The organism is Actinosynnema sp. ALI-1.44 (genome assembly GCF_001984155.1).
In the GTDB taxonomy this organism is placed as follows: domain Bacteria; phylum Actinomycetota; class Actinomycetes; order Mycobacteriales; family Pseudonocardiaceae; genus Kibdelosporangium.
In genome coordinates, this window is sequence record NZ_MTQO01000053.1 from 226,321 (window position 1) to 341,663 (window position 115,343).

Here is a 115,343-nt window from a genome sequence, read left to right on the forward strand (position 1 = left end):
CGAGAGCATCACGAGTTCAGCGAGGTAGTCGGCGGCGCGCCGACGACTGTCCTCGGGCAATCGGGACACGAGGGCGAGCTGTGCTTCCACCACTCCGTCCAGCACCTGCGCGGACCGTAGCGCGCGCTTGGCGCGCCGACCATCACCGACTGTCCTGCTCAGCAGCCCCAACACCGTGACTAATCACCTCATGGTGAGCGAAACTCGACGAGATCGTAAACACAGAGTAGCCGATAACCCGCTTGGGCCAACGCCCGACATCCGTCGAGAAAGGATTCGCTCAGCGAGGCCCCGGCGTTACCGCCATTCAGGTGTATCGAGCCCACCTGGCACCGGTGTCGCCGCGCCGGAAGTCGTCGAGCCGCCGCATCAACTCCGGCCGGACCTCGGGGTTGCTGCGCACGCTCGGCAGCACGCTGGTAATCAGTTTCAGCTCCCTGACCTCACGCAACACCCGGAAACCAGTCCACTTCGTCACGTCGAAACCGTAGGCGCGCACGATCTCGCGGTAGGTCCGCGCGGGCTCACCGAACCGGCCGACCCCGACCGCGACGGGTGTCAGATCCCACTCCGGCGGTCCGAGCGAAGTGGAATCGAAGTCACACAGTACCGGCCCGTCCGGCGACGAGATCAGGTTGCCCAGGTGCGCGTCGCCGTGCAGCACCGCGGGCGGGAACTCGTACCGCAGCCCGGCCAGCTCCTGGTGCAGGCGGTCGCAGGTGTCCAGGAGGAACAGGCGGTCGTCGTCCTGGATGTCCTCGGCGTCGTCGATCCGCCTGCGCACGTCGTCCAGCGGGTCCCACACGGGCAGGTCGAACGACGGCGGCGGCAGGCTGTGGATGCGCTTGAGCAGCTTGCCGAGATCCCGCCCCCTGGCGGGACGGCCGCCGTCGGGCACGACATCCCAGACGGTCGCCACGTGCTCGCCCGCCCTGATCGGCTGCGCTATCCCCGGGTACAGCCGAACAGCCGGGATGTCGTGCTCGGCGAACCAGCCCGCGATCCGGACGACCTTCTCCACCCGGTGCCGCAGGCCGCGTGACCCGACGATCCGGACCACGGCGGTGTCCCCGACCAGGCGGTACACCGCGTTGTTGGTGAATCTCAGCAGCGCGGCGCCGGTCGCGTCCAGACCGATCTGCGCGCAGACCTCGGTCAGCGCGGCGGCCAGGATGTCCCTGCTGAAACGTCCCTCCGAGGTGGTCATCGGATTGGATGGAGCAGGCCCGGCTTGCTCACGCCTCCGTGTCGAAGTACTTGTTGAGCGCGTCGGAGAGTTCACGGGCTTGACTGTTGTTGCGGCGTTTGTCCGCTTCGTCCTTCAGCGGCCGCATGCGGTCCTTCGCGCGGCCCGAAGTGAGGTTCTCGGCCAGTTCGACCGCGGTGCGGCCGACCTTGGACCCGTGGTCGATGTCGCCTTCGAGCAGGTGGTTCGTGGCCAGCGCGCTGAGGTTGAACGTCTTGCTGCGGGCCATGTCGTCGCCGTACGCGTCGATCGCGCGCTGCAACGCCGGGATGGCGTACTTCGTGTGCTTGGCGTCGACCTCCTGGGCCAGCACCGTGTGCACCGTGCCGATCATGGCGTGCACGTCGGTCTCGGTGAAGAACTTCACCCAGGTCTCGGCGCCGTCCAGGTCCGCTCGGGCGAACTCGTCACGGGTCCGGCCCAGCAGCTTCATCGTCTGCTCGCGCTGGCCCATCATCGCGTAGGCCCACGCCTCGTTCGCGCAGAGCACGGCCACCGCCAGCTCGGAGCCGGAGTTCTGGGCCGCGATCTGGCCGAGCGAGAAGATCTTGAGCGCGTCGTTCGGCGCTCCGTTGTGCAAGTAGACGCGGCCCATCCGGTACAGGATGTTGGCCACCAGCGGCTCGCTGCGGCCTTCCTTGGCCAGCTCGAGGCCCTTGCCGAAGTGGTTGCGGGCCGAATCGAGCAGCCCGATGTCGAACGACGTCCACCCGGCCAGGTTGTGCAGGTCGGCCAGTGCGACGTGCAGCCTCTGCTTGACCACGTCCGTGGCCGATGCCCCCAGCATCTGCTGACCCCACGACAGCTGCGCGATCACCGCGTCCCGGCAGGAACCCCCGCCGTACTGGTAGTCGAGCGACCGCAACGCCCTGGTGGCGGCCTCCACCTGGCGCACATCGGTCATGCCGATCCGTCCGGGCGCCGGAGTCTGGATGGGGTTCGAGACCCACGGCCCGGAGTCCGCGCCGAACACGTTCGCGCCCATGGTGACGGCCGCGGCGTGCGCGAGGAACTTCCGACGCTTCACCGACTCTGCCTCCTCGGGGGTCTGGTCGTCGACTGTCGCGACGACGCGGACCCGTGTCTCCTCGTCATATGCGAGGCCCATGTATCCCCTTGGAACGCCCAATCCGGCGGCGATCCTCGCGAGTACGTCATAGGCCATGACCTGGCGACCTTTGAGGATCTCCGATACCTCGGACTGCGACTGGCCGGTCTGTGCGGCGATCTGCCGCTGCGAGATGCCGTGCTTGCGCAACAGCCGGTAGACCTGACTGATCTCCCTTGCGGCCAGCGCTGCCCGCATGTCCGCCTTCTCCCAGACATCAGCGGTTACCACAGCGCCTTGTGACCCGGTGGAGTTCACTCGCGCCCCCTTGCAGTCCGTTGGGCGTCAACCGCAGAGTAAACACATTGCGGCAGGGCCGAGAAGTAGTGATCGGTCAGGCTGATCGGTCGGGCCGAAGTCCGCTGACCGCTTATCGTGAAACCTTGCCCGATCAGCTCACCACCACCCCACTCGAGTTTGCCACGTACCAATCTAAGTTCTGGTAAGCATTCGAGCACGGAGGGAAACTTCGGATCGTGGACCTGGTCGGCTCGACAGTGACTCGCCCCGCCCCAGCGGCCTCGCCTGCAGCTCAGGCGGAGCCGCAGGACGCCCCTGGCCTCAGAGACCTGAGCGGCAACTACGCAGGTCGTCAGGTGTGGCACATCAGCTGTGGCGATGTCATCAACCGCGATCGTTGTCTCACTGTGCTGGTCAATGATCAGAACAAGGTGGTGCTCGTCGGACCTCCCGGCGAGACCGCTGTCCTGTCAAGCGGCCAGCTCGGCCAACTGCGGGACGCCCTACGAGAAGCCGCCGAGCAGGCGGAAAGGTGACGGTGACGCTCCCGTGGACGAGATACTCGGCCAGGTTTTGCGCAATGCGGTGTGGGAACGCCTTGACATGCTCTCCGAGCTGGCAACCCGCGCAGACGCCCCGTCCCTGCTGTCCGTGGCCCGATCCGAGCTGCCCCGGCTGACCGAAGGCTGGCGCGCGATGCTCTCGGCTCACGAGCCCGATGAGCGAGGCAACTGCCCGACCTGTTCGTCACGGTGGCGCCAGCAGAAGGCGCCGTGCTCGGTCTGGCGTGCCGCCTACGAGCACCTGGTAGCCGGTGGTCTCGCTCCAGCAGGTGGCAGGCACGTCCGAAGGGCCACATCCTCCCCGCGCCGTGTGGTGGCCGGCGCCCGATAGACCGGCGGTCCGGTTCGTCCGTCCCCCCGAGCGAGGCGAACCGGACCGTCATCCAATGCCCCCATTTCTTGTTCGGGGTGCGATTTCATTCCGCGGTTTCGATTCGCGACAGGAACACCCCGGCGAGCAAGGTGGCTGCGGCCGACGCCGCGAACAACCCCGCGTAACCGAGAACAGCCAGGATTCCGGAAGCCACGAGTGGCGCGACCACTTGCGGTAACGAATTGGCGATGTTCACGACGCCCAGATCCTTGGCGCGATCGGCAGCGGCCGGGAGCAATTGCGTCAGCAACGCGATCGCGACGGCCCAGTACGTGCCGAATCCGGCGCCCAGCAGCGGCCCGGCGATCAGCGCACCCACCCAGGTCGGCCACACCACCAGGATCAGCGCGGCCGCCGCCATCAGGACGACCGCGACCACCACGTACGGCTTGCGCCTGCCGGACGCGTCGGAAAGCCCGCCTGCCACGAGCGCGCCGATGACCAGCGCGACTCCGTAGAACGCCATCAGGATCAGCAGCGACCCCTCGGGGTCGGCGCGCCTGACCACGTCCTTGAGGAAGAACAGCAGGTAGAACGTGCCGAGCGCGTTGCCGAGGTTCACCATGAAGTGACAGCCCCACATCCACGTGAACCCGGGGTGCTCCCGCGGCGAGACCCACAGGTCGAGCCTGGTCTTGCGGACCTGGTTTCCCGGCAGCACCGCGTCGGGCGTGAACAGCACGAACGCGGCCGCACCGAGCAGCACCACCGCGGCGGACGCCAGGTACCCGGCGACCAGGCCGGTGACGATCGAGGTGACCAGCACGGCGCCGAGCACGGTCCCGAACATCTGGCTGATGCCGACAAAACCACCCGTTCGGGCACGCTGCTCGACCGGGACCCGGTCCGGGATGGCCGAGATGAGTGTGGCCAGCATGGCGTTCAGCCCGACCTGGACCAGGCACCAGCCGAGCACCATCGTCACGACATTGCCCGCCACGGCCAGGACGGCGAGCCCGGCGGCGCCGACGAGCGCGCCACCCAGGGTCCAGGGATGGCGCCTGCCGAACCGCGAGGTCGTCCGGTCCGACAACAGCCCGGCGACCGGGTTGGCGAACACCGCGACCAGTGCGCCGACACCGGTGACGATCCCGAACACCAGTTCCTTGTTGGCGCTGTCGAGCAACTCGGCCTGCTTCGGCAGCAGGACCTGGATCGGCGCGTAGATCGCCAGCCACAACCCGAGGTTGGCGACGAACAACAGGCTGATCCACCCGGCGCGGACCTTCCGGGTCGGCTCGGCCAAGGCACTCGTCATCGACTCCCCCTGATCACGTCGCGGTACCAGTGGTACGAGTCCTTGGGCGTACGGACCAGGGTGTCGTAGTCGACGTGCACGAGACCGAACCGAGGCTGGTACCCCTTCGACCACTCGAAGTTGTCCAGCAGCGACCACACGAAATAGCCACGCACATCGGCGCCCTCCGCCATCGCTTTCTCAAGCGCGGCAAGGTGTTCGGTGTGGTAGTCGATCCGCTGGCGGTCGTGCACGCCGTCGAAGCTGCACCCGCTTTCGGTGATGTGGATCGGCGGCAACGCGTTGCCGTAGCGGTGGGTGATGGTGCCGAGGAACTGCCGCAGCCCGTCGGGGACGACCGGGGAATCGTTGGTGGTGAACGGATATCCCTCGATCGGCCGCAGCTCGAACGGCAGCGGGTTGCCTTCGCCGGGTTTCGCGACGCCTTGCGGCTCGTAGTAGTTGACACCGTAGAAGTCCACCGGGGCACTGATCGAGCTCAAGTCGTCGGCGAAACCCGTTGGCAGGTAAGGAAGAACTTCCTCGGGATAGGAACCGGTGAGCATCGGGTCCGCGTACATCCAGTTGATGACGGCATCCAGGTGCCGTGCCGCCTGCCGGTCTTCGGCGGTGTCGGCGGCGGGCCAGATCGGACTGTGGTTGTTCGCTGTGCCAACGGTTTTCGCCCCGGTGGCGCGTAGCGCCTGCACGGCGAGACCGTGCGCGAGGTTCTGATGGTGCGCGGCGGGCAACGCGTCGAAGAGGAGCGCCTGACCGGGCGCGTACTCGCCGAGCGCGTAACCGAACAGCGTCACCACCATCGGCTCGTTGAGCGGGATCCACATCTCCACGCGGTCGCTGAGCCGTGCACCGACGATGGCCGCGTACTCCGCGAACCGCTCGGCGGTCTCCCGGGACAGCCAGCCGCCCGCGTCCTCCAACGGCTGCGGCGTGTCCCAGTGGTAGAGCGTGGCGACAGGCGCGATGCCCGCTTCGCACAACGCGTCGACGAGGTTGTCGTAGAAGTCCAGGCCCTCGGCGTTGACCTCACCGCGCCCGGTCGGCTGAATCCGCGGCCACGCGACGGAGAAGCGGTAGGCGTCGACCCCGAGGTCGGACATCAACGCGATGTCCTCGGGGAACCGGTGGTAGTGGTCGCAGGCGACGTCGGCGTTCGCCCCGTCGCGGATCTTGCCGGGCGTGGCGCAGAACGTGTCCCACACGGACACGCCCCGCCCGCCTACACGGGTGGCGCCCTCGATCTGGAAGGCGGAGGTCGATACACCCCACGTGAAGTCGTCGGGAAAGGCCACTGAGGAACCCCATCTCCGCAGAATGTGAAATTCATTCGGATACTAGATGTGATGTCACTCGCACGCCAGCGCCCGATTCACGGCAAGATAGGGGCTGAGCAGAGGAGACACTTGTGACGAGCCCGACCCCACTGCGGCGCAAGCCGGTACAGCAACGCAGCACGAAGCGCGTTGAGCAGATGCTCGAGGCCTGCGCCGCGCTGATCGAGGAGGTCGGCTACGACGGGGTGACGACCACCCTGATCGCGGAACGAGCAGGAGTGGCGGTCGGCTCCCTCTACCAGTTCTTCCCGGACAAACGAGCAGTGGTCCGCGAGCTGACCAGGCGCAACCTGGACCACTTCCTGAAAGTGGTCGGCGAGCGCTTCGAGACGACCTACGTCGACCACTGGTGGGACGCGGTGGACCTGGCGATCGACATCTACGTGGACATGCACAGGACGATCCCGGGCTTCAGCAAGCTGCACTTCGGCGACGTGGTCGACCTCGAACTGCTCGACGACGGCGAGGGAAGGCACAACAACGAGGTCGTGGCGGAACACCTGACCGAGATCGTGGCGTCGAAGGCAGGCCTGCCCGTCGAGGACCTGAGGCTGCCGATCACGATCGCGGTCGAAGCCACCGACGGCATCCACAAGCTGGCCTTCCGCCGAGACCCGAGCGGAGACCAGACGATCATCGACGAAGGCAAGGAACTACTCCGCCAGTACCTGTCAAGCAAGGTCGGGAAGTAACCCGAGCCCACGGCACCATCGGCGAATCCAGTTGTCCACAACCGGCCGGTAACCCTTTGACCAGCGGTTATCACCGGTAGACTGGAGCAGGGACGCCCCCCGGGTTGGGTGGGGGACTGTTTGGTGGGGTTCTCGGGCGGTGGAAATCGGTCGCTCTACCTCAGCCGAAGTTGACGCCCTCACCGCGGTAGGTGGGCACGGTCCGCTCAACCTGGTCACCGCGGACCAGGTGGTACTCCTGAAACCGCTCAGCCAACTCCCCCGCCTTGGAGTGCCGCATCCAGACCCGATCGCCGAGCTTGAGGTGCTCAGCGGCAGCCCCTGTCACCGGAGTCTGCACCTCACCCGCGCCTTCCAGCGGAAGCAGCTGCAGACCAGCCGGAAGATAGGGCTGAGGCAGTCGATCCGGCGTACCAGTTCCGGAAGCGACGTAACCACCGGCGAACAGAGTCGCGACCTTCGGAGCCGGACGGCGGACAACCGGCAGCGCGAAGAGCGCGGCGGGCCGGGGCGTGAAGCCGCGGTAGCTGTCGAAGAGCCATGGGCCGATCAGGCCCGAGCCCGCCGCCAGTTCGGTCACCGACCGGTCGGTCGAGGTCAGCTCCAGGCTGCCGGTGCCGCCGCCGTTGACGAACTCGAGGTCTGCGATCGCCTGGATCGCGGCTACCGCCGCGCCGCGCCGCTTGATCAGTTCCGGGCCGGAGTGGCGTTGCATCCAGCCGATCACCGCCCCTTTCAGCGGCTTTCCCGGTGGGGCGTCGCCGAGCCCGGCTATCTGGCCTTCGTACGACATCACTCCGACCAGCGTGAAGCCGGGCCGTCGGACGATCTCCGCCGCCAGTCTGGCCGCTTGGCGTGGGGTGCGCACCGGCGACCGGCGGGTGCCGACGTAGATCCCCGGCAGGGGACGCCAGGCCGCGTCGAATTCCAGGCAGACGCGAATGGGCGGATGATCGGTGCCGAGAGCCGCGTCGACCAGGTCGAGATGTGCCGTCGAGTCGGCGATCACCGAGATGACCCGGGCGGCGTCCGGGTCCGCGGCGAGGTCACGGAGTGCGGCATGGTCCGTTGTCGGGTAGGCGACCAGGATGTCCGTGTCGGCGAGTGGTGTCCCGCGCCATTTGCGCGTCAGCCAGATCGCCTCGCGCAGGGAGTACGCCATCACGCCCCGGTAGCCGGGCATCTCCAGTGCGCGTTCCAGCAGGTAGGCGCAGCGCACGGACTTGCTGGCGACCCGGATGGGACGGCCGGCCGCACGGCGCACCAGTTCGTGGGCGTTGGCGTCGAACGCGTCGAGGTCCACCACGGCGAAGGGCGGGTCGAGTCCTTTGGTGGCGGTGTCCAAGTCGGCCTGGTGGGTCACGCGACCACAGTACGTCGGAAACCGTTGAAATGTGAATAGCTTTCACTTACGGTGTGGCGAATACCCGCTCCAGGGAGGCCGAGTGTCCATGACTGCTCTGAAGACCAGCGCTGACGGACAGATCCGGTGGACGAACTGGGCCCGCAACGAGACCGCGGTCCCGGCGACGCTGACCCGGCCGGCCAGCGTGGAGCAGATCAGCGAAACCATCGCCGCGGCGACCGCGAAAGGCCTCCCCGTCAAGGCGCTCGGCGCCGGGCACTCCTTCACCGCCATCGCCGCGGCACACGGCGCCGCCGCCATCGACCTCTCGGCGTGGACCGGTGTCGAGTCGTCCGATGTGGCTTCCGGCCTGGTGACTGTCCGAGCCGGGACGACGATCAAGCAGCTCAACGCCGCACTGGACCGTGTCGGCCTTGCGATGACCAACCTCGGTGACATCGACGCGCAGACCATCTCCGGCGCGATCTCGACCGGCACGCACGGCACCGGCGCCAAACTCGGCGGGATCGCGACGCAGGTCTCCGCGTTGCAGGTGGTGCTGGCGGACGGGTCAGTTGTCACCTGTTCGGCTGACGAGCGACCGGACCTGTTCAACGCCGCACGCGTCGGGCTCGGCGCACTCGGCGTGATCAGCACTGTGACCTTGCGCTGCGAGCGGTCCTTCTCGTTGAACGCCGACGAACGGCCGGTCCCGTTGGAGGCGGTGATCGAGCAGTTGGACGAGTTGACCACCGGCCACGACCACATGGAGTTCTACTGGTTCCCGTACGGTCGCAAGGCTTTGGTGAAGCGTAACGACCGCCTACCGCTCGACGCGGCTGCACGACCGCTCAGCCGCGCACGGGAGTTCTTCGAGTACACGGTCATGGAGAACGTCGTCTACGGCGCGATGTGCCGAGCCGGACGAGCGGTGCCGAAGCTGGTCAAGCCGTTGAACGGCCTCGCGTCGATCGCGTTGTCACCGCGTACCTACAGCGACCTGTCCCACCGGGTGTTCGTGACCCAGCGGGATGTGCGGTTCGTCGAGTCGGAGTACGCGGTGCCGCGTGAATCACTGGTCGACGTGCTCAATGAACTGCGCGCCGTGGTCCCGAAGCTGGCCTACCCGGTGATGATGCCGGTCGAGGTCCGGGTCGCGGCTGCCGACGACATCTGGTTGTCCACTGCCTACCAGCGGGACTCCGCGTACTTCGCGATCCACCAGTACCCGGGCATGCCGTACCGGGAGTACTTCGACGCCTTCGAGAAGATCGTCGCGCAGGTCGGCGGGCGCCCGCACTGGGGCAAGATGCACACCCTGGACGCTGCCGTTCTGCGTGACCGCTACCCGCGGTTCGACGACTTCCGCCGGGTGCGTGCTCAAGTCGACCCCGAGCGGGTGTTCCGCAACGCCTACTTGGACCGCGTGCTCGACGCGACCTGAGTGATGGCGATGTCGATCGGCGTCGGGCCCTTGGCCAGTTCCAGGGTCAGTCCGACCGTGTCGTCGTTGTCGAGCAGTCCGACCAGCACGGCGGCGACCTCTTCGCGTGGGATCTTGCCGGGCGGGACCTGGAAATCGAGGTTGACCAGGCCTGTTGCCGACTCGTCGGTCAGGTGGGCTGGCCGCAGAATGGTCCAGTCGAGGTCACGCGAGCGCAGGTCGTCCTCCGCGGCGGCCTTGGCTTTGAGGTATGTGCGGAAAACCGCGTCGACCGATTCGTCGTCCGCCCGGTCGAGTCCGTAGGAACTGATCTGTAGCACCCGCCGGACCCCGGCGATCTCGGCTGCCTGCGCGAAAAGCACGGCGGCTGCCCGGTCGACTGTGTCTTTTCGCTCAATTCCACTGCCCGGCCCGGCGCCTGCCGCGAACACCGCGACATCCGCACCGGCCAGCACCGCGGCGACGTCTTCGGCGGTGGCCTTCTCCAGGTCGAGCACCACTGGTTCGGCACCGGCCGCGCGCAGATCGTCCGCCTGCGCGGGATTGCGGATCAAACCGACCGGTTCATCGCCACGGGTCGAAAGGAAACGTTCGAGATACAGGGCGATCTTGCCGTGTCCACCGGCGATGACAACGCGCATGACGCCCAGCGTAGAACGGTTCGGTCAGGCGGACAGAACTCGCTCGTAGGCGACCTCGTTGACCCAACGCGACACCGCGTCGATCCCGGCGGGTGCCTTGTCGTTGCGGCCGGGCAGGTCCAACTCGACGCCGTTGTCCGGGTCGGCGCTGACCACCGCGATGCCGTAGTTGCGGGCGCGCGGCAGGCAGTTGGCCAAGTAGTCCTGGGTGAGCACGACCGAGGAAGGAACGACCATCGCCGTGTCGCCGTAGCGCGCGAACGGGGCGAGCGCGGCAAGACCGGTCCGCCAGTGCCGCACGACGGCGAGGACACCGACGATCCGCACCGCGGCGGCGGGCACCTGGCCCTGGAACTCGGGCCACACCCAGGTCGACACGGTGGCCCGGTCGGTGACGGGCGCCTGGCCGAGGCAGATCCGCTCGGCGTGTGCGTCCGGCAGCAGTTCGGCGACGAGGGAGACCCGACGGCCGAGCAACGTCATCGGCGCGAGAGCCACACCCGGCCAGCCGAGCTGGGCGACGGCCGCGGAGGCGAGCTCGTCGTCAGGGGCGGGAAGGTCGACGACGGACGGAATCGGCAGTGAAGCTGCGTCCTGACTCACTGCTGTCATGCGCCCTGGAATGCCGGTCACGAAGCCCCGCCTCCTTCGACTCGACCGTGCCCCTGGGTGGTCACGGGCCGAACTGCTACATGGAATTTGGTACCAGTTGCGCCAGCCCGAAGGATCGCCAGTTCCGCTCCCCTGCGACCGACGGCGCCGAGCGGTCGGTGACCGGTCGGTGAGCCGCTAACCGACTTCAGCCGGGCGATGCCGCCGTCCGGGTGAGAAGAAGACAGGCGGTCAACCACCACAACCACCCCCAGTAAAAGTGACCCCCACCACAATGGAGTGAATTACAAGGATGTAGTTCCCCTGCCCCAAAGGGCTGGATTCCACGCCAAATCTCACAAAAGCACCGAACTTTCCGGGACCCGTTTCCGGACCACCGCACACATCTCGTGTTCCAAGTGCAGAAAAGAAGGCTCCAGCCCCACACCAGCAGCCCGAGGAGACACTCGGAGCCCGGACACCGGCCGCAACTGTTGTGCGGCGAAGCCGCGCAGCTGGTGAAAACGAAACGCGCCCAGCGCTGGATCGGAAGGAGCCCGCACCGTGGGGGGCTTGGGGGGCTCGGCCCCCCAATATAATGACGAAGCGGTCCCCGCGAAGGTGCGAAGCACCGAGCAAGAACCGCCGACCGTCTCGTGGGCGAGGAGGGAGTTGAACCCTCACGTCCTTTCGGACACACGGACCTGAACCGTGCGCGTCTGCCATTCCGCCACTCGCCCTGAAGTGACCGCGGAAGCGTAGCACGGGGTTTCGAGGGAGTTTGCGGGGGGTTGGAACATCCCGGTGTCACCCGGGCCGCACCCGGATACGATCGGGGAAGGAGCGTACGTGTGGGAGGGATGATCCGTGGGCCTCGTGCAGCGCTTCGAGCGCCGGCTCGAAGGCATCGTGGGTAACACCTTCGCACGTGTGTTCGGTGGCAACGTGGTGCCACAGGAGGTTGCCCAGGCTCTTCAGCGGGAGAGCGAGGACAACGTCCGTGAGTTGGCCGGTGGCAGGATGCTGGCTCCCAACCACTACGTCGTGCAGTTGGGACCCGGTGACCACGACCGGCTCGCGGTGGACGAGGAACGCATCGTCACGCTGCTCACGGACGTGATTTCCGAGAATCTCGCCGAGCACGGGTGGGACACCTTCGGTGACGTCGTAGTCTCCCTGGAGCGCTCCGACGCACTGCATACCGGACAGTTCCGAACACGCTCGTCCGTCGACCCTGACGTAAGCCGACGGCCGGCATCACCTCGCAACGCAGGAGACCGATCCATGAGCCAGCCTCCCGGCTACGGCCAACCGCCTGAGGGTGACCCGTATGGCCAGCAAGGCCAGTACGGATACGGCCAGAACCAATACGGCAACGATCAGAACTACGGCCAGCAGCCGCCGCAGCAGCAGGGCGGTGGCTACGACCAGGGCTACGGCCAGCAGGGCGGCTACGGCGGCCAGCAGGGCTACGACCAGGGCTACGGCCAGCAGCAGGGCGGGTACGACCAGGGCTACGGCCAGCAGGGCGGCGGCGGTTACGGCCAGCAGCCCGGCGGGTATGACCAGGGTTACGGTCAGCAGCCCCAGCAGGGCGGTGGCTACGACCAGGGCTACGGCCAGCAGGGCGGCTACGGCGGCCAGCAGGGCTACGACCAGGGCTACGGCCAGCAGCCGGGCGGTTACCCACAGCAAGGTGGATACGGCCAGCAACAGGGCGGTTACGGTCAGCAGGACCCGTACGGCCAGCAGGCCGACCCGTACGGCCAGCAGGGTTATGCGCCGCCTGCCGTGCAGACCGGGCCTCGCCAGCTGTCCGCCAGCCTCCAGCTGGACGACGGGTCGAACCGCACGTACTCGCTGAAGCAGGGCGGGAACGTGGTCGGCCGTGGTCAGGACGCGGACTTCCGGCTGCCGGACACCGGCGTGTCCCGTCGTCACCTGGAGATCACGTGGGATGGCCAGAGTGCCACACTCGCTGACCTCGGTTCGACGAACGGCACCACGGTGAACGGCACCCCGGTGCAGACGTGGCAACTGGCTGACGGCGACGTCATCCGCATCGGTCACTCGTCGCTGGTGTTCCGCACCCAGGGCTGACGTTCAGTCGTTCGCAGGGCTTGAATACAGTCTCTGTATTCAAGCGGTGTCGGCTGCGATTTTTAGGGAGCGGTCACAACAGGTGCCAGAGCTGGTGATGCAGCTGACCAGAGCAGGGTTTCTAGTCCTGCTCTGGTTGTTCGTGGTGGCCGCGCTGCGGATCGTCCGTTCGGACTTGTACGCGGCGTCAGGTTTGAAGGTCGGCATTCCCGGGTTCCGCAGGGACAAGTCCGGCAAGGCGCGTGGCAAGGCGCCCCGACAGCTCGTGGTGACGCATGGCGCACTGGCGGGCACACGCATCTCGCTGGACGGGCGGCCGATCATGATCGGCCGCGCCGATGACTCCACGCTTGTGATGGACGACGACTACGCGTCGACCAGGCACGCGCGGATCTCGCTGCGGGGTACCGACTGGTATGTCGAGGATCTGGGTTCGACCAACGGGACGTACCTGGACCGAGCGAAGGTGACGGCGCCCATGCGGGTGCCGCTGGGGGTCCCCATCCGCATCGGCAAGACGGTGATCGAGCTGCGCTCATGACCCTTGTCCTCCGATATGCGGCTCGTAGCGACCGGGGCCTGGTTCGTTCGAACAACCAGGACTCCGTGTACGCGGGACCGCGCCTGCTCGCGCTTGCGGACGGGCTGGGGGGACACGCCGCCGGGGAGGTGGCGAGCAAGGTGGTTGTCGGCGCGTTGGCGCCGCTGGACGACGACACGCCTGGTGAGGATCTGCTCGGTCCCCTGCGGGACGCCGCGATCGCGGGCAACAACACCATCTCCGAAATGGTGTCGAGTGATCCGGAGCTCGACGGCATGGGTACGACGCTGACCGCGATGTTGTTCGCGGGGACGCGGATCGGCCTGGTGCACGTCGGCGACTCGCGTGCCTACATGCGCCGCGGTGACCAGTTCTCGCAGATCACACACGACGACACGTTCGTGCAGTCTTTGATCGACGAGGGGCGGATCACCGCGGAGGAGGCGTCGAACCATCCGCAGCGGTCGTTGTTGCTGCGCGCGTTGACCGGGCACGACGTCGAGCCGAGCCTGACGGTCCGCGAGGCCCGCGCCGGTGACCGGTACCTGCTTTGCTCCGACGGGCTCTCGTCGGTGGTCAGCTTCGAGACGCTGTCCGAGGCGATCGAGATCCCGGAGCCGCAGGCCTGCGCCGACCGGATGATCGAGCTGGCGCTCAAGAGCGGCGGGCCCGACAACATCACGGTGATCATCGCCGACGTGGTCGACGTGGACTACGGCGACGACGAGCCGATCGTCGGCGGTGCCGCGGGCAACGGCAACGAGGACTCGCCTCCGCCGGACTCGTCGGCGTCCCGCGCCGCGGCGATCACGGCGGCCGCACGGCCGAAGCCCGAGCCGCGCAAGATCGAACAGCCCGAGCCGGAGGACCCGAAGGCCAAGGGCCGCAAGCGGGTGAAGACGCTGCTGATCTCACTCGCCGTGCTCGTCCTGCTGACCGCGGGCGGGTTCGGGATCCGGTACTTCGTGCTGCGCAACTACTACGTCGGCGAGGGCACCGGCCAGTTCAAGGGTGAGATCACGATCTTCCAGGGTGTTCCCGGCACGGTTCTGGGCGTTCCACTGCAACGCGAGCTGCAGGGTTCGTGCGATCCGGCGCTGGACAAGTGCAACAAGCGCTTCGTCGACCAGCTCGACGAGGCAGGCAAAGCGACCGTGCTCAGCGAGAACAACACCTATGGCAGCCTGGTCGAGGCGCGTGAGTTCATAAACCGGCTGCGGACCGAGAACGTCCTCGATCCGTGTCCGGATGTGATCGCACAGCAACAGCAACAGCAGAACCAGTCGGCGACGTCCGCGCCGCCGTCGGACTCGGCGAATCCTGAGGTGGCGAGCACCATGCCGTCGTCACCGCCGCGTCCTGGCGTGGACTGCCGACCCGAGCACACCAAGGGTGGCGGCGGCTGATGGCGCAACCGGTTCCCGTCGGGGCGGGTCCGGCGACGGCGACCGGGCAGGGCAACAACAGCAATCCCGCGATGCAGCCGGTCGCGCCGACGCGGCGCGGCACGGAGCTGTGGATGCTCGCCTTCGCCGCCGCCCTCGTCACCGGCGCTCTGACACTCGTCTCGGTCAACCAGAAGCAAGAGCTGACCATCCAGGTCCTCTGGTACGGCCTTGCGTTCTTCGCGGTGTTCACGATCGCGCACCTCGCGGTCCGCAAGCTGGCGCCGTACGCGGATCCGCTGATCCTGCCGTGCGTGGCGCTGCTGCACGGGGTCGGTCTCGTGATGATCTACCGGATCGACCTGGCCAAGACCGAGCAGGCGATCGCCAAGGCCAGGGAGTACTCCGCGTCCGCGCCGAAACAGGTGATGTGGACGGGGATCTCGCTCGTGTTGTTCCTGGCTGTGCTGTGGGTGGTCAAGAACCACCGCGTGCTGGCCAAGTACGGGTACACCGCGGGTCTGGTCGGCTTGGTCGCGTTGGCGATGCCCGCGCTGCTGCCGTCGAGCATCTCCGAGGTCAACGGCGCCAAGGTGTGGCTGAAGCTCGGCGTCTTCAACATCCAGCCGGGTGAGTTCGCCAAGATCCTGCTGATGGTGTTCTTCGCGTCGTTCCTGGTGTCCAAACGCGACTTGTTCATGGTCGCGGGGCGCCGGTTCCTCGGGTTGGAGCTGCCTCGGGCGCGTGACCTCGGGCCGATCCTGGTCGCGTGGGGTGTCGCCATCGCCGTCCTGGTCTTCGAGAAGGACCTCGGCACCTCGCTGCTGATCTTCGGCATCGTCCTCGCGATGCTCTACGTGGCGACCGAACGGGCCGCGTGGGTGGTCATCGGCCTGACGCTGTTCATCGGTGGCGCGTTGCTCGCGTTCTCGATGTTCACGCACGTCCAGCAGCGTGTGGCGAACTGGCTGACCCCGATGGACAAGGTCGTCTACGCCAGGGACGGCGGGAGCTACCAGATCGCGCAGGGGCTGTTCGGCCTCGGCAGCGGCGGGATGGCGGGCACCGGGCTCGGCGCGGGGCGGCCGGACATCGTGCCGGAGGCCAAGACGGACTTCATCACCGCGGCGATCGGCGAGGAGCTCGGCTTCATCGGCCTCGCCGCGATCCTGCTCGTGTACATGCTCCTTGCCATGCGCGGGCTGCGTAGCGCGGTTGCCGTCCGTGACAGTTTCGGCAAACTGCTCGGCGGGGGCCTGTCGTTCGCCATCGTGATGCAGGTCTTCGTCGTCGTCGGTGGTGTGACGGCACTGATCCCGATGACGGGTATCACCGCGCCGTTCCTGTCGTACGGCGGCTCCTCGCTGCTGGCGAACTACATCCTGATAGCCCTGTTGTTGCGGATATCCGACGCCGCTCGGCGGCCACAGACCGGTTCGCGCCCGCGGCCGGTTCAGCAGGCACCACTCGGGGAGGCCAGCACGGTGATGGTGGAGCGGCCGACATGAACACACCTCTTCGCCGGGTCGGCCTGGCCATGCTCGCGATGGTCGTGCTGTTGCTGGCCAACATCACCTACATCCAAATGGTGAAGGCCGACGACTACCGGGCCGACGCGCGCAACCAACGGGTGCGTTTCGACGAGTACTCCCGCGAGCGCGGCAAGATCATCTCCAGTGACGGCAAGCTGCTCGCGACGGTCGCGCAGACCAACGACTCGCTGCGGTACCAGCGCCAGTACCCGCTCGGTGCGGCGTTCGCGCCGGTCACCGGCTTCTACTCGATCCGCTACGGCCCGGCGGCGCTCGAGCGCACCGAGAAGGACATCCTCGACGGCTCGGACGACCGGTTGTTCGTGCGCAGGCTGTCGGACCTGATCACCGGTCGCGACCCGCGCGGCGGCAACATCCAGACCACGATCGACTCCCGCGTGCAGCAGGCCGCGTACGACGCGATGACCAAACCGGGTACCGGCGCCGCCTACACGGGCGCGGTCGTCGCACTCCGGCCGCAGACCGGCGAGATCCTCGCGATGGTGTCCACGCCGTCCTACGACCCGAACCCGTTGGCCTCGCACAGCGCGGACGAGCAGGCGGCCGCATGGACGGCGTACGACAAGGACAAGACCCGGCCGATGGTCAACCGGGCGATCCAGGACACCTACCCGCCTGGTTCGACGTTCAAGCTGGTGGTCAGCGCGGCCGCGCTGGAAGACGGCATGAACAAGGACACCCAGCTGACCGCGGCGAACTCGGTCCAACTGCCGGGCACGAGGACAGATCTGGAGAACTTCAACGGCGGCCACTGCGGCCCCGGCGACCAGCAGACGGCTTCGCTGGAGACCGCGATCGCGTTGTCGTGCAACACCGCGTTCGCCACGCTGGCAGGCCAGCTCGGCCCGGACAAGCTCCGCGAGCAGGCCGCGAAGTTCGGCATCGGCCAGACCGACCTGAAGATCCCGATGGGCGTCGAGGAGTCCCACATCGGCCCGATGCCCGACGCGGCCGCGGTCTTCCAGACCGGGATCGGTCAGCGTGACGTCCGGCTGACGCCGATGCAGGATGCCATGGTCGTCGCGGCGATCGCCAACGGCGGCACGCTGATGCGGCCGCAGCTGGTGCAGAAGAAGCTGGCCCCGGACCTGTCGGAGATGTCGAAGTTCAAGGCGGACGAGGTCGGCAAGGCGATGTCCGGCTCCAACGCGTCGGCCTTGCGCGACATGATGAAGAAGTCCGAGGAGAACACCAAGGGCAACGGCAAGGTCAACGGGCTGGTCATCGCGTCGAAGACCGGGACGGCCGAGCACGGCAAGGACCCGAAGAACACCCCGCCGCACGCTTGGTACGTCGCTTTCGCTCCCGCGGACAACCCGCAGATCGCTGTGGCCGTCATTGTTGAGAGCGGCGGCAACCGCGGACTCGCGGCAACCGGTGGATTGGTTGCGGCGTCCGTCGGCAGAGCGGCCATCAACGCGTTGCCGGGAATCGGAGGTAGGTGAGCATGCTGACGTCGGGGCAGCTGCTTGCCGACCGGTACCGGTTGGTGCGGCGCATCGCCGTCGGTGGCATGGGTGAGGTCTGGGAGGCCTCCGACACGCGCCTCGACCGCTCGGTCGCGGTGAAGGTGCTCAAGCCCGAACTGTGTGGTGACGCGGAGTTCCTGCACCGGTTCCGTACCGAGGCGCGGACCATGTCGTCGCTCAACCACCCGGGCATCGCGTCGGTCCACGACTACGGCGAGACAGCGGCGACTCCCGACGGGCCGCAGGACACCGCGTACCTGGTCATGGAACTCGTCGAGGGCGAGCCGTTGGCGACGGTCCTCGCGCGGGAAGGCCGGATCAACGCCGACCGGACGCTGGACATCCTCGAACAGGCCGGTGTGGCGTTGCAGGCGGCGCACACCAGCGGTTACGTGCACCGGGATGTCAAGCCGGGCAACATCATGATCACCCCGGCGGGCGTGGTGAAGCTGACCGACTTCGGCATCGCGAAGGCCGCCGACGCGGCTCCGGTGACCAGGTCGGGCATGGTGATGGGCACGGCGCACTACATCGCGCCTGAACAAGCGCTCGGTCAGGACGCCGAGCCGGCCAGCGATGTGTACTCGTTGGCGGTTGTTGGGTACGAGTGCCTTATGGGACACCGCCCGTTCCTCTCGGAGAACGCGGTGACCGTGGCGATGATGCACATCCGCGACATCCCGCCGCCGTTGCCGCCGGACGTGCCGCCTGGAGCGCGTGCGGTCATCGAGGCGACGCTGGTGAAGGACCCCCGCAAGCGCTACAGCGACGGCGGGGAGTTCGCCGCGGCGGTCGCCGCGGTTCGTGCCGGTCGTCCGTTGCCCACCCCATCAGGTGTGGCTATGGCGGCGGCACACCCTGTCACCCATACAGGCACACATCCGGGCATAGCGCCGACCAGCATGCCTCTGCCGATGGCGCACGGCACCGGCTCGTTTCCGATGCCACCGCGACAACCACAACGCAGCAGCCGCGCGTGGCTGTGGACGTTGCTCGCGTTGTTGCTGGTGGCGCTTGTCGTGCTGGTGGTGTGGGTGCTGGTGCCGAAGCTGGCGGGGTCGAGCACACCTCCGTCGGACGCGCCCGGTCGTGGGCAGCCCAGCGCCACGCAGGCAACCCCCGGGGTCACCTTCCCGCCGGACGAACCGACATATGGTGAGCCGAACGGACAGGGACGTCCAGCCGTGAACCAGGTGAAAGCGGGCGAACTGCTCGGGCACCCCGCCTCTGTGGTAGTCGAGCGGTTACGGGAGGCTGGTCTGCGACCGGATGTTCGATCGCTACGGTTGTCGGGCGGACCGGCGCAGGATCTGCGGACGTGCTACGTGACAAGCGTCAAGCCGACAGGTCAGGTGGATCCCGGGTCGGCGGTGACCGTCGAGTGCGACCCGGACAACCGGCCAGCTGGATGAAAACGGCATGGCGGAACGGCAAGAGCGGGCATGATGGGACCGAGAAGTTGACTAGGAGCGGGACAACGCAGCGATGACGACACCGCGACTGCTCTCCAATCGCTACGAGCTGGGCGAAACGCTCGGCTACGGCGGCATGTCCGAGGTTCACAAAGGTCGCGACGTTCGGCTCGGTCGTGACGTCGCGGTGAAGGTGCTGCGTGCCGACCTGGCACGGGACCCGCAGTTCCAGGAACGCTTCCGCCGTGAGGCCCAGAACGCGGCCGCGCTCAACCACCCCGCCATCGTCGCTGTCTACGACACCGGGGAGACGCGCACCGAGTACGGCCCGTTGCCGTACATCGTGATGGAGTACGTCGACGGGCGGACCCTGCGCGACATCGTCAAGACCGAAGGCCCCCTGCCCGGCCAGCGCGCCATGGAGATCATGGCGGACGTCTGCGCGGCGCTCGACTTCTCCCACCGGCACGGCATCATCCACCGTGACGTGAAACCCGCCAACGTGATGATCACCAAGACCGGTGCGGTCAAGGTGATGGACTTCGGGATCGCCCGCGCGGTGCACGACGGCCAGGCGGCCGTCACGCAGACCGCCGCGGTGATCGGCACCGCCCAGTACCTGTCCCCGGAACAAGCCCGTGGCGAGGCCGTCGACGCACGAAGCGACGTCTACGCGACCGGCTGCGTGTTGTTCGAGCTGCTGACCGGTGAGCCGCCGTTCACGGGTGACTCGCCCGTGGCCGTGGCCTACCAGCACGTGCGGGAAGACCCGCGCAAGCCGTCGCAGGTCAACAGCCGCGTCAGCCCCCAGCTCGACGCGATCGTGCTCAAGGCCATGGCCAAGGGAGCGGCCAACCGCTACCAGTCGGCCGCGGAGATGCGGATGGACATCGTCCGCGTGCTGTCCGGGCAACGCCCGTCCGCGCCGATGGTGATGACCGAGGACGACCGCACGGCGATGCTCGGCCAGCAGACCCGCGTCGCAGACACCCCGCGCGGCCGTCACCGGCCGGATGCGATGGCCGATGACTACGACGACTACGACGCGGACGAGGAAGAGCGCAAACGCAAGCGCCGCAAGGCGTGGATGACAGCGCTGATCACGTTGCTCGTCGTCGCGGTGATCGTGCTCGGTATCTGGCTGACCACGAAGTTGTTGTCCGGCAATGACAAGAACACCCAGTTCGTGGACCTCCCGTCGGTGACGGGGATGCAGGAGGCCGCCGCTCGCACCCAGTTGTCCAAGCTGGGCTTCAAGGTCAGCACCGAAGACCTCAAGTGCGAGCCTGCCGCACCGGGCCAGGCCCCGCCGTGCACCGCGGAGAACGTCGGCAGCGTGATCCGCCAGGAGCCGGGAGCGCCCAGCAAGATCGAACAGGGCAGCACGGTGAAGCTGTTCATCGGGCGCGGCGCCAGCACGGTGAAGATCCCCGACGTCAAGGGCAAGGACAAGAACGAGGCCATCAGGCTCATCACCGAGGCCGGTCTGGTCCCCGCACAGGACGACGCCACCGAGGAAACCTCCGAGACCGCCCTGGTCAACAAGGTGGCGAGCACGAACCCGCCGATCGGCCTCGACGTGCCGAAGGGCACGAAGGTGACGCTGTCGATCGGCAAGGCGCAGGCGCAGAAGGACGTGCCGAACGTCGTCGGCCAGGACTTCGCGGCGGCCAAGTCCAACCTGGAGTCGGAGGGGTTCAAGGTCTCCCGCACCGACGTCGACTCCGACCAGCCCAAGGACATCGTGGTCAACCAGAGCCCGAAGTCCAAGGCAAGGCCGAACTCGACGATCACCCTGCAGGTCTCCAAGGGGCAGCAGCAGTCGACGCAGACGCCGAACCCGGACCAGATCGACATGCCGAACCTGGTCGGGATGAACGAGAACGTCGCACGGCAGACGCTGCGCAACGCGGGCTGGAGTGGCGATTTCAAGGTCACCTCGGAAACCACCAACGACCCGAGCAAGTTCGGTCAGGTCGACGAGCAGGACCCACCGCCCGGGACGAAGATCTCGAAGAACCAGACGGTCAACGTCTCGGTCTTCAGACAGATCAGGCCGGGTGGCTGACCGGACGCCCTGCGGTGTGTGATCGATGGTTTTGTATGTTGTTGCCCCAAGATCTCGGCCTGGCGGTACCTGGACGCCGCAGTGTCCGGAAAGGCGGAATGCAATGGTTGGGCGACTTCGCGCAACGGTGACCGGTCCCGTTGAGAGCCCACGCTGGCCATGACCCTTGCGCTGAAGTACGCGGCACGTAGCGACCGCGGATTACACCGGTCCAACAACGAGGACTCGGTGTACGCCGGGCCGCACCTGCTCGCCATCGCGGACGGGATGGGCGGGCACGCCGCGGGAGAGGTGGCCAGCAAGGTCGTCATCGCCGCGCTCGCACCTCTCGACGAGGACGTCCCCGGCGACGACCTGCTCGGCAAGTTGCACGAGGCGGTCGTCTCGGGCAACGCCACGATCGCCGAACTGGTCGACCAGGACCCGGACCTCGAGGGCATGGGCACGACGCTGACGGCGATCCTGTTCGGCGGCGGCAGGCTGGGCCTCGCCAACATCGGGGACTCCCGCACGTACCTGTGGCGTGACGGGCAGTTCAACCAGATCACCAGGGACGACAGCTTCGTGCAGTCCCTGCTGGACGAAGGCCGCATCACGGCGGAGGAAGCGCTCACGCACCCGCAGCGTTCGCTGGTGTTGCGCGCACTGGTCGGCCACGAGGTGATCGAGCCGACCCTCCAGGTGCGTGAGACCAGGGCGGGCGACCGGTACCTGCTGTGCTCGGACGGGCTGTCGGACGTGGTCGGCTTCGAGAAGCTGGCCGAGACGATCCAGATCGCCGACCGCCAGGCGTGCGCGGACAAGATGATCGAGCTCGCCCTGCAGGGCGGCGGCCCGGACAACGTGACGGTCATCGTCGCCGACGTGGTCGAGGAGGAGCCCCAGGTCACACAGGCGTTCGACGCGTCGAGCAACCACCTGCAGCCGGTCGGCCCGACCACGTCACCGCCTCGGCAGCCGGTCGCGATGCCCACGCAGCAGCAGCCGCAGGCGACGCTGCAGCAACCGCCGCCGCCACCGCAGGAGAAGCCGAGGAAACGCGGCCGCAAGATCGCGATCATCGTGGCGTCGGCCTTGATCCTGCTGGCGCTCGCCGGTGCCGGGATCCGGTACCTCGCCTACACCAACTACTACGTCGGTGTGGGCGAGGCCGGGGAGATCTCGGTCTTCCAGGGCGTCCGGGGGACGGTGCTGGGGGTGGAACTGCACCGGAAGGTCGAGGGGTCGTGCGCGCCGGGGTCCGGTGCCTCGTGCAGCCCGCTGAAGGTCGACAGCCTCACCACGGCGAACCAGACCAAGGCCAACGAGGGGCTGCCGGTCAACGACCTGGAAGCGGCGCGCAGGACCATCTCGACGTGGCGCGACGAGAACCAGGCCGCCGACTGCCCCGAGCAGCCGACGCAACCCCCGACCAGCGGCTCCACCGCCCCGGCGGGTACGACGACCACTTCGACGGCCCCGGCGACCAACGTGCCGTCGTTCCCCGCGGGCGACACCCCGTCGCAGTCGCCGAACTGCTAGCTAGCGGAGGACTGCGGCCTCGGTCAGGGTCCGCATCCCCCGTTCCAGCTCGGCCACCTTGTTCTCCGCGACGGGGTGGCCGCACGCCGCCAGCCAGTTCGCCAGCATCCGGTGGCCGCCGTCGGTGAGCACCGACTCGGGGTGGAACTGGACGCCCTCGATCGGCAGCTCGCGGTGCCGCATCCCCATCACGATGCCGGTCTCGGTGCGCCCGGTGACCTCGAACTCGTCCGGGATGGTCTCCGGCAGGACGGTCAGCGAGTGGTAGCGCGTCGCGGTGAACGGGTCGGGCAGCCCGGCGAGCACACCGGCACCGGAGTGGTGGACCTGGCTGGTCTTGCCGTGCAGCAGCTCCGGCGCTCGGTCGACCGTGGCGCCCCACGCCACACCGATCGCCTGGTGCCCGAGGCACACGCCCAGGACGGGCACACGCCGGTCGGCGGCCTGCTTGATCAGCTCGATGCTGCGGCCCGCGCGCTCCGGTGTGCCGGGGCCGGGGCTGACCAGCACCCCGTCGAACCCGTCGAGCGCCAGTTCCGGCGAGTCGTTGCGGAGCACGGAGCACTCCGCGTCCAACTGGGCCAGGTACTGCACCAGGTTGTAGACGAAGCTGTCGTAGTTGTCGACCACCAGCACGCGCATGCCGACATGCTATTCGGCCGCAACGCGACCAAGCGATTATGTTTCGATCGCTCATGTGAGTGGGCAGCTCGCGCGTCGGCTGGGCACGGTCGACGCGACGACAATGGGCTTGGGGTCCATGCTCGGCGCGGGCGTCTTCGTGGCTTTCGCGCCCGCGGCGACGGCAGCGGGTTCCGGTCTGCTGGTCGCGTTGGTGATCGCGGCTTTCGTGGCGTACTGCAACGCCTCGTCGTCCGCCCGGCTGGCCGCCAGGTACCCGCAGTCCGGCGGGACCTACGTCTACGGGCGGGAACGGCTCGGCCCGTGGTGGGGTTTCACGGCGGGCTGGGGTTTCGTGACGGGCAAGATCGCCAGTTGCGCGGCGATGGCGCTGACGTTCGCGTCGTACGTGGCGCCGGGTTACGAGAAACCTCTCGCGATCGCGGCGGTGCTCGCCCTGGCCGCGGTGAACTACCGGGGGATCACCCGGACCGCGGCGCTGACCAGGATCCTGTTGGCCGTCGTGCTGGCGGTGCTGGTGGCGGTGGTGGTCATCGGCCTGCCCCACGCCACGTGGCAACCGGTCACCTGGGACGGTGTCGGGATCCTGCAGGCGTCCGGGCTGCTGTTCTTCGCGTTCGCGGGTTACGCGCGGATCGCGACGCTCGGCGAGGAGGTCCGCGATCCGCACCGCACGATCCCCCGCGCGATCCTCCTGGCACTGGCCATGGCGGTGGTGATCTACCTGGTCGTCGGCGCGACAGTGCTGGGTGTGCTGGGGCCGTCGCAGCTGGCCCAGTCGTCGGCTCCGCTCGCGCAGATCACGCCGTTGGCCAAAGCCGGTGCGGTGGCTGGAAGCCTGGGCGCGCTGCTCGCGTTGATCGCGGGTGTGGGGCGCACGGCGCTGGCAATGGCCCGTAACCACGACCTGCCGCCTTTCCTCGCTGCGGTGCACCCCAGGTTCTCGGTGCCGCACAAGGCGGAGGTCGCCGCCGCGGTCGTCGTGTGCGGCCTGGTCCTCGCTTTCGACGTACGCGGCGCGATCGGCTTCTCGTCGTTCGGTGTGCTTGTGTACTACGCGATCACCAACGCCTCGGCGTGGTCGATGAACCGGAGTCCGGTGGCGGTGGCCGGTCTGGTGGGCTGTGCCGTGCTGGTGGCGTTCCTGCCGGTCAGCTCGGTGCTGATCGGTTTGGCGGTGTTCGCGGTCGGCTGGGTGGTCCGAGCGGTCCGGCAATAAAGTGGTGCGCCCGTACCACTTTGCCCGTACCCTGCCCGGTGTGCTGATCTTCGACGCGGACGACACCCTGTGGGAGAACAACGTCCTGTTCGAACGGGTGATCAACGACTTCCTGGACTGGCTGGCCCACCCCACGATGGACCGGGCACAGCTGAGGCCGATCCTGGACGACATCGAGCGCGCGAACATCGCGACCGTCGGCTACGGCACGAAAGCGCTGCTGCGCAACCTCCACGACACCTTCAAGCACCTCTACCAGCGCGACGTGTCCAGCGCGGAGAGCGAGCAGATCGAACAGCTGGCGGTGACGCTGATCAACCACCAGGTGGAACTGATCCACGGCGTCCCGGAAACCCTCACGCAACTGGGCACGCGGCACGACCTGCTGATGCTGACCAAAGGCGCGACGGACGAACAACAGCGCAAGATCGACAAGTCGGGCCTGGCGCACCACTTCAAGAGCATCCACATCGTGCCCGAGAAGGACCCGGACACCTACCGGGCGCTCGCGAAGGAACTGGCACTCGACGTGGACACGACGTGGATGATCGGGAACTCCCCGAAGTCGGACATCCGTTCGTCCAGAGCGGCGGGGATGAAGGCGGTCTTCATCCCGAACGTGCACACGTGGATCCTGGAAGAGGAGGAGCTGGACCCGGCGGACGAGGGGATCCTGCACCTCGAACGCTTCACGGACCTGCTGAACCACTTCTGAAGCAGGGGACCGTCACTGCTCGGTGGTCACGTTGTTGAACCACAGCTTCGGTTCGAGCCACGGGAACACCACGAACAGCAGCAACGCGGCCACGCCGAGGATCAGGATCGTGGCGATGGTGATCCGCACCGCCAGTGGTCCGGGGAGCTTGCGCCAGATCCACCCGTACATCAGCTGTCCTCCAGCATCCCGGCCGGTGGTTGGCCGGGGTTGGCTGGGTTCTTGGCCACCTGCAGGGTCATCACAGCGTGCACGATGAGCCGCTGGGCGTCCGAGAATTTCGGGTGGCATGTGGTCAGCGTCAACAACGCCGCACCCGGCTTGGTGCCCGCAGGGGCGTAGGGCACCGGTGAGATGACCCCTCCTTGCGAGGGTTTCACGATGTCCCGGCCGAAGACCTTCGAGTAGTCGGCGCCGAGCACGTTGACCTTCTGGCACTTGGGGCTCTTGGTCCGGACCGAGTCCCACTTCGGGGCCTCGTCCTCCTTGGGCAGCATCCGGTACTCGAACCAGCTGCCCTCGGTTTCGATCACGATTTTGTCACAGGATTGCAGCAGATCGAGGTCGTTGAAGGGGGCGCCTTTGCCGACCCTGTGCCCAGCGATCGCGAAGTTGCCGTGCTCACCCGGCAACGCGGTGCCCTTGTAGTGGCCCGGTCCGCTCTCCAGCGTCTTGTCGCTGGTGCCCTCGAGCACTGTGAAGTGAAAATCCGACCCGAACTGGGGCATGTAGATCTTGGCGAAGCCCTTGCCGTCTTCCAGCTCGATCTTGTTGGTCCGTTCGCCGCCTTCGACGACGTCCGCACCGGGGTGTTGCCACTGGTCGTCGAGGGCGGCCGTGGCCTCGCGCTGCTTGCCCGCCGAGAAGAGGTCGGTGATGTACAGCTCGTAGACCACGAACAGCAGGACGACCATGCCCGCGGTGATCAGCAGTTCGCCGACGTTGCGGACCACGTTGCGGGCCCGGTCACCGGGCTCAGGCGGTCGGTCCCCCAGCTCGCCGTACAGGCGTCCCGAGTCGTAGTCACCCTCGTGAGTTCCCACTCGTACTCCCCTGGTGGTTCGCGAGCCTTTTCGACTACGTTAACGTGTTCCCACGGCGGCAGTTACGGACCTCCGTCTGCCGCCGTATACACACGCATAACGCCAGGCGAGGACACGATGCCCAAGTCCAAGGTTCGCAAGAAGAGCGTCTACACGGCGCCCGCCAGCGATCGCCGTACCCCGGTGAAGGTGCGTGGGGGCGGCCCTTCGCATCCGCTGTACATCGCGGTCATGCTCGGCGTGATGGTGATCGGTCTCGCGTGGCTGGTGGTCAACTACATCGCCGGTCCGTCCATTCCGTTCATGAACGACCTGGGCAACTGGAACTTCGCGATCGGGTTCGCGCTGATGATCGGTGGTCTGCTGATGACCATGCGGTGGCGCTGAACCGTGCTGTTCACTCGGTAGTGGGACCCCGGTTTCCACCCGTTCAGCCCAGCGTTACTGAACCACAAGGATGTAACTCATCCCCAGTGTGGACAACTCTTGTGGATAAGTAGGACGCATCGTCACGTGACGTCACCAAAGACCCGTCTTGTCTGGTCACCGCCACCAGTCCTGGTCGCCCTCGGCTGGGTGGCGACGGTCGGCGGGGCCGTCTGGGCGGTGCTCTCCGACGACACCGCCGGACGCGTCCTCGTCGGCATGGCCGCGCTGGTCGCGGCCTTGCTCGCATTGCACGGCACGCTCGCCAGGCCGCGGCTCGCCGCGGACAGCAACGGCCTTGAGCTCCGCAAGCTGGCCGGCAGGCGGCAGTGGTCCTGGGCCGAAGTCAACGTCCGGCTGGTCCGCACGCGCAGGCTCGGCCGCCAGGTGAGCACCCTGGAACTCGATGCCGAGGACGACCTGGTCGTCCTCGGCTGGATCGATCTCGGCACGCCGCCTGAGGACGTCGCTGACGCCTTGCGCGAGCTACGCACGTAGCCGGTAGCAGCTGACCTGCGGGTAGTCGTAGGTGCACGTCGCCGGGCGGTCGAACCCGCTGTCGCGGACGAACACAAGCCCGACCAGCAGGATCACCGCGCCGACGAAAGTCGCGATCTGCACCTTCGTCCGGATGCGCGCGGGCGGGTAGAGCAGCCCGAGCGCGACCAACCCGCCCGTGACCAGGCCACCGAGGTGCCCGAGCCACGAGATGTTCGGGAGGGTGAACGTGATCACCAGGTTCAGCCCGATGACGCCGAGCGCGGGCGTGAGCGGCAGCTTCAGCCTGATCACCGCGACCGTGAGCGCGCCCATCAGCCCGAAGATCGCGCCTGACGCACCGACAGTGGGCACGTAGTCCAGCACTGTGCCCGCCGAGGTCTGCACGAGCCGCTTGTAGTCGAAGATGAACACCGCGGTGCTGCCGCCGAGCAGCGACACCATGTAGAGCGCGGTGAACCGCATCCGGCCGAACAGCGCTTCCAGATCCCGGCCGAGGATGTACAGGCCGACCATGTTCACCACGAGGTGGATCGGCCCGGAGTGCAGGAACCCGTTCGTGATCAGCCGCCACCAGTCGCCACCGGCGACCGCGGGCGTCCAGAGCTGACCGAGCTGCGACCAGTAGGACAGGTCATTGTCCCTGATGCTCTGCGCCTCGACGGCGGTCAGCACGAAGATCGCCACGTTGAGGACGATGAGGATCGGCGTGATCAGCGGCTTGGTGTTCAACTCCGCGCCCGCCACGGTCACCGCACGCCGCTGCGTGCGCCTGCCCTCGTTCACGCAGTCGACGCACTGGTACCCGACCGAGGCCTCACGCAGGCACTCCGGACAGGCGGGCCGTTCACACCGGACACAGCGCAGCCCCGTCGCCCGGTCCGGGTGCCGCACGCAGACCTGGTCAGTCACGCGCGATGACCACGTGGTTGATCACCACGTCCTCGACCGGACGGTCGTCGCCGTCGGTCGGGACACGGGAGATGGCGTCGACGACAGTGCGCGACTCCTGGTCGGCGACCTCGCCGAAGATCGTGTGCTTGAAGTTCAGGTGTGGCGTCGGCTTGACCGTGATGAAGAACTGGGAGCCGTTGGTGTTCGGCCTGCTGATGTTGGCCATGCCCAGCAGGTACGGCTTGTTGAACTGCAGTTCGGCGGTGAACTCGTCCGGCACGGTGAAGCCGGGACCGCCGAGACCGGTCCCGTCCGGGTCGCCGGTCTGGATCATGAAGCCGTCGATGATCCGGTGGACGAGGCACCCGTCGTAGTAAGGGCCGGACGTGCCGCCTTGTGCGTTCCGCGGCGAATACTCCTTCGTGCCCTCGGCGAGCCCGACGAAGCTCTTCACGGTTTTCGGGGCGTAATCAGGGAAAAGGGCCAGACGGATGTCACCGTGCGTAGTCTGCAGGGTGGCCGTCACCTTGATCCCGACGAGTGATTCGTTGCTGTCTGCCACGCCTCAATCGTGCCATCCGAAGCGGGAACGGTTCGGAAGGGGCAGTATGGGGAACCTGTCTATCAGGAAACCACCCGCGACCCTATGACGAGGTGAAGGCACATGACTCGGGCCCCAGAGGCGGTGGACAAGGCCGTCGACGCGGTCCGCCGGGTTGAGCACAAGCTGGTCGAAAGCGCTGGGGACGTCGCGACCAAGACCCGCCGAACCCGCCGCAAGCTGGCCCGCAAGGCCAAGGCCACCAGCAAGGACCTGGCGAAGACCGCGAAGAAGGCCAAGCAGACGGCACAGCAGATGACCGGCGTGGAGACCAAGCGTCGCCGCCGTTGGCCTTGGCTGATCGCGCTGCTCGTGGCCGCGGCGGGCGCCGCGGCAGTGGTCCGTTCGAAGGCGGCAGCGCGGCAGGAGGAAGAGGTCTTCACGCCGGAACCCCGCACCACGGAAGACGAGAAACCAGCCGACCAGGCCAAGCAGCAGGAAAACGGCCGCCCACAACCGGCGAAGACAACCACCCCGCGAAAGAGCTGACCACTCGGCGAAAGCCCTGTTCCCCTCCTGGTACTCGGGCGGAGGGGAGCAGGGTTCCTGCTCGTCTTGAAAGACTGGAAATTCACCCGTTCGCCGCCACGAACGCAGCTGCCTCCCGACTGCGGTGACTCTGGGTTGCTAGAGCCCCAGTGTGGTGATGGCTTTTTCGGCGACCTGGCGTGCCTTGATGGACTGGGCCTGGTTGGTCGTCACGATCACCGCGGTACCTTCTTTTGCCACGGCGTATGTCGATCCCTTTGCCGCGCCGATCGATCCGCCTTTCCAGCCCGCTGGGGACGTCGCGGGGTTGGAGGTGTCGATCGGGGCTGCTTCGTCGACGAGTGCTTTGGCGTTCTTGGCCGTTCCGACGTAGACCCGTGCGGTCAGCTGGATGCTGCCGTCCGCGCGGTAGAAGAAGCAGGTCGGGTGGGGTTTGTCCGCCGAGATCCGGACTTTGGTGGCGCGCTGACCGTTGGCCTGGGCGACGAAGGCGCTCTCCAGGTATGGGCACGGACCGTCGGCGACGGGTTCCGGCGGAGGCGGGGGTCCCTCAGGTTGGGTGGTCGTCGGCGCGGACGGTGTGCGCTGTGCGGTCGGCGGCGTTTCCCCTGCGTCGGGGCTGGTCGAGCAGGCAGCCAGGCAACACGCCAGCAGCAGGGCTGAAGTCGTTCGCTTCATAGGTTCGCCAGTCAACCAGAAACAGTGTGGGCCGCGTCGCACGACTCCTCTGAACCATCTCGGTCCGCCGGGCGTAAATGCCTCCGCACCTTGCTGAATCCTGCATATGTAAGGGGTACGGATGAACAACGTCCTGAGGCGCAGGGAAGACCTGCTCTCGCTGTTCCGGATTGTTGTCGGGTTGCTGTTCGTCTGCCACGGGGCCGCCAAGCTGTTCGGCATCCCCTCGGGACGAGTGGTTGCCTTCGGCGTGTGGCCGGGCTGGTATGCCGCTGTCATCGAACTCATCGCTGGTTCACTCGTGCTGCTCGGGATCGGGACCCGGGTCGCCGCGGTGATCTGCTCGGGTGAGATGGCGTACGCGTACTTCGCCAGTCACCAGCCGAAGGCGCTGTGGCCGATCGAGAACGGTGGCGAACTCGCCGCGGTCTACAGCTGGATCTTCTTGCTGATCGCGTTCTTCGGACCGGGTACGTGGACACTTGCCCGGCTGTGGAACAAGCAGAAGCAAACCGCAGCGGTAACCGGCTGAGAGCAGCCCCTGGGTCCTGGCCCGGCGCTGCCAGGACTCAGGTTTCCAGCAGGCGGTCGACCTCGGCCGCCGAGTCGAGCACTATGCACCGCGACACCCGTTCCGCCTCGGCCGCGTCGCCGCCTGCGATGGCGTCCGCTTCGAGCAGGTGCCAGTCCAGTGCCGCGTTCTGCAGGTTCGGGGGAAACAGCTGCAGCTCGGCCCGGCCGTGCAACACCTCGGTGGTCACTTCGCCGACCTGCACGAACAAGTCGTTGCCGGACGCCAGGAAGACCAGTCGGTGGAACTCGATGTCGGCCTCGATGAACGCGAGCGGGTCACCGGCGATCGCCTGTTGGCGCATCTTGCCGGCCAGGCGCAGCAGTTCGCCGCGTTGCTCGGCCGACGCCTTGGTGGCCGCCAGTCCCGCGGCGACCGGTTCGACCGCGGCACGCAACTGGGACATCTGCCCGAGCAGCTCCCGGCGGTCGGTTCCGGCCAGCCGCCAGCGGATCAGCTGCGGGTCGAACAGGTTCCACTCGGCCACGGGCAGCACGATCAGCCCGATCTTGGGTCGGCTGCGCACCATCCGCAACGCCTCGAGCACGCGGACCGCTTCCCTGCCCACGGTTCTCGACACGCCGTACTGACTGGTCAGCTCGTCGAGCCGGAGTATCGTGCCGGGCGGGTACCTGCCGGAGGTCAGCGCGAGGCCGAGCGAGTCCAGCAGATGGGCGTGCAGGGTCACCGCGACTCCAGGAACCGTTCGGCCACAACGAGGTCGTGCGCGAACGTCACCTTGAGGTTGCGCTGTTCACCGGGCACCCACCGGACCTGGATGTCGGTGAACCGCTCGATACAGGACGCGGTGTCCGTCCCCACAAACCCCTCCTCAGCAGCCTGCTCGTAGGCAGCGAGCAACGGCGCCGCCAGAAAACCCTGTGGTGTCTGGACCGCGACCAGCTCTTCGGAGATCGGCGTGACGTGGCCGTCGGTCGCGAGCGCGAGGTCCTCGCTCGGCAAGCCGGGAATCGCGCCGCCATACCTTCTCGCAGCCCGCAGGACCTGCGCAACAAGATCGGCACTGACCAACGGGCGGGCGCCGTCGTGGATCAGGACGGTGTCGATCTCACCGGAAGTGATCCGGTCGGCGAGATGCCGCAACGCGGCGAGTTCGGATCCTTGGCGCGTGTCACCGCCGGGCACGACGTCGACGTCCATCCCGTCGACGATCTTTTCGACGTGTTCGACGTCCTGGGGGCGCGTGACCAGAACCAGTGCGCTGATGTCGGGGTGCGCGGCGAAGGCCTCGAGCGACCACGCCAGGATCGGCCGACCGGCGATCGGCAGGTAGACCTTGTTGATGTCCCGACCGACACGTGTGCCGGAACCGCCTGCCAAGACCACCCCGGCCGCCTGAGTCACACCTTCGATCATCCCCGTTGTTTCACGTTGAACCAAGCGACTGACGGATCTGGGCCAGCAGCTGCGCCACTCGCCGGTCGGCGGGCGCGCCCGGCCGGTGGATCGCGTAGTACGGCACCGACGGCAGGTCGACAATGGGAACCGTGGCCAAGTCCGTGCGCACACATCCGTTGACCACGGCGGCACCAACACCGAGCTCGACGAAGTGCAGCATCAACGGCCAACCGCCTGCCTCGACCGCGACCTCCCATTCGAAGTCCGCGACCAGACGCAGGCGTTCGAGCGTCACCCGCAACGGCTGCGTCGGCAACGGCAGCACCATCCGCGTCCCGGCGAGGTCGCTCAACCGGATCCGTTCACGCCGCGCCAGCGGATGTTCGTGCGGCACCACCACGACCTGGTCGTACGTCGCGAGCTTCACCGTGTCCAAGTCATCGGGCAGCTCGTCGAGCACCGACACCCCGAGTTGCGCACGTCCGTCACGCACCAGCGCCAGCGTCTGCGCACGAGACGCGGTGAACAGCCGCAACCGCTCGGACTCACGCGCGATCACGTCCCCCAACAGATAGAGATAGGCGCCCTGTCCCGCGGCGAGTGCGACTCTGCGCTGTTCACCAGCCAGTTCGGTGAGGAACTGGTCGAGCTGGTCGGCCCGCTCACGCGCGAACCTGGCCAGCGCCTCGCCCTCGCTGGTCAGCACCAGCCGTCTGCCCTGTCGGACATACAGCGGACGGCCGACGGCCTCGGCGAGTTTCCGCACCTTGACGTGCAGGGCCGGTTGCGAGATGTGCAGGTCACGCGCGGCAGCGGTGAAGTTCAGCCGCTCGGCGAACACCAGGAACGCGGGCAACGACTCGCCGGGAAACATAACGTCAAACTATAGGAGCGTCTACTTCAGTAGTTCAGTTTGAGCCTTCCATCCCCCACGATGACGGCATGCACAAGGAGTTACGACTCGGCGTGGACTTCGGCCGAGTGATCAACGACGGTTCGTCGCACCCCGGCGGTGACGACACGGTGTTCCTCAGTGGATCCGTAGAGGATGCGATGAGCACCCCGGCGATGGCGGGCGCGTTCGACACGCTCGCCAGGCTGACCGAGGTGTTCGGCGGCAAGGTCTGGATCGTGTCCAAGGCGGGCGAGCGGATCCAGGAACGCACGATGCAATGGCTTGACCACAACGGTTTCTGGTCCGCGACGGGGATTCTCCGCGCCAACGCTCGGTTCTGCCGCAAGCGCCCGGAGAAAGCAGAGCACTGCAAGCGACTCGGCATCACCCATTTCGTCGACGACCGCGCGGACGTGCTGAGCCACATGCGGGGGATCGTGCCGAACCTCTACCTCTTCGGCGCGCGCAAGGCCGAACCACCGGAGTGGGCAACCCCGACCCTGACGTGGGCGGACGTGGAAACCGCTGTCACTGAAGGAATCGCGGCGGAACCTCCGCGACGAGCCACACGCCGTTCTCGGCGAGCCGGAACTCGTGGCCTGCCTCGTGCATAGCTTTCGCCTGCACGACAAGGACGACCGGCTTTCCCCTTCTGGCGCCGACACGTTCCGCCGTGTCCACATCGGATGACAGGTGGACGTCGTTGCGCGCCATAGGTTTCAACCCCTCGGCGCGAATGCGTTCCAGGCTGTCGGCGACGGTCCCGTGGTACAGCACGTCGGGCGGTCGCTGGGCGGTGAGGCCCAGGTCGACGACGACCGAATGTCCCTGGTTCGCGCGAATCCTGTTCCCGTCCACGGCGAATCGCTGTTTGTCGTTGCTCGCGACGACGAACTCGAGGTCCTCGCGGCTGAGCACGCCACCACGCCGGGCACACGCCGCCAGCAGTTCTTCGATGTCGACCCAGCCACCCTCGTCCAACGACAGCCCGATGTCCTCCGGGCGGTGGCGCAGGTGCCGCGACAAGAACTTCGACACCCGCACGACGTTCACCCGCGCAGTTCCTTCAGCAACTCCCGCACGCGATCCATGATGACCTCGGTGACCTCGCGCAACAACGCACCGTCGACCTCCTTGCCACGATAGGCACTCAGGTCGATCGGTTCACCGACCACCATGTCGACGCGCTTGCGCGGGAACGGCCGGAACTTCCTGCGTCTCGAATCGAAGATCTCCCTGGTTCCCCACCGCGCGGCGGGGATCACCGGTACGTCGTTGGCCAGCGCCACCCGCGCGATCCCGGTCTTGACCTGCGTCGGCCACCCATCCGGATCCTGGGTGAGCGTGCCCTCCGGGTAGAAGACAACGAACCGGCCCATCCGCAACGAATCGGTCGCGCCGCGCAAACTGTCCCCGGCCTTCTCGGTCCCGCGGTACACCGGGATCTGCCCGGCCCCATCGAGAACCCGGCCAAGCAACGGAACGTTCCACAACGTGTGCTTCGTGAAGAACCGAGGCACCCGCCCCTGTTGGTGCACGAAGATCGCGTCGACGATCGGATCGATGTACGAGGGGTGGTTCAACACGAGAAGAGCAGGCCCCTGCGCCGGGAACCGCTCCGCGCCGCGAATGCTCCGACGAGCGAACGCCCACGTGAACGGGTAGAACACCGAGGCGAACAGCCCAACCCAGAAACCACCGCGTTCCCGCACACCAGAACTCTACCTGGCACCCCGTCAACAATGTGCCGGTTCAGGACCGGCACCTCCGCAGCAGAACACTGCCAAGCCCCAAAGCGACGAGCCCGGCAACATCGATCCACGCCACCCGTTCCAGCTGCGCGTTCACCGGCTGACTCAGCACAGCCACCAGAACGAATCCGCCAAAACTGACCGCGTTGGCACTGACAGCGGCCGTCCGCAACTGCGGCCGGAACAAGCTGACAAGCAAGCCCACCCCGAGGATCACGAACAGCACGGCTCGATGCCTCAGCAACACCGCCATGTCGACGCCATCGATCGACACCCCGTAAGCCGAGCGCGCGAACGAAACCGAGATCGCGCCAACCCCGGGCAACAAGTTGATCAGCGCGGCAACCCCAAGGAGGCCCCGCCCGACATTCTTCTCGAATTCCCGCACACCTGAGATCATCGAGCCGTGGACGACCGCCCGCTTTCAGAAACGTGCTGTCCTGACGAGCCGACTCTGTGGATACAACCGGGGCGGGCAACCTACCTCGGCCCGGCCCTCGACCTCGACCCCCACGCGGGAGCAGTCCACTGCCTGGCCCTTGGCATAGACGCCCCCTTCGAACTCCGAGCAGCGGACATAGGAACCCAACGACTCAGAAGCGCCTTCATCCCGGCCCGAGCCCATCACCACCTGATAGCGACAACCGGCCGGATGCTCTTCACCTACTCGGACACCGATGAACCGAAAACCAGGATGGAAGTCCGAACAAAAACAATCGCCTACCACCACCGCGACGAAGAAACCCTCATCCAAACAGTCCACACAACCGGCGCACCCGTACCCCACCCACGACCGAACCGCGCCCCGGACCCCCGAATCCAAACCGCGATGAGAACCCTCCAAGCCAACCCGAACCTGAGCGCCCCCCAACTAGCAGCCCAGCTCCACCTCTCCCCAACCCACTTCCAACACCTCTTCACAGCAAACGCGGGAACAACCTTCCGACGCTACCGCCTCTGGACCCGAATGACCCACGTAGCAACAGCGCTCACCACCGGAGCGAACCTGACCAGAGCCTCCGCAGACGCAGGCTTCGCCTCCCCCAACCACTTCAGCGAAACCTTCCACAAGATGTTCGGCCTGACAGCAAAAACCCTCCTGACCACCAACCCCACCATAATCACCCCAAACACCCCACACTCCGCCCGCACACGCAGGTAACCCCACCCACGCAACAACGCCAACGCCAACGCCAACGCCAGAAAAGCAAAAAAACCCCGCCGAAGGCGAGGCAAGCTGGTGAAAAACCAACGTAACGGAGCTGGGTCGAGAGGAGCTCGCACCGTGGGGGGCTTGGGGGGCTCGGCCCCCCAAAATAATAGAGGCCGACCCGGCGAAAGTGCGAAGCACTGAGCAGGGTCAGCCCGAGGCCGTGGAGACGAGGGGAATCGAACCCCTAACCCCTGCCTTGCAAAGGCAGTGCTCTGCCAATTGAGCTACGTCCCCGGGTGGGACTCCGAGCCGGTGGCCCAGGCGCGAACCCGGGCCCCCGGCTGGGATGGGTCTTACTTGGCGGCGCCGTTGTTGCCCGCCGGCGCGGTGGCCTCGCGCCACAGGTCGGCCTCAGCCTTCGCGGAACGGCTACGGCGGACCACCAGGAAGATGGCACCTGCAACAGCCACCAGTCCGAGAAGCTTCTTCACGTCAGGCCTCCTTCAGGCACATGCTCTTCTTTCCCCAGGTCCCCACACTACGCGACCCAAGCCCTGGCGCGCAGCGCCTCATCTTTCCTGGGGGGCGTGGGGGCTGGGCCCCCCAAAATTATGACGATCGATGAAGGCCAGTAGCCCCGCTACCGGCACACGTCACCCAATCGATCGTGGGCCCAGGAGGACTTGAACCTCCGACCTCTTCGTTATCAGCGAAGCGCTCTAACCGCCTGAGCTATGGGCCCTTGGGAACGTTGAGAAGACTACAGCACGCCTTCCCACGCCCCAAAACGGGTATCCCCTTTCCGCTACTCCCGCTCGGCCAACGTGACCTCCAGGCCGCCCGCGAGGTCGGCGGAGACGTTGTAGACGAACGCCGCGACGGTGGCCAACGCGCTGAACAGCACGATGTTCACCGCACCGATGATCGCCGCGACACCGAACACCCGGCCCGCGCTGATCAGGGGTTCCGCCGCGTTGTTCGCGTTGGCCGAGAACAGCTCGTTGGCCGTGCCGTTGACCTTGTCCCAGACGCCCATGCCGTCCAGCACCGCGTACAGCACACCGACTGCCACCAGCCAGACGAAGAACAGCGCCACGCCGAGCACCAGCGACAGCTTCAGCACCGACCACGGGTCGAAGCGCTTGATCTGCAGGTTCGCCCGACGGGGGCCACGGCCCGGACGGCGCAGTGCGCTGGGCGGAGCCGTGCCCGCGCGTTGTGTCGCTCCTGCCATGCCCGGCACCGCACTGTTCGATGTGCCGAGGTTCACAGTGGTCCTGGCCGGTGCTCCCGGTGCCGGTTGCGGCCCGGTCTGGTGCAGACCGACCGGCGGGTACTCGCCGAGTGCCCGCGGTGCCGCCGTCCCGGTCACGACCGGGCGCGGCATGTTCACGGTCTTCTCGTCGACCAGGCTCGGCCTGGTCGACTGGTCCGAGGGCTGCGCCGGTGGTGCCGGATCCGCCACCGGTTCGGGTTCCGGTTCCGGGTCCGGGTACTGGGCGTCACTGGTGACGCGCTGCCATGGCGGCGGCGCGCCGTTCGTGTCCTCCTCGGCCACCACCGGGTGTTTGATGGTGGTCTCGGTCTTCTCACCCTGCCCGTTGGGCTCCTGCCCCGGCTGTGTGGCCGGCTCTGAACGGTTAGCCGTGGACACCGTGGACGTCGGGTCGACGTTCACATCCTGCGTCTTGTCCGTTCCCTCGGGGGGTGTCACGAGCTGATCCTCGTCTCCTCGTCGGCGGTGTCCCGCGCTTCACCTAGTCTGCGGGCTGTTCCGTTGACGCGCCGGATGGGTCTGTGGTTGTCTCCTCGGCCGTTTCCTCGCCGGTGGCCTCACCATTGGACGTGTCCTCGGCGCTGCGGGCGATCGCCACCAGCAGGGTGCCCTCGCCGATGTTCATCAGCCGGACGCCCTTGGTCTGCCGTCCCGCTTTGCGGACCTGGCCGGCGGAGGTGCGGATGACCCCACCCGCCGACGTGATGGCGAAGATCTCATCTTGTGCTTCGACGATGAGAGCTCCTACCAGCCTGCCACGCCTGCTGTCGTGCTGGATGGTCAACACACCCTTGCCGCCGCGGCCCTGCACCGAGTAATCCTCGATCGGCGTGCGCTTCGCGTACCCGCCGTCCGTGGCGACCAGCACGAATGTGCCTTCCCTCACAACGCCGAGAGTCAGTAGCTCGTCACCGGAGTTGAAGCGCATTCCGAGCACACCGGACGTGGCGCGGCCCATCGGCCGCAGCGCCTCGTCGGAGGCGTGGAACCTGATCGACTGGCCGCCAGCGGACACGAGCAGCAGGTCGTCGTCGGACGAGCAGAGCACCGCGCCGACCAGTTCGTCCCCTTCGCGCAGGTTGATGCCGATCAGGCCACCGCTGCGGTTGGAGTCGAAGTCGGACAGCTTGCTCTTCTTGACCAGGCCGTCCTTGGTCGCGAGCACGAGGTACGGCGCGACCTGGTAGTCCTTGATCTGGATGACCTGGGCGATGTGCTCTTCCGGCTGGAACTCCAGCAGGTTGGCCACGTGCTGGCCGCGCGCGTTGCGGCTGGCCTCGGGCAGCTCGTACGCCTTGGCCCGGTAGACCCGGCCCTTGTTGGTGAAGAACAGGATCCAGTCGTGGGTCGAGCACACGAAGAAGTGCGCCACGATGTCGTCCTGCTTCAGGCCCGCGCCCTGCACGCCCTTGCCGCCGCGCTTCTGCGCGCGGTACAGGTCCGTCTTGGTGCGCTTCGCGTAGCCGGTCCGCGTGATCGTCACGACGACGTCCTCGACCGCGATCAGGTCCTCGACCGAGACGTCGCCGTCGAACGGGATGATCTTGGTGCGCCGGTCGTCGCCGTGCTTCTCGACGATCTCCATCAGCTCGTCGCGCACGATGTTGCGCTGGCGCTCCGGCTTGTCCAGGATGTCCTGCAGGTCGGCGATGTAGCGCTCGATCTCGGCCAGCTCGTCGATGATCTTCTGGCGTTCCATCGCCGACAGCCTGCGCAGCTGCAGGTCGAGGATGGCGGTCGCCTGGATCTCGTCGATGTCGAGCAACGCGATCAGGCCGTTGCGGGCCTCCTCGGTCGACTGCGACCGCCGGATCAGGGCGATCACCTCGTCGAGCATGTCCAGCGCCTTGACGTAACCGCGCAGGATGTGCGCCCGCTCCTCGGCCTTGCGCAGGCGGAAACGGGTACGCCGGACGATGACCTCGACCTGGTGCTTGACGTAGTGCCGCACGATCTGGTCGAGGCGCAGCGTGCGCGGCACGCCGTCGACCAGTGCCAGCATGTTCACGCCGAAGTTGTGCTGCAGCTGGGTGTGCTTGTACAGGTTGTTCACCACGACCTTGGCGACCGCGTCACGCTTGAGCGTGATCACGATCCGCATGCCGGATCGCTTGTTGGACTCGTCGGCGATCTCCGAGATGCCGACGATCTTGCCGTCCCGGACGAGCGCGGCCATGTTCTCGATCAGGTTGTCCGGGTTGACCTGGTACGGCAGTTCGGTGACGACGAGGATCGTGCGGCCCTTGGCGTCCTCTTCGACCTCGACGACGGCGCGCATCCGGACCGAGCCGCGGCCGGTGCGGTACGCGTCCTCGATCCCGGACGTGCCGAGAATCAGGCCGTGCGTGGGGAAATCCGGCCCCTTGATGCGGGTCAGCAGGGCGGCCAGGGTCTCGTCTTCCGAGGCTTCCCAGTTCTCCAACGCCCACACGACGCCGTCCGCGACCTCACGGAGGTTGTGCGGCGGGATGTTGGTCGCCATGCCGACCGCGATACCGGAACTGCCGTTGATCAACAGGTTCGGCACACGTGACGGCAGGACAACGGGTTCCCGCGTCCGACCGTCGTAGTTGTCGCGGAAGTCGACGGTGTCTTCCTCGATGTCGGCCAGCATGTGCATGGCCAACGGAGTCAGACGCGCTTCTGTATATCTCATCGCGGCAGCCGGATCGTTGCCAGGCGAGCCGAAGTTGCCTTGGCCGTCGACCAGCGGGTAGCGCAGCGCCCAGCTCTGGGCCATGCGGACCAGGGTGTCGTAGATGGCCGAGTCACCGTGCGGGTGGTAGTTACCCATCACGTCGCCGACGACGCGCGAGCACTTCACGTACCCGCGGTCCGGACGGAAACCCGAGTCGTACATGGAATACAGAACGCGGACGTGCACCGGCTTCAAACCGTCGCGCACGTCAGGCAGCGCTCGGCCGACGATCACGCTCATCGCGTAGTCGACGTAGGAGTTCTGCATCTCCTGCTGGATGTCACGCGGCTCGATGCGGTCCCGCTCCGGCGGCAGCGTCGTCTCTGTCACGGCTCTTCTCTCTGGCTACCCGGTGTGAAGGTCTGCTGTGGACGGATCAGACGTCCAGGAACCGCACGCCCTTGGCGTTGCGGGTGATGAAGGACCGGCGGGCTTCCACGTCCTCACCCATCAGCACGCTGAACAGCTCATCCGCGGTCGCCGCGTCGTCCAGGGTGACCTGGATCAGAATCCGGTGCGCCGGGTCCATCGTGGTCTCCCACAGCTCGTCGGCGTTCATCTCGCCGAGACCCTTGTAGCGCTGGATGTTGTCGTCCTTGCCGAGCTTCTTGCCCGCAGCGAGGCCCTGCTCGATCAAGCCGTCGCGCTCGCGGTCGGAGTAGGCGTACTCCGGCTCGACACCCCGCTGCCACTTGATCTTGTAGAGCGGCGGCTGCGCGAGGTACACGTGACCGGCTTCGATCAACGGTCGCATGAACCGGAACAGGAACGTGAGCAGCAGGGTGCGGATGTGCTGGCCGTCCACGTCGGCGTCGGCCATCAGCACGATCTTGTGGTAGCGCAGCTTCGACAGGTCGAACTCGTCGTAGATGCCGGTGCCCATCGCGGTGATCAGCGACTGGACCTCGGTGTTCTTGAGCACCCGGTCGATACGGGCCTTCTCGACGTTGATGATCTTGCCCCGGATCGGCAGGATCGCCTGGAACTTCGAGTCCCGGCCTTCCTTGGCCGAACCACCCGCGGAGTCACCCTCCACGATGTAGATCTCGCACTCCTCCGGGTTGGTGGAGCGGCAGTCCTTCAGCTTGCCCGGCAGACCGCCGATGTCCAGCGCGCCCTTGCGGCGGACGAGTTCCTTGGCCTTGCGGGCCGCCATCCGGGCCTGCGCCGAGGAAACCGACTTCATCACGATCGTCTTCGCGTCCGCCGGGTTGCTCTCGAACCAGTGCGCGAGCTGCTCGTTGCAGGTCTGCTGGACGAAGGTCTTCGCCTCGGTGTTGCCCAGCTTCTGCTTGGTCTGGCCCTCGAACTGCGGCTCGGCGAGTTTGATCGACACGATCGCGGCGAGACCCTCGCGGATGTCCTCACCGGTGAGGTTCGTGTCCTTCTCCTTGAGCATCTTCTTGTCACGCGCGTACACATTGACGACACGGGTCAGCGCGGCACGGAAGCCTTCTTCGTGCGTGCCGCCTTCCGGCGTGTTGATCGTGTTGGCGAAGGTGTAGACCGACTCGGAGTAGCCGGTGTTCCACTGCATCGCGATCTCGACCTCGAGACCCGTGCCCTTGGCCTCGAACGCGATGACCGACTTGTGCACGGCCTCGCGCGTGTGGTTGATGTGTTTGACGAAGTCCTCGAGACCGCCCGGGTAGTGGTAGGTCCGCTCCTTGATCCGCGCGGCCTGGCCCTCGGCGTCCTCGACCGCCTCTTCTTCGGAGACGCGTTCGTCGCGCAGGACGATCGTCAGGCCCTTGTTCAGGAACGCCATCTCCTGCAGGCGTCGGGCCACTGTCTCGGCGTTGAAGGTGACCGTCTCGAAGATCTGGGGGTCCGGCCAGAAGGTGATCGAGGTCCCGGTGTTCTCGGTCGCCTCGCCCTGGTTGATCGGTGCGACCGGCTCGGAGTCGCGGTAGCTCTGCGTCCACACGTGACCGTCGCGCTTCACGACAGCTTCCAGGCGTGTCGACAGCGCGTTCACCACGGAGATACCGACACCGTGCAGACCACCGGACACCGCGTAGCTGTCGCTGTCGAACTTGCCACCCGCATGCAGCACGGTCATGACGACCTCGAGCGCGGAGCGCTTCTCCTCCGGCTGCTCGGCGACGGGGATACCGCGGCCGTCGTCGACGACGCGCACGCCACCGTCCGCGAGCAGGGTGACCTCGACCTTGGTCGCGTACCCCGCCATCGCCTCGTCGACGGAGTTGTCCACGACCTCCCAGATCAGGTGGTGCAGGCCTCGCTCGCCGGTCGAACCGATGTACATACCCGGTCGGAGGCGCACTGCTTCCAGACCCTTGAGCACGGAGATGGACTCGGCGCCGTAACTCTTACCGTTCTCATTGGCTGCCACGGGCGTGGGTTCTCCTCGTCTCGCCGAGGCCTGGACGGGCCTGGTTCTGATCCCCTCTACATCCTACTGGTAGAGCTCGTCAGAACCGCCCTTAGGACACCTCTAGATTGTCCACAGACGTCATACCGTGAAGTTCGGCGGGTGCGACCGGCCGGAAGACAGGTTCAGGCGCTCAGGTTAGCCGTAAGTGTCACGTGGCCCACGTCCGGCCACGTGCCTCGGCCCGTACCGCCAGCTGGGTGCCGCGGGGCCGTGCACCTTCAGTCGTTTGACCACTCCGTCACCCACACCTTTGGCGATCTTCGCCAGCAGTTGGCGCTGCAGCAACCGCAGCTGTGTCGCCCATGCGGTTGAAGACGCCTGCACGGTCAGCTCGCCGTCGCGCAACGTCAGCGGCTTGGCGTGCTCGGCGATCTCCGCCCCGACGATGGCGGTCCACCTGCCGAACACCTCGCCGTTGGCCAGCTGGCCGTTCCACCCGCGTTCAGCTGCGATTTTACCCAGAAGTGCGCCGAATTTCTGCGGATCCCGGCTGTCGGCTCCGGCTCCTGACCAGCGACGACGCTTGCGTGACCCGGTGTGCGGGACCTTGCCCTTCGCCGACTGCGCCTTGCGCTTGTTCCCGGCCGCTTCCTTGGCCGCCTGCAGCGCCGCACGGGCGAGGTCCGAGCCACGCAGAACACGGTCACCTTCGGTTCCGCCATTCCCCGATAGAGGGGGCTCAGTGGGCGAAATGTCCGAGTTAGCCGCCTGTAGACCGCTCGTGGTCACTGTGTTATCCACACTATCCACAGAGTTGTCCCCAGTTGTGGGGCCGGTCACACCACTAGGGGTGATCTTCGGTTGCTGATCGTCATCCCGCACGGTGTACCTCCCCGTCCGCGACCGAGAACCTCGTCCCGGCCAACTCGCCGGGCACATCCTCCGCCACCGCGGCCGTGATCAGGACCTGTTCGGCGGCCGCGGCCACTTCGGCGAGTCGCGACCGGCGGCGCCGGTCCAGTTCGGCGAAGACGTCGTCCAGCACGAGCACCGGCTCGGATCCTTCGGCCCGCAGCAGTTCGTAGGCCGCCAACCGAAGGGCCAGCGCGTACGACCACGACTCGCCGTGACTCGCGTACCCCTTGGCGGGAGCCTCCCCCAGGACCAGTTCGAGCTCGTCGCGATGCGGTCCGACGAGACTGACACCACGTTCCAGTTCCTGCGACCGGTTCGCTGCCATCGCCGCGAGCAACGAGTCCGTCACCGCGTCCGGGTCAGCGCGCTCACCACCGTGCACCCCGTAACCCGGTTCGAGGTTGTCCGCGATCGACGACTTGTACGCGATGGTCGCGGGGCTACCGGAATCGCTTCCCGCAACCCCCGCGTACGCGGCCAGTACATGCGGCGCCAGGTCCGCGACGAGATCGAGCCGTGCGGCGAGCAGCTGCCCACCGTGCGTCGCGAGGTGACCGTCCCACACGTCCAGCGTCGCGATGTCGCCTTTCGACCCGGCACGACGCGCGGCACCGGACGACTTGAGCAACGCGTTGCGTTGCCGCAACACTCTTTCGTAGTCCGAGCGGACACCGGCGTACCTCGGCGCGCGCAACACGAGCAAGTCGTCGAGGAACCGACGGCGCTCACCGGGATCGCCGCGCACCAACGCCAGATCCTCCGGCGCGAACAACACAGTGCGCAGAATCCCGAGCACGTCACGGGGCCGGGGCACGGGTCCACGGTTCACGCGGGCACGATTCGCTTTGCCCGCCGTGATCTCCAGTTCGATCGTGAGCTCGCGGCCTTCGTTGACGACCGCGGTGCGCACCACCGCGCGCTGGGCACCGTGCCGGATCATCGGCGCGTCCGCCGACACCCGGTGCGAGCCAAGCGTTGCGGTGTAACCGATTGCCTCGACCAAGTTGGTCTTGCCCTGGCCGTTCGCGCCGACGAGCACGCACGGCCCGGGTTCGAAGGTCAGGTCCGCCTGCTTCCACGACCGGAAGTCGACGACCTGCAGCTGCCGGACGTACACCTACGCCTGCGTGCTGCCGGATCCCGAACTCGGTCCGGCTTTCTGCACCGCGTGCCCGCCGAACTGCGCGCGCAGTGAGGCAACCGCCCGCATCGCGGGCGAATCCGGTTGCCGCGAAGCGAAACGCGCGAACAGCGCGGCCGAGATGACCGGCGCCGGAACCGCGTTGTCGATCGCCTCGGCCACCGTCCACCGGCCTTCGCCGGAGTCCTCGACGTAGCCGCGCAGGTCGTCGAGCTCGGGGTCGGAGTCGAGCGCACGCACCAACAAGTCGAGCAACCACGACCGCACAACGGTTCCGCGCTGCCACGCCTTGATCACCGCGGGCACGTCCTCGACGATCTTGGCGGTGTCGAGGAGTTCGAAGCCTTCGGCGTACGCCTGCATCAAGCCGTACTCGATGCCGTTGTGCACCATCTTCGCGTAGTGCCCCGCACCGATGGGGCCCGCGTGCGCGAAGCCCTCCTCGCGCGGGCCTTCCGGCCGCAGCGTGTCGAAGATCGGCAGCATCCGCTCGACGTCCTCGGCCGTGCCGCCGACCATCAGGCCGTAGCCGTTCTCCAGACCCCAGACGCCGCCGGACACACCGACATCCAGGTAGTGGATGCCCTTCTCGGCGAGCTTCGCGGCGTTGGCCTGGTCCTCGGTGTACTTCGAGTTGCCGCCGTCGATCACCAGATCGCCTTGGGACAGCAGCGATCCGAGCTCCTCGACGGTCTGCCTGGTCGGCTCGCCCGCCGGGACCATCACCCAGACCGCGCGCGGCGCCTCGAGCCTGCCGACCAGATCGGCGAGCGATTCGGCGTCGGTCACGTCCGGGTTGCGGTCGTAGCCGATTACGTCGTGACCGCCTTTGCGAAGGCGCTCGCGCATGTTGAAACCCATTCGGCCAAGACCGACGAGCCCGAGCTGCACGGTGTTCTCCCCTGGATCAACCCGGCAGGCGCACGGGCATGAGCAAGTACAGGTACCCGGCGACGACTTCGCCGTTCTCGTCGACCGGCTTGATCAGCGCAGGCCGGTTCGGGGTCGTGAAGGACAGTTCGGCGCGGTCGGTGTGCAACGCGCCAAGGCCGTCCTGCAGGTAACCCGGGTTGAAGGCGATGGTGACCGGTTCGCCTTCGTACTGCACGGGCAGCTCTTCCTCGGCGCTGCCTTCGTCATCGCCGCCTGCCGACAGCTTCAGGCCGCCGCCGGTGAACTCGAGCCGGACCTGGGTTCCGCGCTCGGCGACGAGCGACACGCGCTTGATCGCCTCGACGAGCGGGGACACCTCGATGATCGCGTTCGACGTCTGCTCGGTCGGCAGCAACTGGCGGTAGCGCGGGAACTCCGCGTCGAGCAAGCGGGTGGTCGCTCGGCGGCCGGTACCCGACAGACCGAGCAGGCCGTCACTCGACGACAACGCGAGCTCGACCGTCTTGCCCGCGGTGCCCAACGACTTGGCCGCGTCGGCAAGCGTTCGCGCGGGCACGAGCACCGCCGCGTCCTCGACGTCGCCGGACGGCTTCCACGTGAACTCGCGCATCGCCAACCGGAACCGGTCGGTGGCTACGAGGGTGAGCGTCTCGCCACTGATCTCGACGCGGACGCCGGTCAGCATGGGGAGCGTGTCGTCGCGGCCCGCCGCGATCGCGACCTGGGCGACCGCCTGACCGAACACCTCACCGGCGAGCTCGCCCGCGTGCGGCGGCATCGGCGGCAGCTGCGGGTAGTCCTCGACCGGCATGGTCGGCAGGCTGAACCGCGCGCTGCCGCAGGTGATCGACACACGGGCGCCGTCGACCGCGATCTCGACCGGCTGGTTCGGCAGCGCCTTCGTGATGTCGGCGAGCAGTCGTCCGGACACGAGGGTGCGGCCGCCGTCGGCGATCGTCGCCGGGACACCGACCGTCGCGGACACCTCGTAGTCGAAACCGGAGATGGTCAGTGCTTCGCCTTCGGCGTCCGGCGAGCCTGCGTCAAGCAGAACACCGCCAAGGACGGGGACGGGTGGCCTGGACGGGAGGCTGCGCGCGACCCAGGCGACGGCGTCGGCGAGACCGTCGCGCTCGACGCGGATCTTCATGGAGGTCCTTTCAGACTCGACCTGTTGATCCCCGGAGTGACTCACCTCGAGGTGCAGAGGGTCCAACCGTACGGCGTGCCGGGCGGTCCCGTCATCCGGGGCTTGGCCCGTCGGCTTTTGTCGGGAGCCAGTTGTCCTCAGCCATCCACGCCCCCTGTTTTTGTTCTGTTGATTCCTTGAAGAGAGCAAAACAGTGACAGAGATAAGTCCTGTGGGTTGTGTGGATACACGCCGTCCGCCCAGGTCCAGCGCCGCGTCCGGCTGTGGAAGACCACGGGATGTGATCGGTGGATAGACCCGATCGGCGGTGTACAACTCTCGACCGGCCGCCATCCGTCCACACAATGCGCCAGTTGTCCACAGGCTCATCCCCAGATGTGGGTCGATCCATGCCCAGGGGGTGTGAATGGCGAGAAGTGACGCGAATCGCCCCGTCGGGTGATGCCGAGCGGCCCTCGGCGGGCCTTCTGGCCAGTTTCTGGGGCTGTGGACAACTCTCCACAGCCCCAGAAAAGTTCGTCGCCCGAGCGATCCGCACCGTGCCCCCGCGCGCCGCGCATCATCGACTCCGCCCAGGTCAGAGCAACGCGGACACGCGGAGCCTACCGACGAGCACCTGCCCGGCCGGAGATCCGGGTGCGTACTCGACCCGTGTCGGCCGATTTCGGGTTTTCCCTGCTCAGGCCGCATACCGCTGATCGAATCGACGGCGGGCGCGACGGTTTCACAACAGCGGCTCGGAGCGGGCGTCGGCGTCGCGAAATCGTGGATGATCTTGGTCGATCCTGTGGATGAGTCGACGATCGGGCCTGGTCGAAGCCAACCACAGCGATGTCCACACCTGTGGATAACTCGGATGCCCCGCGATCGGTCCACGAGACCCACCAGAGCCGGATTTCCAGGTGGCCGGGGCGGCGCGGTGTCGGCCGAACGCCGGAAGTTTTCTCCCAGACCAGGTCAGTTGGACCGGGCGCCCTGGCAGAAAAGCCGCGGGTCCGGCGGGCCGGACTCCGGGCGGCCGAGTGGTCGGCGCCGCGAGTCGTGATCTTTCTGGACGGGGTGGTCGCCTCGACCGAAGGGGTGGCGGAGAAACCCAGGCGGCGGTGGAGCTCGTGGCGCGATGCTTTCTGGACGTGGGAGTGACCTGGGCCGAGCGACCTGGCAGAAAGGATCCGGCGGCGTCCGCACCGGCGGCAGCCGGGGCAGGCGGTGCGGTGCGACGTGGGATCCGGAGCCGATCTTTCTGCAGAGCCGGTGGGCCGGGGCGTCCGGGGTCGGCAGAAACCTCCCGGCGCGGGCGTCGCGGAGTTCCCCTGTCCGAAGGACTAAGGCCGGGCCGGTGATCGGCCGAAGATCATGGGGCGGAGCGCGGGCCGCCGCCGGGTGCGCCCGGTGCCAGGAGTTCCGGCTGGCCGCGCCGCCTGGCCCTCAGGCCGTGCACCGGAAGGTTTCTCCGACAGCGGGGTGGCTCAGGCTCGGACCCTTCCCAGAAAGATGTCGACGCTGCCGGGCGAGGTCGGAGCCCCACCCGAGCATCGCGGACCGCCGCAGCGCGTCCGAAGTCCTGGCAAGCGTTTGCGCCGGGCCTTGGGTGCCGAAACCGGAGCGGGATGCCGAGGTGGGGTGAACGGACGCGGCCCGGACAGCGGTCGCGGAGTTTTCTGGGTGGGTGGCTGGGCTCAGGGACGGCGCCAGAAAAGGTCGCGACAGGCGGGGCGGAGCGGACCGGTCACCCCCGGACGGAGCAGAGGCCGGCCATGGCTGTTCCGGCCATGCGAAACGGGCAGGCGCGTGGCCTGCCCGTTGGCGGGGGTGTTCAGCCGCGGGCGCGCTGCTTGATCCGGGAGGTGAGTTCCTGGACCTGGTCGTAGGTCCGGCGGCGCTCGGCCATCTCCTTGCGGATCTTCTTCTCCGCGTGCATCACGGTGGTGTGGTCGCGGCCGCCGAAGGTCTGGCCGATCTTCGGCAGGGACAGGTCGGTCAGCTCCCGGCACAGGTACATCGAGATCTGCCTCGACTGCGCCAGCGCCTTCGTCTTGCCAGGCCCGCAGAGGTCCTCGATCGTCACTCCGAAGAACTCCGCGGTCACCGCCATGATCGTCGGGGCGCTGATCTCCGGGACCTGCGAGTCCGGGATCAGGTCGCGCAGGACGATCTCGGTGAGACCCAGGTCGACCGGTTGGCGGTTGAGCGACGCGAACGCCGTGACGCGGATCAGCGCGCCCTCGAGCTCCCGGATGTTGGCCTCGATCCGGGCCGCGATGAACTCCAGCACCTCGGCGGGGACGTTCAGCCGGTCCTGTGCCGCCTTCTTGCGGAGGATCGCGATGCGGGTCTCCAGCTCGGGCGGCTGGATGTCGGTGATCAGGCCCCACTCGAAGCGGGTGCGCAGCCGGTCTTCCAGGGTTTCCAGCCGTTTGGGCGGCCGGTCGCTCGAGACCACGATCTGCTTGTTCGCGTTGTGCAGCGTGTTGAAGGTGTGGAAGAACTCCTCCTGGGTTCCTTCCTTGCCCTCCAGGAACTGGATGTCGTCGACCAGCAGGATGTCGATGTCCCGGTAGCGGCGCTGGAAGGCGACCTTGCGGTCGTCGCGCAGCGAGTTGATGAAGTCGTTGGTGAATTCCTCAGTCGACACGTACCGCACGCGCATGCCGGGGAACAGCCGTTGCGCGTAGTGCCCGACCGCGTGCAACAAGTGCGTCTTGCCCAGTCCCGACTCGCCCCAGATGAACAGCGGGTTGTACGCGCGGGCCGGCGCTTCGGCGACGGCGACGGCAGCGGCGTGCGCGAAGCGGTTGGAGGCGCCGATCACGAACGTGTCGAACGTGTACTTCTCGTTCAGCCGGGTCTTGGACGTCTGCGGCTGCGCCGGTGCGGTGAACGGCTGGCCCACCGCGGCGGGCTGCTTGCCGTTGAACGTCGGCCAGACTTCCCGCGCCGTGGCGAGCGCGTCGCCTTCTTCGTCGACCTCGTCGCTGTCGGTGTCCGTGCCGAGATCGATCTCCGCGACGGGGACCGGGCCGGGCGCGGCCATCGGCGCGCTCACGCCCACCGGCTCGACCGGCTGGACGGGTGGCGCCACGGCCGGGGTCGGTGAGCCGACAGTGTCCACTTTCACAGCGAGGGAGATGGCGCGGCCGAGCCTCCGGGACAGCGCGTCGGTGATCGGTTCGCGCAGCGCGCGCTCGATCGCCTCCTTGGCGAAGTCGCTCGGCGCGGCCAGCAGCGCCGTTCCGTCAAGCAGACCGATCGGCCTCGTCACCCGCATCCACGCCTGTTGCTGGCGCGACAGGATCCCGGCAGACAGCTCCCGGACGACTTGCTCCCATACGAGACCGAAGTTGATCTGGTGCTCGGACACCTGGCGGGCTCCCCTCCCCTCGTACTTGTGAATCGCGGGCGTGGCCGCTGCCCGAGGTCACCCGAACCGCAGGGCATCCACAGGGTTGTCCACAACTGTGCACGAAGATACGGCGTAGCGCAGCGAAGCCCTTATCGGTTCAACGTACCGAGTGGCGGGACGCGACACGGCGAGGCTCCCACTTCCCCGTGTGACAAACCGGAAGCCGCACGCTAACAAGCGCCGCCCTCGCCCACAAGACGTGCCCGTCCCCAGCGCGCCGAGTGGCGGCGTGTCGCGGTCGAACGCGGTTAGGCGGACCCGGATTTTGCCGCCGGACGCGGGGTGCGTACCCTCGAAAGGTCTCCCGCTAGCGTCGGGTGTGTTCTGCGTGCCCATTCACGCCGTGCTGGAACACCACGTCGCGACCGGTCCATCGAGGGCCAACCACCAGCTGGGGACACGGGACCTCAAGAACAGACCGGGAGAACCAAGCCGTGAGCAAGGGCAAGCGCACCTTCCAGCCGAACAACCGTCGTCGCGCCAGGACCCACGGGTTCCGGCTGCGGATGCGTACCCGTGCGGGCCGGGCCATCCTGTCGGCTCGTCGCCGCAAGGGCCGCGCCGAACTGTCGGCCTGACAGGCGGCACGGCACCGTGCTGCCCGCGACCGCCCGGCTCACGCGTAGTGGCGACTTCGCCCGAGTGACCCGGCAAGGTCGACGAGCCGGGCGATCCCGGCTCGTCGTACACGCGGTGCGGGCGACGCAGCCGACAACTGAGACCACGCTGACCCGGACGGGAAACCCCGTCCGGGTTGGCTTCGTTGTGAGCAAGGCGGTGGGCAACTCGGTGGTTCGCCACCGGGTCACCCGCAGGCTGCGCCACCTTGTGGCCGACCGGCTCGGAACTCTCGCCCCTGGCAGCACGTTGGTTGTCCGGGCGCTAGCGCCGGCAGCCTCCGCGTCGAGCGCGGAACTCGCCCAGGATTTCGACGCGGCTGTCCGGCGGCTGAAGCTGGCGGTGGAACAGTGACTGAATCCCCTGACGAGAACACGGACGGCGCGCCACGCCGGACCGGGCCTGTCGCGTGGGTTCTGCTGCTTCCCATCCACGTGTACCGCAAGGTGATCTCGCCGCTGCTCCCACCCACCTGCCGCTACTACCCCAGCTGCAGCACGTACGCCGTGGAGGCACTGAAGACCCACGGCGCCATCAAGGGATTGTGGCTCGCAGTCTGGCGGTTGCTGCGGTGCAATCCCTGGAGCAACGGGGGAATCGACCCCGTGCCACCCCGTCGCCCCCGGCGCAAGCCGTCCGGGACCCCGGCTCACCACAGTTCCGCCGAGGAGTAGTTCCGTGCTCGATTTCATCAACTACCCGGTGTCCTTCATCCTCTGGTGTTGGCACAAGGTCTTCGGTGCCGTCTTCGGCCCGACCAGCGGCGTCGCCTGGTTGCTGGGAATCGTCTTCCTGACGTTCACCGTCCGCGCGATCCTGATCAAGCCGTTCGTCAAGCAGGTCCGCTCCATGCGCAAGATGCAGGAGTTCGCACCTGAGATCAAGAAGCTGCAGGCGAAGTACAAGAACGACCGGCAGAAGCTGGCGCAGGAGATGCAGAAGCTGCAGTCGCAGCACGGCGTCAACCCGCTGGGCAGTTGCCTGCCGATGCTGCTGCAGATCCCGGTCTTCTTCGGTCTGAACAACGTGCTCCGCGGCTTCACGCCGGGCGCGTCCGGCAACTACTACTTCGGTGCGGACGAGGTCTCGTCGTACCTGCACGCGAACCTGTTCGGCGCCCGCCTGTCGAACTACATCGCGCAGGCGAGCAAGGAGATGACCGACCTCGGCGGCAACCTCCAGTCCGTCATCTTCGTGTCGGCTCCGCTGATGGTGATCGCCTCCGTCGCCACCCACTTCACGGCGAAGCACAACGTGGCTCGGCAGAACCCGACCACCGCCACCGCGCAGACCGGCATCATGAACAAGATCACCCTCTGGGTGTTCCCGCTCGGTGTGCTCGTGTTCGGTGCGTTCTTCCCCATCGGTCTGTTGATCTACTGGCTGAGCAACAACATCTGGACGCTGGGCCAGCAGTGGCTGATCTACAAGAAGATCGACCGCGAGGAAGAAGAGCAGAAGGTCCAGGCGCAGGAGAAGCGCACCAACCTCGGCCCGAAGGTCGGCCAGAAGCCGACCCAGCCGAAGAAGCGCCCCACGCCGCCGAAGCTGCCCGCCGACATGGCCGCGGATGCCGAGGAGTCGACCCCCTCGACGTCGGGCAAGGCCAAGCCGGACAAGAAGTGGCCGGCCAAGCAGCCGTCCGTGCGCCCGGCCAACCAGAAGAAGCCTGCCTCGGGGAACACCTCCTCCAACGGCGGCACCGAAATTCCCGGTCTGATCTCGGACCGATCCCGCAGCAAGAAGTCAGGCCGGAAGCGTTCGTGACGCCATCCGAGCCTGGAGAGGAGACACCGTGACGGCAGCCGACACCGACCTCGGGGCCGAGGGCGGGCAGGTCGACAAAGACGCCGCCGAGGAGAAGCCCGCGCGGTCCGGTCCCACCGGTGAGGAGTTGCTCGTCCAAGAGGGCGACATCGCCGGGGACTACTTGGAGCGCCTGCTCGACCTGCTCGACTTCGACGGCGATATCGATCTCGACGTCGAAGCGGGCCGGGCCATCGTCAGCATCGACGGTGGCGACGACCTGGAGAAGCTGGTCGGTCCGCGCGGCAACGCACTCGAGGCGCTGCAGGAGCTGACCCGGCTCGCGGTCCAGCAGGAGACCGGCGTGCGCAGCCGGCTGATGCTGGACATCGCCGGGTGGCGCGCCGAGCGTCGAGAGGAACTCCGCGATCTCGGCAAGGCCAGTGCGGAGAAGGTGGTGAGCTCCGGCGAGAAGGTTCGGCTCCAGCCGATGACCCCCTTCGAGCGCAAGGTCGTGCACGACGCGGTGGCTGAGGTCGACGGCGTGCACAGCGAGAGTGAGGGCGAGGATCCCCGCCGCCGCGTGGTGATTTTCCCGAAGCCCTAGCTCCATTGAGTGAGTTTGGACGCGGTCCGTCGATAAGACGGGCCGCGTTCTTTTTTTGCCCGCCGAATGTGAGAAGCTTTGCCAGGCTCCACTCGGCACGTGTTTCACGTGAAACCGCCATTCGTACGCGGTGAGTCCGGTGGGGCGAGGGTTGCCGATCGGCGACAATCGGGCGGACGTGGTTTCACGTGGAACATCGGATGGAGCTCATGACCGACGTGGTGTCCCAGGCGTTCGGCGCTGGTTCAGATCGAGCGACGCGGTTCGTCGAACTGCTGACGGTCCACGGCGTCGAGCGCGGGTTGATCGGGCCACGGGAAGTCGACCGGCTGTGGGATCGCCACCTGCTGAACTCGGTGGCGATCGCGGAGTGCGTGCCAGACGGCGCGACCGTCGTCGACGTCGGGTCGGGCGCCGGGTTCCCCGGCATCCCCCTGGCGATCGCCCGGCCGGATCTGGACATCGTTCTGCTGGAGCCCATGGCACGCCGGGTGGCGTGGCTCGAAGAGGTCGCGGCCAAGCTCGATCTGGATGTCACGGTCGTCCGTGGCCGGGCCGAGGAGAAAGAAGTCCGGCGGACGTGGGCCAACCGAGACGTGGTGACGGCGCGGGCGGTGGCGCCGATGGGCAAGCTGGCCGGCTGGTGTCTTCCCCTGCTTCGGAGCGGTGGCCGGTTGGTCGCGCTCAAGGGATCGAGCGCCGCCGAAGAGATTGAACGGGACCGGGCCGAGATCGCTCGCGCGGGCGGCGTGGACCCGGAAGTACGGACGTGTGGTGGTGGGTTCCTCGACGAGCCCACGACCGTTGTGGTTGTGCGGCGCGCCGAACCGGCTGCCGGGCGCAGCCGCAAGCGGCGATAAGGAAGGATCGGACCGAGCATGTTCCACGTGAAACTTGAGACGGTGCCGTGGGCGCCGGGGAGGTGCAGCCACTCGTGAGCCATCCGACGCCGACGGGCGCGGTCAACTGGACGCCGATCGCCGAAGAGGCTGAGCGCGCGGCCAAGCTGTTGCACCCCGACAAGCAGTTCCCGAAGCCGTCGCACCGCCGCGTCTTCACCATTGCCAACCAGAAAGGAGGCGTCGGCAAGACGACCAGCGCGGTGAACCTCGCCGCCGGTCTCGCGATGCACGGACTCAACGTGCTCGTCATCGACCTCGACCCGCAGGGCAACGCCAGCACGGCACTCGGGGTCGACCGCCGCTCCGGCACACCGTCCATCTACGAGGTGCTGATCGGCGAGGTGTCGCTGAAGGACGCGTCTCAGGTCAGCGACCAGTCGCCGAACCTGTGGTGCGTGCCGGCGACCATAGACCTCGCTGGTGCGGAGATCGAACTGGTCGAGATGCACGGACGCGAGTCGCGGCTCAAGGCCGCGCTGACCGACGAAGCGTTCAACGAACTCGGCCCGGACTACGTCTTCATCGACTGCCCGCCGTCGCTCGGCCTGCTCACGGTGAACGCCATGGTCGCCGCGCAGGAGGTCCTGATCCCGATCCAGTGCGAGTACTACGCACTGGAAGGTCTGAGCCAGCTGCTGAAGAACATCGATCTGGTGCAGAAGCACCTCAACCCGGATCTGGACCTGTCCACGATCCTGCTGACGATGTACGACGGCCGGACGAAGCTCGCCGACCAGGTGAGCGCGGAGGTGCGGCAGCACTTCGGCGACGTGGTCCTGCAGACGGTCATCCCCCGGAACGTAAAGGTCTCCGAGGCGCCGAGTTTCGGGCAGACCGTGCTCGCCTACGACCCGGGTTCACGAGGTGCCATGAGCTATCTCGACGCGTCCCGCGAACTCGCTGAGCGGGGTGCGGCGCAATGAGCAAGCCGGAATCGGCCCCTCCGGCACGGAAGGGCGGCCTTGGCCGAGGCCTGGCCGCCCTGATCCCCAGCGGTCCCGAAGCCGACGCGGCCGCTCCGGCCGTGCCCCGGCGTCCCGTCCCGACTCGCGGCGCTCCCCCGCCCGAGCCCGGCGGTGAGGTCGCCGGTGCGGTGTACCGCGAGATCCCCACCTCGGCGATCAAGCCCAACCCGAAGCAACCGCGTCAGGTCTTCGACGAGGACGCGCTGGCCGAGTTGGAGCACTCGATCCGCGAGTTCGGGTTGATGCAGCCGATCGTGGTCCGCGATCTCGGCGGCGGCTCGTACGAGCTGGTGATGGGTGAACGGCGACTGCGCGCGTCGCAGCAGGCCGAGCTCGAGAAGATCCCGGCGATCGTCCGGCAGACCGCGGACGACGCGATGCTGCGGGACGCCCTGCTGGAGAACATCCACCGGGTTCAGCTCAACCCGCTCGAAGAGGCGGCGGCGTACCAGCAGCTGCTCGACGAGTTCGAGGTGACGCACGAGGAACTCGCGTCCCGGATCGGGCGCAGCCGCCCGGTCATCACGAACACGATCCGGCTGCTGAAGCTTCCCCTCCCCGTGCAGCGTCGGGTCGCGGCGGGCATCTTGTCCGCCGGGCACGCCCGCGCGTTGCTCGGATTGGAGGACCCGGAGCGGCAGGAGGCGCTCGCGGCACAGATCGTCAAGGAGGGCATGTCGGTCCGTGCGACCGAGGAAGCGGTGACTCTCGCCAAGCACGACCAACCGGCGAAGCCGAAGGCCGCTCCGCGTAAACCGATGCACGCCCCCGGGCTTCAGGATCTGGCCGAGCGGCTCTCCGACAAGTTCGACACCCGGGTGAAGGTCGAACTGGGGCAGCGCAAAGGCCGGATTGTGGTCGAGTTCGGGTCGGTTGACGATCTTGAACGGATCATTGACATCATCAACGAAAATGGGACAAAAGGGATTCGTTCCCAGGACGTGTAACCACCCCAGGCCATTGCGTCACGGTGATGATTCCGATTTGTCCGATTCAGTGGAGGCATCGATCGAGTCTCGGCTCGGTCGCCCGGCGCATAAGAAAGCCCCGGCGGGTGCCGGGGCTCTTTGCTGTCCGAGGATCGGGGCCGCATGTTTCACGTGAATCACCGCCGCAGTGGCGATGTCGGCCCGGCGGTCAAGCGCGAGCGATGGCGCGGTCGACCAGTTCGGCATAGATCCCACCGAGCGACCGCCCGGCAGCCTCGGTCGCCATCGGCAGGAGCGACGTCTCAGTGAGCCCGGGTGACACGTTCACTTCGAGGAAGTAGATCGAGCCGTCGTCGTCGACTATCGCGTCGGTCCGTGACACATCACGCAGACCGAGTAAACGGTGCGCGGACACGGCCAACTCGGCGACCTCGCCCGCCGTCTTCGCCGACAGCCGAGCCGGGGTGTGGAAGTTGGTGAAGCCTGCCGTGTACCGGGAGGTGTAGTCGTAGACGCCGCTCTCGGGAACGATCTCCACTGCGGGCAGGGCCACCGGTCCGTCGGCACTGTCGACAACAGTCACCGCGACCTCGACACCGGAGATGAACTGCTCGGCCAACACCGTCTCGCCGTATGCCAGGCAGTTGACCATCGCGGCGGGCAGCTCGGCCGCGTCACGCACGACCTGAGCGCCGAGCGCCGACCCACCCTGATCGGGCTTGAGCATCAGCGGCAGGCCGAGCCTGGCCACCATCGCGTCGAGCACCGCCTGCGCGCCCAGCTCCCGGAAGGTGCTGTGCGGCAGCACGACCCAGTCCGGCGTCAGCAGCCCGGCGCGCGAGAGCTCGGCCTTGGCGGTCGGCTTGTCCCAGGCACGGCGGCACGCGTGCGAGTCCGCGCCGACGAACGGCAGGCCGAGCATTTCCAGGACGGTCTGGACGGAGCCGTTCTCCCCTTCACCACCGTGCAACGCGATCACGACCGCGTCCGGCTGCTGGACGCTGAGCTTCGTCAGCAGGGAGCCGTCGGTGTCCCACTCGTCGACGGTCAGGCCGACCGAGCGCAGGGCGGTCGACAGTCGCCGCCCCGACCGAAGGGAAACATCACGCTCATGCGAAAGCCCGCCGGACAGGACGGCAACAGTTCGATCTGACACTCCCGGATTATGCAGTGTCCGGGCTCGGGGTCTGCGGACCGGACGCGATCCGCCGGGACGCGGGGCCGAACGTGCGCAGCAGTTCCATCTCCTGCTCCAGCACGACGGACAGCCGCCGGACACCCTCACGGATCCGTTCCGGCGTCGGGTAGCAGAACGACAGGCGCATCTGCCGGGAGCCGAACCCGTCCGCGTAGAAGCCGATGCCGGGCACGTACGCGACCCGTGCGGTGACCGCTCGCGGCTGCATCGCCTTGGTGTCGATGCCCTCCGGCACGGTCATCCAGACGAAGAAGCCGCCATCCGGCTTGGTCCACGTACAGCCGACCGGCATGTGCTGGTCCAGCGACGTCAGCAGCGCGTCGCGGCGCTCGCGGTACATCGTCTGGAAGGACTTGATCTGGCCCTTCCAGTCGTGCGTGGCGAGGTAGCGCGACACGATCAGCTGCGACAGCACGGGCGGTGACAACACGGCCGCTTCCGCCGCGAGGACGAGCTTCTCCCGCACAGCGTGCGGCGCGAGCGCCCAGCCCACCCGCAGGCCGGAGGCGAACGTCTTGGAGAACGACCCGAGGTAGATCACGTTGTCCGGGTCCATCGAGCGCAGCGCCGGGTACGTCTGGCCGTCGAAGCCAAGCAGCCCGTACGGGTTGTCCTCGATCACCAGCACGCCGGCCTGGCGGCAGATCTCCAGGATCTTCGCGCGGCGCGACACCGCCAGCGTGACGCCCGCCGGGTTGTGGAAGTTCGGGATCGTGTACAGGAACTTCACCCGTTGGCCCTGTTCGGCCGCCGCGGCGAGCGCCTGGCGCAGCGCCTCGGGGACCAAGCCGTCCGAGTCCGTCTCGACGTGCACGACACGCGCCTGGTACGAGGCGAACGTCCCCAGTGCACCGACATAGGACGGCCCCTCGGCGATCACGACGTCGCCGGGGTCGCAGAAGATCCGGGTGACCAGGTCGAGCGCCATCTGGGAGCCGACGGTGACGACGATGTCGTCCGGATGTCCGGTGATCCCCTCGATCGCCATCACCTCGCAGATCTGCTCACGCAGCCCTGGAACACCGTGCGCGGAGCCGTACTGCAGTGCGACGAGCCCGTCCGAGGTGATCAGTCCGGCGACCTCGCTCGCGATGGAGTCGAGCGGCAGCGCCGCGAGGTTGGGCATGCCCCCTGCCAGCGAGACGACCTCTGGCCTGCTCGCGACCGCGAAGAGCGCTCGTACCTCCGACGCGGTCATCCCTTCCGCACGCGCCGCGTAGCGCTTCAGGTGCGGGTCGAGATTCTGGCCCTTCGAGGGCACCAGCTGATTGCCCTCCGGTTCCTCCGAGTGCATGCGCCACCTCGTTCGTCAGTCAAGCGAGTGTAACTCTGGCCTCTATCAGGTCGTTGTCCTTCCGGCTCTTGTCACATCCCCCTATCCTGAACCCTGGGCCTGTGGTTACCGCATGCCCTTCTCAAGTTCCAACCGAGCGGGCCGGGGAGGTTGGGTGTCGCGACGCGTCGTCGGCATCACGCTGGACAACCTGGATCACCTCCCCAAGCATTCACGGGGCTGCGTGTTCTGGGAGCTGGCACCGCACCTGAAGGAGCAGGCCGAGGCCTTCGGGGAGACCGAGCTGGAGAAGGAGGCCTGGGTTTCCAGCATGCTGCTGGAATGGGGCTCCTGTGGCCGCCTGGTCTACTCCGACAAGCTCCCGGTGGGATTCGTGCTCTACGCCCCGCCGAACGCCGTACCGCGCTCACTGGCCTTCCCGACGTCCCCGATCAGCCCCGACGCGGTGATGCTGACCGGGTTCCACATCCTTCCCGAGTTCCGCGGTGGCGGGCTCGGCCGGATGCTCGTCCAGGCCGTCGCCAAGGACCTCACCCGCCGTGGTGTGAAGGCGATCGAGTCGTTCGGCGACGCCAAGCCGGACGAGGACGAGCCCAGCTGTGTCGTGCCGTCGGAGTTCCTCGCGGCGGTCGGGTTCAAGACCGTCCGCCCGCACGCCCGGTGGCCGCGGCTGCGCCTGGAACTGCGCAGCGCGATCACCTGGAAGGAAGACGTCGAGGCAGCGCTGGAGCGCCTGCTGGGCACGGTCTCGGTGACCACGGCCAGCCCGGTCTACCAGCGCTGACAGTGCTGGGTCAGCTCTTGGTGAGTTCGTGCCGCATCAGGTCGGCGAAGGTGAACGTGCCGGTCGGCTGGTCGTTCTCGCCGAGCAGGTAGAGCCGCTTGACCGACACCAGGATGCCCTCGGCGACCAGGTCGCGGAACGCCGGATCGGCCAGCAGCGTCCGGTCGCCCGTGTTGGTCAGGTAGCCCAGTTCGAGCCGGACGGCGGGGCAGCGGGTCAGCCGCAGCGAGTCCCACGTCTTGCCGTGCGTGCGGCAGTTGACCATGCCGGTGCGGGCGGTCAGCTCGCGCTGGATGAAGCCCGCGAGCGCCTCGCCCAGAGTGGACGTGTTGTTGCGCGCGGTCCCGAAATGGAAGGTCGCCAGGCCGGAAGCGTGGGGGGAGGCGTTGCGGTCGCAGTGCAGGGACAGGAAGACGTCACTGCCCGCCTCGTTGGCGAAGTGCGCGCGCTGGGCCTCGGTCGGGCACTGGTCAGGCCCGCGGGAGAGCATCGCCTCCATCCCGGTGGCCACCATCCGGCCTTCCAGGCGGCGAGCCAGGTCCCACATCAGGTCGGCCTCGCGGATGCCGTCGACGGTCACGCCGGGGTCCGTGCCGCCGTGCCCCGGGTCGATCACGATCCGCTTGCCGCGCAGCCGCGGACCGGCGTTGCGGACCTTCTCCTGCTCGCGCAGCAGGACCGGACGGCCACCGCTGGCGCGCGGGGACAGGCGGTTGAACGCGCCGACGGTCTCGGCGCCGCACATGCCGTCCACTGTCAGGCCGTAGTCGCGCTGGAACTCACGCAGCGCACGCTCGGTCTGCGGACCGAACACGCCGTTCGGCCGGCCCGCGTTGTACCCCAGTTGGAGCAGGCGCTCCTGCAGTTCCAGGACGTCGTCGCCGCTCACCGGCGCGGAAACCAGGTACGCGAGCGGCCGGCCGCCGAGACGGTAGGTGGCGTCGCGCAGGGCCTGGTAGGTGGCCTGCCCGACGATTCCGTCCGTGATCAGGCCGCGCTGCTGCTGGAAGGCGCGAACGGCGTGCTCGACGGCGAGGTCGTACAGCGACGGGTCGCCCGTGCCGTTGGCCGTGGGCAACAGGCCCAGGCTGGCGAGCGTGGCCCGCACTTCGGCTACAGCCGGTCCGGCGTCACCGGGGCGGAGTTCCCGCATGCACCCCTCACTCAAGTCATAGTTTGATAAACCGACGATCTCAGGTTGTGTCGCAGGCTATTGTGCCCCGGCCTGCGGGCCGGTCCCCTTTAGGGTCACGTCCCGCGTCGAGTTCCTTACCGAGTCTTCGGATCCAGTGTGATGCATGACACGGCCCGGGGCTGGTCAACTCACGAGGAGTGGACGTCAGCCCCGGGCCGAGGTTGCTCGTATTCGGTTACGGCTGGAGATCAGGCGACGTAGTCGGCCAGGTCGCTGAGCAGCGCCGCCTTCGGCTTGGCACCGACGATCTGCTTGACCGGGCGGCCACCCTGGAAGACGATCATGGTCGGCACCGACATGATCTGGTAGTCCCGTGCGATCGCGGGGTTGGCGTCGATGTCGAGCTTGGCCACGGTGATCTTCTCGGCGTGCTCGGACGCGATCTCCTCGAGCACCGGCGCCACCATGCGGCACGGTCCGCACCAGGTCGCCCAGAAGTCCACCAGCACCGGCTTGTCGCTCTGCAGCACGTCCTCGGTGAATGACTTGTCAGTAACGGTGACGGGTTTGCCGCTCACGGTCTCTCCTAGTGGTTGCGAACGGGAGTTCGTTGGGAGTATTCGGCGGATCCAGGTTTTCGCCCGGTGCGGTCAGCGGGAAGTTGGGCCGTCGAGACCCCTGACAGACTTCCGTTCGTGACCACTGGTGTCAGCTGTTGGTCGGGGCGTAGCCGCCGCCGACGAGTTCCGGTGCCTGCTGTGCGTGCTGTTCACCGTGCTCGGCGAGCCAGCGCTCCGCGTCGATCGCCGCGGAACAACCCGAGCCGGCCGCGGTGATGGCCTGCCGGTACGTGTGGTCGACGAGGTCGCCCGCGGCGAAGACCCCGTCCAGGTTCGTGTACGTGCTCTGGCCCTTGACCTGCACGTAGCCCTCCGCGTCGACGTCGACCTGGCCCGCGACGAGCTGCGAGCGCGGGTCGTGGCCGATCGCCATGAACACGCCCGTGACGGCGATGTCCTCGGTCTCACCGGTTCGGGTGTCCCGCAGCCGGGCGCCGGAAACCTTGCCGTCGGTGTCGAGCACCTCGACGACCTCGGCGTTGAGCCGCCACTTGATCTTCTCGTTGGCCTGCGCCCGCTCGAGCATGATCCGCGAGGCGCGGAACTCCTCGCGGCGGTGCACGATCGTCACCGAGTCGGCGAACTTGGTCAGGAAGATGGCCTCCTCCATCGCCGAGTCGCCACCGCCGACCACGATGATGTCGTGGCCGCGGAAGAAGAAGCCGTCACAGGTGGCACACGCGGACACGCCGCGGCCGAGCAGCTCCTGCTCACCGGGGACGTGCAGGTAGCGTGCGGCGGCGCCCATCGCGAGGATGACGGCCCTCGCCGCGTACCGGGCACCGTTGACCGTGACGTACTTGACCGGGCCGTCCAGCTCGACCGCCTCGACGTCCTCGGCCCTGAGCTCGGCACCGAACCGCTCGGCCTGCTCGCGCATCTGCGCCATCAGGTCGGGGCCCATGATGCCGTCGCGGAAACCGGGGTAGTTCTCGACCTCGGTGGTGGTCATCAGCGCGCCACCGAACTGGGAGCCCTCGAAGACCAGCGGAGACAGTTGCGCGCGTGCCGCGTACACCGCGGCTGTGTATCCCGCCGGACCGGACCCGACGATGATCAGGTTGCGGACCTCGTCTTGCGACGCCATCTGTCCTCCGTGACTTTCCCGCCAGTGACAACTAGGTCAACCGATCGTAGGTGCTTGTTGTTCCGCACCGTCCGGTGACCGGGAGCACTGAATCGTGACCGGCGGGAAAGCCGGGAAGGACTACTTCACGCCCGTTTTGTTCGCCAGGGTCGCCGGGGTGCCCGGACCGCAGTCCGGACCGACCGCGAGCAGCCGGAACGTGCCGACCGGCGTGGACGCCAGGACGAACAGCGTGCCTTGCTTGCCGTCGACGGTGACCTGTCTGGCGCCGAGCGGATCGGCGTTCTTGCTGACGTTGTTCGCCTCGAAACAGGCCGCCAGCTTCTGCTTGTCGGTGAACGGTCCGTAGTCGTTGTGCCCTTTGGCCGCCTGCAACTGGTTCGGACCGATGTCTTCCTTGGTGAAGGTCAGCGGTCCCGGCGCCGCGACGTTGCCGCTGGGGCCGTTGTCGCCACCACCGGGCAATGCGGCGAACGTGATGCCGACAGCCGCTGCCGCCGCGGCGAAGATCCCGACGGCCCACCCGGTGCGGGTACGGCGCCGACGGGCGGCGTCGAGGCTCACCACAGGCGCTGCCGCTGCCTGCTGCTGGGGTGGCGGCGCCGTCTGAACCCCCTGCGACCGGGCCTGTGCCTCCGCCGCGATCGCCGCGTCCAGCCGTGCGGCGAAGTGCGCGGGCATGGGTGGCGCAGGCGCGTCCGCGAACTCGCGCAGATCGGCCTGCGTCGTCTCCAGCGCGGCCAGGATCTCCATGGCTTCCGGATCCGCGTTGACCTGGGGCCACAGCTCGTCGGCCTGCCGAGGGTCCAGCGCACCCGCCTGGAGATCGGCGAGCAGGTCGACCGACCACGGTGGCCCGCCGCTCCCCCGTCCGATGCTCGTCATGTCCCCTCCCACTGACGCCGTGGACGCCCCTCGCGCTTTTCGCTTGCGTCACCTGGGACGTTCGCATCAGCAACCGGGTTCCGCAGATGCCCGAGAACTTTGGCGAGCTTGGCCCGCCCCCTGGCGCAGCGGCTCTTCACGGTGCCTTCGGCGATGCCGAGGATCTTGGCCGTCTCGGCGACCGAGTAGCCCTCGACGTCGACCAACAGGATGGGCACGCGCTGTTCCTCCGACAGTTCGGCGAGCGCGTTCTTCACCACCAGGCTGGTCTCCCGTTCGGACATGGCGTCGCCGGGAGTGACCGGCTCGCCCGGCCCGGTCTCCGGCAACGGCACAGTCGGGCGCGCTTGGCGGCGTCGGACTCGGTCCAGGCACGCGTTCACCACGATCCGGTGCAGCCATGTCGTCACCTGCGACTCGGCCCGGAACGACCCGGCGTTGCGGAAAGCCGAGATGAAGGCCTCCTGCAGCGCGTCGGCGGCCTCTTCCGGGTCACGGAGAGTGCGCAGCGCCACGGCCCACATCCGGTCTCTGTGGCGACGAACGATCTCGCTGAACGCGTGTGGATCCCCTGCGGCATGGGACGCGATCAGCGATGCGTCCGAGCTAGCTGCGGCGGTCACGCTGGCAGCTTATCCATGGCGGGTTTGTTGCCCTTTTACTGGGCCGTTCGGAACTCGATCTCCCGGATCTGGCTGACGTTCTGCTCCTTCTCGTCCACCGCGAGCTTGGTGATCCACACCAGCACGTACTGGGTCGGCTCCGCGTTCGACAGCGCGATCTCGGTCTTGCCGTCGTTCAGCGTGGCCTGGCCGATCAGCTTGGTGTCGTCGAACTTCGCGGTCGCCGATGAGGCGGCCCGGATCTCCACGACGGTGCCCGCGCTCGGCGAGTCGATGATCACCTGGGCGAGCTTGGTCGCGTCACCGAAGGTGGACATCACGCCGATGCCCGGCTTCATCGCGGGGAACGGCTTCTTGTACTCGTCGGTCGACCACACCGTGTTCGGTTTGCCGTCGTTGACGCGGCCTACCTTGGCGGCTCCGTCCTTGTCCCCCTTGACCGAGTAGACCACGACCTTCGTCGGCTTGACCGGCTCGGCGGGCTTGGGCGCGGGCGGTGGGTTCGCCTGGGGCTGGTTGCCGCTGTTGCCGCCGGGCGACGGGGGCGCCACCGCCACGGACTGCTGCACCGCCGCGGGCACCGGGTCGCTGCCGAAGAAGCTGATCAGCTGCATGCCGACCCACGCGAGCACGCCCACAGTCGCGACCGTCAACGCGGTCACGCCGATGGCGAGTTTGCGCCGCCTGCCGTCGTCCTTGGGCGGGCGTTTGCTGGTGGTCCAGATCGTGTCCTGGTCAGCCAGCTGGTCGCCGCCCTGCACCGAGGGGAGCAGTTCCGTCTGTTGTTCGAGCAGCTCGGCGCGTTGGGCGATGGACTCGAGCACTGTCAGGAACGCGGAACTGGTCCGGATTCCGCCCAGTGACGTCTCCGCGATGCTGCGCACCGCCAGTTCAGCCAGGTCGTCCGGGACGTCGTGGCGCAGCGCGGCAGGCGAGACCGGCGCGCCCATGCGGTCGCGGCGGGCGCCGGGGATGGTCGGCGGGCCGCCGGGCAGCGCCCAGCGCCCGGTCAACAGCAGGTAGAGGATCGCGCCGAGGCCTTTGACGTCGTCCTGCAGCTGGGCCTGCGGCAACGGGCCGGGGAAGGACAGCCGCAACGAGCCGTCCGGACCGATCCGGACCCGCTGCGGGTGGTCGACGCCCAGCACCAGGCCGGTGTGGTGGGCCTGTTCCACGGCGATGGCCAACGGCTCGAGCAGCCTTGCCGCGGTCCCCGAGGGCAACGGGTGCTCGGCGACCAGGTCGACGAGGTCCGTACCTTGCGCCCAGTCCGCCACGACGACACCGAGGACACCTTCACTCGGGTCGATCCCGCTGCCGACACCCAGCACATCCAGCACACGGGACACGCTCGGACTTGTGAACCGCGCGGCGTGCGCGGCCCGCTCCAACGTGCGGCGGGCGGCGACGGTGGCGTCACGGTTGGTCGGGTCACCGACGAGGACTGTCAACCCGACATCACGGCGCAGCTGGCCGTCGCGGGCGCGCCACAGATGCGCGTTGCCGCGGATGTCCACACCGAAAGGGGCAAGCAGACGGTATCGACCATCGCCGATGACCCCGCCCGGAAGCAGGTCACCAGCCGTCGCGCGAACGCCTGGGACGGTCGCGTCGTTGGTGTAGTCGGTCCTCCTGGTCGTCACCGCACTCTCCCGTCAGACGCGCCACCGATCCGCGCACAACGGATACCTCGTAGCGAGCCTACGGGAAACCCACCAGACGTGATGGGTGCCCAGTTCACCGCCGACGAATCAGACGGGTGATTTTCGCGGTAACAGGTTTGAGCTCGTCGACCTTGAGTACGACCAGCACGCCGAACGACACAGCACCCGCCACGATTCCCTCGATGACCAGCGAAAGCATCGCCCTGGGCTTGGCCGCGTCCGGGAGCACACCACCGAGCATCTTGGCTACCACCAGACCGGCCGCGACGCCGAGCCCCCCGGCGAAGACTGAGAAAAGCGTCACGCCGACGACCCGCTTGGTCTTCAGGTGTCCCAGCCGCAGCCAGAGCCACACCTGGCCGAGCACCGCGCCGACGACGTAGCTCAGCGAGTTGACCATCATCACGCCGATCACGACGTGCTCGGGCGCCAGCAGCCCCTCGCACATGTAGAGCAGCGGGATCTTGACCGCGGTCATCACGATCATGATCAGCGTCGGCGTCCGCGCGTCCTTCATCGCGTAGAACACCCGCAGCTGGAGCATGACCAGGGCGTACGGCAGCAGACCGAACGCCGACACGGCCAGGGACTCACCCAGCCTGGTCGCCTGCGCCGGGTTGCTGGCGCCGTGGGAGAACAACACGACACCGATGGACGCACCGGTGACCGTGAGCACAGCGGAGATCGGCACGAGGATCACGGCCGACAAGCGGCTGGCGTACGACAGGTCGCCGATCAGCTTGCGGTCGTCGCCGTCCGCTGCGGCCCGGCTCAGCCTCGGCATGATCGCGGTCAACAGCGAGACACCGATCACGCCGTACGGCAACTGCAACAGCAACCACGCGTTGCTGTAGATGGCCGCACCGCCCTCGTCGCCTGCGGTGAGCACGCGGGTGCTGATCGTCCAGCCGACCTGGCTCACCGCGACGTAGCCGATGATCCACAGCGCCAGCCCGCCGAACTCCTTGAACCGGGAGTCGAGGCCCCAGTTCCAGCGGAACTTGAAGCCTATCCGGCGCAGCGCGGGTAGCAGCATCAACGACTGCACGACGATGCCCGCCGTCACGCCGATGCCGAGGACCAGCAGCTTGACGTCGCCCATCTTGACCGGGTCGAGCGAGATCTCACCCGGCACGATCGCGTAGATCCCGATGGTCGCCATGACCACCAGGTTGTTCACCACCGGTGCCCACGCCGTCGGGCCGAACACCTGCTTGGCGTTCAGGATCGCCGTCAGCAACGCGAACAGGCCGTAGAAGAAGATCTGCGGTAGCAGCAGGTAGGCGAAGGCGGTCACCAGTTCGGGGTTGGCCTTGCCTGTCGAGTCGTCCACGTACAGCTTGGTGATCAGCGGCGCCGCGGCGGTCGCGACGACCGTGCCGACGCCCAGCAACGTCAGCCCGACCGTGAGCAACCGCTGCGTGTACGCGAGGCCGCCGTCCGGGTCGTCCTGCGAGCGGACGAGCAACGGCACGACCACGCTGGCCAGCACGCCACCCATCAGCAGCTCGAAGACGATGTTGGGCATCGTGTTGGCGATCGTGAACGAGTCGTTGCGCACACCGATGGCGAGCGCGGCGGTCAGCATGACCTTCCACAGGAAGCCGGTGATCCGGCTGATCAGGGTGGCGATCGCCATGGACCCGACGGCACGACCGAGCGACCCGCGGGCCTGGGGGGCCTGTTTCCGGGGCGCCGCGGGTTTTCGAGGGTGTTGTCTGCCGCCGCCGGCGGGGGGCACGGATGTCCTCGCTCTGGTCAAGCCGGGGTGGGCTCCTGTTTCTTGCGCTGCTTGATACGACGGTAGACGCGCCGGGAGGCGAGCAGTACCAGCATGCCACCGGCGACGCTGGTCACGGCGACCGTGATGGTGCCGTACGCGCCCGACGTGATCTCGAACTTGGAGATGTTGCCCAGCTGGGTGCCACCGGGCGTGGTGACCTGGACGTCGACGGTGAACTTGCCCGACCGGAGCAGCTCGACCGGGATGAGGTCGGTGAAGGCGTTGCCCGCCGGGATCCGCCGCTGCTGGACCACGCCGGGCCGCAGGCCGGCGCTCTCCTTGATCACCAGCTTGACCAGCACGTCGACCGGGAGGGTGTTGGTGATCCGGACAGGGATCGGGCTGTTGGACGACGCGGGCACGATCGGCGGCCCCGGCGGGTTGACCTTCACCTGCGCACGCATGTCGTCGAGTTGTTTGACCGCGGTGGCCGCGGCCTGTCTGCCGCCTTCGACGTTGCCGCGCCACCCGCTGGACGCCGCCCGAAGCAGCCCGTTGCGGACCGGGGTCATCAGCGTCTCCGGGAGCACCGGGCGGGTGTCGTCCGGCAGCATCGCGCCGAGCAGGTCCCGCTGCACCGCGTTGGCCTGCGAGACCTGGTCGATCAGCCCGGCGGGGACTTCGGCGGCCACGTCCTGTTCCGGGTAGTCCAGCGCGGTCGCCGAGCCCTCCGGCGAGTCGGCGAGGTCGGCAAACGGGCTCGCGGTGGCCAGGTTGTCGGTGAACATCCGGCCGATGGTCTCCAGGTACACGGTCAGCTCGCTGGCCGGGGCGGTCCACCGGCGTGGCGGCGCGACCAGCACCGACTGGCCGGGGCGCGTCGAGCGGAACAGCAGCGCGGCCAGCCCGTTCTGCACCGACACCGGCCCGGCCGCCGACGCGGGCCCGGCCAGCGCCAGCGAGGTCAACCGGTCGATCGGCAGCACGCGGTCGTTCTGCCCGAGCGTGAACGGCCCTGGGCCCTTGACGCCCTTGAGCCGCTCGGGGTTGGCCAGCACGACCGTCGGCGTCAGCCCGCCGACGTCGCTGAGCGCACGCGGGTCGACCGTGCCGTCGACCGGCCACAGCACTCCTTGCTGCGGTTTGGTCGGCTCCAGCGCCTTGCTGACCGAGGTGACGCCCTGGTTGACGGAGGTCTTGGCGAGGTCCACCGCGCCTGCGCGGGACAACGCGGAGACGTCCGCGTCGGCGTACGGCAACGCGATGACGCACTGCCCACTGGTCAACGAACGGAGCCCGTCCAGCCAGCGCCGCGCGAAGTCCTTGCCACGACCGGGCACGGTCTTGTCGTCGCCGACCTGGACCTGGTAGCCGTTCGTCATCGCCTGGAGCGTCTCCAGCAGGTCCCCGTCGATCGCGAAGCACAGCGAGGACATCAGCTTCGGGTTCTGCTTCGTGGCGCTCTCGACCGCGTTGAGCAGTCCGTGGAGCCTGCCGCCGATCTGCACCGACGAGGCCAGGTCGTCGTCGGCGAGCAGCAGTTGCCTGTCGTTCTCGCGTTGCCGGACCACCCGGGGGTGCTCGTCGACCAACGGCCACAGCACGGTGACCTTCGGCGGTACCTGGGCGGGCGGAGCGCTGCGGCCGGGCAGTGACAGCACCGGCATCAGCACGTTCAGCCCGGCCAGCCGCTCTGACCCGCCGTACTCTGGCCTGCCGTTGACGTTGATCAGCAGCGGGTAGACGCCCGGCTGGTCCAGCTTGAGCTCGTCGAGGGTGTAGGTCGCGGTGAAGGCGGTGCTCGCGCCCTTCTCCAGCGACTTGGTGACCGGCTTGAACGGCGGCCGGGCGGCCTCCGCGGCAGGCGGCTGGGTCATCGCTGCCCGCAGCTTGCCCTCCTCGGTCACCACGTCACCGCGTTGCAGCCGGACCTCGACCTGCTCGATCCGCCGGTCGCCGACGTTGGTGACCTTGCCCATGACAGTGATCTGCGGGGTGTCCGACCGGATCACCCTGGGGTTGAGCTGGTCGACGTCCAGCCGCAGCCGGGGCGGGCTGTTGGACGGCTGCGTGCGGGCCAGGCCGATCGGAGCGAACAACGGCTCCGGACCCGGCTGCTGCGCGGCAGCGGTCAACGGAGCTGATCCGGTCAGCACGACACCCGCCGCGACCAGTGCGGCAAGCTTGTGACGGGTTGCGTTACGCAGCCCACTCATTGTTTTCGACCCTTCGGCGCGTCAAGGCCGTCCGAGAACGACACATCACCCTCATACGGTGTGTTTGTCGGCTCTGAGAGTAGTTGCATCGCCTTGCGCACCAACCGGCGCTCGTCCGCATACGCCAACCGGCCGTCAAGATCATCCAGCGCGACCCACGCGACCTCGGTCACTTCGATGTCCTCATCGGACAGCTCACCGGACAGCGCGGTCAGCAGGTAGTGGTGGACGGTCTTGTGCACCCGCCGGTTCTCCGCGACGAACCAGTAGTCGATCGACCCGAGCGAGCGGACCACCTCACCGGTGATCCCGGTCTCCTCCTTGACCTCGCGGACGGCGGTCTGCTCGGGCGTCTCGCCCTCCTCGATGTGGCCCTTCGGCAGCGACCAGAGCAACCGCCCCCTGCGGTCCAGCCTGCCGATGATCACCGCGTTCGCCTGGGACTCGTCGATCACCAGTCCGCCTGCCGACGTCTCGTCGACCGTGGTCAACCGCCTGCTCCGACGCCTGCCGCGGCGCCCGGACCGGGCACCGTCGGAACGTCCGGATGACGGAGGCATGAACTCGATCGTAATCGTCTGGCCACGTCAACTAGCCTGATTCGCCGTGTCGACGATGCTTGCCAAGCAGAATGCGGTTGTGGAACTGATGCGTGTCTCACCGGTCGCGGAAGAGTTGTCCGTGCTGTTCGCCAAGGCGGGGCACAGCCTGTTCCTCGTCGGCGGGAGCGTCCGCGACGCACTGCTGGGCAGGCTGGGTACCGACCTCGACTTCACCACCGACGCACGGCCGCAGGAGGTCATGCGGCTGGTTTCCGGCTGGGCGGACGCGGTGTGGGACATCGGCATCGCCTTCGGCACGGTCGGCGCCACCAAGGGCGGCCTGACGTGCGAGATCACCACGTTCCGCGCGGACACGTACGATGGCGTGACCCGCAACCCGGAGGTCCAGTTCGGCGACTCGATCGAAGTGGACCTCAAGCGGCGCGACTTCACCGTCAACGCGATGGCCGTGAACCTGGCGACCAAGCAGTTCGTCGACCCGCACGACGGCATGGCCGCGCTGGCCGAGAAGGTGCTCGACACCCCGGCCACGCCGGAGGAGTCGTTCGGCGACGACCCGCTGCGGATGATGCGTGCCGCGCGGTTCACCAGCCAGCTGGGGTTCACGCCCGCGCCGCGCGTGGTCGACGCGATGAACCGGATGGCGGGCCAGATCGAGCGGATCACCGCCGAACGGATCCAGGTCGAGCTGTCGAAGCTGCTCTGCGGCGCGCACCCGCGCACGGGGATCGAGTTGCTCGTCGACTCGGGGCTGGCCGACCACGTGCTGCCCGAGGTGCCCGCGATGCGGCTGGAGATCGACGAGCACCACCAGCACAAGGACGTGTACCAGCACTCGCTCGTCGTGCTCGACCAGGCGATCGACCTGGAGGAAGAGGGTAGCGAGCCGGATCTGGTCCTGCGGCTGGCCGCGTTGCTGCACGACATCGGCAAGCCGGACACCCGCAGGCACATCCCCGGCGGTGGCGTGAGCTTCCACCACCACGAGGTGGTCGGCGCCAAGATGGTTCGCAAGCGTTTGCGGGCGTTGCGGTACTCGAAGGAGATCATCGAGAACGTCGCCAAGCTGGTGTTCCTGCACCTGCGCTTCCACGGCTACGGCAAGGGCGAGTGGACGGACTCGGCGGTCCGCCGGTACGTCACCGACGCCGGTGACCTGCTCACGCGGCTGAACAAGCTGGTCCGCGCGGACTGCACGACCCGCAACCGCCGCAAGGCGCAGGCGCTGCAGCGCTCCTACGACGACCTGGAGACCAGGATCGCCCGGATCGCCGCGGAGGAGGACCTGGCCAAGGTGCGGCCGGACCTCGACGGCAACGAGATCATGCGGCTGCTGGGGCTCAAGCCGGGCCCGGTGGTCGGCAGGGCGTGGAAGTTCCTCAAGGACCTCCGGCTCGACCGCGGCCCGCTCGACCACGACGAGGCCGTGGCCGAACTGCGCCGCTGGGCAGCCGAACAGGGAGTGCTAGACGACGTGAGCGCCGTGGTCGCGCCTGCTGGCGATCACGTAGCCGACGACACCGATCAGGTAGAGGACGATCGTCGCGACGACTAGACCGTGCGAGTGGCCGTTGGCGGGGACGATCGCCGCGGCCACCGCGATCGACGCCACCTGCATGACGTTGAGCAGCGTGTCGTACAGGGAGAACACCCGGCCGATCGACTCGTCGCCGATGTCGGCCTGGATCACCGCGTCGACGCACAGCTTGATCACCTGACCGGCGCCGAACAGCAGGAACGCCGCGCCGAGCATGGTCGGCAGGACCATCGGCAGCCCGAGCCCCGCCATCGCGGCCGCGACCACCAGCAACGAGCCGATGATCACCGCGTGCCTGCCGAACCGCTCGACCAGCTTCGGCGTGATCAGCCCGGCGATGAAGATGCCCGCACCGGCGAACGCGGCGATCTCGCCGAGCCCGGTCAGCCCGGCCTTGAGCCAGCCGTAGTCGGTGAAGTAGTAGCGCATCAGCAGCACGGCCATCAGCAGCGCGATGCCCTGCGACGCCCGGTGCGCGAGCAGCGCGACGAACCCGGCGACCACCCGTGGGGCGTTCCACGCCGCTTTCGCGCCGTCGACCAGGCCACGGGCGACCGCGACGACCGTCCCCGACGGTTCGTCCACTTCGTCAGGTCCGAGCCTGCCGCGTTCGTACCGGACGGCGAACACCACGGCCAGCAGCGTGCCGATGATCGCGAACGACGTCGTGATGCCCGAGCCGAAGTCGTCCTCGCCGAAGACCTTGCGCAACCCGATCGCGCACCCGCCACCGACAACCGCGACCACCGAGCCAAGGGTCACCGCGATCGCGTTGGCCTGCACCAGGGTGCGCTCCGGCACCAGGTGCGGCAGCGCTGCGGACAGCCCCGACCCCATGAACCGCGTGGCACCGAGGACCAACAGGGAGACCAGGAACAGCGGCCCGCTCGGCACACCGGCCAGCAGGCCGATCGTCGCGAACAGGATCAACGTGGCCCGCAGCAGGCTGGCCACGACAAGCACCTTCCTGCGATCCCACCGGTCCAGCAGCGCGCCCGCGAAGGGCCCGATGACGGAGTACGGCAGCAGCAGGGTGGCGAACCCGGTCGCGATGGTCAACGGGTCGGCGCCGCGCTCGGGGTTGAAGATCACCGCCCCGGCCAGTCCGGTCTGGAACAGCCCATCCGCCCACTGCGAGGAAAAACGCAGGTAGAGAAGCCGACGGAACTCCCGTAGCGCCAGCAACTGCCGCGCCGGGACCTTCTGCTTCTCGTCGACCACCGCCGTCACGAGACTCCAGCGTACGCACCGCAGTGAACCACCAGCCAACAACGATCCACCGATGGAATGAATCCAGCCGCACACACGCTCCCTGCGGCACAGTGCACGTGGAGTTGGTGACAGCGCAACGCGCCCAGCGCTGGTTCGAGAGGAACTCGCACCGTGGGGGGTTGGGGGGCTCGGCCCCCCAAAATGGACCTAGGCGACCCGGCGAAGCTGGTGCGAAGCACAGCGAGCAGGGTCACCCAGAGGCTAGGGGTCGGTACGCCTGGTCGCCTCTCGGCGGATGGCGCGACATGGCTCCTGCGTTACCGGTATTCCATGAAGGCTTTGTAATTGAGCCCGGGGGACACAGATGCGTACCGACCTAGCGTCTAACGTTACCGGGTGCCTTGCGTGTTCCCGAGGATCATCCGGCGATTTTTCCCACGCGCCGGGGGCTCATGGTGTTCCCGGGGCTGATGGGATCATGTGCGCTGTGCGACCCGACGCTGACGTAGAGCCAGGAACGCTGCTAGTGGCGGCGCCGACCCTGCTCGACGAGAACTTCCGCCGGACGGTGGTCTACGTGATAGACCACCGTCGTGGTGAGGGCACGCTCGGTGTCGTGCTGAACCGTCCCAGCGAGGTGCCCGTCAACGACGTCTTACCGGCATGGGGCGATCACGTCACCGAGCCGCGGTCGCTGTTCGTCGGCGGTCCGGTCGACCAGAAGACCGCGCTGTGCCTCGCCGCTCTGCGCACGGGTGAGGACGCGGCCAGTCTCAAGGGTGTGATCAGCGTGCGTGGCCCGGTCGCGCTCGTGGACCTCGACGCGGATCCGGCGACGCTCACACCGAAGGTCAAGGGGCTGCGGGTGTTCGCCGGGTACGCGGGCTGGGACGTCGACCAGCTCGCCGGGGAGATCGAGCGCGGCGACTGGATCGTGGTGCCCGCGCTGCCGAACGACGTGCTGGCCGAGCCGGAGCAGGACTTGTGGGGCAGGGTGCTGCGGCGCCAGGGCATGCCGACGGCGTTGCTCGCGACCCACCCGGACGACGTCCGCCTGAACTAGAGCTATCCGCGGAGCTTGGCGACGCCGCAGTTGCCGCACGCGCACCCGGCGCACCCGGCGGGCAGTTCCGGCTCGGGCTCCGGCACGGCGAGCGCGGCCTTGTGGCCGAGCACCCCACCGGCACCGGCGATCACGAGCATTCCGCCCGTGCTGACCACGGCAGCGACCAAGCCACCCGTCGCCAGGATCGCCAACAGCAGTCCACCGACGGCTCCGACCACGCCCGCGACCACGAACGGCAGCCCGGCGACCTTGTTGGCGACCCGGAACGTCTCGGCGTCCCGCATCGACACCGCCGTGCGCACGCCCAGGTACCGGTTGAGCGGCAGCCGTTCGCGGAAACCGAGGACTCCGGTCACGCAAACGGCAAGACCCACTACAACCAGTACGATTGCGACGACCAGGGATGCGACGAACACAACGCCGATGTTAGGTGTCAGGCATCTTCGACTGAACGGACACCCTGGTTCGATGTGCTTCAGGCCATGTCCGCACGCATGGTCGCGCCGCCCGGAGGGGCACGACAAACTTCTCCGCTGGTCAGGTCACCCAGATAGTCGCTTTGGCGGTCCGCTATCCTCATTGACATGGGCACGGCCCGCCGACTTCTTCGCTGGCCGCGCTGACCCGTCAAGGACTGGTTGGCGCGGCGACCCCTCATGCCCGAGACAGGGCTGAGGGGTTTCGCGTTGTTCAGGGCCGAAAAGCAGGGAAGGACAAGCGATGAGCGAAAGCGCTGAGGCTGTACCGGCGCACCGCTACACGGCCGCGCTGGCCGGCGAGATCGAGCGGAAGTGGCAGGAGTTCTGGCAGGAGCACGGCTCCTACGAGGCGCCCAACCCGGTCGGCCCGCTCGCTGGGCCCGTTCCCGACGACAAGATGTTCGTCCAGGACATGTTCCCGTACCCGTCGGGCGCCGGGCTGCACGTCGGCCACCCGCTGGGCTTCATCGGCACGGACGTCTTCGCCCGCTACCACCGGATGCTGGGCCACAACGTGCTGCACACGATGGGCTTCGACGCGTTCGGCCTGCCCGCCGAGCAGTACGCGATCCGCACCGGGCAGCACCCGCGCAAGACCACAGAGGACAACATCAACACCTACCTGCGGCAGATCCGCAGGCTGGGACTGGGCCACGACGAGCGGCGCCGGATCTCCACGATCGATCCGGAGTACTACAAGTGGACTCAGTGGATCTTCCTGCAGATCTACAACTCCTGGTACGACGAGAAGGCGGGCAAGGCCCGGCCGATCGCCGAGCTGGTCACCGAGTTCGCGCAGGACAAGCGCCGGACGCCGGACGGCCGCAACTGGTGTGAGCTGACCGTCGCTGAGCAGCAGAACGCCATCAACTCCTACCGGCTGGTGTACCTGTCGGACGCGCCGGTGAACTGGGTTCCCGGTTTGGGCACGGTCATCTCCAACGAGGAGGTCACCGCGGACGGCCGCTCCGAGCGCGGCAACTTCCCGGTGTTCCGCCGCAACCTGCGGCAGTGGATGATGCGGATCACCGCGTACGCCGACCGCCTGATCGACGACCTGGACCGGCTGGACTGGCCGGACAAGATCAAGGCGATGCAGCGCAACTGGATCGGCCGCTCGCACGGCGCCAGGGTGAAGTTCGCCGTGTCGACGAACTCGGGGGCCGACACCGACATCGAGGTCTTCACCACCCGTCCGGACACGCTGTTCGGCGCGACCTACATGGTGCTGGCGCCGGAGCACGCGCTGGTCGACTCGATCGCCTCGGCGCAGTGGCCGTCCGATGTGGACACCCGGTGGACCGGCGGCGCCGCCACCCCGGCCGAAGCCATCGCCGCGTACCGGCGTGCCGCCTCCATGAAGTCCGAACTGGACCGCCAGGAGAACAAGGACAAGACCGGTGTGTTCACCGGTGCGTACGCCACGAACCCGGTCAACGGCAGCAAGATCCCGGTGTTCATCGCCGACTACGTGCTGATGGGGTACGGCACCGGCGCGATCATGGCCGTGCCCGGCCAGGACCAGCGCGACTGGGACTTCGCCACCGCGTTCGGCCTGCCGATCATCCGGACGGTCGCGCCGAGCGAAGGCTTCGACGGCGAGGCGTTCACCGGCGACGGACCTGCGGTGAACAGCGGGTTCCTGGACGGGATGGCCATCGACGAGGCCAAGAAGACGATCATCGAGTGGCTGGAGGAGCACGACCGCGGCCGCGGCACCATCCAGTACAAGCTGCGGGACTGGCTGTTCTCCCGTCAGCGCTACTGGGGCGAGCCGTTCCCCGTCGTCTACGACGAGGAAGGTCTGCCGCACGCGCTGCCCGAGAGCATGCTGCCGATCGAACTGCCCGAGGTGGACGACTACTCCCCGACCACCTTCGACCCGGAGGACGCGGACACCGACCCGTCACCGCCGCTGTCCCGCGCCACCGACTGGGTGACGGTCGAGCTGGATCTGGGCGACGGCACGAAGACCTACCGCCGCGACACCAACACGATGCCCAACTGGGCGGGCTCGTGCTGGTACCAGCTGCGCTACGTCGACCCGAGCAACAGCGAGCGGTTCGTCGACCCGGAGAACGAGCAGTACTGGCTGGGCCCGCGCACCGAGAAGTTCGGCGCGAGCGACCCGGGCGGCGTGGACCTGTACATCGGCGGTGTCGAGCACGCGGTGCTGCACCTGCTGTACTCGCGGTTCTGGCAGAAGGTGCTGTTCGACCTGGGGCACGTCAGCTCGCCCGAGCCGTACCGCAAGCTGTTCAACCAGGGCTACATCCAGGCGTACGCGTACACCGACTCGCGCGGCCAGTTCGTGCCCGCCGCCGAGGTCGTCGAGGAGAACGGCAAGTTCTTCTACGAGGGCCAGGAGGTCACCCAGTCCTACGGCAAGATGGGCAAGACCGAGCGCAACGTCGTCACTCCCGACGAGATGTGCGAGTCGTACGGCGCGGACACGTTCCGGCTGTACGAGATGTCCATGGGCCCCATGGAGGTCTCGCGTCCGTGGGCGACCAAGGACGTCGTAGGTGCGCACCGGTTCCTGCAACGCCTGTGGCGCAATGTCGTCGACGAGGTCAGCGGCGACCTGCGGGTCACCGCCGACGAGCCGACCGAGGCGGACCTGCGTCAGCTGAACAAGGCCATCGCCGGTGTCCGTGAGGACTACGAGGAGATGCGGTTCAACACCGCGGGCGCCAAGCTGATCGAGCTGAACAACCACCTGACCAAGACCTACAGCTCGGCTGCGGGCACCCCGCGCGCCCTGGTCGAGCCGCTGGTGCTGATGCTGGCCCCGCTGGCTCCGCACGTGGCGGAGGAGCTGTGGTCACGGCTGGGCAGGGAGTCGCTGATCCACGGGCCGTTCCCGGTGGCGGACGAGAAGTACCTGGTCGAGGACTCGATCGAGTACCCGGTTCAGGTCAACGGCAAGGTCCGCTCGCGCGTGACCGTCGCCGCGGACGCGAGCCAGGACGTCGTGAAGGCCACCGCGCTGGCCGACGAGAAGATCGTCGCGCTGACCGGCGGCAACGAGCCCCGCAAGGTGATCGTGGTACCCGGCCGCCTGGTCAACATCGTTCTCTGAGTTCGGTCGGGAGCCGTCAGGGGCTTCGGTTGGGTTCCTCGTCCCAGCCGAGCCCCGCGTCGGCGACCAGTTCGGCCAGCATGACCTCGAAGAAGTCCTCGGTGTTGCTGATCAGCATCGGGAAATGGCCGAACACCTCCAGCGCGACCTGGCCGTACAGCCGGACCCAGAACTGCAGGATCATGTACGTCGTCCCGATGCTGAGGATGTCGTCGGGCACGTCGACACCGGTCTGCGCGATCGTCGCCAGCAGGTCCGCGCGGAAGTCCTCGAGATCCGCCCGCATGGCCGGCGGCACGGTGTCGTCCGGCGGCGGGGTGAGCTGCTTGGTGATCAGCACCTGGCCCGCGACCGACAGGAAGATCCGGCCGAACGGGTCGGCCGAGAGGTCGTCGGGGCCGCCCTGCGGTGTGGCGAACACCATTGAGAACTCTCGCGGGTGGTCCAGCGCCCAGCGCCGGAAGCCGCGGCAGATGGTCAGCACCTGCCGCACCGTTTCGCCCTCCGGGATCTCGGCGAGGTCGGTGGTGAGATCGGCGGCCAGGTCGGCGCAGATGTCCATCCGGACGTGGTGCACCAGGTCCTCGCGTGAGGAGTAGTAGCGGTAGAGCGCCGGTGCGGTGATCCCGAGCTGCCGGGCGATCGCGCGCAGGGTGACCGCTTCCGGGCCCTCGTTGATCAGCAGGGTGCGGGCCTGCTGGCGGATCTCGCGGTCTGTCGCCGCACGGGCACGCTCGCGCCGTGTGGGCTCGCTCATGCTTGACTCCATCGTCTTGTAAACGCCGTTAACCGTCCGTACGCTGGCCCTCAGAGTCAGTGAACGGTGTTTACCGAGTTGCTTGGCCCCGTTCACGCCGACGGTAGTCACGGTGGCCGTCGGGCACCACCGAAACGGGAGGACGCAGAAGTGTTCAGCAGGTGGGGAATAGTCGCATACCGCCGCCGGTGGACAGTGCTCGTCGCGGTACTCGTCCTCGCGGTGATCGGTGGCCTGTGGGGTCTCGGTGTTTTCGACCGGATGAAACAAGGTGGTTACTACGACGAATCCAGCCAGTCCGCCGAGGCCGCCAGGGTGGCCCAGCAGGTCCTCGACCAGCGGGAAAGCGATGTCGTGGTGGTCTACGACGCGGGCGAGGGCAAGTCGGTCGACGACCCGTCCGTGGCCACGCGGGTAGTCGACAGGCTCAACACGTTGCCCGCCGATGCCGTCAAACAGCGCGTCACCTACTGGGAAACCAAGAATCCCGCGCTCGCGGACGCCGGAAAACGATACGGCCTTGTGACCATCACGCTCGCGGGCAACGACGAGAACGCGCGACTGGCGAATTTCGAACGGGTCAAGGACAACCTCGCAGTCGACGGGCTGCGCGACCAAGTCGCGGGCACCGTCGCGATGGAGCACACCATCGGCGAACAGTCGAAATCCGACCTGACCATGGCCGAAGCGATCTCCCTGCCGGTCGTGCTCGTGCTGTTGCTGCTGATCTTCGGCGGCGTGGTGGCCGCGTTGCTGCCGGTGCTCGTCGGTGGACTGGCGATCCTCGGCTCGCTCGGCGTGCTGAACGCGTTGTCGTACGCGGTGGACGTGAACAACTTCGCCATCAACGTGGCGACCTTGCTCGGGCTCGGACTGGCCATCGACTACGGCCTGTTCGCCGTCGGTCGATTCCGCGAGGAACTCGCGGACGGCCGCGGCACCGGCGAAGCCGTGCGCAGAATGGTGGCCACGGCAGGCCGCACCATCGCGTTCTCGGCGACGCTGCTGGTGATCGCTTTGGCCGGACTGCTGGTCTTCCCGCTCGATTTCCTCAGGTCGATGGCCTACGGCGGAATGTCCGCCGTCGCGATCGCGGCGTTGATCTCGTTGACCCTGCTGCCCGCGATCCTCGGCATCCTCGGTCCGCGCGTGGACAAGTTGTCCTTGCCGTGGCGGCGTGACCGGCCGGTCAGCGATCCGCGGCTGCTCGCCCGCCTTGGCCGGGCGGTGATGCGCAGGCCGATCGTGTTCGTGTTGCCGATCCTGGCTGTGCTCGTGGTGCTGGCGTTGCCGTTCACGGGAGTCAGCTTCGGCGCGGTGACCGAGAAACAGCTGCCCGCCGACGACCCGACCCGGCAGGCCGTCGAGACCATCAACCGCAACTTCCCCGCGGCGAGCAACAACACAGCCGAGATCGTGGTCCGCGGCAGCGTGAACGTGGACCCGTTCGTCTCGCGGGTGAACGACGTCCCGGGTGTCCGGCAGGCGGGAGTCGTCGCGGGCCGGGACGGCATGGTGCTGATCCGCGCGCAGCTCGAGGGCGACGCCGTCGGCGACACCGCACGTCAGGCGGTCGACGGACTGCGTGCACTGCCGCCGCCGGGTGGCTCCCAGGTGCTGGTCGGCGGGCTGACCGCCGACGTGCTGGACGCCAACAAGTCCATTGTGGATAACGCGCCCCTGATGATCGGGATACTGGCTGGCGCCACGCTGATCCTGATGTTCTTCGCGTTCGGCTCGGTCCTGCTGCCGATCAAGGCGGTGCTGATGAGCGCGTTGAGCCTGTCGGCGACATACGGCGTGCTGGTCTTCGTGTTCCAGTGGGGGCACGGAGCCGACCTGCTCGGCATCACCCCGGAACCGTTGCAGGCCGGGATGTTCGTCCTGATCGGCGCGGTCGTGTTCGGACTGTCCACCGACTACGAGACGTTCCTGTTGTCCAGGATGGTCGAGGCACGGCATTCCGGGATGAGCACACCGGACGCCATCCAGACCGGCCTTGTCCGAACGGGCCGCATGATCAGCGCGGCAGCGGTTCTGCTCATCGTGGTGACAGGTGCGTTCGCCTTGTCTCAGCTTTCGATGATGAGATTCGTCGGGGTGGGAATGATAGTCGCTCTCATTCTGGACGCCACCGTCGTTCGAATGACCCTCGTTCCGGCAATCATGCGACTGCTGGGTGATGCCATTTGGTGGGCGCCGAAGTTCCTGCGCAAGCTGCAACAACGCGCCCACTTGGGCGAGGTCAGCGACCCGGGCTCCTCAGACGCCCGAGCACTCGAGAAGGTTTAGTCACCTGAGACCGGGTTTTGTTGTCGGTGCCGATCGCTCGGGGGGCTACACGACCGACACCGACAACTACAGAAGTTCAGTTTCGCCTTTCGGCGGAACTGAACCCCAACGCCGCGATGATGGTCGCGACGCGGGTCCTTTCCCGTCAACGACGGGTATACACGACTGTCACTCACATTGTGGCATCAACCATCCGCTGGGACCCGCAATCGTTAACAGATGCGCATGACCGCCACGCCGATGCGTGGTTAGGTGTCGCCCGTGGGAGTTGATCTCGGACTTGATCTTATCGTGGTTGGTTCGGCCAATGCCGACCTGGTAGTCGCTGTGCAGCGGCGGCCGGGGGCTGGCGAAACGGTGCTCGGCTCGGACACTTCGGTGCTGCCGGGCGGCAAAGGGGCCAACACCGCGGTCGCGGCGGCCAAGCTCGGCGCCAAGGTCGCTCTGCTCGGCGCGGTCGGTGCGGACGCCAACGGCGAGCTGTTGCTGGACTCGCTGCGTGCGGCTGGTGTGGACGTCTCGCTCGTTCGACGCAGTGACCGGCCGACAGGCGTCGCATACATATTTGTCACACCGGACGGTGAGAACTCCATCCTCGTCTCGCCCGGTGCCAACAGCGCGCTCACCGAGGACGACATCGACCTGGCTGATGCGCGTGTGCTCGTCGCGTCGCTCGAAGTGCCTGTTCCGACTGTGGAACACGCTGTTTCGGTGGCGGCAGAGCGCGGAGTCCGCCCGGTTGTCAACATCTCGCCAATGGCCGAGTTGTCCCCGCGAACCCTTGCGGCACTGGACCCGGTGGTGGTCAACGAACACGAGGCCGCGCAGTTGCTCGGCGGCGAGGACGTGGATCCGCGGGGCCTGCTCGACCTCGGTGCACGCTCGGCCGTGGTCACGTTGGGAGCCCGTGGTGCGCTGGTGATCGACGCGAACGGCACCCAGCGGGTCGAATCGCCGCAGGTGGAAGCGGTGGACACGACCGGAGCGGGTGACGCGTTCACCGGCGCGCTCGCCGCGCGGCTGGCCGAAGGTGCCGATCTGGCAACCGCGGCGCAACTCGCTGTCAAGGTGGCGGCCGTCTCAGTCACCCGCAAGGGAGCACAGCCTTCCTATCCGACGGCGGACGAAATCGCCGGGTAAGGTCCGGACCATGCTCAGTGGCGTCGGCGTAAGTCCTGGTCGGGCCGCAGGCCCGGTGATCATCGTTGCTCAGCCCTCGGGTGAACCGCCCGCAGGGCCGCCGCCGACGGACACCGCGGCCGAAGCGGACCTGATCGCTCCGGCCGCGGATCGGGTCGCGGCGGACCTGAACGCGCGTGCGCAAGCGGCGACCGGTGAGGCCAGACAGCTACTGGAGACCACGGCGATGATGGCCGCGGACCCGACGCTGGTCACGCAGGCCGCGCAGCTCGTCACCACCAAGCAACTGCCTGCGGCGCGCGCGTTCTACGAGGCAGCAGCCGGTTTCGCCGACGCGTTGCGCGCGGCGGGTGGGTACATGGCCGAGCGGGTGCGTGACATCGAGGACGTGCGGGACCGGGTGGTCGCCGATCTGCTGGGCGTCTCGGCGCCGGGCGTTCCCGACCTGAGCGAACCGAGTGTGCTTGTCGCGCAAGACCTCGCGCCCGCCGACACCGCGGGGCTCGACCCGGCGAAGGTGCTCGCGCTGGTCACCGAGGAGGGTGGGCCGACCAGCCACACGGCGATCCTGGCGCGGGCGTTGGGAATCCCGGCGGTCGTCGCGGTTCGCGGTGTGCTCGCGGCGAAACCCGCGCAGCTCATCGTGGACGGCTCGACCGGCGCGGTCGAGGTGCCGACCGAACCGGTCACACCGTTCGCCGCGGAAGCCGTCGCGACCGAGGACTGGAACGGCACCGGCGCGACCGCCGACGGCCTGCGGATCAAGGTGCTGGCCAACGTCGGCTCGGCCAAGGACGCGAAGGCCGCGGTGGCGGCGGGTGCCGAAGGCGTCGGCCTGTTCCGCACCGAGTTCTCCTACCTCGACGCGACCGACGAGCCGACTGTCGCGGAGCAACAGGCCGCGTACGCCGCCGTGCTGGCACCGTTTCACGGGAAACCGATCATCGTCCGCACCCTCGATGCCGGCGCGGACAAGCCGTTGGCGTTCCTCGCACCCGACCCCGAGCCCAACCCGGCGCTGGGCGTGCGCGGTATCCGCGTGTCACGCGAGCGAGTCGACGTGCTCGACCGCCAGCTCGCCGCGATCGTCGGCGCTGCGGCCGAGACCGGTGCCGAAGTGTCGGTGATGGCCCCGATGGTGGCCACGGTCGAGGAAGCGGCGTGGTTCGCCGACCGCGCACACGCCGCGGGCATCGAACGAGCGGGCGTGATGATCGAGGTCCCGGCGGCCGCGTTGGTCGCCGACGAGATCTTCGGCGCCGTGGAGTTCGTCAGCATCGGCACCAACGACCTCGCGCAGTACACCCTCGCCGCGGACCGCCAACTCGGCGCGGTCGCGACGCTCAACGACCCGTGGCAGCCCGCGTTGCTGCGCCTGATCGGCATGATCGGCAAAGCGGGCATCGCGGCGGGCAAACCCGTGGGGGTGTGCGGCGAGGCAGCCGCGGACCCCAACCTGGCGGGCGTGCTCGTCGGTCTCGGGATCACCAGTCTTTCCATGAACGCAGGCGCGATCCGGCGAGTCGGTGCCGCACTGGCCAAGCACACCGAGGACACCTACCGCCAGGTCGCGAGGGCCGCGCTCGTGTCGCACACGCCGACCGACGCCCGCGCGACCGTGCACGCGATGCTGTCCTAGGCCCTAGCCGATCCGGTCGATCCGCAACGGGAACCGGACCTGCACCGAGCCGAGCCGCAGGGCCGCGGGCCGGGTGATGGTCAGGGTGCCGCCGCGCACCTTGCCGCTGAGCTCGAACCGCGGTCCCGGCAGCAGGCCCGACCGCACTTTGTTGATGTAGCGGCAGTTGAGCACCTGCAGCATGGTCGCGTCCAGGGTCGACTCGTACGGCAGTTGCACCCGCACGTGCGCCGCCCGGACGTCGAACTCGACCTTGACGACCTCGTACGGGATCCGGGCGACGGTGAAATCCAGGTGGCACGCGCTCTGGTCGCACCGCACCACCAGTTCGCTCGGCACGCTCCAGTTCCCGCGGCGGCGGACCTTCGACAGCACGCTGTGCAGTTCCAGGCGCTGCTCCGGCACTGTGTCCGTGCGGACAAGGCCGGGGATGTCGATCAGGACCCCGTTCAGCTCGGACCTCGTCACCGCGGCGAGCGCCTTCTCGGTGCGAGCGGTGAAGTCGTCCAGCGAGATCAGCGCCTGCGCCAGCGCCTTGTGCAGGACACCGACCACGTGTTCGCGTTCGCTGTCGGTCACCCGGAGTTCGCGGGGGTCGGTCACGCGAAAACCCTACTGGGGCTCGGCGTCCAGTCCGTGCTCAATCGCATAACGCGCGAGCTCGACCCGGTTGTGCAGCTGCAGTTTGCGCAGCGTTGACTGGACATGGTTCTCCACAGTCCGGTGCGACAGCACGAGCCGGTCGGCGATCTGCCGAGCGGTCATTCCCTTGGCCACCAGCCGCAGCACCTCGGTCTCCCGGTCGGTGAGCTTCGGCGCGGCCTCGGCCTCCGCGGGCGCGGCGGCCATCCTGCGGTACTCGCCGAGCACGAGCCCGGCCAGCCCCGCGGTGAACACCGCGTCGCCGTGCGCCGTCCGGGTCACCGCGTCCACGAGCTCCTCGGCGGACGCGGATTTCACCAGATAACCGGAGGCGCCTGCCTTCACGGCCTCGAGCACATCGCTGTGCGCGCCGCTGGCTGACAGCACGAGCACACGGGTCTTGGGCAGGTTCTGGACGATCTCGCGGGTCGCGTCCACGCCTGACTCGCTGCCCAACTGCAGGTCCATCAGCACGACGTCGGGCGCGACCGTCCGCGCGATCCGCACAGCCGCACTCGCGCCACCGGCTGTCGCGCGCACGTCGAAGCCGCGTTCGGACAGGTCACGGGCCACCCCGTCACGCCACATCGGGTGGTCGTCGACGACCATCACCGAGATCGTCCCTGTGGTCATCGCGCACCTCCCACTCTGTGCCGTCCCTTCTTGCCACCCGGCCCGGTGGGGACCCGGATCTCCCACTCGGTGCCCGCGCCGGGGGCGGTCTCCAGGGTGATCGTGCCACCGAGATCCGCGACACGCCCACGAATGGACCGGGCCACTCCCATTCGGCCATCGGACGCGGCCTGGTCGAGCCGTCCGGCCGGGATGCCGGCACCGTCGTCGCGGACGCTGATCACCACCTCGTCGCCGAGGTCCTCCACCAGCACCCAAGCCCGTGCGTTCTCACCCGCGTGCTTGGTGACGTTCAACAGCGCCTCGGACACCAGTGAAGTCAGCTCGGTGACCGTCGTGCCCGGCAACCGGACCGGCGTGCCCGGCACCGACACCTGCACGGTTTCAGTTTCCATCACCTGCAGCCGTGATCGCAGGTCCGCCGATCCGTCGTCGCTGGACTCCGGTGGCGTGGTGGCGACAAGGGACCGAAGCGCGACCTCCTGCTCACCGGCCATCCTGGCCAGGTCGGCCGCCTCGCCACCGAGTTCTTTCCCACGCTTGCGGACACGCGCCAGCACTTGCAGCACACTGTCATGGATGTTGCGGGCGAGCCGTTCCCGCTCGGCGGTCGCGGCCTCGACACGTGCTGCCTGTGCCATCCGCTCCTGAGCACGCCGTGCCGTGACGGACGCGAGCCCGACGACGAAACCGCTGCCCATGAGTAGGACAGCGTCCCTGGTCACGTCCGTTGTCAGCGCACCGCGAGTCAGCCCGGTTGACACCGCCACGAGGGCGCCCGCGAGCACACCGGCCGTCCGGCCGTTCAACACGGCGGCGGCGATCGGCGGTTCGCTCACCCACACAGTGGTGATCAGGGGCGAGATCTCGGTCATCTGCTGCGGCGACAGGATCCACACCGACGTGTACATCAGCGCACACGTGACCAGCACGTCCGCCCACACCACCGCCACCCGGCGGCCGAACTTCAACAGATACGCCGGGACCGTGAACAACGTCCACGCCGCGATCAGGCCAAGCACGATCCAGGCCAGGCCCGGCCGTTGGTAGCCGTCCTGGTGCACGAACACGGCGACGACCGCGAAGCCGAACGTCACCACCCGCAGGATGGCGACGCTCGACCACAGCGGTGCTGTGGCGTCACTCTTCTGCACGGCTTCCCGGCCTCGAACCCGAGTCGTCCAGCACGTCCACGTCGTCGCCGTCCAGGTGCCGGTCGCGGTCGCTGAGCAACGACCGGATGCCCGCGTTCAGCACCGCGAGCAGCGGAACGGCCAGCAGCGCACCGGGGATGCCCGCCGCGACCAGACCGGCCGTGATCGCGAGGACCACAGCCAACGGGTGCAACCGAACCGCGCGGCCGAGCAGCCACGGCTGCAGGATGTGGCTCTCCAGCTGCATGACCGCGATCACGATCGCCAGCACGATCAGCGACGCGACGAAGCCGTTGGCCACCAACGCGACCAGCACGGCCACCGCACCGGCGATCACGGCACCGATGATCGGAATGAACGCGCCGAGGAACACCAGCGCGGACAACGGGACCGCGAGCGGCACGCCCACGATCGCCAGCCCGATGCCGATGCCGACCGCGTCGACCACCGCGACCGCCGCTGTCGCTCGCACGTAGCTGACCAGCGAGGCGAAGCTGCGCCGACCGGCCACGTCCACCCGCTCGCGCACGTTCGCCGGGACGCCGCGGCACAGGAACTTCCAGATGCCCTCGCCGTCGTAGAGGAAGAAGATCAGGATGAACAGCGTCAGGATGAACCCGGCGAGCCCCTCACCGATGCTGGCCGCGGTGGTCAGCGCACCGGAGGTGATCTCGGCCTGGTTCTTCTTGATCGTGTCGATGATGTTGTCGAGGAAGTCCTTGAGCTGTTCCTGGCGCAGGTGCAGCGGACCGTCGATCAACCACGCCTTGATCGTCTCGAGCGACTGCGCGACCTGGGTCTGCAGCTGCGGCAGACCGGTGGAGAACTCCGAGATGACGAACGTCAGCAGCCCGCCGATCACCGCGAGCCCGGCGATCAGCACGATCGCCGCGGCCAGTCCCTTCTTCACCCGCCATTCGACCAGCTTGTCCACACCCGGCACCATCAGCGCAGCGAGCAGCAAAGCGATCCCCATCGGGATGAGCACGGTCGCGAAGTACCCCGCGACCAGCATCAACCCGTACAGCGCGAGGGCGACGACCGCCAGGCGCCATGCCAGCGCGGCGGCCACACGCAGTCCGCGCGGCACCACATTCGTCACTTCCAGCGGGGCCAACGGCCGCTTCCTTGGCTCGCTTGTCACGCGAGTCACGTTATCGGTACGGGCAGACGAAATGGGCAGCTTGCCCACGCGTCCGCGCGAAAGAATCTTGGTGTGTCCCGATACGAGCTGACTGAGACCGAGCAGCACCTGGCCGACGCGTTTCACCGAGGTGAACGGATCGACCTCGGCGGCAAGGAGATCCGCGGCCAGGTGCTCGCCGAACTGCTCGACGGCTCCGGGACACCCAGCCTGATCAGGCTGAGCGGCGCGCGGATCACCGAGTACTTCAGCCTGCAGGGCAAGCACGTCCGGCAGGTGGTCGACCTGCGGGACTGCGTGTTCGAGCACCGGCTCGACCTGCGGATGGCCCGGTTGATCGGGCTGCGCATGAAGGCGTGCCGGATGCCCGGCGTGATCGGCCGCAACCTGCGCGTCGAGAGCGACCTGATCCTCGAACCGCGGTTCACCTGCGACGGCACGCTGGACCTGACCGACGCGACCATCGACGGGTCGCTGCGCATCTCCGGTGCCGTGCTGCACGGACCGTTCCTCGGCGCGCGGCTGCGGATCTCCGGATCGCTGCAGGCGGTGGTGGTCCGCGTGAACGGCGAGATGCGGCTGTCGGGTGCGAAGGTCGGCGGCAACCTGCAGCTCACCGGGTCGTGCCTGATCAACCCGGACGGCATCGCACTGGACGGCACGGGGATGTCCGCCGAGGGCAACCTGTTGGCCGACGCGCGGGGCGGCCGGTTCCGTTCCGTCGGCCGCGTGGTGCTGCGCGGCGCTCACATCTGCGGTGACATGCGGTTCACCGGCGCGGAGTTGACCGCGCCCGACCGTTCGCCGTTGAACGCGGACCGGATCACGGTCGACGGCAACGTGTTGCTGAACAGAGGCCTCACAGTCCGGGGCGCGGTCCGGCTGGCGGACGCCCGGATCGGCGGTTACCTGCGGCTCACCGGTGCCACGCTGGGCTGCGAGCAGACGTTGACCGATGAGAACGGCGACCGCGCCCCGGTCGCGTTCTTCGGCGACGGCATCGAGGTCGGCGGTGATCTGAGCGCCCGGTCCGGAGAACTGGCCGGTGCGCCGAACGACGCGCCGCTGATCGCGTACGGCCAGGTCCGGCTGCCTGGCGCCAAAGTGGACGGCAGCGCCAGCTTCTCCGGCGCCCAGCTGCACTGCCCCGGACGGGACGCGTTGTTCGCCGACCGGTTGAGCGTCGGCGAGACGCTGTTCATGGAGGGTGTCCGGGCGACCGGGTCCATCCGGTTGCAGGACAGCAGGATCGGCGCGTCGCTGAACGTCACCGGGTCGACGTTCGCCGAGCCGAGGCAACGCGCCGACGGCAGCCGCAAGCCTTCCCTCGACCTGCAGTTCGCCGCGATCGGGCACAACCTCTTGTGCAGCCGGAACGTTGTCGCGAAAGGCGGGGTCAGCGCGCGACTCGCCGAGGTCCGGCACACGGTGCACCTTTCACACGCGGTCATGGGCGACGGCAAGCCGGACAGCGTCGCGTTCGACGGCTACGGCATGAAGGCACACCAACTTGTGATGCAGTTCTCACCGGACGAACCACCGCAGGGCGCTGTCCGGCTCGGCAACGCGCACGTCCGGAAACTGTCCGACGGCCCCGGGTTGTGGGCGGCCGTCGGCGGCCTGGACGTCGACGACTTCGTGTACGAGTCCATCGAGGCCAACGGCGGCGCGACGGTCAAGGACCGGCTGGCGTGGCTGCGGCAGGTCCAGCCGGACTTCGCGCCGGGTCCGTACGACCACCTGGTGACCGTGTACCGGGAGGCGGGCGAGGAGGAACTCGCCGAGAAGGTGTTGATGGAGAAGCAACGCAGGCGGCACGCCGAGCTCAAGCTGGCCGGCCGGGTCTGGGGCTTCCTGCAGGACAAGACGGTCGGCTTCGGCTACCGGCCCTGGCTCGCCGTGGTGTGGATCGCGGTGTTCTGGCTGCTCGGCACGGTCTGGTTCGCCTTCCACCAACTGTCCCATTTGGACAACGACCAGAATCCGGTGTGGAATCCCGCGATGCTGTCGCTCGACCTGCTGCTGCCGATCATCGACCTCGGCCAGGACAAGATGTGGCGGATGGACGGCAACTCGGAATGGGTGTCCGGAATCCTCATCGCCGCAGGGTGGGTGCTCGCCACCACGGTCGCGGCCGGTGCGACGCGGTTGCTGAAACGAACTTGAGCACGTTCACACGATCGGGCGGACTGGTCGTGTCGGGCGTGCGAAACACCGGTCGGCTTTGGCAGTCTTGCGGACGCACCCCGGTCGTGATCCATCCGTTGCCGGGTTGCCACCACCATTCGCCAGACCGGAAGACAGGCATAGCACCGTGGATACGGCAAGGACTGAGAGGGCCGCTCGACTGCGGCGAATCCTCTCGCGTGCTGCCGTTGTCGTCGGTGGTGCCGCTGCCGCCTGGTTGCTCTCGACGGCGACCGCGTCGGCCGAAACGTCCGAACAGGACGTGGTGCAGCCGGTCGTCGACGCGCTGACTCAGCAGAACACGGTGCCAGCCAAGGATTTGGCCGACGCCGTGCTCCCGCAGCCGTCTGCACCGCCCGCCGGCCTGAAGGACGTCGGCCAGCAGGTGCACGGCGCGGTCGAGAAGGTCGCCGCGCAGCTGAAGCAGCTGCCCGCGCCCACGACCGGCATCGGCGAGGTCGAAGAGCCCGCCAAGCTGAGGCTGCTGACAGTCGACGACGCCGATGCCGACACGTGGTCGGTCGTCACCCCGGTTGCCGCCAACCCCCAGCTCGCTCCGGCCCCGTCCGCCGGACCGGAGCGAGTGGCGGCGCACGACGCCGGTCGTGCACCCGTTGCCGAGTCGCCCCGGCGTGCTCCGCCGGTCGGCGACGCGGCACCGGAACTCCCCGCCCTCCCCCGCCTTCCGCTGCCGATGCCGTTGCCCGTGCCCGTCGCGCCTGCTGGCGTGTGCACGTCCTGTGGCAACGGCGGATCCAACAACGACGACTTCTTCGTCGCTGTGGCACACGTGTGGCCGTTCCCGACTTCGGGATTCGCCACCTCGCAGGCGCTGCGCCTGATCTCGCAGCACGTTGCCCCGGCTGCTGGTGAGCAGCCCGGCGTCACCCCTGACTGACGCGAGCACGCGCGGCCTTCGATAGCGCCCGTGTGCTTTCGCGCGCTGTCGGCCGTGCACCTCCACCCCAAGACCCGGGTGGTCGCATGCCCCGACGCCTTTGCCGTCCGGCCACCCGTTCCCACCCTTGCTACTGCCCAAGGAAAGGAGAGACACCCGGATGCAAACCTGGGCGCGGCGCGGTCTTCAGACCGCGCTGGTCACCGGTGGTTTGCTGATGCTCGGTACAGGCATCGCTTCTGCCAGTGAAAACGTCAACCCGGATCGGCCGGCATCGCCGCTCGATCCGAAGGTGAAGATCCCAGTTCGGATACACGACAACGCGCTCGGTACCCCGCTCGGCCAGCAGAACCTGCCAGGTGTGCACCGCGACGCCGTAGTGAGTACGGACGCCGTGATGAAGGGCACCCCGGTCGCGAAGGTCGAGCCGGTGGTCGGCAAGGCGAAATCCGTCGCCGGCAACGTCCCCGGCGTCCAGCGGATCACGGCCAAGGCGGCCGATGCGTTTCACGGCAACAAGGTCACCCCGCACGTCGTCGTGCCCGTCGAGTTCGCGGGCAACGCGATCGCGGCAGGGGGTGACGCCGCCGTGAGCGCCACCTCCAGCGAGACCGACACCAACTCCAGTCCGGTGTTGACCAGCGGCTCGGACGGCGTTCTCGGCGGCAACGTGGTCAACCTCGATTGGGCATTGCCCGTCCGGATCAGCGGCAACGCGATTGCCGCGCTGGGCAAGGCGACCACGTACTTCGTGTCCGAGAACACCACTGTCTCCGGCGGTGACATCGTCACCGACGGCGCCAACAGCGTGCTGGCAGGCAACGTCGCGTCCGGCCAGTTCGCCACGCCGGTCGGCGTGACCGCGAACGCGGTCTCCGCGGCCGGTATCGCCACGGCCGTCACCGCGATGGACGACGAGGCACACGCTCCCGGCACCATCACGACCAACGGCGACAACACCGTGGTCGGTGGCACCGGCGCCGGTGTGCCGATCGCACTGCCGGTCGGCGTGCACGGCAACGCGGCCTCGGCCGGCGGTAAGTCGTGGGTCGCCGAGAAGAACACCGTCGCCGCGACCGCAGGGCAGGCACTGGGCAACCGTGCCAAGGCCGGCAACTTCATCACCACCAGCGGCAAGGAGTCGGTGCTGTCCGGCACCGTCGCCGAGCCCGCGATCGCCGGGACGGTCGACGTCACGTGCAACGCGGCAACCCTGCTGGGTACCGGTGACTGCGACGGTGCCACCGGCACGGTCACGCAGTCCGGCGGCTCGACGAGCACCAACGGTGACAAGTCGACGGGTGGTGGCACCGCGCTGACCCCGTCGGCCGCCTCGCCTGTGCAACTCTTCGCCAACTCGGCCACGCTCGGCGGGCTGACCGACGTCCACCACGTCAACACCGACACCTCGAAGGCCGGTGGAAACACCGTCACCAGCGGCAAGGACGCCGTGCTTGCCGGAACGATCGCCGATCCCGCGCTCGCCGGTCCCGTCGAAGCCTTCGGCAACGCGGCGAGCGTGCTCGGCATCGCCAAGACGGACTCGCTGAACGCCACCGTCACCAAGGCCGGTGGACACGCGTTGTCCAATGCGGACAACAGCGTCGTCTCCGGCACAGTGGGCAGCGCAGCCGTGGCGATGCCCGCGGAGGTCTTCGGCCTCGCCGCCAACGTCGGTGGCCAGACCGAGGCACTGGTCGGTGAGCACAAGGTCTCCACCGCCGGTGGTGACTCGGTTGTGCACGCGGACAACTCCGTGCTCGGCGGTAGCGCCGTGCGGCCGTCGGCGGCCGGGCCCGTGCAGGTGCTGAGCAACTCCGCGACCGTGCTTGGCCGCGGCAATACCGATGTTTGCAACGACGTCGTCACCAAGGCAGGTGGTGTCACCGGCACGACGGGCAATGACAGCTCCGTCGGCGGCAACGCCGTGACCCCGGCCGTCGGTCTGCCGGCCGAAGTGCTGGGCAACAACGCCAACCTCGCCGGTCTGACCTCCAGCAAGGTCGATGAGAACAAGGTGACCGCCGCTGGTGGCCTGACCAACACCCATGACGACGCCGGTGTGCTGGCGTCGAACGCCGTGGTCACCTCTCTCGCCGGGCCGGTGCAGGTGTTCGGCAACTCGGCGACGGGTGGCGGTATCGCCAAGGCAACGGCGATCAAGGACACGATGGTCACGGCCGGTGGGCCGGTCATCGCCAAGGGCACCGGCGGCGCCGCGTCCGGCAACGTCGCGGCCGTCCCGCTGGCCTTGCCCGGACAGGCGTTCGGACTGGCCGCGGGTGTGGTCGGCAAGCCCACCTCGTGGGCAACGGGTGACACTTCGTCCACCTCGGGCGGCACCGTCACCACCGACGGCAAGGCGGGCACGATCAACGGCAACGTCGCTTCGTTGCCCGGTGCCGGTGCGATCCAAGTCTTCGGTGACGCGCTCGGGATCGGTTCGGTCGCCAACGGCTCCGCCGACAACGACACCGACGCGACCGCCGGTGGCAACGTCCTGACCAACGGCCAGGACGGCTCGATCGCAGGCAACGTGGCCAGCGTCCAGCCGCTGGCAGTCGGTCAGGCCTTCGGTGACGCCGCGGCGCTCACCGGTCTGTCGAACGGCTCCGGCCACAACGACACCGTGGTGACCAACGGCGGTGACATCACCACCAGCGGTGACCGCGGTTCGATCGCGGGCAACCTGGCGGACGTGCCGGTCGCCGCGATCGCCCAGGTCTTCGGCGACGCCGCCGCTGTCGGTGGCAACGCGCTCGGTGCCGGCCCGAACGAAACAACCACTGTCAACGGTGGTGAGGACACCACGTCCGGCAACGGCGGAAACCTGTCCGGCAACCTGGCCACAGTGCCTGCCGCAGGCGCCGCGCAGATCTTCGGCAACGCGGCTTCGGCCGTCGGCAATGCCACCGGTGTCGGGAAGAACCACACCACGGCTCTCATCGGCGGCGACGCGACGACAGACGGTGAGTACGGCTCGATCTCGGGCAACCTGTTCGCCGTGCCCGTCACGGCAGCGGGTCAGGTCTTCGGCAACGCCGGGTCTGTCGGTGGGCACGCTGTCGGTGCTGCGGAGAACACCACCACCACGCTGGTGGGTGGCGACTACGAGACCGACGGTCCGATGAACACGCTGTCGGGCGTGAACCAGTCGATTCCGTTGGACGCGACCCAGCAGATCTTCGCCATCCCGGTTCCGGTGCTGGCACACGCCGTCGCACAAGGCAAGAACATCCCACAGGCCAAGCTCGATGACACCGCGCCGATCATCGATCTGCCGATCGCCAGGGGAGGTCTGGCCGCCAACAAACTGCCGCGGTTGCCGAGGCACGATCTGTTCTCGCCGGCCAAGACCCGTGCGGACGGGCCGGTGAGCGAACTGCCGCTCGAGAAGGTGCCGGTTGACGAGGTGCTCGGACTGCCGGGCCGGTTGACCGGGGCGCAGATGAACGTGGCCCCGAACCTGGGCACCGCGAACGTCAACGGCATGGAACTGTCCTATCTGCAGGAAATCGTCGACGCGGCGCAGACGCAGCCGATGAGCAAGGTCGTCGACGCACTGCCGATGCACCCTTCGGTGTCCGTTACCCGGACCCGGTCGAGCCTGCCGGTCGGCCATCCTGTACTGTCTAATAAGGACAGTTCTAAGCTGCCGACCGCCGGTCTGGACGACGCGTACGTCAACGGCGTCGGCCTGTCTGGCCTCAAGAACATCACCGGCGCGGCTGATTTGTCCTCATTGGACGAGATGCAGGCACTGCCCGTCGCCAAAGTGGTCAAGCAACTGCCCGTGCAGCCCGACTTCGACCGTCTGCCGAAGCTGCCCTGATCCCATGGTGGCCGGGGTCGAAATCCCCGGCCACCTCGTTTCCCTTACCCTCCACCCGTTTTCACAAGGAGAATTTTCGTGCGCAAGACCATCCGCCGCAGCATCCTCATCACCGCCACCGCGGCCTGTGCCCTCGGCTTCGGGGTTTTCCAGGCGTCCGCAGCGCCTGCTCCCACCCTGCCGGGTCTGCCGCTGTCCGGCCTGGGCGCGCTGACCAACCTGGGGACGTTGACCAACCTCAACGACAGCCTGGCGCTCATGCCGACCATGCCGACCATGCCGGAGATGCCAGCCGTCTCCGCCGAGGAGTCGCGTGATCTGCCGGTGGGCAATCTGCCGGTCGGGGACCTGGCTGGACTCGGTGGCCTGACGAAACTGCTTTCGGCGAGCCAGCTCACCGGAGACCTCCTCGGCGTGGGCCCCGTGACCGACCTGACCAAGCTGTCGGGAACCGGCGGTCTGCCCACCGACAAGCTCGGCCTGCCCACCGACAAGCTCGGCCTGCCGACCACCACGCGCGGTCTGCCCACCGACAAGGTCGGCCAGGTCACCGACAAGCTCGACCTGCCCGTGGACCTGACCCAGTTGCTCACGCAGCCGCAGTTGCCGACCGAGCCGAGCGACATCACCAATGCCTCGATCGTCGGCACGCTGGACCCCCACAACCTGCCCGTCGTGGCTGAGGGTGAGCACAAGATGCTGGTCGAGAGCCTGGCTCGGGGACTCGACAGCCTGGACGTCCAGGGTGGGCTGTCCAAGTCGACGGGGTCCGACCTGGCCACCCAGGCCGAGTCGGTGCAGCTGCCCGCAGGCTCGCCGCAGATGCTCAGCGTGCAGAGCGGCGGCCTGCCCGAGCAGCTGCCCGTCGTTTCCGGTGTCGACGCCGCTGACGCGTCCAGCATCACGGGTCTGGCCGGGGGGCTTGGCCTGCCGAAGGTCTGACCGTCGGTCTCGCTGAGCGGGCCCGAGAGCAACCGTGCTCTCGGGCCCGTTCCCGTGTGCTCGGGCTTTCGTTCTCAGATCAGGGCGGCTTCGGCGCGGAACAGCATCTCGTGCACGCGGGCGGTGCCATCGCTCGTGGACCAGCCGGTTCTGGCGTTCGTGACGGTGCGGACGCGTTCGATGATCGGTTTCGCGTCGCCGTGGGGGTGTTCGGCGATGATCGCGACCAGGTCCGGCTCGTACTGGGCGACGGTGTGGTCGTCACGCATGGTCCGTCGCAACTGGACCGCGATGTCGGCGTCGCCCGGCACGAGCACGAGACTCACGAGTGTGCCGTGTGTTCTGACGCGGGTGAGGGCAAGGCCGAGGCGGTCGATCAGCAGTTCCCGGCAGGGCAGCCCGGTATGTGGATCAAGCAAGCCTTTGCCGTGCAACACTCCCATGACGAGTTCCGGCGCACGCATGGGTCCGAGTCTCCATTGTCCAACAAGGACACTCAAGTACCTCGGCCGGTGAGTTCCTCAATCGAACTGCACGGAACGCTTCGACAGGCCGTACCAGTAGCCGTCGATTGTCGTGTCCGCGTGCTCGTTGCGGTCGATGCTCGCGCCGAGCGCGACGAACAACGGCGCGAAGTGCTCGGTGCGCGGGTGGGCCAGCCGGGCGGCAGGCGCCTTGTGGCCGAAGTCCAGCAGCGCGTCGAAATCCCGTTCGGTCAGGACCTCCTTGCCCCACGCGTCGAACTCGCTCGACCACTGCGGCGGGGTGATGTCCGTGCCCGCCGCCATGTTCATCCCGGTGAGGTTGTGGGTGAAGAAGCCGCTGCCGATGATCAGCACGCCCTCGTCGCGCAACGGCGCCAGTTTGCGGCCGAGGTCGAGCAGGCCGGACGGATCGAGCGTCGGCATCGAGATCTGCAGCACCGGGACGTCCGCCTCCGGGTACATCTCCACCAGTGGGACGTACGCACCGTGGTCCAGGCCGCGTGCGGGCTCGTCACGCACCGGGGTGTCCGGCGACTGGACGAGCTTACGGACCTTGGCGGCCAGGTCAGGCGCGCCGGGTGCCGCGTACTTCACCTCGAAGAAGCGCTGCGGGAATCCCCAGAAGTCGTAGACCAGCGGCTGGGTGGTGGTGGCGCCGATGGTCAACGGGGCCTCCTCCCAGTGCGCCGACACCACGAGGATCGCGGCGGGCCGCGGCAGATCCGCCGACCACCGCGCCAGTTGCCCCGTCCAGAGCGGGTCGTCGGCCAGCGGTGGCGCACCGTGGCTGAGGTACAGCACGGGCATCGTGCTCATCGGGCACCTCCCAAATGTTGAATCTTCAACAACCAGGCTACACCTGTCCTGGCTGCGTCACCACGACAAATACTGAGTTGTGAGGCCCCGGCCGGGCGGTCATCCTGGCGGGCATGGACTCGGTGACGATCAACAAGGCCCACTGGGACGAGCGTGCGCCCGCCCACGCCGCATCCGCCGACTACGGCATCGCCCGGTTCCTCGCCGACCCGGCGCACCTGAGCGCCGTCGTCCGCTTCGACAAGCCACGGCTCGGTCCGATCGACGGCCTGCGTGGCGTGCACCTGCAGTGCCACATCGGCACCGACACCCTGTCGTTGGCCAGGCTTGGCGCGCACATGACCGGACTGGACTTCTCCCCGGCCGCACTCGCCGAAGCCCGAAAGCAGACCGAAGCGGCCGGAGCGGAGATCCCCTTCCACGAATCCGATGTCCACGACGCGGTCGACGTCCTCGGCGCGGAGTCCTTCGACCTCGTCTACACCGGAGTCGGCGCATTGTGCTGGCTGCCTTCGGTTTCCCGTTGGGCACAGGTCGTCTCGTCGCTGCTGCGGCCCGGCGGCAGGCTCTTCATCCGCGAGGGCCACCCGATGCTGTGGGGCATCGACGAAACGGCACCGGTCCCGTACCCGCACTACTCGTACTTCGAACAGGCCGAACCGATGGTCTTCGACGAGGACAGCACGTACGTCACGACCGACGTGAGTTTCCACAACGGCCTGTCCCACAGCTGGAACCACGGCATGGCCGAGATCATCACGGCCCTGATGGACAACGGGCTGCGCCTGACCCAGTTCGTCGAGCACGACAGCGTGCCGTGGAACGCCGTGCCCGGCCACATGACCTTGGACCCGGCGACCGAGGAGTGGAGCTTCACCGAGAACCGGAGCCGGGTGGCCTGCTCGTACACCCTGCAGGCGGTCAAGCAGTAGGCCTACGGGTGGTCGAAGCCGACCTCCGGGAAGTCGGCCGACGGTCCGGTGAGCAGGCGCTGCGGGATGCCACGCAGGTGCTGGTCGACGAACGCGGCGACATACGACCTGGTCATGTGGATGTCACGGGCGTCGGCCGGCCGCAGGAGGTGGGTCATGTCGGTGAAGGAGTAGTGGCTGCCGGTGGTCGCGGTCAGCCAGCGCTTCCAGCCGGACATCCGCGGCCACACCGTTTCCCACGACGGGTCGTACTCCTCGTTGCCGGGCACGTGCAGGTCCGGACTGCCGAACAGCAGGAACGGGCGGTCGAGCGGATCGGACGGCAGCATCGCGCCGTCCATGTTGATCCCGGCGTCGATGCGCCGGTCGGCACGCATCGCCGTCGCCGCACCACTCCCGCCCATGGAATGCCCGACGACGGCAATGTGGTGCCGGTCGACCAGCGGGTTGCGGCTCAGTTGGTCGAGCACGAACGACAGGTCGGCGCCTCGGCTGAGCGCGATCTTGCCGATCCCGATCTTGCCGGGGAGTTCGCAGGCCGAGCAGGGCAGCACGCCGCCGGGGAACTTGGTGGCGACGGACTCGTAGGCGTGGTCGACGGCCGCGGCGACGTAACCGCGTGAGGCCAGGTCCTCGGCCAGGGCGGTCATCGTGTGGCGTGGCATGGTGAAACCGGGTGACAGCAGGACAAGCGGCCGTCGACCTGACAGTGGGAGGGCGTCGGTACGCGACCACGTGCGGGTGCCGGCGAGCTTGTCGGCGGGCAGGTTCACGCTCGGGCCAGCGTGTTCCATGAGTGCTTCGGCCTCAGCGATGTCCATGTAGCGGGCCTTGCCACCGGTCCCCCGTACAGCGGGGTAGTACGTCGTGACCATGAGCCGACGCGGTCCGGCTTCTGGCACCCACGGATCGACACGACTGTGGTCGGTGAGGACGATCGTGGTGCGCCCAACCGCATCACGCCCAGTGGGCGCGGGCAGTGAGAGTTCTGCCGATTCCGCAGTTGCGGGTGTGGCCACGCAAAGCAAGGCGACCGCCGCCATGACACCAACCGTTCGCACGCTCTGACTGTGCCGTGACAAACGAAGGCTCGGCATCGGGAACCACCCGGAGCCGACCCCTGGAACCGTGTCACGTGTACTCCGGGACACGGTGCCGCATCAGCACCGCGGATCCGGCCGCGGCCACGAGCGCGCCAGCGGCCACCCATTGCACCGCAGCGAAACCCGCGCCGAGGAACACGCTCCCCAGCAACGCGACCCCGAGAGTGCCGCCGAGTTGTTGCACCGCGTTGAGCAGACCAGCCGCCGAACCGGCTTCCTGCGGACCGACATCCCGCAGCGCCAACGTGAAGAACGGCGTCGTGAACAACCCGGCACCACAGCCACCGATCGCCAACGCCACCAGGACCCCCGGCTGCGGCAGGCCGAGCAGGACGACACCGACCAGCAGAACCCCAGCTCCGACGAACATCACCCGGCGCCCGTAGCGCGGCACCAGGTGCGCTCCGGCCGTCCACGAAGCGATGCCCATACCGACCGACCACGGCACCATGGCCAACCCGGCCGCCCGCGCGTCCATGCCTTGGTCGAACTGCATGTGCAGCACCAACACCAGCATCAACCCGGTCAGCACAGCGAAGAACACCATGGAGGTGATCAGCGCCGCCGGGAAACCGCGCCCGACGAACAGGCTGGACTCGATCAGCGTTCCGCGCCGCTGTTGTGCCGCGAACAGCAGCAGGACAACGAATCCGGCGGCGATCACCAGCCACGGCGGCACGAACCAGCCGTCCTTGCCGGTCTCGATCAACGGGTACACCACCAGCCCGCTGCCCAGCGCGGCCAGCGCGGTTCCGGTCAGGTCCAGCTTCGGCCGTCGCGGCGCGCGGTCCTCAAGGATGAGCGGGCTGACGGCGAGCACTGCGACCGACAGCGGCAGGTTGATCAGGAACACCGCGTGCCACGACATCCCCTGGGTGAGCAGCCCGCCTGCCACGGGTCCGCACACCGCCGCCAACCCCATCACCGGACCGATGCTGCCCAGTGCCTTGCCCAGCTCCGCACCCCGGAACATTGCCTTGACCAGGCCGAATGTCTGAGGGATGACCATCGCCGCTGCCACCCCTTGCAGGGCACGAGCGGAGATCAGCAGCCACGGCGTGGGGGACACCGCGCACACCGCCGACGTCACCGCGAACCCGCCGACGCCGAGTTGGAAGATCCGTCGTCTGCCGGCGATGTCACCCAGCCGCCCGCCTGTGATCAGCAGCAACGCGAAGGGCAACGTGTACGCGGCTGTGTACCACTGCACTTGCGACGCGGAACCGCCCAGCTCGCCGTGGATGGCCGGGGCCGCGACCTGGACGATCGTGCCGTCCAGCATGTTCATCGCCTCGGCCACCAGTACGGCGGTCAGCGCGAGCCAGCGCCATCGGTAATCCATGTGTTCCTCCCCATCGGTGATTCCGGGAGCTAGTCTCAGGACAATGAGGAGAAACGAGTAGCCAAGCAGTGCCGGGTGCAAGGAACTGCCATCTGGAACCGTGATGTGGAGATATCAGCCATGCTGGACGACCTGGACCGTGCGCTGGTGCACGCCCTGCACATCGACGGCCGGGTGCCGTTCAGCCGGTTGGCCGAGGTACTCGGCACCTCCGCGCAGACGATGATCCGGCGCTACCAGCGGCTGCGGGCCGAGGCCGGGTTGCGCGTGATCGGCCTGCCCAGCCCCGGTTTCGACGGGTACCAGCAGTGGATCGTGCGGCTCACCGCCGGCCCGGCCAGCGCACAGGACATCGCGCACGCGCTGGCCAGACGACCGGACACCTCGTGGGTACAGCTGACCTCCGGCGGCACCGAGATCTCCGCGATCATCCGGGCGCTGCCCGGGGCGGACCAGCCGCATTCGTTGTTGCTACGCGACATTCCACGAACCGCGAGCGTCACCGCCGTTTCGGCGCACTGCATCCTGCACATGTACCTCGGCGGCCCGACCACATGGCACGGGCGCACCGCAGCGCTCACACCCGACCAGGTCGCCGCGCTCAGCCCACCACAACCCACTGGGGCACACCCGGAACTCGGGCCGGTCGAACAGCGTCTGCTCGCCACGTTGCTGCACGACGGTCGCGCGAGTTACTCCGTCCTCGCCGAGGCGACCGGGTGGTCGCAGTCCACAGTGGCCCGTCGCGTGGCCGAGCTGCGGTCGAGCGGAGCCGTGTTCTTCGACGTGGACATCACCGCCGAACTTCCCGGCCAGCGCACCAAAGCGATGCTGTGGATGTCCATACCCCCGGCGGAGGTGGACGATGTCGGACGAACCCTCGCGCAGCACGGCGAACTGGCGGTGGTGGCAGCCACGACCGGGCCGACCAACCTGCTGGCGACCGCGCTGTGCGCCAGCCCCCAAGCCCTGCACGAGTATCTGGTCGGCAGACTGGCCCTCCCCGCCATCACGGGCATCGAGACCTCGCCGGTGCTGCACACGGTGAAGCAGGCAGGTCCGCTCACTGCGGACGTCAGGCGGTCTTGATCGCGCCGCCGTAGCGTGCTCTGAGGCGGCGCGTCAGCCTGAGACGCGGGCCTTGATGCCGTCGAGGAGGAAGTCGAGGCCGGTGCGGAAGGTCTGGTCGGCATCCAGGTGCGGGCCGTCGTGGACCATCCTGGACAGCGCGGGGAACTTGCCGGTGGCGAAGGTCCGAACCAGATAAGGGCCGTAGGTGACCTGCCACTGCGTCTTGTCCATCCCCGTGGCCCGCTCGGCGCGCCGCTCGGTGATCTCCCGGCGCACCGCGCCGATCACGTACGCGTTGACCGCGTCGACCGCCGGAACGACGACGTCCAGGTCGACGCCTGCCATCGCGGCCAGCACCGCTTCCCCGCTCGCCAGCGTGTTCGGTCCGAGCTGTGGCCGTCCGCCGATCAGGTCGGCCAGCCATTCGTGCTGGTGAGCGGCCTGCCGGATGGATTGGGCAAGGGAGTGCAGCACCTCTCGCCAGTCGTCGCCGACCGGTTGGATCTCGCTGTACACCGCGTCGACCATCAGGTCGAGCAACTCCTCCTTGGTGGCGATGTAGCCGTAGAGCCGCATCGGCCCGACGTCCAGCGCGGCGGCCACCTTGCGCAGCGACACCGCGTCCAGGCCGTCGGCGTCGGCCAGCCGGATCGCCGCCCGAACGATCCGCTCCCGGCTCAGCGGGGCCGGTACCGGTCGATCCTGCGGCTCTGGCCTTTCCCACACCAACATGCGACGACAGTACAGCGCTCGGTGCGATACGGCGTACTGTTCGATACAGTGTATCGAGAGACGTAGTGAATCGAGGAGATGACCATGACCATCGCCATCGTCGGAGCAGGCTTGGGCGGCCTTGCCCTAGCCAGAGTGCTGCACGTGAACGGCATCGAAGCCGTTGTGTACGAACGTGAACCGTCACGCGACGCGCGTGGTCAAGGCGGCATGCTCGACATCCACTCGGGGCAGCGGGCGCTGCGCGAGGCCGGGCTGATGGACCAGTTCCTCGCGATCGCCCGTGGTGAGGGCCAGGACATGCGGCTGCTTGAGCCGGACGGCACCCTGTTGCTGCAGGAGGACACGCCCGACGATGCCCCGCTCTTGCGCCCCGAGGTCGACCGCGCCGACCTGCGCAACCTGCTGCTGGATTCCCTTCCCCGAGACGCGGTGCGCTGGGGACACGCCTTCGAATCCACCGACAACGGCGTGCTGCGTTTTTCTGACGGCAGCACAGCGACTTATGACCTGCTGGTCGGCGCCGACGGCGCGAACTCGCGTGTCCGCTCGATGCTCACCGACGCCCAGCCGACGCACATCGGCCAGAACGCCGTCGAACTCGGCATTCCCGACATCGACCACACCCACCCCGACCTCGCCGCGATGGTGGGCCGTGGCAACTACTGGGTGCTCGGCGACGGGAAATCCCTTGCGGCGCAGCGCAACGGTGACGGCCGCGTGCGCATCGGCCTCAGCTTCTACAACACCGCCGAGGACTGGTTCGCCGCCAGCGGGATCCCCTTCGACGACCCGGCCACCGCCCGGACGCGGCTGATCGAGCAGTTGGCAGGCTGGGACCCGCGGTTCACCGCGCTGATCGCAGCCTGCGACGACTCGATCCGGCTGTGGCCGATAACCACGCTCCCGATCGGCCTGACCTGGCCGTCGACGCCAGGCGTCACGCTGGTCGGCGACGCCGCACACCTGATGCCACCCGTCGGCGAGGGAGCCAACATGGCACTGCTCGACGGTGCCCTGCTCGGCCTCGCACTGGCCGCGCACCCGGACGACCACCCCGCCGCCGTCGAAGAATACGAAAGCGAGATGTTCGAACGCACCAGCGCCGCCGCCCGGAAGTCAGCGCAGATCCAGCAGTTGCTGACATCCCCGGACGCCGCCCGGAAAATGCTCGCGTTCTTCCAATCGAGCTGAGCGGCATCGCGAACCGGCCGACGCGCGTCCTAGGCCTGCGCGAGGTCGGCGAACTTCGAGTAGTGCAGCTGGTGGGCGACGGTGATGGTCGCGGTCGGCCCGGCACGGTGCTTGGCGATGATCAGGTCCGCCTCACCGGCGCGCGGGTCGTCCCGCTCCCACGCGTCCGGCCGGTGGATGAGCACCACCATGTCCGCGTCTTGTTCTAGCGAACCGGATTCACGCAGGTCAGCGAGCATCGGGCGCTTGTCGGTCCGTTGTTCGGGACCACGGTTGAGCTGACTCATCGCGACAACGGGAACCTCGAGCTCCTTGGCCAGCAGCTTGAGCGACCGGGAGAACTCCGAGACTTCCTGCTGGCGGCTCTCCACCCGCTTGCCCGACGTCATCAGCTGCATGTAGTCGAGCACGATGAGCTTGAGGTCGTTGCGCTGCTTGAGTCGCCGCGCCTTCGCCCGGATCTCCATCATCGTCATGTTCGGCGAGTCGTCGACGAACAGCGGCGCCTCGGAGATCTCACTCATCCGCCGCGCCAGCCGCGTCCAGTCGTCGTCGGTCATCCGCCCACCGCGCATGTCGGCCAGCCGGATCTTCGCCTCGGCGGACAACATGCGCATGACGATCTCGGTCTTGCTCATTTCCAGCGAGAAGATGACGCTGGACATCCCGTGCTTGATCGACGCCGACCGCGCCCAGTCCAGTCCCAGGGTCGAGTTGTGCGTGGGGATCATCGAGCGGCTCGCCAGATACAAGTGGTCAGCGTTGTCGACCTCGACGCACCGCACTGGGACACTCGCGACCGCGCGCACATCGGTGATGTACCGCGTCCGCGCCCGCTGCGGCCGCCCGGTCAGCAGCTCCTTTTGCAGCAGGTGCTTGCGCTCCAACCAGAAGACCCGATCCTGCGTGGTGAAGGTCAGCGTGTAGCAGGTCGACGTTTCCACGGACCGACCCTTGACCCGCTTGGTCGTCATCCGGCACCGGTAGCCGAGGCTGACGATCAGTTCGAGGGTGTCCTGCGCCAGCCGACGGTTGGTGGAAGCGAACTGCGCTGAACCGCTCGCTGTCACCGTTCCATCGGTGTCCAGCAGTCCCGCAAGCAGCGCGCGTCGTTGCGATTCCGAGGCACGCAGGTACTCAGCTGGAATGTGCTTGTTGTTGAGCACGCCGATGGACCGCAACATCGCGTTGACCGTGCCATGGTGGCCTCGGCAGCTCTGACACTGCCGAAGGCCGCTGGACGGCCCACCGCAGTCGGGACATGCCGGTGACGGCACCGGCTGGGACACGTGCTGCGCCTTCGCACCGCACGACCGGCCGCAGCTCCGGACCTGGCTGGTCTGTGGGTAGAAGGGCGTGCCACACACCACGCACTCGCGTTCGTCGACCTCATACGTGTCGGGTACGCGGAGTTGGTAGAGCATGTTGCCGCGCGGGAACGCGTCGATTCCCTCGCGCTCGATGTACCAGATGATCTCCGGGTCGGCCGTTGTGAACCGGGCTGTTGCTGAATGACCGTCGCCCAACCACGCACCGAGGACGTACGGCGACAGCAGGAGCTCACGTTCCGGCAGGTCGAGTGGCCGGGCGTTGGTCACGGAATGATTGGCGCGACCGTCGGCGGTCGCGCAGCGAACTGTGTCCGCCAGTTCCCGGGTCGTGCGGATGCCCGCCGGGAGCTTGCTGTCCCTGCGGGAGGCGCGCGTGTCCGTCAGCCACTGGTGTTCGGCGTCCGCGACGATCACAGTGCCGTCGGAGAACTCGACCTCGTAGCACGGACGGTCGTGCATCACATCCGTTGCGGCGATGACGGTCGTCGGTTTGCCGGAAGCGTCGATCAACCGGTCGCCGACCTTGACCTCGCCCATGGTCGTCCAGCCGGTCGGGGTGGGCAGCGGGGTGTCCAGTGCGAGTGCCTTGCCCACGCCGGGGCGGGCGGCGACGATGATCATCTGGCCGGGGTGCAGGCCGTTGGTGAGGTCGTCGAAGTCCGCGAAGCCGGTGGGGACACCGAGCGACGAGCCGCCGCGGGAGGCGATCGCGTCGATCTCGTCCATCGTGGGCTGGAGCAGTTCCTCCAGCGCCACGTAGTCTTCCGTCGTCCTGCGCTCGGTGACCTCGTAGATCGCCGACTGGGCGCGGTCGACGATCTCGTTGATGTCGCTGCCGTCCTGGCCCGCGTAGCCGAGTTGGACGATTCGGGTTCCCGCTTCGACCAGGCGGCGCAGGACCGCCTTCTCCGCGACGATCTCCGCGTAGTAACCCGCGTTCGCCGCGGTGGGCACTGTGGCGATCAGCGTGTGCAGGTAGGGGGCGCCGCCGATTCGGCGCAGCTCTCCCCTGCGCTCCATCTCCGCCGCCACCGTGATCGGGTCGGCGGGTTCGCCGCGGCTGTAGAGGTCGAGGACGCAGTCGTAGACGTTCTGGTGCGCCGGCTTGTAGAAGTCTCCCGGCCGCAGGACCTCGACCACGTCGGCGATCGCGTCCTTGGACAGCATCATCCCGCCGAGCACCGACTGCTCGGCTGCCTGGTCCTGGGGAGGCTGCCTGTCGAACGCCGGGGTGCTCGACCCGCCGTTGTCCGCCGGTGCCGGTCCCCGGTCATCCGTGAGCGCCACCGTGCAGCCCCTCCTCGCTCATATGTTCGAATCTACACCCCGGGCGACGTGCTGGAGGCAACGGCGTCGGGGGTGTCCCGATGCACGCTAGAGGTCCTCCCCGGCCCTCGCCAAACCGTCGTTGTGGACAACCTGTGGATGAATGACCGAAGCTGACCACAGGGCTCGGTTGGCCTGTGGGCAAGTTGTGGACAACTGCCGGTATAAGAATCGAAAACCCAGGTCAGAGGCTGTGCGCAAGGTGTGGAAGAACTTGCCGAAACTGCCTCGGCGTGTCGCCGTGAAACGGTGTCTTCGGCGTGTCGCCGGAGGTGGTTAACCCCAAGAAGGGCCCCAACCTGTGGATAGAAGAACCACCCTCCCGAGCACGGGGCAAGGGAGGGTGGTTCGACGAAACCGCGTCAGCTCGCGGCGGTGACTTCCAGCTTCACCGCGACGTTCACGTCCGGGTGCAACCGGACGCTGGCGGTGTGCTTGCCGACGTTCTTGATGTGACCGGCCAGCTCGACGCTCCGCTTGTCCAGCTGCGGGCCACCGGCCGCCTTGATCGCCGAGACGATGTCGGCCGTGGTGACCGAACCGAACAGCTTGCCGGACCCGGCAGCCGCCTTCGCCCTGAGCGGGATCGCACCGAGCCCTTCGAGGGTCGCCTTGATCTCCTTGGCGTGGTCGAGGTCGCGCACCCGGCGGGCGTCCTGCGCACGGCGGATGGTGCGGACGTTCTTCTCCGCGCCCTTGGTGGACTGGATCGCCAGGCCACGCGGGAGCAGGTAGTTGCGGCCGTAGCCGTCCTTGACCTCGACGATGTCGCCGGGGCCGCCCAGACCGCTCACATCGGTGGTGAGAATCAGCTTCATTTCTCAGTCTCCGATCAGCGCGCGGTCGACGTGTAGGGCAGCAGCGCCATCTCGCGAGCGTTCTTCACCGCGATGGCGACGTCCCGCTGGTGCTGGCTGCAGTTGCCCGTCACCCGACGAGCGCGGATCTTGCCGCGGTCGGAGATGAACTTGCGCAGCAGCGCGGTGTCCTTGTAGTCGATCAACGTGTCCACAGCGTCCTTCTTGCAGAACGCGCAGACCTTCTTCTTCGGCTTGCGAATGGGTGGCTTTGCCACGGGAACTACTCCTGAGAGGTCTTGGGGTTAGAAAGGCGGTTCGTCGGAGAAGCCGCCACCGCCGCCGCCACCCGCCGGAGGCGCGGAGCCCCACGGGTCGTCGGACGGCGGGGCCTGGCGGTTTCCGCCGCCACCGCCACCGCTGTTGCCGCCGCCACCACCGAATCCACCGCCGCCGCCTTCACCACGGCTGACGCGGTTGACCTTGGCGGTCGCGTACCGCAGCGAGGGACCGATCTCGTCGACCTCGAGCTCGATGACGGTGCGCTTCTCGCCCTCGCGGGTGTCGTAGGACCGCTGCTTGAGCCGGCCGGTCACCACGACCCGCGCACCGCGGGTGAGGGACTCGGCCACGTTCTCGGCCGCCTGGCGCCAGATGCTGCACCGCATGAACAGCGCCTCGCCGTCCTTCCACTCGCCGCTCTGGCGGTCGAAGGTGCGCGGCGTCGAAGCCACCGTGAAGCTGGCAACGGCCGCACCGGACGAGGTGAACCGCAGTTCCGGGTCGGCGGTCAGGTTGCCGACCACCGTGATGATCGTGTCGCCTGCCATATCGGCTCCCTAGCTGAGGTGGTGGAGATCAGGCCCGAGCGGCCGGACGCTTGTCGACGCGGCGCAGCACCTTGGTGCGCAGGATCGACTCGGACAGGCCCAGTTGACGGTCCATTTCCTTGACGGCGTCGGGCTCGGCGTTCACGTCGAGCACCGCGTAGATGCCCTCGGCGTGCTTGTTGATCTCGAACGAGAGCCTGCGCTTGCCCCAGACCTCGACCTTCTCGACCGAACCGCCGGAGTTGCGGATCACGTTGAGGTAGTTCTCCAGCGACGGCTGCACGTTGCGCTCGTCGGTGCTGGGATCGAGGATGATCATTACTTCGTAATGACGCATGAAGACCACTCACCTCCTGTGGACTCGCGGCCATGGTGTCTCCATGGCAGGAGGGTCTACGGCCGAAAAGGTTAACAGGGTCTAGACGGCGGCTTTGCGCAGGACCCATGTCCGCACCAACGCGGCGGTCACACCGGACAGCGCGAGCACCGCGAGCAGCACGGACACGTCGATGTCGGTGCGCCCGGACGTGCCGCCGATCGCTTCGGCGTGTCCGGCGGCCTGGACGCCGTCATTGGGTGGGTTGTCCACGCCGAGGATGCCGAACTGCGGGCTGTAACCCGGCACACCCGAGCCGTACCGGACCGCCGGTGACGGCGCGTACAGCCCGGCTTGGGCGAACGGGATCGTGCTGTAGTCGGTCATCGGCGAGCGGCCGGTGTTCAGGCCGGTCCAGCCCATCAGCGGTGGCGCACTCGGCGCCCCGCCCATCACGGGCAGGGTGGGTGGCGTCACACCGGTCCCAGCGCCGGGCGGCAGGGTGGTCTCGTTGGGCGGGGGCTTGGTCTGGCCGCCGCCGTTCGTCGGCGGCTTGCCCGTTCCCGGCTTCGAGCCGCCCGCGCCCGGCATGATCGACTTGGCGGCCTGGTTGGCCTTCTCGGCCAGTGCGGCGGTGGTGTCCTGGGCCTGCGCGGCGGCGGTGTTGGCGATCTGCACGGTCACGCCGCACAGCCCGGCGAGTGTGTCCTGCACGCCCTTGGCCACGCCGCCGATGATCGGGCCGACCAGCGGGATCTTGGTCAGCTCCTTGATCACGCCGTTGGCGATCTGACCGGCGGTGATGAAGCCGCCGCCCACGGGGATCGCGCCGATCGGGATCGGCGGCAGCGCCGCGAACACCGACCGGACGGTCGGGGTGATCAGGTTCAGCGGGTCCAGCGCCTTGACGATGTTGACGACGGGTTCGAGCACCGCCGCCGGTTTGAGCTGGATCGGGGTGCCCGCAGCGCCCTGGACAGTGGCCGCGCAGCTGCCGATCACGACGGGAGTCGCCGCGACCGCGGTGTTCCCGCCAAGCAAGCTGCTCGTCAACACGACGATGGCAACCGCGAACGCGGCGGCCAGCCGTTTGGCGAGTCGCATATCCAGTCCTCCGTCGTACCGGCGAGTAGCCTCTACGGGATCCAACGACAGTACGCCCGGTTGGTGACGCCGAACACCAGGAATCACCCACACGTCGGCATCGGCGGTGACCTGACGGTGACCTGTGCCCGTCTTCGCCCAGGTGGAGTAGCGCGCCCCCGGCAGGCCTACCACCGGCTCGTTTGCTAGTGAAGGCCGACTACGCTCGCTGGCCATGCGTATAGGTGCCCATGTCCGCGACGACGATCCGCTCGCCGCCGCGCGCGAGCGTGGCGCCGAGGTGGTGCAGTTCTTCCTCGCCGACCCGCAGTCGTGGAAGAAACCGCCTGAGCACCCCCATGCCGAGGCGCTTCGGGCCACTGACCTCGACGTCTTCGTGCACTCGCCGTACCCGGTGAACATCGCGTCGATGAACAACCGGATCCGGATCCCGTCCCGCAAGACCGTCACCCAGCACGCCGAAGGCGCTGCGGCGATCGGCGCGAAAGGCCTGGTCGTGCACGGTGGGCACGTCACCGGGGGCGAGGATCCGGCTGACGGGATCGCCAACTGGCGGAAGTTCTTCGAACGGCAGGCCAAGGACGGCGGCTTCCCGTTGCCGATCCTGATCGAGAACACGGCTGGCGGCGACAACGCCATGGCGCGCCGGTTCGACGTGCTCGCCAGGCTGTGGGACGCGGTCGGTGAGTTCGGCGCCGGGTTCTGCCTGGACACGTGCCACGCGTTCGCCGCGGGTGAGGAGCTGGTCGGCATCGTCGACCGGGTCAAGACCATCACCGGCCGGATCGATCTGGTCCACTTGAACAACTCGCGTGACGAGTTCGGATCGTCACGCGACCGGCACGCGAACATCAGTACTGGCACCATCGAACCTGAGGTGCTCGCGGCGGTGGTCGCCGCGGCAGGGGCTCCGGTCGTGGTCGAGACACCGTCCGACGGTCAGGCGGAGGACATCGCTTTCCTCCGCCAGGCGCTTGGCGGGTGACTCGTGGTGCGTCCGGGGCAGGTGTCCGAGGAGGCGGAGAGGTCGGTGGGCCAGCACGAGGCGGGCGAGCCGACATCCGCGCAGGGGCGGTCCGGCAAGGTTCTGCGGTACGGCCGGTTCGCGCTGGCGCTGACGGTGTTCCTGTGCGGCGTGGCCCTGGTGCTGGGGTTCGCCAACAAGGACAGGTGCACAGGTCCCAACTTCGACAAGTGGGGCCGCAGCGAGCCGGACTACACGCAGCGGGCGCGCAGCGACGCCTGCTACTCGGACATCCAGTACCTGTGGATGGGCCGTGACATCGACAAGCACGTCTTCCCGTACGTGCACGGCGGCATCAACGCCAAGGGCGAGCTGACCGGCGGCACGGTCGAGTACCCGGTGCTCACCGGCGTGGTGATCTGGCTGGGCGCGTTGTTCGCCGACACCGACGCGGGGTTCCTGCTCGGTTCGGCGATCCTGATGGCGCCGTTCGGGCTGCTCACCGCGTGGATGCTCGGCAAGCTGAGCAGGTGGCGTGCGCTGCTGTGGGCGATCGGGCCACCGCTTGTGCTGTACGCGTTCCACAACTGGGAACTGCCGGTTGTGCTGTGCGCGGTCGCCGCCGTGTACGTGGTGCACCGCGGGTGGGGCAGAGCCGGTCCGAACCGCCCGTTGATGGAACGGGCGACGTTCGCCGCTGTCCTGCTCGGCCTCGGGTTCACGTTCAAGCTCTATCCGGCGATCTTCGTGATGCCGTTGATGCTGTACGTGCTGACCGGCGGCAGAGACGGCCGGGAGTTGCCGGAGGGCAAGAGCCACAACGTCAAGGGCATGTTTCAGGTCGCGTGGGTGGCGTTGCTGACCGCGGTGCTGGTGAACCTGCCGTTCGCGCTGGCCGGGTTCGACGGCTGGAAGGCGTCGTTCACGTTCCAGGGTCTGCGGCAGGCCGACATCACCACGAACTCGTTCTGGTTCTGGGGTTTCCGGCCGGAGTCGGATCCGAAGAACGTCGAGTTCCAGGACATGGTCACGCTGTGGTCGCCGGTGCTGGTGCTCGCCTCGTTCGCGCTGGCGCTGTACCTGGGCTGGCGGCGGTACCGCAAGGACGGGACGTACCCGTGGATCGCGGTCTCGGCCGCGATGCTGTGCGGGTTCCTGCTGCTGCACAAGGTCCACTCGCCGCAGTACACGCTGTGGCTGGTGCCGATGTTCGTTCTGCTGCGGGTGCACATCGGCTGGGCGATCTCGTACTACATCGCGGACTTCGCGATGGGCGTCGGGATCTTCAGGTGGTACCACGCGATCGACGTCAACAAGGCGACCACCATCTACGACGGCTTCACCGCCCAGATGGTGATGATCGGCGTGTGGGGCCGGGCGGCGCTGCTGGTCGGCCTGTTCATCGCGTTCCTGACCGCGAAGTCCACAGTGGACGACGATCCGGTGCCGGACTTCCTGCCACGCGCCCGCAGGACGGCCACGCTCAGTTAGCACCCCGGACGGCGCCGGGCCGCGTCATGGGCGAAGCGGTGCCACTCGCCCTGCTCTGAGCAGGAACCTGTCGTCGGCCCCGTCGAGCACACCGCCGGCGGGGTCGTCGTCGCCGACCTTGCGGACCAGGTCGCGTTCCGGGTGGTAGATCTCGTAGATCACCAGTGCGCACAGGGCGATCACCACGAGGTCGCGGACGAGTACCGCGCCGAGGAACCACTCGACCGGCAGGCCCTTGTGGTCGGTGCCGAGGTAGTACATCATCCGCGGCGCCCAGACCAGCGCGTCGACAGTCATCCACGCCAGCAGGATCTTCCACCGCGGCATGGCGAGCACGGCCAGCGGAACGAGCCACAGCGAGTACTGCGGGCTCCACACCTTGTTGATCAGCAGGAACGAGGCGACCAACAGGAACCCGAGCTGTGCCAGCCGTGGCCTCGTCGGCGCGGACAACGCCATCCACCCGACCGCCGCGCACGCGATCAGGAACAGGATCGCGGTGAGCGTGTTCAGCACGGTCGGTGCTTGCCACGGACCGAGTTCGCCGTCGAACCCCGCCCAACCGGTGAACCCGGAGATCACGTTGTAGATCGAGTCGGTGTCGGCCGCCCGCGCGGTGTTGCGCCGGAAGAACTCCCACCAACCGGCGGGGTACTGCCACGCGATGGGCGCGTTCACCACCAGCCACGTGGCGAGCGCGGTGACAGTCGTTCTCTGCCATTCGCGCAGTTTCCCCGCTCTCAGGCAGAGCACGAACAACGCGCCGATGAGGAACAACGGGTAGAACTTCGCCGCGCCACCCAGACCGATCAGGACACCGGCGAGCACCGGTTTCCGCCGGGCCCACGCCAGGATTCCGGCGGCGGCGGCCGCCGTGGCCAACGCGTCGAAGTTGGTGAACGCGTGCACCAGGACCAGCGGTGACGCGGCCACGAGCAGGGCGTCCCACGGTCGTCGACGGGCCGTGCGCATGGTCGCCCACAGTGTGATGAGCCACGCCAACGCCAGCCAGAACGCCGTGATGTTGAAGTAGATCGCGACCGGCAACGCGCTCGCCAGGCCCATGTCGAGCCAGCCCGCGGTCAGCTTCGCGTTGACCCACTGGAACAGCCCGGTGATCACCGGGTACTCCATGTACCGGGTCTGCTGGGTCGGCTTGCCCTCGTCGTCGATCCAGCTCGTCTTGTACGGGAACGTGTCCGGCTTGTCGAGCTGCTCGGCGGTGTAGAGCGGGACGACATCCGAGTAGCACATCGCGATGTACGGCCGGGCCGTGCGCCAGTCGAGCTCGAACTGGCCCTGCTCGTTGGTGTACTGCTGGATGCAGCCGACCTTGCCGAACCAGCTCAGGGTCAGCGCGAACACCCCGACGAGGAACGCGATCCGCAGCGGCGTCCAGAACCACTGTCTGCCCACCTGCGCGTGCCGCCCGAGTGGACCGCCGATGACGGCCGCCGCGCTCCTGGCCAACGGTCCGGTGCGGGTGGGAACGACTCGCTCGGCCGGAGCGAGCGAGTCGGTGTCACCGGTTTCTTCGGGCTGCACGCGCGAGATGCTACGTGGATCGGATCATGCGGTGTGGGCTATCCGTCCCTATCTGCCGATCAGATCGTTGGTGTCCCCACCGCCACCGCCTCCGCCGTGGCCGGGGTCGCCGCATCCCGGAGTACCCGGCGGGCTGCCCGGCGGACAGGGATTGAGCGTGCCACCACCGCCGCCCGGCCTTGTTCGGGTGGTCGTGGTGGTCGTGGTGGTCGTCTGCGTGTTGGTGTTGGTGTCGGGCTGCTGGGTCTGCGGGTTCGATGACGGCGTGTTGGTGTTGGCCGCCGAGCTGGAGTTCTTCGACGACTCCGCCGCCCGCGACTCGGACTCCGCCTGCTGCGGCGACTTGCCGATCGCGACGTACTTGCCGAAGTCCGCCTTCGGCTTGCCCTTCAGGTAGGAGTCCATGAACTTCTTCCAGATCTCCGACGGCAGGCCGCTGCCGTAGACCGGTCCGCGCGACTTGTTCTTCAGCGCCGAGTTGTCGTCGGAGCCGACCCAGACCGATGTGGAGATCTGCGGCGTGTAGCCGACCATCCAGGCCGCGCAGTTGTCGGACTTCGTGGTCTTGCCTTCCCGGTAGTCACAGCCGTGCGTACCGGTCTTGCCCGCGCACTCGCGACCCTCCGCGCACTTGAACTGGCCGTTCTTCGTCGTCTGGATGACCGGGATCAGCGACTCGGTGACGTTCCGGGCGATCTGGGCGTTCTTGCCGGGGTCGTTCTTGTCGAACGCCAGCGTCGCCGCGCCGACGCTCTTGTCGCCGTCCCAGATGACCTTGTCACCGTCGTTGGGGTTGGTCACCTTGGACACGATGTGCGGCGTGCGTTTCGTGCCGCCGGACGCGAAGGTCGCGTACGCGCCTGCCATGTCGAGCGGCCGGGCCACGTAGCGACCACCGCCGATGCTGATGTTCAGGTCGAGGGGGTTTTCCTTGTTGCCCTCGAGCGGCACGCCCTTGCTGCCGATGTTCTGCGGGATGCCCGCCTCGATCGCGGCCGCGGCGACTGCCTTGAGACCGACTTCGTTGAACGCGATGTCGGCGAACACGGTGTTGACGGACTTCTCCATCGCCTTGGCGACGGTGCAGTTCTCGCCACAGCCGTTGTACTCCTCGGAGTTGTTGATCTTGGCGCCACCGAACTCACGCCCCGACCTGCCGTCGTACGTCTCACCGAGGCCGATGTTCTTGTGCAGGAGCGCCACCAGGTCGAAGGGCTTGAACGACGATCCGGGGTTGAACCAGCGGCTCGCGTAGTCGATGCCGTTCTTGGCCTGGTTGAAGCCGTAGTACGCGATGATCCGGCCGGTACCGGGGTCGACGGCGACGAGAGCCTTGCGCAGGTTCTCCGGCTGCCCGTTCATCACCGAGTCAGCGGCGGCCTTGGCGGCTTCCTGCGCGCCCTTGTCGATGGTGAGCTCGATCTTGTAGCCGTTCTTGCTGATCTGCTGCTCGTCGATGCCCGCCGCGGCCAGCTCGTCCTTGGCGTGTTGCCAGATGAACTGCATGTCCGGCGTCATCTGCCCGTTGTCCACCTTCTCGACCGGTGGCGGGAAGGGATTCGCCTGCTTCTCCTGCGGGGTCATCCACTTGTTCTCGATCATCTTGTCCGTCACGTACTCCCAGCGACGGAGCTGGTACTCGGGGTCGTTGGCCTTGGACGGCGTCTGGATGATCCCGGCGAGCAGTGCGGCCTCGGACTTGGTGATGTCCTTGAGGTCCTTGTTGTAGAACGCCTTCGCCGCGGCGACGATCCCGTAGGCCCGCTTGCCGAAGTAGATGGTGTTCAGGTACCCGGTGATGATCTCTTCTTTGCTCTTGGTGTTCGACAGCTTGTACGCCGTGACCAGCTCGAGCGCCTTACGGGTGAGACTGTGCTCGTCGTTGCCGGTCGCCTTCTTCACGTACTGCTGGGTGATACCCGAGCCACCACCCTTGCCGCCCGTCAGGTTCCGCCAGACGGCGCTCGCGATGCCGGAGAGGTCGAAGCCCTCGTTCGTCTCGAACGTGGCGTCCTCGGACGCGTAGAACCCGTGCAGCACGTCCTTGGGGATGTCCTCGTACTTGACCAGCGTGCGGCGGCCCTCGGGCGCGACCGTGGTGAAGTCGCTGCCGTCGGCCCACTTGACCGAGACGGTCTTGTCCAGCTGTTCGGCCAGCTTGACCGGATCCGGCACGTCGACGAGCTGGTACGCGATGAAGAAGGCGATGATCGGGCCGATCATCATCAACGCGAGGAAGACGTAACTCGTGCGCCTGACCCGTCGCCAGATCTTCTTCTTGCGCAACCGGCGCGCCTCCTCGTCGGAGACCACCGGCTCGTCATACTGGCTGTCAGGATCGTCGTACTCGTCGTAGTCATCGAATTCGCGGTGCGTGAGCAGCTCGGGCTCAGGCGCGACACGACCACGTCCACCGCTGCCCCCGACCGGGCTGACCACGTCGGTCGGCTGCTCGGCCGGAGCGCTCTGCGGGACACGGACAGTCTGCTGGCCTGGTGGAGGACCCCCGGGCGGGCGGGCGCCGGGTGGCGGCATCGGCTGTCCCGGCCTCGGTCCGCCGGGCGGACGTCCCGGTGGGCGAGGAGGGCCGCCTCGCGGAGCGCCCACGGGCTGTCGTTCCTGCTGGCCACGAGCGGGACGCTCGGGTGGTGCTTCCGTCGGCCACTGCGGTTGCTGTGCGGGTGGCGCGTCGTCTTCGTCGAAGGACGGCTTCCAGAAGCCGGTGCTCTCTCCCGACTGTTCCTGGCGACGCCCGCGCCTGCCGGCGTCCGGGTCGTCACCCGTGGGCCATTGCGGGTCTCTGTGGTCGTTCACAACTGGGCCTTCCAGACGTCCGCGAGCATGCGGAGCAGTTTGTGACGGGTCGAGTGCGTTTGCAACCGCCTTACTCCGCCACTGTCCTCCTGCGTGGCTTGCCGGAACGCAGACCACGCGTTCCCAAGACGTATGACTGCACTAGGTGGTTCCATGAACATGTGCGGCAAACTTCTACCGCATACACGGTGAACTCCTCGTAGAGGTTCGCCAGCTTGGCGAGTTCTTCTGGAGCCCTGGCGGAACCGGACGCGTGCTTGAGCTCGTCACCGTAGATCCACGACACCAGAGTCAGCGGTTCCTTGCGGCAGACCGGGCACTGCACGTCCGTCGGCTGGCCGTGGAACTTCGCAGCTCGCAGCAGGTACGGGCTGGCGTCGCAGACCTCCATGGTGCCCACCCGGCCGGAGTAGACCTCGGCCAGCAGCGCACGGCGCTGCAGCGCATAGTCCACTACCTGACGTTGGGTCCGCACACGGGACAGACTACGGGTCCTCACCTGTTCACCGCTGCGCCGTTCAGACCAGCGCACCTCCGGCAACCCCTCGACCTGCGGTTCGTGCCGTGGGTGTCGATTGCCACAGCCTCATATCGTTGAAACGGCCCCCGATGTATCGCCACGATATAATCAGCCGGTAGGTCACCGTGTCCGGGAAGGAGGTCTCGGTGCTTGAGTTCGCCATCCTCGGGCTCCTGCACGAGGCCTCGATGCACGGCTACGAACTGCGCAAACGCCTGTTCGACCTGCTCGGCACCCTGCGGACGTTCTCGTACGGATCGCTGTACCCGACGCTGCGCCGGTTGCAACGCGCCGGCTGGATCGTCGAGGAGGAACCGGACGAGAACCGGGCGTGGGGCCGCCGTGCCAAGCGGGTCTACAAACTCACCGCGGAGGGCAAGGAACGCTTCGCCGAGCTGCTGGCCGACGCCGGTCCGCAGACTTGGGACGACGAGGGGTTCGGCGTCCACATGGCGTTCTTCTCCCGGACACCCGCCGAGGTCAGGATGCGGATCCTGGAAGGCCGTCGCCGGCGTGTCGAGGAACGCAGGGAAGGCCAGCGCTCCGCGATGTCGCGGATGGGCGAGCAGATCGACCGGTACACCCGCGAGCTGCACCGGATGGGACTGGAGAGCAGCGAACGCGAGGTCCGGTGGCTCAACGAGCTGATCGCCGAGGAGCAGCGCGAGCAGGACGGCGGCGCGCTGTGAGGCGGCGGAAAGACCAGTGGCGGCAGCTGAAGGCGCCGTCAGCGGAAAGAAGATAAGGAGAACCGGCATGGGCCAAAGCGTGAAAGTGGCCATCGTCGGCGTCGGCAACTGCG

At 67.7% G+C, this 115,343-nt stretch carries 107 protein-coding genes and 3 tRNA genes (2 of these 110 only partly in view); 46 read left to right on the forward strand and 64 right to left on the reverse strand.

Features of this window, described 5'->3' with window-relative positions:
• The 3 genes from ALI144C_RS42975 to ALI144C_RS42985 all read right to left on the reverse strand — a co-directional run.
• Nucleotides 1-174: the 5' portion of a hypothetical protein gene (locus ALI144C_RS42975; RefSeq protein ID WP_076993042.1), read on the reverse strand. 132 nt of this gene lie to the left of the window's left edge; 174 of the gene's 306 nt are visible here — the first part of the coding sequence; its start codon is at nt 172-174; its stop codon lies off the left edge, out of view.
• Between the two features lie 133 nt (nt 175-307).
• Nucleotides 308-1,207, reverse strand: a complete 900-nt coding sequence (locus ALI144C_RS42980; protein ID WP_076993043.1) for a phosphotransferase family protein — start codon at nt 1,205-1,207, stop codon at nt 308-310.
• A 28-nt stretch (nt 1,208-1,235) separates the two neighbouring features.
• Nucleotides 1,236-2,552 carry a helix-turn-helix domain-containing protein gene (locus ALI144C_RS42985; RefSeq protein ID WP_083753898.1) on the reverse strand — a complete coding sequence of 439 codons (1,317 nt, stop codon included), beginning with the start codon at nt 2,550-2,552 and terminating at the stop codon, nt 1,236-1,238.
• 278 nt (nt 2,553-2,830) lie between these two features.
• On the opposite strand from ALI144C_RS42985, the gene ALI144C_RS42990 reads away from it, so the two are divergent.
• Entirely contained in the window at nt 2,831-3,130 is a 300-nt protein-coding gene (locus ALI144C_RS42990; RefSeq protein ID WP_076993045.1) for a hypothetical protein, read from the forward strand.
• A gap of 13 nt (nt 3,131-3,143) precedes the next feature.
• Nucleotides 3,144-3,488: a hypothetical protein gene (locus tag ALI144C_RS58120; RefSeq protein ID WP_076993046.1), complete on the forward strand. Its 345-nt coding sequence runs from the start codon at nt 3,144-3,146 to the stop codon at nt 3,486-3,488.
• 85 nt (nt 3,489-3,573) lie between these two features.
• Here ALI144C_RS58120 and ALI144C_RS43000 read toward each other — a convergent pair whose 3' ends face one another.
• On the reverse strand, nt 3,574-4,788 hold the full coding sequence (locus ALI144C_RS43000) for an MFS transporter (protein WP_076993047.1): 1,215 nt from the start codon (nt 4,786-4,788) through the stop codon (nt 3,574-3,576).
• Nucleotides 4,785-6,080 (reverse strand): GH1 family beta-glucosidase, encoded by a 1,296-nt coding sequence (locus ALI144C_RS43005; RefSeq protein WP_076993048.1) that lies wholly within the window; start codon nt 6,078-6,080, stop codon nt 4,785-4,787. Before ALI144C_RS43005 ends, ALI144C_RS43000 begins: the two co-directional genes overlap by 4 nt.
• 113 nt (nt 6,081-6,193) lie before the next feature.
• On the opposite strand from ALI144C_RS43005, the gene ALI144C_RS43010 reads away from it, so the two are divergent.
• Nucleotides 6,194-6,814, forward strand: a complete 621-nt coding sequence (locus tag ALI144C_RS43010) for a TetR/AcrR family transcriptional regulator (protein ID WP_076993049.1) — start codon at nt 6,194-6,196, stop codon at nt 6,812-6,814.
• Nucleotides 6,815-6,974: 160 nt separating this feature from the next.
• Here the strand turns inward: ALI144C_RS43010 and ALI144C_RS43015 are convergent, their stop codons facing one another.
• A complete protein-coding gene (locus ALI144C_RS43015) occupies nt 6,975-8,177 on the reverse strand; it encodes an amino acid deaminase/aldolase (protein WP_076993050.1) in 1,203 nt (400 codons plus the stop codon).
• 88 nt (nt 8,178-8,265) lie between these two features.
• On the opposite strand from ALI144C_RS43015, the gene ALI144C_RS43020 reads away from it, so the two are divergent.
• Complete coding sequence (locus ALI144C_RS43020; protein ID WP_076993051.1) at nt 8,266-9,603, forward strand: D-arabinono-1,4-lactone oxidase; 1,338 nt, start codon at nt 8,266-8,268, stop codon at nt 9,601-9,603.
• Here ALI144C_RS43020 and ALI144C_RS43025 read toward each other — a convergent pair.
• From ALI144C_RS43025 to ALI144C_RS43035, 3 genes are all read right to left on the reverse strand, one after another.
• Complete coding sequence (locus ALI144C_RS43025) at nt 9,573-10,244, reverse strand: SDR family oxidoreductase (protein ID WP_076993052.1); 672 nt, start codon at nt 10,242-10,244, stop codon at nt 9,573-9,575. The genes ALI144C_RS43020 and ALI144C_RS43025 overlap by 31 nt on opposite strands.
• A 24-nt stretch (nt 10,245-10,268) precedes the next feature.
• Nucleotides 10,269-10,856, reverse strand: a complete 588-nt coding sequence (locus ALI144C_RS43030) for a hypothetical protein (RefSeq protein WP_076993053.1) — start codon at nt 10,854-10,856, stop codon at nt 10,269-10,271.
• 636 nt (nt 10,857-11,492) lie between these two features.
• Nucleotides 11,493-11,575: transfer RNA gene (locus ALI144C_RS43035), tRNA-Leu, on the reverse strand.
• 127 nt (nt 11,576-11,702) lie between these two features.
• On the opposite strand from ALI144C_RS43035, the gene ALI144C_RS43040 reads away from it, so the two are divergent.
• The 8 genes from ALI144C_RS43040 (at nt 11,703) to ALI144C_RS43075 (ending at nt 22,884) form a co-directional block, all read left to right on the forward strand.
• Nucleotides 11,703-12,935, forward strand: coding sequence for a DUF3662 and FHA domain-containing protein (locus tag ALI144C_RS43040; protein WP_076993054.1), 1,233 nt, complete (start codon nt 11,703-11,705; stop codon nt 12,933-12,935).
• Between the two features lie 82 nt (nt 12,936-13,017).
• Entirely contained in the window at nt 13,018-13,476 is a 459-nt protein-coding gene (locus ALI144C_RS43045) for an FHA domain-containing protein FhaB/FipA (protein ID WP_054287533.1), read from the forward strand.
• The gene (locus tag ALI144C_RS43050) at nt 13,473-14,882 is read left to right on the forward strand and encodes a PP2C family protein-serine/threonine phosphatase (RefSeq protein WP_076993055.1); all 1,410 of its coding nucleotides are present in this window, start codon (nt 13,473-13,475) and stop codon (nt 14,880-14,882) included. Before ALI144C_RS43045 ends, ALI144C_RS43050 begins: the two co-directional genes overlap by 4 nt.
• Nucleotides 14,882-16,369: an FtsW/RodA/SpoVE family cell cycle protein gene (locus ALI144C_RS43055; RefSeq protein WP_076993056.1), complete on the forward strand. Its 1,488-nt coding sequence runs from the start codon at nt 14,882-14,884 to the stop codon at nt 16,367-16,369. The genes ALI144C_RS43050 and ALI144C_RS43055 overlap by 1 nt, the downstream gene beginning before the upstream one ends.
• On the forward strand, nt 16,366-17,859 hold the full coding sequence (locus ALI144C_RS43060; protein WP_076993057.1) for a peptidoglycan D,D-transpeptidase FtsI family protein: 1,494 nt from the start codon (nt 16,366-16,368) through the stop codon (nt 17,857-17,859). Before ALI144C_RS43055 ends, ALI144C_RS43060 begins: the two co-directional genes overlap by 4 nt.
• A 2-nt stretch (nt 17,860-17,861) precedes the next feature.
• A complete protein-coding gene (locus tag ALI144C_RS43065) occupies nt 17,862-19,295 on the forward strand; it encodes a serine/threonine-protein kinase (protein ID WP_076993058.1) in 1,434 nt (477 codons plus the stop codon).
• A 73-nt stretch (nt 19,296-19,368) separates the two neighbouring features.
• Nucleotides 19,369-21,363 carry a Stk1 family PASTA domain-containing Ser/Thr kinase gene (gene pknB, locus ALI144C_RS43070; protein WP_076993059.1) on the forward strand — a complete coding sequence of 665 codons (1,995 nt, stop codon included), beginning with the start codon at nt 19,369-19,371 and terminating at the stop codon, nt 21,361-21,363.
• Nucleotides 21,364-21,522: 159 nt separating this feature from the next.
• Nucleotides 21,523-22,884 (forward strand): PP2C family protein-serine/threonine phosphatase, encoded by a 1,362-nt coding sequence (locus tag ALI144C_RS43075; RefSeq protein ID WP_076993060.1) that lies wholly within the window; start codon nt 21,523-21,525, stop codon nt 22,882-22,884.
• Here the strand turns inward: ALI144C_RS43075 and ALI144C_RS43080 are convergent, their stop codons facing one another.
• On the reverse strand, nt 22,885-23,526 hold the full coding sequence (locus ALI144C_RS43080) for an aminodeoxychorismate/anthranilate synthase component II (RefSeq protein WP_076993061.1): 642 nt from the start codon (nt 23,524-23,526) through the stop codon (nt 22,885-22,887).
• A 55-nt stretch (nt 23,527-23,581) separates the two neighbouring features.
• On the opposite strand from ALI144C_RS43080, the gene ALI144C_RS43085 reads away from it, so the two are divergent.
• Nucleotides 23,582-24,745 carry an APC family permease gene (locus tag ALI144C_RS43085; protein ID WP_076993062.1) on the forward strand — a complete coding sequence of 388 codons (1,164 nt, stop codon included), beginning with the start codon at nt 23,582-23,584 and terminating at the stop codon, nt 24,743-24,745.
• Between the two features lie 40 nt (nt 24,746-24,785).
• Entirely contained in the window at nt 24,786-25,460 is a 675-nt protein-coding gene (locus ALI144C_RS43090; RefSeq protein ID WP_237774594.1) for an HAD family hydrolase, read from the forward strand.
• 12 nt (nt 25,461-25,472) lie between these two features.
• Here ALI144C_RS43090 and ALI144C_RS56040 read toward each other — a convergent pair whose 3' ends face one another.
• Entirely contained in the window at nt 25,473-25,631 is a 159-nt protein-coding gene (locus ALI144C_RS56040) for a hypothetical protein (RefSeq protein ID WP_168211496.1), read from the reverse strand.
• Entirely contained in the window at nt 25,631-26,503 is an 873-nt protein-coding gene (locus ALI144C_RS43095) for a class E sortase (RefSeq protein ID WP_441297600.1), read from the reverse strand. The genes ALI144C_RS56040 and ALI144C_RS43095 overlap by 1 nt, the downstream gene beginning before the upstream one ends.
• 117 nt (nt 26,504-26,620) lie before the next feature.
• On the opposite strand from ALI144C_RS43095, the gene crgA reads away from it, so the two are divergent.
• Together crgA and ALI144C_RS43105 are read left to right on the forward strand one after the other, a co-directional pair.
• The gene (gene crgA / locus ALI144C_RS43100; protein ID WP_054287523.1) at nt 26,621-26,890 is read left to right on the forward strand and encodes a cell division protein CrgA; all 270 of its coding nucleotides are present in this window, start codon (nt 26,621-26,623) and stop codon (nt 26,888-26,890) included.
• Nucleotides 26,891-27,016: 126 nt separating this feature from the next.
• Nucleotides 27,017-27,427 carry a PH domain-containing protein gene (locus ALI144C_RS43105; protein WP_076993063.1) on the forward strand — a complete coding sequence of 137 codons (411 nt, stop codon included), beginning with the start codon at nt 27,017-27,019 and terminating at the stop codon, nt 27,425-27,427.
• On the opposite strand, the gene ALI144C_RS43110 is transcribed toward ALI144C_RS43105, so the two are convergent.
• Entirely contained in the window at nt 27,416-28,339 is a 924-nt protein-coding gene (locus tag ALI144C_RS43110) for a rhomboid family intramembrane serine protease (RefSeq protein ID WP_076993064.1), read from the reverse strand. The two genes, ALI144C_RS43105 and ALI144C_RS43110, sit on opposite strands and share 12 nt — an antisense overlap.
• Nucleotides 28,332-28,883: a peptidylprolyl isomerase gene (locus ALI144C_RS43115; RefSeq protein ID WP_076993065.1), complete on the reverse strand. Its 552-nt coding sequence runs from the start codon at nt 28,881-28,883 to the stop codon at nt 28,332-28,334. Before ALI144C_RS43115 ends, ALI144C_RS43110 begins: the two co-directional genes overlap by 8 nt.
• Before the next feature lie 102 nt (nt 28,884-28,985).
• Between ALI144C_RS43115 and ALI144C_RS43120 the strand changes: the two genes are divergently transcribed.
• The gene (locus tag ALI144C_RS43120) at nt 28,986-29,411 is read left to right on the forward strand and encodes a hypothetical protein (protein ID WP_143231209.1); all 426 of its coding nucleotides are present in this window, start codon (nt 28,986-28,988) and stop codon (nt 29,409-29,411) included.
• Nucleotides 29,412-29,549: 138 nt separating this feature from the next.
• Here ALI144C_RS43120 and ALI144C_RS43125 read toward each other — a convergent pair whose 3' ends face one another.
• Nucleotides 29,550-30,089 carry a DUF2020 domain-containing protein gene (locus ALI144C_RS43125; RefSeq protein ID WP_076993067.1) on the reverse strand — a complete coding sequence of 180 codons (540 nt, stop codon included), beginning with the start codon at nt 30,087-30,089 and terminating at the stop codon, nt 29,550-29,552.
• 121 nt (nt 30,090-30,210) lie between these two features.
• On the opposite strand from ALI144C_RS43125, the gene ALI144C_RS43130 reads away from it, so the two are divergent.
• The gene (locus ALI144C_RS43130; protein WP_076993068.1) at nt 30,211-30,621 is read left to right on the forward strand and encodes a DoxX family protein; all 411 of its coding nucleotides are present in this window, start codon (nt 30,211-30,213) and stop codon (nt 30,619-30,621) included.
• Between the two features lie 37 nt (nt 30,622-30,658).
• On the opposite strand, the gene ALI144C_RS43135 is transcribed toward ALI144C_RS43130, so the two are convergent.
• Genes ALI144C_RS43135 through ALI144C_RS43145 form a run of 3 tightly spaced genes read right to left on the reverse strand, consistent with a single transcriptional unit; the run spans nt 30,659 to nt 32,893 of the window.
• Nucleotides 30,659-31,348 carry a FadR/GntR family transcriptional regulator gene (locus ALI144C_RS43135; protein WP_076993069.1) on the reverse strand — a complete coding sequence of 230 codons (690 nt, stop codon included), beginning with the start codon at nt 31,346-31,348 and terminating at the stop codon, nt 30,659-30,661.
• Nucleotides 31,345-32,025: a 2-C-methyl-D-erythritol 4-phosphate cytidylyltransferase gene (ispD, locus tag ALI144C_RS43140; protein ID WP_441297601.1), complete on the reverse strand. Its 681-nt coding sequence runs from the start codon at nt 32,023-32,025 to the stop codon at nt 31,345-31,347. The genes ALI144C_RS43135 and ispD overlap by 4 nt, the downstream gene beginning before the upstream one ends.
• Nucleotides 32,026-32,047: 22 nt before the next feature.
• Entirely contained in the window at nt 32,048-32,893 is an 846-nt protein-coding gene (locus ALI144C_RS43145) for a LysR family transcriptional regulator (protein WP_076993071.1), read from the reverse strand.
• Between the two features lie 68 nt (nt 32,894-32,961).
• Here ALI144C_RS43145 and ALI144C_RS43150 point away from each other — a divergent pair, with 68 nt between their 5' ends.
• Nucleotides 32,962-33,528, forward strand: coding sequence for a hypothetical protein (locus ALI144C_RS43150; RefSeq protein ID WP_076993072.1), 567 nt, complete (start codon nt 32,962-32,964; stop codon nt 33,526-33,528).
• On the opposite strand, the gene ALI144C_RS43155 is transcribed toward ALI144C_RS43150, so the two are convergent.
• From ALI144C_RS43155 to ALI144C_RS43165, 3 genes are read right to left on the reverse strand one after another with little or no spacing between them, the layout of a single operon-like run.
• Nucleotides 33,443-33,967 (reverse strand): RNA 2'-phosphotransferase, encoded by a 525-nt coding sequence (locus ALI144C_RS43155; protein WP_076993073.1) that lies wholly within the window; start codon nt 33,965-33,967, stop codon nt 33,443-33,445. The genes ALI144C_RS43150 and ALI144C_RS43155 overlap by 86 nt on opposite strands.
• The gene (locus tag ALI144C_RS43160) at nt 33,964-34,626 is read right to left on the reverse strand and encodes a lysophospholipid acyltransferase family protein (RefSeq protein WP_076993074.1); all 663 of its coding nucleotides are present in this window, start codon (nt 34,624-34,626) and stop codon (nt 33,964-33,966) included. The genes ALI144C_RS43155 and ALI144C_RS43160 overlap by 4 nt, the downstream gene beginning before the upstream one ends.
• Nucleotides 34,627-34,666: 40 nt before the next feature.
• Nucleotides 34,667-35,053: a hypothetical protein gene (locus ALI144C_RS43165; protein WP_083753901.1), complete on the reverse strand. Its 387-nt coding sequence runs from the start codon at nt 35,051-35,053 to the stop codon at nt 34,667-34,669.
• A gap of 18 nt (nt 35,054-35,071) precedes the next feature.
• Here ALI144C_RS43165 and ALI144C_RS43170 point away from each other — a divergent pair, with 18 nt between their 5' ends.
• Nucleotides 35,072-35,827 carry a helix-turn-helix transcriptional regulator gene (locus tag ALI144C_RS43170; protein WP_143231210.1) on the forward strand — a complete coding sequence of 252 codons (756 nt, stop codon included), beginning with the start codon at nt 35,072-35,074 and terminating at the stop codon, nt 35,825-35,827.
• 212 nt (nt 35,828-36,039) lie between these two features.
• Here ALI144C_RS43170 and ALI144C_RS43175 read toward each other — a convergent pair.
• The 11 genes from ALI144C_RS43175 to dnaA form a co-directional block, all read right to left on the reverse strand.
• Nucleotides 36,040-36,112: transfer RNA gene (locus ALI144C_RS43175), tRNA-Ala, on the reverse strand.
• A 59-nt stretch (nt 36,113-36,171) separates the two neighbouring features.
• Nucleotides 36,172-36,309 carry a DLW-39 family protein gene (locus tag ALI144C_RS56045; protein WP_168211497.1) on the reverse strand — a complete coding sequence of 46 codons (138 nt, stop codon included), beginning with the start codon at nt 36,307-36,309 and terminating at the stop codon, nt 36,172-36,174.
• A gap of 177 nt (nt 36,310-36,486) precedes the next feature.
• Nucleotides 36,487-36,560 (reverse strand) — tRNA-Ile (locus tag ALI144C_RS43180).
• A 63-nt stretch (nt 36,561-36,623) separates the two neighbouring features.
• On the reverse strand, nt 36,624-37,391 hold the full coding sequence (locus tag ALI144C_RS56050) for a DUF3566 domain-containing protein (RefSeq protein ID WP_076993693.1): 768 nt from the start codon (nt 37,389-37,391) through the stop codon (nt 36,624-36,626).
• Between the two features lie 184 nt (nt 37,392-37,575).
• Nucleotides 37,576-40,122 (reverse strand): DNA gyrase subunit A, encoded by a 2,547-nt coding sequence (gene gyrA, locus ALI144C_RS43190; protein WP_076993077.1) that lies wholly within the window; start codon nt 40,120-40,122, stop codon nt 37,576-37,578.
• Nucleotides 40,123-40,168: 46 nt separating this feature from the next.
• Entirely contained in the window at nt 40,169-42,148 is a 1,980-nt protein-coding gene (gyrB, locus tag ALI144C_RS43195; protein WP_076993078.1) for a DNA topoisomerase (ATP-hydrolyzing) subunit B, read from the reverse strand.
• A 177-nt stretch (nt 42,149-42,325) separates the two neighbouring features.
• On the reverse strand, nt 42,326-42,919 hold the full coding sequence (locus tag ALI144C_RS43200; RefSeq protein WP_441297602.1) for a DciA family protein: 594 nt from the start codon (nt 42,917-42,919) through the stop codon (nt 42,326-42,328).
• A gap of 82 nt (nt 42,920-43,001) precedes the next feature.
• The gene (gene recF, locus ALI144C_RS43205; RefSeq protein WP_076993079.1) at nt 43,002-44,162 is read right to left on the reverse strand and encodes a DNA replication/repair protein RecF; all 1,161 of its coding nucleotides are present in this window, start codon (nt 44,160-44,162) and stop codon (nt 43,002-43,004) included.
• The gene (gene gnd, locus ALI144C_RS43210; RefSeq protein WP_076993080.1) at nt 44,163-45,077 is read right to left on the reverse strand and encodes a phosphogluconate dehydrogenase (NAD(+)-dependent, decarboxylating); all 915 of its coding nucleotides are present in this window, start codon (nt 45,075-45,077) and stop codon (nt 44,163-44,165) included.
• Nucleotides 45,078-45,093: 16 nt separating this feature from the next.
• Nucleotides 45,094-46,230: a DNA polymerase III subunit beta gene (gene dnaN / locus ALI144C_RS43215; RefSeq protein ID WP_076993081.1), complete on the reverse strand. Its 1,137-nt coding sequence runs from the start codon at nt 46,228-46,230 to the stop codon at nt 45,094-45,096.
• A 1,816-nt stretch (nt 46,231-48,046) separates the two neighbouring features.
• Nucleotides 48,047-49,591, reverse strand: a complete 1,545-nt coding sequence (gene dnaA / locus ALI144C_RS43220; protein WP_076993082.1) for a chromosomal replication initiator protein DnaA — start codon at nt 49,589-49,591, stop codon at nt 48,047-48,049.
• Between the two features lie 476 nt (nt 49,592-50,067).
• On the opposite strand from dnaA, the gene rpmH reads away from it, so the two are divergent.
• The 8 genes from rpmH to ALI144C_RS43260 all read left to right on the forward strand — a co-directional run bounded on the left by rpmH (nt 50,068) and on the right by ALI144C_RS43260 (nt 55,418).
• Nucleotides 50,068-50,211, forward strand: coding sequence for a 50S ribosomal protein L34 (rpmH, locus tag ALI144C_RS43225; RefSeq protein ID WP_042184002.1), 144 nt, complete (start codon nt 50,068-50,070; stop codon nt 50,209-50,211).
• 16 nt (nt 50,212-50,227) lie between these two features.
• Nucleotides 50,228-50,605: a ribonuclease P protein component gene (gene rnpA / locus ALI144C_RS43230; protein WP_076993083.1), complete on the forward strand. Its 378-nt coding sequence runs from the start codon at nt 50,228-50,230 to the stop codon at nt 50,603-50,605.
• Nucleotides 50,602-50,925 (forward strand): membrane protein insertion efficiency factor YidD, encoded by a 324-nt coding sequence (yidD, locus tag ALI144C_RS43235; RefSeq protein ID WP_076993084.1) that lies wholly within the window; start codon nt 50,602-50,604, stop codon nt 50,923-50,925. The genes rnpA and yidD overlap by 4 nt, the downstream gene beginning before the upstream one ends.
• 4 nt (nt 50,926-50,929) lie before the next feature.
• Nucleotides 50,930-52,018: a membrane protein insertase YidC gene (gene yidC / locus ALI144C_RS43240; protein WP_076993085.1), complete on the forward strand. Its 1,089-nt coding sequence runs from the start codon at nt 50,930-50,932 to the stop codon at nt 52,016-52,018.
• 28 nt (nt 52,019-52,046) lie between these two features.
• Complete coding sequence (locus tag ALI144C_RS43245) at nt 52,047-52,604, forward strand: Jag family protein (RefSeq protein WP_076993086.1); 558 nt, start codon at nt 52,047-52,049, stop codon at nt 52,602-52,604.
• Between the two features lie 200 nt (nt 52,605-52,804).
• Complete coding sequence (gene rsmG / locus ALI144C_RS43250; RefSeq protein WP_076993087.1) at nt 52,805-53,464, forward strand: 16S rRNA (guanine(527)-N(7))-methyltransferase RsmG; 660 nt, start codon at nt 52,805-52,807, stop codon at nt 53,462-53,464.
• 62 nt (nt 53,465-53,526) lie between these two features.
• Nucleotides 53,527-54,429, forward strand: a complete 903-nt coding sequence (locus ALI144C_RS43255; protein ID WP_143231287.1) for a ParA family protein — start codon at nt 53,527-53,529, stop codon at nt 54,427-54,429.
• A complete protein-coding gene (locus tag ALI144C_RS43260; protein WP_076993088.1) occupies nt 54,426-55,418 on the forward strand; it encodes a ParB/RepB/Spo0J family partition protein in 993 nt (330 codons plus the stop codon). The genes ALI144C_RS43255 and ALI144C_RS43260 overlap by 4 nt, the downstream gene beginning before the upstream one ends.
• Nucleotides 55,419-55,608: 190 nt before the next feature.
• On the opposite strand, the gene ALI144C_RS43265 is transcribed toward ALI144C_RS43260, so the two are convergent.
• Together ALI144C_RS43265 and ALI144C_RS43270 are read right to left on the reverse strand one after the other, a co-directional pair.
• On the reverse strand, nt 55,609-56,556 hold the full coding sequence (locus tag ALI144C_RS43265; RefSeq protein WP_076993089.1) for a D-alanine--D-alanine ligase family protein: 948 nt from the start codon (nt 56,554-56,556) through the stop codon (nt 55,609-55,611).
• A gap of 7 nt (nt 56,557-56,563) precedes the next feature.
• Nucleotides 56,564-57,892, reverse strand: a complete 1,329-nt coding sequence (locus tag ALI144C_RS43270; RefSeq protein ID WP_076993090.1) for an aminotransferase-like domain-containing protein — start codon at nt 57,890-57,892, stop codon at nt 56,564-56,566.
• Nucleotides 57,893-58,046: 154 nt separating this feature from the next.
• On the opposite strand from ALI144C_RS43270, the gene ALI144C_RS43275 reads away from it, so the two are divergent.
• Nucleotides 58,047-58,676, forward strand: a complete 630-nt coding sequence (locus ALI144C_RS43275; protein ID WP_143231211.1) for a GNAT family N-acetyltransferase — start codon at nt 58,047-58,049, stop codon at nt 58,674-58,676.
• A 10-nt stretch (nt 58,677-58,686) separates the two neighbouring features.
• Here the strand turns inward: ALI144C_RS43275 and ALI144C_RS43280 are convergent, their stop codons facing one another.
• The 9 genes from ALI144C_RS43280 to ALI144C_RS43320 all read right to left on the reverse strand — a co-directional run bounded on the left by ALI144C_RS43280 (nt 58,687) and on the right by ALI144C_RS43320 (nt 69,189).
• Nucleotides 58,687-59,829: an N-acetylmuramoyl-L-alanine amidase gene (locus tag ALI144C_RS43280; protein ID WP_076993092.1), complete on the reverse strand. Its 1,143-nt coding sequence runs from the start codon at nt 59,827-59,829 to the stop codon at nt 58,687-58,689.
• Nucleotides 59,830-60,059: 230 nt separating this feature from the next.
• Nucleotides 60,060-60,389: a thioredoxin gene (gene trxA / locus ALI144C_RS43285; protein ID WP_076993093.1), complete on the reverse strand. Its 330-nt coding sequence runs from the start codon at nt 60,387-60,389 to the stop codon at nt 60,060-60,062.
• Between the two features lie 130 nt (nt 60,390-60,519).
• Nucleotides 60,520-61,518: a thioredoxin-disulfide reductase gene (gene trxB, locus ALI144C_RS43290; RefSeq protein WP_076993094.1), complete on the reverse strand. Its 999-nt coding sequence runs from the start codon at nt 61,516-61,518 to the stop codon at nt 60,520-60,522.
• Nucleotides 61,519-61,638: 120 nt separating this feature from the next.
• Entirely contained in the window at nt 61,639-62,403 is a 765-nt protein-coding gene (locus tag ALI144C_RS43295; RefSeq protein WP_076993095.1) for a hypothetical protein, read from the reverse strand.
• The gene (gene sigM, locus ALI144C_RS43300; RefSeq protein WP_076993096.1) at nt 62,400-63,026 is read right to left on the reverse strand and encodes an RNA polymerase sigma factor SigM; all 627 of its coding nucleotides are present in this window, start codon (nt 63,024-63,026) and stop codon (nt 62,400-62,402) included. The genes ALI144C_RS43295 and sigM overlap by 4 nt, the downstream gene beginning before the upstream one ends.
• 35 nt (nt 63,027-63,061) lie before the next feature.
• Nucleotides 63,062-64,669, reverse strand: coding sequence for a protein kinase family protein (locus ALI144C_RS43305; protein WP_076993097.1), 1,608 nt, complete (start codon nt 64,667-64,669; stop codon nt 63,062-63,064).
• A gap of 94 nt (nt 64,670-64,763) precedes the next feature.
• Entirely contained in the window at nt 64,764-66,452 is a 1,689-nt protein-coding gene (gene murJ, locus ALI144C_RS43310) for a murein biosynthesis integral membrane protein MurJ (RefSeq protein WP_083753905.1), read from the reverse strand.
• Nucleotides 66,449-68,629, reverse strand: coding sequence for a DUF6049 family protein (locus ALI144C_RS43315; RefSeq protein WP_076993099.1), 2,181 nt, complete (start codon nt 68,627-68,629; stop codon nt 66,449-66,451). The genes murJ and ALI144C_RS43315 overlap by 4 nt, the downstream gene beginning before the upstream one ends.
• Nucleotides 68,626-69,189: an NUDIX hydrolase gene (locus tag ALI144C_RS43320; protein ID WP_076993100.1), complete on the reverse strand. Its 564-nt coding sequence runs from the start codon at nt 69,187-69,189 to the stop codon at nt 68,626-68,628. Before ALI144C_RS43320 ends, ALI144C_RS43315 begins: the two co-directional genes overlap by 4 nt.
• A gap of 55 nt (nt 69,190-69,244) precedes the next feature.
• On the opposite strand from ALI144C_RS43320, the gene ALI144C_RS43325 reads away from it, so the two are divergent.
• Nucleotides 69,245-70,747 carry a CCA tRNA nucleotidyltransferase gene (locus ALI144C_RS43325; RefSeq protein ID WP_076993696.1) on the forward strand — a complete coding sequence of 501 codons (1,503 nt, stop codon included), beginning with the start codon at nt 69,245-69,247 and terminating at the stop codon, nt 70,745-70,747.
• Here ALI144C_RS43325 and ALI144C_RS43330 read toward each other — a convergent pair.
• Nucleotides 70,658-71,959, reverse strand: a complete 1,302-nt coding sequence (locus tag ALI144C_RS43330; protein WP_441297603.1) for an MFS transporter — start codon at nt 71,957-71,959, stop codon at nt 70,658-70,660. The two genes, ALI144C_RS43325 and ALI144C_RS43330, sit on opposite strands and share 90 nt — an antisense overlap.
• A 460-nt stretch (nt 71,960-72,419) precedes the next feature.
• On the opposite strand from ALI144C_RS43330, the gene ALI144C_RS43335 reads away from it, so the two are divergent.
• Nucleotides 72,420-73,004, forward strand: coding sequence for a YqgE/AlgH family protein (locus ALI144C_RS43335; RefSeq protein ID WP_076993101.1), 585 nt, complete (start codon nt 72,420-72,422; stop codon nt 73,002-73,004).
• Between the two features lie 2 nt (nt 73,005-73,006).
• On the opposite strand, the gene ALI144C_RS43340 is transcribed toward ALI144C_RS43335, so the two are convergent.
• On the reverse strand, nt 73,007-73,363 hold the full coding sequence (locus tag ALI144C_RS43340) for an SdpI family protein (protein WP_237774596.1): 357 nt from the start codon (nt 73,361-73,363) through the stop codon (nt 73,007-73,009).
• A 364-nt stretch (nt 73,364-73,727) separates the two neighbouring features.
• Between ALI144C_RS43340 and leuS the strand changes: the two genes are divergently transcribed.
• Nucleotides 73,728-76,568, forward strand: a complete 2,841-nt coding sequence (leuS, locus tag ALI144C_RS43345) for a leucine--tRNA ligase (protein WP_076993102.1) — start codon at nt 73,728-73,730, stop codon at nt 76,566-76,568.
• A 16-nt stretch (nt 76,569-76,584) separates the two neighbouring features.
• On the opposite strand, the gene ALI144C_RS43350 is transcribed toward leuS, so the two are convergent.
• Nucleotides 76,585-77,325, reverse strand: coding sequence for a TetR/AcrR family transcriptional regulator (locus ALI144C_RS43350; protein ID WP_076993103.1), 741 nt, complete (start codon nt 77,323-77,325; stop codon nt 76,585-76,587).
• A gap of 150 nt (nt 77,326-77,475) precedes the next feature.
• Here ALI144C_RS43350 and ALI144C_RS43355 point away from each other — a divergent pair, with 150 nt between their 5' ends.
• From ALI144C_RS43355 to ptsP, 3 genes are all read left to right on the forward strand, one after another.
• Nucleotides 77,476-79,617 carry an MMPL family transporter gene (locus ALI144C_RS43355; RefSeq protein ID WP_076993104.1) on the forward strand — a complete coding sequence of 714 codons (2,142 nt, stop codon included), beginning with the start codon at nt 77,476-77,478 and terminating at the stop codon, nt 79,615-79,617.
• Between the two features lie 261 nt (nt 79,618-79,878).
• Nucleotides 79,879-80,757 carry a ribokinase gene (locus tag ALI144C_RS43360; protein ID WP_076993105.1) on the forward strand — a complete coding sequence of 293 codons (879 nt, stop codon included), beginning with the start codon at nt 79,879-79,881 and terminating at the stop codon, nt 80,755-80,757.
• A 10-nt stretch (nt 80,758-80,767) separates the two neighbouring features.
• Nucleotides 80,768-82,396 carry a phosphoenolpyruvate--protein phosphotransferase gene (gene ptsP, locus ALI144C_RS43365; protein WP_076993106.1) on the forward strand — a complete coding sequence of 543 codons (1,629 nt, stop codon included), beginning with the start codon at nt 80,768-80,770 and terminating at the stop codon, nt 82,394-82,396.
• 3 nt (nt 82,397-82,399) lie between these two features.
• On the opposite strand, the gene ALI144C_RS43370 is transcribed toward ptsP, so the two are convergent.
• From ALI144C_RS43370 to ALI144C_RS43385, 4 genes are read right to left on the reverse strand one after another with little or no spacing between them, the layout of a single operon-like run.
• Complete coding sequence (locus ALI144C_RS43370) at nt 82,400-82,999, reverse strand: DUF1707 SHOCT-like domain-containing protein (RefSeq protein WP_076993107.1); 600 nt, start codon at nt 82,997-82,999, stop codon at nt 82,400-82,402.
• Nucleotides 83,000-83,008: 9 nt separating this feature from the next.
• Complete coding sequence (locus ALI144C_RS43375) at nt 83,009-83,671, reverse strand: response regulator (RefSeq protein WP_076993108.1); 663 nt, start codon at nt 83,669-83,671, stop codon at nt 83,009-83,011.
• Nucleotides 83,668-84,825 (reverse strand): MacS family sensor histidine kinase, encoded by a 1,158-nt coding sequence (gene macS / locus ALI144C_RS43380; protein ID WP_076993109.1) that lies wholly within the window; start codon nt 84,823-84,825, stop codon nt 83,668-83,670. Before macS ends, ALI144C_RS43375 begins: the two co-directional genes overlap by 4 nt.
• The gene (locus ALI144C_RS43385) at nt 84,812-85,969 is read right to left on the reverse strand and encodes an AI-2E family transporter (protein WP_083753907.1); all 1,158 of its coding nucleotides are present in this window, start codon (nt 85,967-85,969) and stop codon (nt 84,812-84,814) included. Before ALI144C_RS43385 ends, macS begins: the two co-directional genes overlap by 14 nt.
• Before the next feature lie 72 nt (nt 85,970-86,041).
• On the opposite strand from ALI144C_RS43385, the gene ALI144C_RS43390 reads away from it, so the two are divergent.
• The 4 genes from ALI144C_RS43390 (at nt 86,042) to ALI144C_RS43405 (ending at nt 93,828) form a co-directional block, all read left to right on the forward strand.
• A complete protein-coding gene (locus tag ALI144C_RS43390; RefSeq protein WP_237774597.1) occupies nt 86,042-88,135 on the forward strand; it encodes a translocation/assembly module TamB domain-containing protein in 2,094 nt (697 codons plus the stop codon).
• 148 nt (nt 88,136-88,283) lie between these two features.
• A complete protein-coding gene (locus tag ALI144C_RS43395) occupies nt 88,284-89,054 on the forward strand; it encodes a hypothetical protein (RefSeq protein WP_143231213.1) in 771 nt (256 codons plus the stop codon).
• A 292-nt stretch (nt 89,055-89,346) separates the two neighbouring features.
• Complete coding sequence (locus ALI144C_RS43400; protein WP_143231214.1) at nt 89,347-92,886, forward strand: beta strand repeat-containing protein; 3,540 nt, start codon at nt 89,347-89,349, stop codon at nt 92,884-92,886.
• A gap of 78 nt (nt 92,887-92,964) precedes the next feature.
• On the forward strand, nt 92,965-93,828 hold the full coding sequence (locus ALI144C_RS43405; RefSeq protein ID WP_076993113.1) for a hypothetical protein: 864 nt from the start codon (nt 92,965-92,967) through the stop codon (nt 93,826-93,828).
• A gap of 74 nt (nt 93,829-93,902) precedes the next feature.
• Here ALI144C_RS43405 and ALI144C_RS43410 read toward each other — a convergent pair whose 3' ends face one another.
• Together ALI144C_RS43410 and ALI144C_RS43415 are read right to left on the reverse strand one after the other, a co-directional pair.
• Nucleotides 93,903-94,292 carry a hypothetical protein gene (locus ALI144C_RS43410; protein ID WP_076993114.1) on the reverse strand — a complete coding sequence of 130 codons (390 nt, stop codon included), beginning with the start codon at nt 94,290-94,292 and terminating at the stop codon, nt 93,903-93,905.
• A 57-nt stretch (nt 94,293-94,349) separates the two neighbouring features.
• The gene (locus ALI144C_RS43415; RefSeq protein WP_076993115.1) at nt 94,350-95,129 is read right to left on the reverse strand and encodes a dioxygenase family protein; all 780 of its coding nucleotides are present in this window, start codon (nt 95,127-95,129) and stop codon (nt 94,350-94,352) included.
• Between the two features lie 113 nt (nt 95,130-95,242).
• Here ALI144C_RS43415 and ALI144C_RS43420 point away from each other — a divergent pair, with 113 nt between their 5' ends.
• Nucleotides 95,243-96,061, forward strand: a complete 819-nt coding sequence (locus ALI144C_RS43420) for a class I SAM-dependent methyltransferase (RefSeq protein ID WP_076993116.1) — start codon at nt 95,243-95,245, stop codon at nt 96,059-96,061.
• Nucleotides 96,062-96,063: 2 nt separating this feature from the next.
• Here ALI144C_RS43420 and ALI144C_RS43425 read toward each other — a convergent pair whose 3' ends face one another.
• The gene (locus ALI144C_RS43425) at nt 96,064-96,936 is read right to left on the reverse strand and encodes an alpha/beta hydrolase family protein (protein ID WP_168211498.1); all 873 of its coding nucleotides are present in this window, start codon (nt 96,934-96,936) and stop codon (nt 96,064-96,066) included.
• A 256-nt stretch (nt 96,937-97,192) separates the two neighbouring features.
• Nucleotides 97,193-98,506 (reverse strand): MFS transporter, encoded by a 1,314-nt coding sequence (locus tag ALI144C_RS43430; protein ID WP_076993118.1) that lies wholly within the window; start codon nt 98,504-98,506, stop codon nt 97,193-97,195.
• A 75-nt stretch (nt 98,507-98,581) separates the two neighbouring features.
• Here ALI144C_RS43430 and ALI144C_RS43435 point away from each other — a divergent pair, with 75 nt between their 5' ends.
• On the forward strand, nt 98,582-99,595 hold the full coding sequence (locus tag ALI144C_RS43435; RefSeq protein WP_330359648.1) for an Lrp/AsnC family transcriptional regulator: 1,014 nt from the start codon (nt 98,582-98,584) through the stop codon (nt 99,593-99,595).
• A gap of 33 nt (nt 99,596-99,628) precedes the next feature.
• Here ALI144C_RS43435 and ALI144C_RS43440 read toward each other — a convergent pair whose 3' ends face one another.
• Nucleotides 99,629-100,309, reverse strand: coding sequence for a TetR/AcrR family transcriptional regulator (locus ALI144C_RS43440; protein ID WP_076993120.1), 681 nt, complete (start codon nt 100,307-100,309; stop codon nt 99,629-99,631).
• 84 nt (nt 100,310-100,393) lie between these two features.
• Between ALI144C_RS43440 and ALI144C_RS43445 the strand changes: the two genes are divergently transcribed.
• Complete coding sequence (locus tag ALI144C_RS43445) at nt 100,394-101,503, forward strand: FAD-dependent oxidoreductase (RefSeq protein WP_076993700.1); 1,110 nt, start codon at nt 100,394-100,396, stop codon at nt 101,501-101,503.
• A gap of 29 nt (nt 101,504-101,532) precedes the next feature.
• Here the strand turns inward: ALI144C_RS43445 and dnaB are convergent, their stop codons facing one another.
• From dnaB to ALI144C_RS43475, 6 genes are all read right to left on the reverse strand, one after another.
• Complete coding sequence (gene dnaB / locus ALI144C_RS43450) at nt 101,533-104,121, reverse strand: replicative DNA helicase (protein ID WP_076993121.1); 2,589 nt, start codon at nt 104,119-104,121, stop codon at nt 101,533-101,535.
• A 401-nt stretch (nt 104,122-104,522) separates the two neighbouring features.
• Complete coding sequence (gene rplI, locus ALI144C_RS43455; RefSeq protein ID WP_076993122.1) at nt 104,523-104,978, reverse strand: 50S ribosomal protein L9; 456 nt, start codon at nt 104,976-104,978, stop codon at nt 104,523-104,525.
• Between the two features lie 14 nt (nt 104,979-104,992).
• Entirely contained in the window at nt 104,993-105,235 is a 243-nt protein-coding gene (gene rpsR, locus ALI144C_RS43460) for a 30S ribosomal protein S18 (RefSeq protein ID WP_054296255.1), read from the reverse strand.
• 27 nt (nt 105,236-105,262) lie between these two features.
• Nucleotides 105,263-105,787, reverse strand: a complete 525-nt coding sequence (locus ALI144C_RS43465; RefSeq protein WP_076993123.1) for a single-stranded DNA-binding protein — start codon at nt 105,785-105,787, stop codon at nt 105,263-105,265.
• A 28-nt stretch (nt 105,788-105,815) separates the two neighbouring features.
• On the reverse strand, nt 105,816-106,124 hold the full coding sequence (gene rpsF / locus ALI144C_RS43470) for a 30S ribosomal protein S6 (RefSeq protein ID WP_076993701.1): 309 nt from the start codon (nt 106,122-106,124) through the stop codon (nt 105,816-105,818).
• An 81-nt stretch (nt 106,125-106,205) separates the two neighbouring features.
• Nucleotides 106,206-107,207: a hypothetical protein gene (locus ALI144C_RS43475; RefSeq protein WP_237774598.1), complete on the reverse strand. Its 1,002-nt coding sequence runs from the start codon at nt 107,205-107,207 to the stop codon at nt 106,206-106,208.
• 214 nt (nt 107,208-107,421) lie between these two features.
• On the opposite strand from ALI144C_RS43475, the gene ALI144C_RS43480 reads away from it, so the two are divergent.
• Entirely contained in the window at nt 107,422-108,192 is a 771-nt protein-coding gene (locus ALI144C_RS43480) for a deoxyribonuclease IV (protein ID WP_076993124.1), read from the forward strand.
• Between the two features lie 6 nt (nt 108,193-108,198).
• A complete protein-coding gene (locus ALI144C_RS43485) occupies nt 108,199-109,662 on the forward strand; it encodes a glycosyltransferase family 87 protein (protein ID WP_441297604.1) in 1,464 nt (487 codons plus the stop codon).
• Between the two features lie 24 nt (nt 109,663-109,686).
• On the opposite strand, the gene ALI144C_RS43490 is transcribed toward ALI144C_RS43485, so the two are convergent.
• The 3 genes from ALI144C_RS43490 to ALI144C_RS43500 all read right to left on the reverse strand — a co-directional run bounded on the left by ALI144C_RS43490 (nt 109,687) and on the right by ALI144C_RS43500 (nt 114,496).
• Nucleotides 109,687-111,207: a glycosyltransferase family 87 protein gene (locus ALI144C_RS43490; protein ID WP_237774599.1), complete on the reverse strand. Its 1,521-nt coding sequence runs from the start codon at nt 111,205-111,207 to the stop codon at nt 109,687-109,689.
• Nucleotides 111,208-111,255: 48 nt separating this feature from the next.
• Nucleotides 111,256-113,742 carry a transglycosylase domain-containing protein gene (locus ALI144C_RS43495; RefSeq protein ID WP_083753908.1) on the reverse strand — a complete coding sequence of 829 codons (2,487 nt, stop codon included), beginning with the start codon at nt 113,740-113,742 and terminating at the stop codon, nt 111,256-111,258.
• 349 nt (nt 113,743-114,091) lie between these two features.
• Nucleotides 114,092-114,496, reverse strand: a complete 405-nt coding sequence (locus tag ALI144C_RS43500) for a DUF5318 domain-containing protein (protein WP_168211499.1) — start codon at nt 114,494-114,496, stop codon at nt 114,092-114,094.
• Between the two features lie 191 nt (nt 114,497-114,687).
• On the opposite strand from ALI144C_RS43500, the gene ALI144C_RS43505 reads away from it, so the two are divergent.
• On the forward strand, nt 114,688-115,230 hold the full coding sequence (locus tag ALI144C_RS43505; protein ID WP_076993704.1) for a PadR family transcriptional regulator: 543 nt from the start codon (nt 114,688-114,690) through the stop codon (nt 115,228-115,230).
• A 67-nt stretch (nt 115,231-115,297) separates the two neighbouring features.
• On the forward strand, nt 115,298-115,343 hold the beginning of the coding sequence (locus ALI144C_RS43510) for an inositol-3-phosphate synthase (protein ID WP_076993127.1). The gene runs 1,037 nt beyond the window's last position; only the first 46 of its 1,083 coding nucleotides appear in the window; its start codon is at nt 115,298-115,300; its stop codon lies off the right edge, out of view.

What these genes read in the sequence shown, in the direction of transcription:
- ALI144C_RS43000 (WP_076993047.1), bottom strand. Translation starts at nt 4,788, where the DNA reads ATGACGAGTGCCTTGGCCGAGCCGACCCGGAAGGTCCGCGCCGGGTGG.
- pknB (WP_076993059.1), top strand. Translation starts at nt 19,369, where the DNA reads ATGACGACACCGCGACTGCTCTCCAATCGCTACGAGCTGGGCGAAACG.
- rpsF (WP_076993701.1), bottom strand. Translation starts at nt 106,124, where the DNA reads ATGCGTCATTACGAAGTAATGATCATCCTCGATCCCAGCACCGACGAG.
- ALI144C_RS43020 (WP_076993051.1), top strand. Translation starts at nt 8,266, where the DNA reads ATGACTGCTCTGAAGACCAGCGCTGACGGACAGATCCGGTGGACGAAC.
- ALI144C_RS43430 (WP_076993118.1), bottom strand. Translation starts at nt 98,506, where the DNA reads ATGGATTACCGATGGCGCTGGCTCGCGCTGACCGCCGTACTGGTGGCC.
- ALI144C_RS43475 (WP_237774598.1), bottom strand. Translation starts at nt 107,207, where the DNA reads ATGCGACTCGCCAAACGGCTGGCCGCCGCGTTCGCGGTTGCCATCGTC.
- ALI144C_RS42980 (WP_076993043.1), bottom strand. Translation starts at nt 1,207, where the DNA reads ATGACCACCTCGGAGGGACGTTTCAGCAGGGACATCCTGGCCGCCGCG.
- rplI (WP_076993122.1), bottom strand. Translation starts at nt 104,978, where the DNA reads ATGAAGCTGATTCTCACCACCGATGTGAGCGGTCTGGGCGGCCCCGGC.
- ALI144C_RS43065 (WP_076993058.1), top strand. Translation starts at nt 17,862, where the DNA reads ATGCTGACGTCGGGGCAGCTGCTTGCCGACCGGTACCGGTTGGTGCGG.
- crgA (WP_054287523.1), top strand. Translation starts at nt 26,621, where the DNA reads ATGCCCAAGTCCAAGGTTCGCAAGAAGAGCGTCTACACGGCGCCCGCC.
- ALI144C_RS43410 (WP_076993114.1), bottom strand. Translation starts at nt 94,292, where the DNA reads ATGCGTGCGCCGGAACTCGTCATGGGAGTGTTGCACGGCAAAGGCTTG.
- trxB (WP_076993094.1), bottom strand. Translation starts at nt 61,518, where the DNA reads ATGGCGTCGCAAGACGAGGTCCGCAACCTGATCATCGTCGGGTCCGGT.
- ALI144C_RS43335 (WP_076993101.1), top strand. Translation starts at nt 72,420, where the DNA reads ATGTGCGCTGTGCGACCCGACGCTGACGTAGAGCCAGGAACGCTGCTA.
- ptsP (WP_076993106.1), top strand. Translation starts at nt 80,768, where the DNA reads ATGCTCAGTGGCGTCGGCGTAAGTCCTGGTCGGGCCGCAGGCCCGGTG.
- ALI144C_RS43350 (WP_076993103.1), bottom strand. Translation starts at nt 77,325, where the DNA reads ATGAGCGAGCCCACACGGCGCGAGCGTGCCCGTGCGGCGACAGACCGC.
- rsmG (WP_076993087.1), top strand. Translation starts at nt 52,805, where the DNA reads ATGGAGCTCATGACCGACGTGGTGTCCCAGGCGTTCGGCGCTGGTTCA.
- ALI144C_RS43320 (WP_076993100.1), bottom strand. Translation starts at nt 69,189, where the DNA reads ATGCCTCCGTCATCCGGACGTTCCGACGGTGCCCGGTCCGGGCGCCGC.
- ALI144C_RS43145 (WP_076993071.1), bottom strand. Translation starts at nt 32,893, where the DNA reads ATGTTTCCCGGCGAGTCGTTGCCCGCGTTCCTGGTGTTCGCCGAGCGG.
- ALI144C_RS43050 (WP_076993055.1), top strand. Translation starts at nt 13,473, where the DNA reads ATGACCCTTGTCCTCCGATATGCGGCTCGTAGCGACCGGGGCCTGGTT.
- ALI144C_RS43465 (WP_076993123.1), bottom strand. Translation starts at nt 105,787, where the DNA reads ATGGCAGGCGACACGATCATCACGGTGGTCGGCAACCTGACCGCCGAC.
- ALI144C_RS43425 (WP_168211498.1), bottom strand. Translation starts at nt 96,936, where the DNA reads ATGGTCACGACGTACTACCCCGCTGTACGGGGGACCGGTGGCAAGGCC.
- ALI144C_RS43075 (WP_076993060.1), top strand. Translation starts at nt 21,523, where the DNA reads ATGACCCTTGCGCTGAAGTACGCGGCACGTAGCGACCGCGGATTACAC.
- ALI144C_RS43150 (WP_076993072.1), top strand. Translation starts at nt 32,962, where the DNA reads ATGCACAAGGAGTTACGACTCGGCGTGGACTTCGGCCGAGTGATCAAC.
- ALI144C_RS43120 (WP_143231209.1), top strand. Translation starts at nt 28,986, where the DNA reads ATGACTCGGGCCCCAGAGGCGGTGGACAAGGCCGTCGACGCGGTCCGC.
- ALI144C_RS43295 (WP_076993095.1), bottom strand. Translation starts at nt 62,403, where the DNA reads ATGACGAGCATCGGACGGGGGAGCGGCGGGCCACCGTGGTCGGTCGAC.
- ALI144C_RS43445 (WP_076993700.1), top strand. Translation starts at nt 100,394, where the DNA reads ATGACCATCGCCATCGTCGGAGCAGGCTTGGGCGGCCTTGCCCTAGCC.
- ALI144C_RS43495 (WP_083753908.1), bottom strand. Translation starts at nt 113,742, where the DNA reads ATGCCGCCACCCGGCGCCCGCCCGCCCGGGGGTCCTCCACCAGGCCAG.
- ALI144C_RS43315 (WP_076993099.1), bottom strand. Translation starts at nt 68,629, where the DNA reads ATGAGTGGGCTGCGTAACGCAACCCGTCACAAGCTTGCCGCACTGGTC.
- ALI144C_RS43440 (WP_076993120.1), bottom strand. Translation starts at nt 100,309, where the DNA reads ATGTTGGTGTGGGAAAGGCCAGAGCCGCAGGATCGACCGGTACCGGCC.
- ALI144C_RS43325 (WP_076993696.1), top strand. Translation starts at nt 69,245, where the DNA reads ATGCTTGCCAAGCAGAATGCGGTTGTGGAACTGATGCGTGTCTCACCG.
- dnaN (WP_076993081.1), bottom strand. Translation starts at nt 46,230, where the DNA reads ATGAAGATCCGCGTCGAGCGCGACGGTCTCGCCGACGCCGTCGCCTGG.
- ALI144C_RS43415 (WP_076993115.1), bottom strand. Translation starts at nt 95,129, where the DNA reads ATGAGCACGATGCCCGTGCTGTACCTCAGCCACGGTGCGCCACCGCTG.
- leuS (WP_076993102.1), top strand. Translation starts at nt 73,728, where the DNA reads ATGAGCGAAAGCGCTGAGGCTGTACCGGCGCACCGCTACACGGCCGCG.
- ALI144C_RS56040 (WP_168211496.1), bottom strand. Translation starts at nt 25,631, where the DNA reads ATGTACGGGTGGATCTGGCGCAAGCTCCCCGGACCACTGGCGGTGCGG.
- ALI144C_RS43270 (WP_076993090.1), bottom strand. Translation starts at nt 57,892, where the DNA reads ATGCACTCGGAGGAACCGGAGGGCAATCAGCTGGTGCCCTCGAAGGGC.
- ALI144C_RS43060 (WP_076993057.1), top strand. Translation starts at nt 16,366, where the DNA reads ATGAACACACCTCTTCGCCGGGTCGGCCTGGCCATGCTCGCGATGGTC.
- ALI144C_RS43025 (WP_076993052.1), bottom strand. Translation starts at nt 10,244, where the DNA reads ATGCGCGTTGTCATCGCCGGTGGACACGGCAAGATCGCCCTGTATCTC.
- ALI144C_RS43375 (WP_076993108.1), bottom strand. Translation starts at nt 83,671, where the DNA reads ATGACCACAGGGACGATCTCGGTGATGGTCGTCGACGACCACCCGATG.
- ALI144C_RS43260 (WP_076993088.1), top strand. Translation starts at nt 54,426, where the DNA reads ATGAGCAAGCCGGAATCGGCCCCTCCGGCACGGAAGGGCGGCCTTGGC.
- ALI144C_RS43055 (WP_076993056.1), top strand. Translation starts at nt 14,882, where the DNA reads ATGGCGCAACCGGTTCCCGTCGGGGCGGGTCCGGCGACGGCGACCGGG.
- ALI144C_RS43080 (WP_076993061.1), bottom strand. Translation starts at nt 23,526, where the DNA reads ATGCGCGTGCTGGTGGTCGACAACTACGACAGCTTCGTCTACAACCTG.
- ALI144C_RS42985 (WP_083753898.1), bottom strand. Translation starts at nt 2,552, where the DNA reads ATGCGGGCAGCGCTGGCCGCAAGGGAGATCAGTCAGGTCTACCGGCTG.
- ALI144C_RS43280 (WP_076993092.1), bottom strand. Translation starts at nt 59,829, where the DNA reads ATGCGGGAACTCCGCCCCGGTGACGCCGGACCGGCTGTAGCCGAAGTG.
- ALI144C_RS43420 (WP_076993116.1), top strand. Translation starts at nt 95,243, where the DNA reads ATGGACTCGGTGACGATCAACAAGGCCCACTGGGACGAGCGTGCGCCC.
- ALI144C_RS43030 (WP_076993053.1), bottom strand. Translation starts at nt 10,856, where the DNA reads ATGACAGCAGTGAGTCAGGACGCAGCTTCACTGCCGATTCCGTCCGTC.
- ALI144C_RS43480 (WP_076993124.1), top strand. Translation starts at nt 107,422, where the DNA reads ATGCGTATAGGTGCCCATGTCCGCGACGACGATCCGCTCGCCGCCGCG.
- ALI144C_RS43125 (WP_076993067.1), bottom strand. Translation starts at nt 30,089, where the DNA reads ATGAAGCGAACGACTTCAGCCCTGCTGCTGGCGTGTTGCCTGGCTGCC.
- ALI144C_RS43130 (WP_076993068.1), top strand. Translation starts at nt 30,211, where the DNA reads ATGAACAACGTCCTGAGGCGCAGGGAAGACCTGCTCTCGCTGTTCCGG.